Here is a 115,343-nt window from a genome sequence, read left to right as displayed (position 1 = left end):
TGGTGCTGCGCAGGCTACCGCCGAAATGGGTATCCGCCATGGCGGCGAAGGTTTCGTAGGTGCCCTGCAAAATGCCCTGGGTAGCGATGTAAATCCAGGAGCCAGCCGTCATCTGGCCGTACATCATCAGGCCCATTCGGTCGAGTTCGTCGAAGTACTCTTGGGTGCTCCAGGCGGGCACGAGGTTGCTGTTGGCAATGAGGACGCGGGGCGCGTGGGCCCAAGTTTTGAGCACGCCCACGGCCTTGCCGCTTTGCACGAGCATGGTTTCGTCGGCTTCTAGCTCTTTCAGGGTTTTGACGATGGTTTGGTACTCCTTCCAGTTGCGGGCGGCGCGGCCAGCACCTCCATACACAATCAGTTCATCATAAACCAACGACACGGCGGGGTCGAGGTTGTTTTCCAGCATCCGCAGGGCGGCTTCGGCTTCCCAAGTTTTGCAGCGCAGGGCGGTGCCGTGTGCGGCGCGCACGGTTTCCTCGGGCTTAAACTCGTAGAACATCGGGCGCTTGGTGTTGCCCCTGAACTTGGTGCCGGTGGCTTGCGAAAGTGAATTGGCTTCGAGGTTGAGCTCGGGCGTTGTGGTTTCGGTGGGGATGGTCGAGGGCATGGGAATTGGGTGATTGGGTGGGGTGGCGAAGATAGGAAAGTGGCCATTAGCAGCGGTGCTTCCGAAACCTATTTCCGTCCTCTGCTATTTCACCTGCAAGCAACTGGCCGCACCGCCAAGCCGTTTCTTACCGTGGCGGCGAACCTCTTACTCTCCTTCTCTGACCATGAGCACTGACTACCAACCCATCGATTGCCACTTCTACGACGAGTTGGAAGCCGCTGCCACCCAGCGCCGCCGCGTCGACCTGCAGTATTTCAACGACCTGCGTCAACTTTGCCTTGGCTCGGGCGTGATTGACACATTTTTCATCCGCGAAAAAGTAGAATTTATGCGCCTGAAATCGGGGGAGGAAATTCGGCTCGACCATATCATTCGCATCGATGACAAGCCCGCGCCCGGCTACGCAGACTACCCGGATTTCAGCTGCGCCTGCTGAGCCGCAAGCACCCAAAAATGCCCGTCATGCTGGCATAACGGGCATCCCTTTGGTTTAAGAATCAGAATCGGCTAAGCCAGGGCGGACTTAGTCGCGGCCCTGCACTAGATTCACGCCGCCGTTGGTAGTCACAGCCTTAACCGGGGCGCCGCCCTTGCCCAACGTGGTGGCCAGCTCTTTGCGCATAAAGCCCGATTTGGTGACGGGGAAGCCGGCGCGAATGCTGCCCATGTTGGTGCTGGTGAACAACTGGGCCGAATAATCCTGGGGCAGCTTCCAGTTGATGCCGCCGTTGGTGGTTTGCACATCGAGGCCCGTGCCGTCCCACTTGCTGCCCGAAAGCGTGATGTTCAGGCCGCCGTTCACGGTGTGGCCGGTCACGTTGCCGCCTAGGCTGGCCAGCGACACGCCACCGTTCACGGCTTTAAACTTGATGTCGGACTGCAGATTATCAAGGCTGATGCCGCCGTTGACGGTGTTCATTACCAAGGCCGTGGTGCGGGGCACAAATATTTCGTAGCTGACGCTGTATTGCTCGTCCTGGCCCGGGGCCGTGGCCTGCAAGCTGTTGTTGGCCGTGCTGATGGTCACTTCTTTGACGCGCTTCTGGGCATCGGCCTCGGAGTTGGCCCAGCTCTGCACTTTGGCCCGGATGCGCACATTCGAACCCGACCAGCCGTGGACGGTGATGCCGCCGTTGGCACCGCCACTAATGGTCAGAGGCTGGCCGACGGGGGCAGTCATGGTCAGGTCGCGGGTTTCGCAGTAGCGCTTGTTTTCGGTGTTACCGCGCATCCAACCGCCTTCCTCGCAGCTGATTTTGAATTGGGGCTCGGTGGTGGATTGGGCACTGACCGATAGGGTAGTGAGAGCAAGAGCAATTGCAGAAAGAAGGGTTTTCATGGGAGGTGAGGGGGTGAAAAATGAAGATTTAAAACGGTTTTGACACCAGCGCCCGCGGCTATTTAAGCCGATTTGGGAGGCGGTTGGCAGAGGGGTTACCGGGTAATTTTCGATTCGTTACACGCCGCTCGTATTTTTTTCCGGGCCCGGCACGCGCCCACTTTCTGCCAGCGGCCGTATGCTTTCTTTCACTTCTTCCCTAAAATCTCCTGCCTTATGGATAATGTAGCCGCCGGCGTCACCCAACTGCGCATTCAGCGCTTTGTCAATGTCTATTTTGTCGAAACCGGCACGCCCGGCGAGTGGGTGCTGATTGACACCGGCTTACCCGGCAGCGCCAAAACCATCATTGCGGCGGCCGACAAGCTGTTCTACCCCGGCAGCCACCCCGAGGCCATTCTGCTCACCCACGGTCACCTCGACCACTTGGGCTCGGCCAAAGAACTGGCCGACCACTGGAAGGTGCCCGTGGTGGCGCACCCGCTGGAACTCCCCTACCTCACCGGTAAGGCGCTGTATCCGCCGCGCGACCCCACCGTGGGCGGCTCACTGGCGTTTATGAGTCGCTTTTTCCCGGCGCAGCTTCCGAACCTGGGCGACCGAGTGCAGGGCCTGCACACCGACGACCCGGCGGTGCCGCACCTGATGAACTGGCGCTGGCTGCACGTGCCCGGCCACGCGCCGGGCCAGCTGGCCTTCTACCGCGAGGCCGACGGGACCCTGCTGGGGGGCGACGCCTTCGCCACCTGCCACCACGATTCTATTGCGGCCGTGCTGCTGGCCCGGCCCAAAATCAGCCGCGCGGGCACGCCTTTCAACTACGATTGGGAAGCCGCCCGGCAATCGGTGCAGCTCCTCGCCGCCCTCGAGCCCAAAGCCATTGGCTGCGGCCACGGCCCGGTGATTAAAGGCCCCGAGGCTGCTTCGGGCCTGCGGGAGCTGGCCAACAATTACCCCGTGCCCGCTCACGGCCGCTACGTGAAGGAAGCCGCCCGCACCGATGCCAGCGGCGTAGAGCACCTCCCGCCCGCCCCCAAAGACAAGCTCCCGCTACAAGCGGCCGTACTTGGCGCAGGCATTTTGGCCGCGGGCGCAGCGTGGTTTTTCACGGGCGGACGGCGGCGCGCCAAATCAAAGCCTAAGCCTGCCAATTCTTCCCTTACCGGACGAACCTACCGAGGTGGGGTGGGCAGCTAGCAGCCCGCCTTATTGCTGTTGCAGCGCAGCTACGCCCGTCAAATAGGCGGTTATGATAGTAGCGGCCAGCCGGGCCGTTTGGTTGTCGCGGTCGTAGAGAGGGTTTAGCTCCACCACTTCGAATAGTCGTACTTCGTCCTTGTTGCCGGCCAGAAAAGCCGCCTCCACGGCCTGCCTCGGAGTAAATCCGTCGGCACTGGGGGCGGATACGGCCGGGGCATAGGCCTCGGCGCAGCCGTCGATGTCGAAGCTCACAAAGGCGGGGCCGGACTTGGTGGCCCGGCTCAGGGCCCGGGTTTGGTAGAGCGCGACGCCATCCTTCTGCACGTGGGCCAGCGGTACAATGTGCGCGTCTTGCTGGTGCAGAAAATCAACGTCTTCTTGGGTATTCAGGTTGGAGTGCAGGCCGATTTCGGTAAACTCCGGGCCGGCCAGAAACCCCTCGCGCAACAGCCGGCCGAAGGGTGTGCCGCTGGTGATAGTGGGCTTGTCTTTGACGTCCGCATGGGCATCGAGGTTGATGCCGCCGACGGCCCGGCCCCCGTTGGCATCGAACAGCCCGCGCACCGTGGAATAAGTGCCATCGTGCGAGCCGCCGAGCACAACCACGCGCGGATACTGCCGGAGCAGCTCGCCCAGCCGCTCCCGAATGCGGTCGTGGTTGCGAACGTGGTCGGGGTGGCGCAAATCCAAATTTCCGGCATCGGCAATGCGCAGGTTCTTCAGGCTAATGTCGTGCTCCAGGTTGTAGGTTTTGTGGTATCGCCGCAGCTCCCGGCGAATGGCCTCGGGCGCGCCGGCCGCCCCGGCCCGGCCGCCTTCCAGCACGGTTCCAAAGTCCAGGGGCAGCCCGACAAGGCACACGTCGGCTTCGGGAAGCTCGGCGGCGGGGCGGATAAGCTCGCGCAGAAAGGTTGGCATGGGAAGTAGGGATATAAAGTGCGAATGTAGAAAAAAGGGCCGCGGGCTTGGCATCAGGGCGCATGGTAAATCCGCCAAGGGCCCACTTGCTCTTCATGCCACAAACCGGTGCGCAACCAGTGGCGTTCCGGCTTTAGCGCTCCTTTCACCACCAGCAACGGCGGCCGCGGCCATCGGGCGGCCAGGGGCACGGGGGGAGCGGCACTGTCTTGCAAATTGACGAACTGATGCTGCCACGAACGGTCGGCCTCAAACTGAGTTTCTCTCCGCAGGCTGGAATTACCATCGAAAAGGGACACCGGTATTTGGCCCAACTCAAAAGCCAGCGAGGGCAGTAACTGATTATAAACGACTACTTGGCGGCCGTTCAAACCCAAGCGCTGCAAACGCTCAGCCAGGGGCCGGGTCCCATTGAAAAGCAGCTGGTTTTGGTGCAGCAAGGTTTTGGCGGCCAGCAGCAGGAAAAGGGTGAACACCGCCGGAGCTAGCAACACGCGCAGACCAGCAGGTGCAGACCGCCACCTTACATGTTGCAGCCTCAAGAGGGCCAGCCCGACCGCCGGCCAGGCCGCCACGGCTAGGCTGGCCGTCAGCGGCATAGTCCAGACACCGGCCACCATCGGCAGCAGGGCAATAGCGCCCAGAATCACCCCCAAAAACCACCCCATTCCAAGCTGCCAACGATGGAGCGTGGCCTCTGTGCATCGGCCCAGGTAATACCCGGCCAGCAGGGCCACGCCGGGGAAGGCGGGCAGCACGTACAGCAGCAATTTGGAGCTGGACAGCGAGAAAAAACCCAGTGGCACCAGCACCCAGAACACCCACACATTGCGCCAGGCCTGCGGGAGCGTGGCCCAGGGCGTGCGCATGGCTTGCACCAAAAGCAGCCCCGACCACGGCAAGCTTACCACAGGGGCCAGCACCCAATAAAACCACCACGGCTTGCTCCGCCCAAAAATGGCCGGATTGGCAAATCGCTCCACGGTGTGGTTGAACAGAAAGTAGCGCACAAACGCGGGGTTTTCGGCAGCCAGATAAAGGTACCAGCCGAAGCCGACCACCAGAAACAGGCCCGCGCCCAGCGCATGATGCACCGTGAATGGGCGATGCCTACGCCCCTGCCGAAAATAAAAGCCGGCCACCGCCATCAGTGGCAGCACCAACCCCACCGGGCCTTTGGTCAGAAAGGCCAGGCCTAAGGCCAGCCAGAAACAGTACAGCCATACGGGCTGGCCGTATTGGTAATAGCGCAGTACTGCATAGGCGGCCGCCAGTTCCAGCGTAGCCAAGTACACGTCGGTCGTGATGTTGAGGGCGGAAATGAGCACAACCGGAAGCGTACCGTATACAACGGCCGCCGCTACGGCGCGAAGGCGGTCGCCCGGAAAGAACAATAGCCCCAAGCCGTAAACCAACCCCACCTGAGCCAGCACGGCCAGCGCCGGGAGCAGCCGCACGCCCGCCGCCGTGGGCCCCGCCACCGCCAGCCCCAGGGCCGTGAGCCAATAGGTGAGCGGCGGCTTGTGAAAATGCTGTATGCCCAGCAGCCGCGGGTGCAGCCAGTCGCCGCTGGCCAGCATCTCACGGGCGATTTCGGCATAGCGGGCTTCGCTCGTTTCCAACGGTCCCCAGGCATTGAGTCCGTAGAGCAGTCCAACCGCCAACAATGCCAGCAATAGCCCCAACACTGCCTGAGCAGAGCGTGGTTGACACAGCCCAGCTTCTGTAAAAAGTTTCATAAAATAAAGGTATAATATACTTATCATTGCACAACGCTTGCTTGCAAGGGCTCCATTTTAAATTACAAACCCCTTTTAGTCATTATTTTATCTGCGCACAGCACAAAGCTGCTTTGATTTCTCGCCCTAATCTGGCTGAGCAGATTTAGGAAAGTTGCCAAGGGCCTTCGTGCGTTTTATTTTGGTTCTGCTATGGCCACCATCCTCGTCACGGGCTGCGCCGGTTTTATAGGTTCTCACTTGTGCGAACGGCTGCTGGCCGAGGGCTATGGCGTGGTGGGGCTCGATAATTTCGACCCGTTCTATAGCCGCCGGGCCAAGGCGGAGAACCTGGCACTGCTGCAGTTTCACCCGCATTTTTCATTTTTTGAGCTGGACTTGCGCCACGGTCCTGCCGCGCTGGCGGCCTTACCCCCCGGGCCGTACTCCGCCGTGGTGCACCTCGCGGCCAAAGCTGGGGTGGGGCCGTCGCTGCGCGAGCCGGCTGCGTATATCGATACCAACGTTTTGGGCACGACGCACCTGCTGGAATGGATGCACCAGCAGCAAGTACCCAATTTGCTGTTTGCCTCTTCGTCTTCGGTGTATGGCAACACGCTGGCGCTCCCCTTTCACGAAGACGAACCGCTGTCGGCCCATTGTATTTCGCCTTATGCCGCCAGCAAGCTGGCGGGCGAGGAACTGACGTTCACCTATCACCACCTCTACGGGCTTAACGTGCTGAATGCCCGATTCTTCACCGTGTATGGTCCCCGGCAGCGGCCCGATTTGGCCATTCACAAGTTTGCGGGCCTGCTGCGGGCCGGCCAGCCCCTCCCGGTGTACGGCGACGGCAGCAGCGCCCGCGACTACACGTACATCGACGATATTGTGGACGGCATCCGGCGCAGCCTGACGTATTTGGAGGCGCACCCTGACACGTATGAAATTGTGAATCTGGGCAACAGCCACCCCATTCCGCTGCTGGAGCTGATTGCGGCCCTTGGCCAGTCCATTGGTATTGAGCCCAGACTGGATTTTTTGCCCGCCCAAGCCGGGGATGTCGCGGTTACGTTTGCCGATATCCGCAAGGCGCAGCGGCTGCTGGGCTACGCGCCCGGCACCACGTTGTCGTATGGCTTGCGGCAATTTGTGCGATGGCTCGACGCCACGGCCGGGGCTACCGTCCACCGCGCGCCGTCTACCTGGGGAAACCCGTGAAAATTGCCGGCCACAGTTACCTGTTGGGCCGCACCGGAAATTAAATCAACCAGGAATTCTGTCAATCTGCGGCCTTAACCGGCTACTTGTTGTTGCTGTGCCCGGCGTAGCAACACGATGTTGCGGAAGTATACTACGGTGCCAAACCCGTTGCCGAGGAGAAGTACCACGTCAAGGGGGTTGCGCAGCAGCGCATACACCAAAATGAGCACCGAACCGGCCAGGCTCACCGCCCAAAACCCCAGCGGCAGCACCGACTCCCCCTGTCGCTCGGAATGCAGCCATTGGTAAACAAACCGCAGCAGAAACACCGTTTGGCCCACCGCACCCAGCAGCAGCACGCCGCTCGGAATGCCGTGGCGCACCACCCCGTGGAGACTAAAATACCGGTTGCCCACCGCCGCCCAGACCAGCGTGACCACCGGAAACCCGAAGGCCGCGGCCCGAAACCAGAGCGGCAGTTTCTGCCATTCGCCCTGCAGCTGTAGGTTGCGGATGTAGATGCCGTAGCTCACCAGCTGGGCCGCCAGTATCACCGGGTCGTGGCGCAGCATGCCGTAAATAATCATCAGGAAAGACGACACCAGGCTGATTTGCCAGAACAGTGCGGGCACCAGCACCCGCCGGGCACGCTCGCTCTGCACCCATTGCAGCACAATGCGGCTGCTAAACAGCAGCTGCGCGGTGAGGCCAATAGCCAGGGTCAGCTGCTGGGCGCTAAGCACGACCATTGGGCCGGTACTGCTCCCCGATTTCGTAGTTTTTCCAGCGGCTCCTAATCCAGCGAAACCCGAACGTGTCGACCAGCGGCTTCCACGCCCGGTTCCAGAGGGTGTACTTGGCCGTGCCGGCAAAGCGCGGGAAATGCCGCACCGGCACTTGCTTCACCCGGCCGCCTTGCAGCTGCACCAACGCCCCCAGAAATCGGTGCATACCATGGAAGAGCGGCAGGCGCCTGGCATACTCCATCTTCATTATTTTCAGGGGGCAGCCAGTGTCCTCAATGCCATCGTTGATGAGGGCACGCCGCACGCCATTGGCCACTTTGGAAGAAAGCTTTTTCACGAAAGTATCCTGACGTTTGGCCCGAATGCCGTTCACCATGTCGTACTCCGGAAAGAAGTCAAAGAAGGTGAGAAAATCGAGCGGAACGGTTTGAATATCAGAATCAATGTAACCTATCAGCGTGCTTCGACAGTGGTCGATGCCGGCTTTGATGGCCGTGCTCAGGCCTTGGTTAGTACGAAGGGAAATAAACTCATAGCAAGTGCCGGGCTGGCAGATGGCGCGCAGGAGTGAGAGCGAGCCATCAGTGCTGCCATCGTCGATAAACAGCACGGTAGTAGCTACAGGCGCTTGGTTCAGAAACTTATCCATTTCCGCGACCATCTGGCGCAAGCTTTCCGCTTCGTTGTACACCGGCACCAGCACCGTCAGCGACTGGGTGGCCCAGTAAGGAGTATTTGATATGGGCAATGAAGCGGGCACAGGAGGCTATTTTCAGGAATGAAGGGGCAAAAAGAACCATTGTTTTTTCGTCCCATCTTATCAATTTTCATCAATTGCCTTGATTAAAACAAGCTGCACCGTGTTAAAAGACCAATCCGATTGTTCAGGCAAGCCGGATGCAAGGCTGCATTTTGCCCTGCTTCGGTACGCTTTTCGGTACTTAAGCTGAAGCCCGGTACCAGCTGGCAACATGGTTGGAATACCTAATGCCGGACATTGCGGGAGCGTATCCGGGAGTTTTCGGCCCGATTTTTAAGCACGCAGCAAACGCGGCCAACTACCTTAAACTGGTGTGGCGCATAAGTCCCAACGCTTGCGTGGTCCTATCTTCGGGTGCCCTTGGACCTGATTTTCATTCCTAATTCACAATGACTTTTTTTCCTTCCATCCGGCTGCTGCATGTTTGCTTGCTCGCAGGCGGCTTACTGGCGTCGCCGCTGTCCACTCTTTCGGCCCACGCCCAAGCCGCGGCTCCTATCCCTTCCTTTTACACCACCTACCACTACACGGCCTACACCGTGTTCGACAATACCAGTTCGGCACCGCCCACCGAAGTGCGCGGCGTGGGCGGCTCGCTCATTCTGCGCCCCGATGGCACCTATGAGAAGCACTTCAGCATTGTGGCCCCCAGCGGCCCGCACTATTTTAACCAAACCGGCCGCTTTACGCTGGCCGGCGACAGCATTCGCTTCGCCTTCACCGACCTGAAAGGCGCCGACGTGCAGCGCGGCACTTTCCGGTTCAACCCTACCAACATGCACCTCACCTTGACCATCATCGGCTACCCAACCGGCAACCAGGGCGTGTATGAACTGGTGGCGGCTGCCCCCGAGGCAGGCCCTGCTCCTAAAGCAGCAGGGCCCAAAGTTGGCAAAAAGCAGCGCCTCTAGCCCGGCCCTGAGCGGGCATTTGGCTGCCCCCGCCCCTTCTGGCTAACTTGCGGCCCGTTTCGGCCGCTTCTGCTCCGGCATTTGCCCGAATTGGCTCATTGTTAACCGCTAACTGCTAATTGACCCCCTATGGGACGCGCATTCGAATTTCGCAAAGGCCGCAAAATGAAGCGGTGGGATAAAATGTCGAAAGACTTTACCCGCATCGGCAAGGAAATTGTGATGGCTGTGAAAGAAAACGGCCCCAACCCCGACACCAACGCCCGCCTGCGCGCCGCCATGCAAAACGCCAAAGGCGTGAACATGCCCAAAGACCGGGTGGAAGCCGCCATCAAGCGCGCCAGCAGCAAGGAAGAAAAAGATTACCAGGAAGTTGTCTACGAAGGCTACCTGCCCCACGGCGTGGCCGTCGTCATCGAAACCGCGACCGACAACCCCACCCGCACTGTGTCCAACGTGCGCCTCATCTTCAACCGCAACGAGGGCACACTGGGCACTGCCGGCTCTTCCGACTACACCTTCACCCGCAAGGGCGTGTTCAAGCTGGCCGCCGAAGGGCTTGACCGCGACGAGTTGGAGCTGGAACTCATCGACTTCGGGGCTGAGGACGTGTACGAAACCACCGAGGAAGACGAGCACGGCGCCGAGCACAAGTACATCGTAGTTGAAACCGCCTTCACCGACTTCGGCCAGATGCAGAAAGCCCTCGAAGCCCAGGGCCGCCACGTCGTCAGCGTCAACCTGCAGCGCGTGCCCAACACCACGGTTTCCCTCAACGACGAGCAACTGGATGAAATCATGAACATCATCGAGAAGTTCGAAGACGACGAAGACGTGCAAGCCGTGTACCACACCGTAGGTTAGCGCTTAGTTTACTATTCGGAAAGGCCAAATAGAACGTCATGCTGAGCTTGTCGAAGCATCTCTACCGCCGGAGTAATTAGGTACTTCCCCGGTAGAGATGCTTCGACAAGCTCAGCATGACGTTCTTGCTTAAAATCCCTCCTGGCTTCCTGCCCTGCCGCCCCACCCCATGCCCGCTGCCGAATCCTATGCCTTAGCAGCTACCCAAGCTACTCCCGGCACGTCGGCCCACGGCGCCTATCTCCCGGCGCTCACCGGCCTGCGGGCCATCGCGGCTTGGCTGGTGTTCTTCAACCACTACCCCCTCGGCCCGCTGCCCCCGCCCGGCCCCGCCCGCGCCCTCCAGTATTTTGCGGATGAGCTACACGGCCTGCCGCTGCTATTGCTGCTCAGTGGGTTTCTCATCGCCCTGCGCTACGACACCGGCACGCCCAATTTCCGCCCGCGTGGCGGGTGGCGGCGCTACCTGCAAAGCCGCATCGCCCGCGTGTACCCGCTGTATGCCTTGCTGACGCTGGCCACGTTTGCGCTGCTCTGGCGTTGGCATTCGCCCCAGGCCACGCTGCCCCAACTGCTACTCAACCTGACGCTGTTGCGGGGCTTTTTCGACGAATACAAATTCACGGGCATCGGCCAGGCGTGGTCACTCACGCTGCTCGAGTGCTTCTACCTGGCCGCTCCCCTGCTGCTGGGCCTGCGGCGTCGGGGCGTGGCGTTGTGGGCCCAGCCGCTGCTGCTGCTTGCACTGGGGGCCGGCTTGGTAGCCTTACTGGCCCCCCTGAATTGGCATGGGCTGTTTGGGTCCTACCCGTTCATGCTCGGCTATACCTTTTTAGGCCACAGCATGGAGTTTTTTATTGGTGTGTGGCTGGCTGGCCGTTACCAGGCCGGGCGCCTGGGCACGCCCGCCGGAGCTTGGCGCACTGCCGGCGGTGTTCTGCTCTGGATAGCCGTCACGGTTGCCCTAGGCCTCACGCAAGCGCAGTTTCACAACCCCGACCACCCGCTTACACTTGTTCTTAACCTAGTGGGCTTGCCTGCCGCAGGCGGCTTGCTCTTCGCAGGCCTCGTTAGCGAGCATTCCTGGTTTCGGCACTTGCTGAGTGGCGGAATATTCCAAAAGCTAGGGCGCAGCTCCTACGCGTTCTACTTGTTGCACGCCGGACCGTTGGCATTTTGGGTGTATGATTGGCTGCCGGGGTTTTGGCTGGTAAAGCTGCTGGCTATTCAGGCTGTTTCGTATGTTATCTACCTAATAATTGAAGCCCCGCTGCAGAAATTATTTAGCGCAAAAAAGAAACAAATTCAATACTAGTCCGATAATCTGCTCACCTTACTAATTCATCTACAAAATGTATTATTTTCTTGCAGCAGTTATTATCCTCTCTACATCGTTCGAAGCGAATGCCCAAGTCGATACAGCTACAACCAGAAATGGGGCGATAAAAGGGGGAATAGGTGTCGGCTACAATGACACAAACGAAGAGAAAGGGCTCGGATTAATTTCATCCATAGGATACCAAAAAGAATTTGGCGCAAAACACAAATTAAGAATAAACCCTAACCTGCTATTTGGCAGCTTTTCTTCCGCTGGCATAACCGATACGCGTGACCAATATTATCAAATGTCGGCTCTGCAAGTTATTCTGGCTTATGATGTAATACGCTTTAAGTCAATCTCGCTTTTCCTCTCAACCGGAGGGGTACTCACTTATTCAAGGGGATTATTTGGCACCGGCGATGAGTTAGAAAAACCCGGTACTACTTCCAGGTATTTCAATAAAATATATTTAGGCGGTATCGCTGGCGCAGGAATCAGAATAAGCCCACAAAACAGCAGACTTTCTTACGAAATAAATCCACTCAACTTTGGGTTTGGCAACAATGGTTTTATACTTACAAGCCCAATACTCAGCCTTGATTATAAGCTCTAAAGCAATTATTATTTAGAAAGCAAAAATTTCAGATTCAACAATTTTAGCACAAATTAATTTAATAGAAAAGCCCCTGCTACCTTTTTAGCAGGGGCTTTTCTATTAGCTGTTTTTAATTACTTAATCCACGTTGTCATGCAGAAACCGGTTATCGCCCAACAGCTCATTATCATCTGATAAATTGAACCGCGAGATATTCTGTGCGGAGCTAGGCTCTACGTTTTCCAGCTTCACCTGACGGCGCAGATAAGCCGGGGTGTCGTATTGGCTCACGGCTTCGGGTGGCAGCCCGTTGCTCAGTTCCTGCAGGCGGCGGCGGCGCTCCAATGCTTGCGCATCCATCGCCGGACGGGTGCGGTTTTCGGGAGTTGGTACCGGGGCCGCACTTGACGTTAAAACCGGTTCGGTGGGGGCACTGGCCGGAATTCCAGCCAATGGAGGTGCATTGTGCGCCGAAGGACCATTCAAATCGAACGTGACCCGAGCGGGCTCGGGCACAGCGCTGCCAAAGCTGGGCACGAAGGGAGCAGAACCGGAGCCGCCTGCCACGGGAGCCGTTGGCGCAACCGAAACAGGTGTCACTTCAACCGGAGCAGCAGCGGCGGGTACGGACTCCGAGCCGTTGGTACCCGGCGTGTTGATGGAGTGCGCATCCCGGGCAAAACCGGTGGCAATCACCGTCACCCGAATGCACTGGCCCAGCGTGTCGTCCACACCGTGACCGAAAATCATTTCGGCGTCCTGCCCGGCTTTTTCCTGGATGTATTCCGTGATTTCCGTCAACTCGTCCATTTCCAGTTCGTGCTCAGCGCCCGACATGATGGAAAGCAGAATTTTCTGCGCGCCGTGGATGTCGGTATTGTTGAGCAGCGGCGAGTTCAGAGCTTCCTCGGCGGCGCGGCGGGCGCGGTTTTCGCCTTCGGTGATGCTGCTGCCCATTACGGCCGCGCCCGACTCCTTCATCGTCGTTTTTACGTCTTCAAAGTCGACGTTTACGTCGCTGGTCACCGTGATAATCTCGGCAATGGACTTAGCAGCCGTGGTCAACACTGTATCGGCCTTGGCGAAGGCCGCGCTCATCGTCAGGTTGCCATAAATTTGAGGCAGCTTGTCGTTAAGAATCACCAAGATGGTGTCGCAGTGCTCGCTGAGTTCTTTGATGCCGAGCTCGGCTTGCAGGCGCTTTTTCTTGCCTTCAAACAGGAATGGCGCCGTCACGATGCCCACCGTCAGAATACCCAGTTCCTGCGCAACCTGCGCAATAACCGGGGCGGCACCGGTACCAGTACCACCGCCCATGCCCGCCGTGATAAACAGCATTTTGGTGCCGTGGTTCAGCAACTCACGAATTTGCTCCTTGCTTTCCAGGGCAGCCTGGCGGCCCCGCTCGGGCTTGGCACCCGCACCAAGCCCCTCGGTGAGGTCAACCCCAATTTGAAGCTTATTAGGTACCGTGGAGCTTTGTAAGGCCTGATGGTCGGTGTTGCAAATGATAAACTCCACGTCCTTGATGCCCTGCTTGTGCATGTGCTTCACGGCATTGGAGCCACCGCCCCCCACGCCAATCACTTTGATGATTGACTTGTTCTGGGCAGGAATGTCGAATTTGTAATTCATAAAGTCGATAGGTTGATTGCTAATAGCTGGTTGCTACTCATCAACTAGCGAGCAAATTACTCACTAATTAACAAGTAGCAACCAACAATCAACTGGCGGATTATTAATAAGATTTATCGTCGTAATCGTCAATCAACAGCCCCTTGGTGCGGGTGATGATGTCTTTGAAGAAGCGACTGGCCGCACCAGGCTCCTTGGGTTTGACGGGCTGCGGAGCAGGCACCGGGGCCGCGGGTACCGAAGCCCGCGTTTCTACCGGAGCCGCGGCTGGGGCCGGAGCAGCCGCCTGCGGGGCGTAGTAAGCCGGGATAACCTGCTCTTCCTGTTCGTAAGCAGACCGAGCGTTGTTGCGCTCATCGAGCGAGTGGTAGCCGGACAGCACCAAGCCCACCGTCGTGGCGTACATCGGGGATTTTACGGCCTCTATGCGGCTCTTGCCGAGGTGCTGGTTGGGGTAGCCAATGCGCGTATCCAACCCGGTGATGTACTCGGTGAGCTGCTCCAGGTTCTGAAGCTGCGAGCCGCCACCCGTCAGCACGATGCCGGCCGAAAGCTTATCGTGCAGGCCCATGCGGTAGATTTCAGCATACACCAATTCCATGATTTCCGACATGCGGGCCTCGATGATGTACGCCAGGTTTTTGAGCGACACTTCTTTGGGCGGCCGATTGGGCAGGCCGGGGATGCTCACGATTTCGTAATCGGAAGCTTCTTCGGCAATGGCTTTGCCAAATTTCACTTTCAGCTGCTCGGCCTGGCCGGGAGCTACGTTGCAGCCCGCTTTGATGTCCTGCGTGATGATGTTGCCCCCAAACGGCAGCACGGCCGCGTGGCGGATGATGCCATCCTTGAAGACCGCCAAGTCAGTGGTGCCGCCGCCAATATCAATCAGGGCTACGCCGGCCTCCTTCTCCTCTTCGGAAAGGATGGACATCGAGCTGGCCAATGGCTCCAGAATCAGGTCGGCAATTTCCAGCCCGGCTTTGGTCACACACTTGTTGATATTGTTGATGGCCGTGCTTTGAGCGGTAATGATGTGGAAGTTGCCTTCCAAACGCACGCCTTCGTAGCCCACGGGGTCGGCAATGCCTTCCTCGTAGTCCACCTTGTAGTCCTGCGGCATCACGTGAATGATTTGCGAGCCGGGCTGGGTTACGAGGCGGTACATGTCCTGCGTGAGGCGGTTCACGTCGTCCGGGCCGATGGTGTCGGCCGAGTTGCGCGTAATGCTGCCGTTGTGTTGCAGGCTCTTGATGTGTTGGCCGGCAATGCCCACGTTTACCAATCCAATGCTAATTCCGGACTGTTCTTCGGCTTGCCGAATGGCCCGTTTGATAGCGTCAACCGTCTTGTCAATATTGAGGACAATGCCCCGCGAAACGCCTTCCGACACAGCTTTGCCCATGCCCAGGATTTCAAGTTTACCGAATTCGTTTTTGCGGCCCACAAGGGCGCAGATTTTTGTGGTGCCAATGTCGAGCCCGACGACGATTTTGTCTTGTTGCATAGAGGCGGTGCTGGCGAGCGTGAGGAAAGCTGGAGTTGGGAAGTGAAAGATTCTTGACCTTACGGCCTATGATTCAGCGAATTACTATTCGCAGATAATTTGATTTTGGTATTCGACATTTACGCGGTGGTAAGTATCCCACCCCAAAACTGACGGAATTTGCCGGTAAAATACCATAAGCTTGGCGAATTTCTCGGAAATATTTTCGGGCACTCCGAATTCAATTCGCTGGTCCCCCACCTGCTGCGTGAAGGAGAGCTTGCCACCGGGCTCAATAAAGACCTCCGAAACCTGGGCTTTCCAGAATTCATGCTCGTCCACATAGCGCAAAAACTCCAAGTAGCGCCGGCCGGTGCTGTCCTGGAAAAATGCAGTTGGCAAGCTTGCCCCATTGGGCCGGGCCACCGTTGCTACGCGCGCCGTGAACAGCGGTGAAAGCGGCAGGGTGTGGCCTTCGGCGTCCACGTAGGTATCCAAGCGGGTATCGGGGTGAGTGAGGCGGGCAATGGGCCGGTTTTGGCGCACATCGGCGTGGAGGTTGCCGGCCAGGTCGCGGTATACCTGGGCTTCCCGCACGAAGGGATGCGCAAGCACCCGCGCTTCCAATTGGCGCAGCCGGGGGCCTTCGGGCAGCGTGCCCACCACGGGCTGGGTACCGCCCTTGGTCAGCAGCGCCGTGACGCCCCGCTCGCTGATGAAGTAATTATCGAATTCGTTGGCAATGGTCACGGTCACTGCCCCAACGGGGCGGCGGGCCTGGTGCATGGCAGCAAAAATGCCCAGTCCAGCCAGTACCAACAGGCAAGTAGCAGCAACTAATAAATTTCTAACGGTGCGTTCCAAAGAAAAAAAGCGTTAACGGGGCAACTGGATAAAATAATAATGCGGGGCGTATTTATTGGGCTAAATAGATTTCCAGCGCTCGGTCAAAATCGTTTTTAAGTGCGGCACCAGCGTGTCGATATCCCCGGCTCCTACGGTGGCTAAGATGTCGAATGAATTGTCGGTTTTGGCGCCTTCCAGCACTTGCTCTTTGGTTTGAATGGCCTTGGTAGCGGCGGTAATGTCTGCCAAGAGAATGTCCGATGTTATTCCGGGTATCGGCTTTTCTCGGGCTGGGTAAATATCTAACAAAAATACCTCATCTGCAATACTTAAGCTCTTGGAAAAGCCTTCGGCAAAGTCCCGGGTTCGGGTGAAAAGGTGGGGTTGAAAAATAACCCGCAGCCGCTTGCCCGGATACAACGCCCGCACGGAACGCAGAAAGGCCTCTATTTCGCGCGGATGATGAGCATAATCGTCGAGGTAAACGTTTTGGGCAGCGGTTACCACAAACTCAAAACGGCGCTTTACGCCCCGATAAGCGGCCACGGCCGCCCGTAATTTTTCGGGGCCAACGGCATGAATTTGTGCCACGGCCGCAGCAGCCAGCATGTTTTCCACGTTGTGGTAGCCCGGCACCGCCAATTCCAAGCCCGTTACTTCCCCCTTTGGCCCATTTAAATCGAAATGAAACTGGTGTCCTTCGGCGGAAATGGCGGCGGCAAATAACTCTGGTCCCTGTGCGGCCGATAAGCCGTAGCGGATGATGGTGGTGCCCGCAGGTGCAGCCGCCGCCACACTGGGGTGGGCCGTATGATTAATGAGCAGCGTGCCGCCGGGCTTTATCTGGGCCACAAACTGACGGAACGATTCAATTAACGCATGCTGGTCGCCGTAAATGTCCAGATGGTCCGCGTCGGTGCTCGTGACGATGGCAACGTCGGGAAACAAGGTCAGGAAGCTGCGGTCGTATTCGTCGGCCTCCACCACAATGGGTGCATCGGTACTCGCGGGCAACAGCAGGTTGCTGCCTAGGTTCACGGCAATTCCGCCCAGGAAAGCGCCCACGTCCAGCCCAGCGTGGTGCAACAAATGCGCGACCATGCTACTGGTGGTGGTTTTGCCATGCGTTCCCGCTACGGCAATGGTGTAGCGGCCGTGCGTGAGCACGCCCAACACCTGACTGCGTTTCCGAATATCGTAGCCCTGTTCCCGCAACCAGGCCCACTCCAGGCTCTCCGCCGGAATGGCCGGGGTGAGCACTACCAATGTTTGGGTGCGGTTCTCGGTGATTTCAACCGGAATATTGGCAACTGCATCCACATAGTGAACCCTGATTCCCTCGGCTGCCAGTGCTTGGGTCAGCGGCGTTTCGGTTTTATCGTAACCGCTTACTTGGTGGCCATTGGCGTGAAACCAACGGGCCAGCGCCGACATGCCAATGCCGCCAATGCCGAGAAAAAAAACGTAGGGAAACTGATTCAATATCAATTAATAATTAGAAGTGCGAATTAAAAAAGTAGATTAAAAACAACTGGAAATTCGCTGGAATCCGCAGCAATTACTAATTCACTCTTTTTATTTTTTAATTAATTTCAGCAACTCGTCCACAATTAGGTCAGTGGCATTGGGACGGGCCAATTCTCGAACGCGGGTACTAAGCTGCTGTTGCCGCTCGGGGTCATGGAGGAGGCGCAATGCTTCGTCGTAGAGGCGGGCTTGGGCATGTTCGTCGGTGATGAGCACGGCGGCGCCTTTGCTGACCAAAGCCAGCGCGTTTTTGGTCTGGTGGTCTTCCGCCACATTCGGCGAGGGCACCAGAATGCTGGCCTTGCCAGTCAGGCACAGTTCCGAAACCGACAAGGCGCCGGCGCGGCTGATGACGACATCGGCCGCGGCATAGGCCAAGTCCATGCGCTTGATGAATTCCAGCGCATACAAGTGGTCGCCCTTGTGCGCTTCGGCTTGTTTCTGGGCTTCGGGGAAATAGAGCTTACCGGTTTGCCAAAGCAACTGTACGCCGGCTTCGCGCAGGCGCTGCAAGGCCGCTACGGTGGCCAAGTTAAGGGTGCGGGCCCCGAGGCTGCCCCCAACAACGAGCAGCGTTTTCTTATCCGGGTTCAACCCGAAAAACGCCAGCGCTTCGGCGCGGATGCCGCCGGCAATTTCGGCGCGCACGGGGTTGCCGGTCACCACCAGCTTGTTGGCGGGAAAGAATTTTTCCATCCCGTCGTAAGCCACGCAAATACGGTTCACGCGGCGGGCCAGCAGTTTGTTGACCAAGCCAGCATAAGAATTCTGCTCTTGAATGAGCGACGGAATGGCCCGTGAGGTAGCAGCCAGCAGCACCGGCGCCGAGGCGTAGCCCCCCACTCCTACCACGGCATCGGGCCGAAATTCTTCAATTAGCTTCCCCGCTTTGCGCACCGAGCGGAACACCCGCACCGGAAACAACAAATTATGCGGCGTGAGGCGGCGTTGCAGGCCCGTGATGTCGAGCCCCACAATTTTGTAGCCGGCATCGGGCACGCGCGTCATTTCCATTCGGCCATTGGCCCCGACAAATAGGATTTCGGTGTCGGGCAGGCGGCGGCGCAGTTCATTGGCAATGGCTACGGCCGGGAAAATGTGCCCGCCGGTGCCGCCGCCACTGATGATGATGCGGAGAGGGGTTTTCGTCATAGATATCGGCGGCTATATGAAGCGGAGCAGCGCAACTCATCATTCTGAAACAGTCTGTTCGAATGTGAAAAATGCCTTGGTTCGCTCAATTAGAACCGGAGAAGTTGATTAAGCATACGCGGCCCGCTTGCTGGGGATACGCGCCGTGTCGTCGGGTTCGCCGGTCATGGGACGCACTTCGCGCTCCCCCCGGCTGACCGCCAGAATGATGCCGATGCTGATGCCCGTGAAAATAAGTGAGGTGCCGCCCATGCTCAGCAAGGGCAGCGGCAGGCCGGTGATGGGCCCCAGCCCCACGGCCACGCCCATGTTCACCAGCGCCTGCAACACCAAACTGAAGCTGAGGCCCGCCGAAAGCAGGCCGCCAAACGCGCCGTAACTATTCATCACCGTTTTGAGGCCTCGGTACAGGAAGGCCAGGTAAAGAAACAGCACCACGGCCCCACCAATCAGGCCGTATTCTTCGATGATAATGGCGTAGATAAAGTCCGAATAGGGGTGCGGCAGAATGTTGCGCTCGGTGCTTTTGCCAGGGCCTTTGCCGGCAATACCTCCCGTAGCAATGGCGATGTAGCTATGTTCCAACTGAAAAGGCACTTTCACGTTCGGGTTGCTGAAGTTCTCGATGCGCGACATTACCGTTTTGCCCCGCTGGCCCGTGGCCAGTCCGGCGCCGCCCACCACGATGCCGATAGCCAGCATCACGGCCATTTGCCGGAGCGGCACGCGCCCGATGAACATCAGCAGCAGGCACGTTGCGAAAAGCAGCAGCGCGGTCGAGGCGTTACTCAAAATAATGAGCCCGCAGATAATGCCAACCCAGAGCATTACTGGGAAAAGTGTCGTCCAGAAATCATCCAGGTGCTGCTGGCGCCGGCTGAGCATGCTGGCCAAGTGCGAAATCAAGGCCAACTTGGCCAAGTCGGAAGGCTGAAACGTTTGGTTAATCACCGGAATGGTGAGCCAGCGCGAGGCTTCGTTGATGTTGGAGCCCATTAGATAGGTAAACAGCAGCAACGGTACCGAAACCAGCAGCGCATACAGCGCCAGCCGGGAGTAGTAGCGGTAATCAACGCGGTGCGCCAGCCACATAAAGGCCAGTCCCACCAGAATCAGGGCCGTGTGCTTAATCAAAAAGTGCTCGGTATTGCCGTCCATCTTCTTGTAGGCCAGCGTGCCGGTGGCCGAATACACCACCGCAATGCTGATGAAGGAAAACAGCAGCACGATGGCCCACAAAATGGGGTCGCCCTTGAGGTTCCGTTGCAGCAGGTTTTTTGAGGGTTCCATAAATCGCTGGTTTTCGCTGATTAAATAGATGGCGCTGATGCAGATAAGCCTTGGACGGCCTGGGTGAATTGCCGACCCCGGTCTTCGTAGTTCTTGAAAAGGTCGAAGCTGGCGCAACAGGGCGAGAGCAGCACCACGTCGCCGGGCGCGGCCAGGGCAGCGGCGCGGGCCACAGCATCGGCCATGCTTTGGGTTTCTTCCACGTGCGGCACCTCCTTGTCGAAAGCGGTGCGCAACTTGGCGTTGTCAACGCCCAAGCAAACGAGGGCTTTCACCCGGTTGCGTACGGGGCCGAGCAGGCTGCTGTAGTCGTTACCTTTGTCGGTGCCGCCGGCTATCCACACAATGGGCTGCTTGATGCCGTCGAGGGCATACCACGCGGCTTCCACGTTGGTGGCCTTGCTGTCGTTGATGAAGCGGACGCCGTTGATTTCGCCCACGGGCTGGAGGCGGTGGTCAGCGTTTTGGAACGTAGCCAGGGCGGCCTCAATTTCCTCGGTGCTGAGGCCCGCAACGCGGGCGGCGAGGACGGCCGCCAGGGTATTCTGGCGGTTGTGCTGGCCGATAAGGGGAGAGTTGGCGGTGCTCAGCGGCGTGTCCTCGCGTTGGTCGATGCCGGCGGTGAGGTTGGTGCAGAGCGAATCCTCGCTGGTGTAGTAGCCGGCCAGGTTCACATCGGGGTGGCGGTGCAGGCTGAAGGGCAACAGGCGCGTTTCCATGAAAGCCGTTTGCAGGTACCTGCCCGTCGCCTCATCGTCGATGTTGTAGATAAAACTGCCTTCGCTGTCCAGATTCCTAGCAATGCGCAGCTTGGCCTGGGCATAATTCTCCAACGAGTACCCGTAGCGGTCGAGGTGGTCGGGCGTGATATTAAGCAGCACAGCTATCCAGGGCTGGAATGCATGGGTGTCGTCGAGTTGGAAGCTGCTCAGCTCCACCACATAATAGTCGTGGGCGTCGGCAATGATTTGCTCGGCCAAGCTGTAGCCCACGTTGCCGGCCAGGCCCACTTTCAGGCCGGCGCTTTTCAGCAAGTGGTAGGTGAGCAGCGTGGTGGTGGTTTTGCCGTTGGTGCCCGTGATGCAGATGCACTTGGCTTTGGTGTAGCGGCCGGCAAACTCGATTTCGGAAATAATGGGCGTGCCTTTTTCGCGCAGGGCCTGAATGACCGGGGCTTTCTCGGGGATGCCGGGGCTTTTGATAACCTCGTCTGCCTGCAATATTTTCTCCAGCGTGTGCTGGTTTTCTTCAAAATCGAGGCCGGCCTGGGCGAGCTTCTCCTTATACACCGGCTGAATGGCGCCGCGGTCCGATACGAATACGGAATGGCCTTTGGCCTGCGCCAACAGGGCCGCTCCCACTCCGCTCTCCGCTGCTCCGAGGATTACAATATTCATTCTAACGCAGTTTCAACGTAACCAAAGTAATGACAGCCAGCATGATGCCGACAATCCAGAAGCGCGATACAATTTTGGATTCGTGGTAGCCTAGCTTCTGGTAGTGGTGGTGTAGCGGCGACATGCGCAGCAGGCGCCGGCCTTCGCCGTATTTGCGCTTGGTGTACTTAAACCAGCTCACCTGCACTACAACCGACAGATTTTCAATAATAAACACGCCGCACAACACGGGAATCAGCAGCTCCTTGCGCACCACCAACGCCAGCACTGTGATGATGCCGCCCAACGTCAGCGACCCCGTGTCGCCCATGAAAACCTGCGCCGGGTACGAGTTATACCACAAAAACCCGATGCACGCGCCCACAAAGGCCGTACAGAAAATAACCAGCTCGCCGGAATCTGGAATAAACATGACATCCAGATAGTCAGCCAGTAGCGCGTTGCCGCTCACAAAAGCAAAAATGGCCAGCGTGACGCCGATGATGGCCGACGTGCCGGCTGCCAGCCCGTCGAGGCCGTCCGTAAGGTTGGCGCCGTTGCTGATGGCCGTGACCAAAAAGATGACAATCGGGATGTAGAGAAAGCCGTACAGGCCGTTGAAAATGGTGCCGGCCGTGGCAAACAAATTGGCGTAGTTCAGCTCGTTGTCCTTCATAAACGGCACGGTGGTAATCATCAGGTGCACGTCCTTGTAGAACTTGGTGGCGTTCACGGTCGAGAACAGGCCGTTGGGCTGCAGGTATTCCCGGATGGTGATTTCATCGCTGTAGAACAGCACCCAACCCACCGTGATACCCAAACCTACTTGGCCCAGCACCTTAAACCGCCCGCTCAGTCCCTCTTTGTTCTTGCGAAAAACCTTGATGTAGTCGTCCAGGAACCCAATCAGCCCCAGCCACACGGTGCTGAGCAGCATCAGAATGATGTAGATGTTGCGCAGCCGGGCCAGCAACAACACCGGAACCAGAATGGCAAGAATGATGATGAGGCCGCCCATGGTAGGCGTGCCCTTCTTCTCGGTTTGGCCTTGCAGGCCCAGGTCGCGCACGCTTTCGCCAATCTGCTTTTTCTGCAGAACCCGAATCAGGCGATGCCCAAAGGTGAGGGCGATGAGCAGGGAAATGACAATTGCCAGCCCCGCGCGGAACGTGGTGTATTGAAACACCCCAATTCCAGGCAAATGGTAATGCTCGTCGAGGTAACGGAAGAGGTAATAAAGCATTCAGGTACGGTTAGCAGCAGGCCGTTACTTGCCGAGGGCAGCAAAAACTTCGGTCAAAATCAATTTGTCGTCAAACGGAGCTTTCACGCCGCGTATTTCCTGGTAGTTTTCGTGGCCTTTGCCCGCAACTAACACAATATCATTGGCTCCTGCTAATTGCACGGCCGTTTGAATGGCTTCGCGGCGGTCGGCCACGGTACGCACCTTGGCCGAATCGGGAGCCGTGACCCCGGCTTGCATTTGAGCCAGAATGTCGTTGGGGTCCTCGAAGCGCGGGTTGTCGGCGGTGAGAATGACTTGGTTGGATAGGCGCGCCGCCAGGTTGGCCATGATGGGGCGCTTGGCCGCGTCGCGGTTGCCGCCGCAGCCCACCACGGTGATGATTTGCTGGCTGGGCTGGCGGATTTCGAGCAGGGTTTGGAGCACGTTTTCCAGCGCGTCGGGCGTGTGGGCGTAGTCCACGATGCCAGTTATGCCCTGCTTTTCCGACACCACCGGCTCGAAACGACCGGGCGCGGTCGTCAAGCCCGAGAGAATGGTCAGCACTTCGGTGGGGTCTTCGCCCAGCAGCACGGCCGCACCATACACGGCCAGCAGGTTGTAGGCGTTGAACACGCCAATGAGGCGAAACAGGATTTCGCGGCCGTCAATTTCCAGGTGCAGGCCGTGGACTTCGTTGGCAATGAGCTTGGCACGGAACGTAGCCGCCCCGCGCAGGGAATAGGTTTCGCGGCGGGCGGCGGTGTTTTGCAGCATCACCGGGCCACGCTTGTCGTCGGCATTGGTCAGGGCAAAGGCCGTTTTGGGCAGCGCGTCGAAAAAGCCTTTCTTGGCCTTCAGGTAGTTATCGAAGGTACCGTGGTAATCGAGGTGGTCGTGGGTGAGGTTGGTAAATACGCCCCCGGCGAAGCGCAGGCCCGTAACACGGTGCTGCGCCACAGCGTGGCTACTCACTTCCATGCACACGTGGGTGCAGCCGGCCGCTACCATGCGGGCCAGCAGCGCATTCAGCCGAATGGCGTCGGGCGTGGTGTGCGTAGCGGGAATTACTTCCTCGTCAATCTGATTTTGCACCGTGCTAAGCAAGCCCGCGTGGTAGCCCAATTCGCGCAACAGCTTGTGCAATAGCGTAGCACAAGTCGTTTTACCGTTGGTGCCCGTTACCCCAATCAGTTTCAATTGGCGCGATGGATGCCCGTAAAAAGCTGCCGCCATGTGCGCCAGCGCCGCGCCACTGTCCTTCACCAACACATAAGATGTGGCCGGATGCAAAACCGCCGGCAGTTCCTCGCAAACCACCGCCGCCAAGCCCTGCGCCACCGCAGCTTCGATAAACTTGTGGCCATCGGTAGCCGTGCCGCGCAACGCGCAAAAAGCGACGCCCGGCCCCGCTTCCCTCGAATCGAGGGTGAGGGCGGTGATGGGCACGTCGGTGGGGCCGTACTGGGCCAGCACAGTCACGTCGGTTAGCAGGGAAAAGAGCGGCAGGGAAATCATGAGCGGGGTAATCAGACGCCCGTCAAACGACAGCGGCCGGGCAAACAGAGCAATTAGGTGTGGCGGACGGCGGGCTTAGCCGCAGGTTTAGTGGCCGGCTTTTTAGGAGCCTTAGCGGGCGCCTTCGTGGCGGGAGCCTTGGTTTTGGAAGCGGGTTTCTTCGCGGTTGCGCTTTCCACCGTTTTAGCGGCCGCAGTCTTAGTCGTGGTGGTTGCTGACTTGGGGCGAGCAGGTGTGGCCTTGGCTTTGGGCTTCGTTGTGAGTTTGGCGGCCGCCGGGTCAACTTCGGCGGGAACAATCAGCTTGTTTTCGGCCACCTTGGTGTGTTCGGGTTCCGGCAAGGCTTTGGGGGCTTCCGGGCGCGGGCCCGTTTCGGCCAGGGTGAGGGTGATGATGTCACCACGCTGCACAGCACTGCCCACAGCCAGCGACTGCTCGCGCACCCGGCCCATGCCCATGGCCCGCACGTGCAGGCCCCGGTTTTCAAGCAGGAACAGGGCATCGCGCAGAGTCAAGCCTTTCACGAGCGGCACGCGGCCGGGACGCACCGGATTCACCACCAACGCCACCGTCCGGGCGTGGAAGGCAGTATCTGAGGCCGCCCGGACCCACTCTTCTCCGCCGGTCGCCTGGGTTTGGCCCGCCAGTCCCAGTTTTTGGCACACCAGGGCCAGTTCGTCCTGCATGCCGGCGCGCACCATCGGCACGCGGCTCTTGTTCAGGCGGGCTTTGGCCAGCAGCGGCCGCTGGCTGAGCAAGTCGCGGGCCATGCACTTATCGGCCACTTCGCGGAACACCGGGGCGGCCACGTCGGAACCATATATACGGCCGTTGCGGGGCGAATCTACCACCACAATGCAGCTGTATTTGGGCTTATCGGCCGGAAAATACCCGCAAAAGCTCGTGGAATACATTTTAGTGTACTGCCCGTTCTTGAATTTCCAGGCCGTACCAGTTTTGCCGGCAATGCTGTAGTCCCTAGGCCGAATATTGCGGGCCGTACCCGCCAGTACCACGCCTTCCATCATCGACTTCACCTTGGCCAGCGTGGCATCGGAGCAAATTTTGGGGTCCAGCACCTTCGTTTCATTGCGCTGCAGCACTTGGTCGGCCTGTTTGATTTCACGCACAATCATGGGCTGCACCTTCACGCCGCCGTTGGCTACGGCATTGTAGAGGGCCAGCGTTTGCAGTGGGGCCAACTTCAGCTCGTAGCCAATGCTCATGGTAGTAAGCGAGGTGCGACTCCAGCTGCGGTCCTTGGTGTCCTTCACGTAGGGCAGGGCCTCGCCGGTCATCTGGAAGCCCAACGGCTTGTTCATTCCGAACTTCTTCAGATAGTCCGTGTATTCCGTCGGATTGCCCGAGAAATATTTATCGACCAGCTTGGCCACGCCTATGTTGCTCGACTTCTCAAACACCTGCTGCACCGTGATGCGGCCGTAGGCGTGCGAGTCCGATTTAACGGCTCCGCCCACGTACATGCGGCCGGGGCCGGTGTCCACCATGTCATCGAGCGAAAGCTCGGGGTGCGCCTCAAATAAGGCCATCATCGACGCCAGCTTAAAAGTCGAGCCCGGCTCGGTTCGGCCTTGGTCGGCAAAGGCGTAGTTGTAATCCTCCTTGTAGGTGCCATCCGAGGCCTTGCCCAAGTTGGCCACCGCCTTGATTTCGCCGGTGGCTACTTCCATCAATATCACGCAGCCATACTGGGCATTGTTATCAACCAAAGATTTGTAGAGGGCATTTTCAGCCACGTCCTGCAGGTTGATATCAAGCGTCGTCTTCACATCGTAGCCGGGTTGCGGCTTGACTTCAGTGCCATCGTACACGGGCTTAATGCCGCCCGGCACCCGCTCAAACAAGGCTTCGCCGGCTTTGCCCGCCAGGCTTTGCTGGAAGGTATACTCCAAGCCCGCACCGTTTTTGTCTTCGTTGATGAAGCCAATTGTGCGCTGGGCCAAGCCCCCAAAGGGCCGAAACCGCTTGTCAACCTTCTCAAAGATGGCCCCGCCGCGGTTGCGCTTCTCCCGGAAAATGGGCCAATTGGCCAGTTGCTTCTTCTCCTGAAAGTTGATTTGGCGAGAGTTGAGCCGCATGTAGCGCACCACGTGCCGCTTAGGGTCGCGGGCATTCATGAGCCGGCGGCGGTATTCCTGCACGCTGCGGTCGCCAAAAAAGTGCGATAAGTGCCACGCCAACGAATCCACTCCCGCGCGGAAAACCGCGTCATCCACCACACCAGGGTCCCAGGCCACCCGGTAAAAAGGCAGCGAGGTCGCCATAATACTCTCGTTATCAGAGTAAATATTACCCCGGGTAGCCGGCACCGGCTGGTAGCTAATGCGCCGTTCCTGCTCGAGGGCGCGCCACCGGGCGCCTTCCTGGTATTGAATCTTGGTGGCTTTCCAGAAAATAGCGCACGAAAAGACGGCTACCCCCAGAAAGGCCAGCCGCACCCGCGTTACAATGGACTTCTTAACGTTGCCTTTCATCGAGATTTGGCTCTAGCATCCTGTTTGTCGGTCGTTTTGGCCTTGGGCCGACTAGCACCCTTTGGGGTCTTGCTGTTGGTAGTGGGAGCAGCTCGACGAGCTGGCTCGGCCGGGGCGCCAGCCGCTGTTGTATCGCCATCCAGGGACTGCAGAGGCGCAATAATCTCCGGGCCGCTATCCTCCTCGCCGAGTGTCGCCTCCCGGCGACGCCCGGCCGCAATGTCACTTTGCAGCGCCGCCGCTGAATCCCGGGCCGCCCTAGCCGCCAGGGTGTCAGCCGTCAGCACGGGCATCAATTCCAGTTCGGCGGCATCAAGACGTCCTGCGGGCACCGAGATACGGAAAGGAGGCGAAGAACTCTCCACCAAGCCAAAAGCGGCCACTTTGCGAGCGACTTCGCTTTGCTTGCTGGCCTCCATGTAGTCTGATTTGAGCGTCGTATAATCGGCGCGCAGGTCCTCGGTTTCCTGCTTGAGGCGGTGAATGTTCCGATTCATGCGGTTGCCGTAGTGCGTGTTGCCGATGTAGAGCAGCGTGAGCAGCATCACAAAAAGCAAGTGCGGCAGGAAGCGCACCGGCAAGCCCTCCCGAAAAAGACCGTCCACGCTCGTCACCCGGTCCAGCAACGAAAACAGGCTCCACGAGCTACGGGGCCGGGGCTCCTTTTTGGGCTTGCGGGGCTTCGTTTCGCGGGCTGGGGCGGGCTCCGGCGCCGGTTCGGGCACTTCGGCCACCACGGGTTCCGGCAGTACCTCGGGCTCAGGCGCGGGCACTTCGCGGGGCACATTAGCGCGGCGCGGCGTATTGGAAGGGCGGAGCGTATTGGTGGCCATTGTTTTAGATGACACTCAACATTGAACCATGAATTAAAACCAAAGCCACTGCCCCCGAGTAACTCATCGCCCCCATGCATTGCTCACAATTAGGCCTTGAACTGGCCACTTGTAACGCATATGTTCTTAAGGCTTTACTCATTGGGTTTTGCTCCTTTTTCTTAATACTAATTGCGAATTGCAACACGCAATTTAGCACTTCTAGCCCGGCTATTGAGCGCCACTTCGGCAGGGTCGGCTTCTTCCGGCTTGCGGTTCACGGCCTCAAAGGGCTTGCTTTCATTGCCAAAGAAGTCTTTTTCGACGGCCCCAAAAAACTTCCCTTTGCCGATAAAATTCTTCACCAGCCTGTCTTCCAGCGAGTGGTAGCTCAGAACTACCAGCCGGCCACCGGGGCGTAGCACCTCGGCCGTTTGCAGCAGCATCTCTTGCAGGGCCTGCATCTCCTGGTTCACCTCAATGCGGAGGGCCTGGAACACCTGGGCCAGGTACTTATTCTCCTTGCCGCGGGGCGTGCAGGGCTGAATGGCTTGCTTTAGCTCGGCAATGGTCTCGAGGCGGCGGCCGCGACGGGCGGCGCCTACCGTTTGGGCCAGGGTGCGGGCATTGGTCACCTCCCCGTACATCCCGAAGATGCGGTGCAAGTCGGCCTCTTTGTAATCGTTGAGAATATCCGCAGCGGTTAATGGCCCGTCGGGGTCCATCCGCATATCCAGCGGCCCATCAAAGCGGGTAGAAAAGCCGCGTTCCGGGGTATCAAACTGATGCGAACTGACACCAAGGTCAGCAAGTAGGCCATCCACTGGCAATGCACCAAGTTGCTGTAGTTCAGCAGTTAATTCACGAAAATTAGCCTTAACAAATGTAAATTGAGGACAAATTAACTTTTCTGCCTCGGCTTCCGCATCGGCATCCTGGTCAAAGCTGTACAGGTGACCAGTGGTCAATCTTTCGAGGATGCGGGCGGAGTGCCCTCCCCCACCAAAGGTCACGTCGACGTAGCGGCCATCGGGCTGCAGGTCGAGCGCGGCCAGGCACTGGGCCAGCATCACCGGGCGGTGGTAGGCGGTATCGTTGGTGTATTCGCTCACGCCATGGGGCCACCTTGTGGCGGGGTTTCAACTGACAAAAACTTCTGCGCTAACTTACTAAAGCTCTGCTGGTCTTTTATAAGATATTCATCGTAGCGGCTGGGGTCCCAGATTTCGCACCGGTTCCCTAGGCCAACGATAATAGCTTCTTTCTCAATACCTGCGTAGCGTAACATGCTGCGAGGTAGCATGAAACGGTTGATTGAATCAAGCTCCACTTCAGTCATCCCACGAAAGAAATTCCGCTGAAACTGGCGGTACTCTTCGTTGAACTCATCAAGAGCCATCACCTTTTCGTGGATGACGCGCCAGGCCGCCCTTGGGTAAAGCACGAGGCAGGGCTCGAAGCCGCGCACCAAAACCAGTTGGCTGCCCGACTCCTCTGGCAAATTTCCCTTCACCTTGGCCGGGAGCACAAGCCGCCCTTTCGGGTCAAGCTTGCATTCGTATTCGCCGGATAGCAGGTTCATGGGCACATACCGCCAAGGGAAACAGGGACGGTATTAGCAAATGTACGGGAACACTATCAAAAACCAACCACGATTTACCATTTCCTACCACAAAACAAATAGTGCCTCCAATCGTGCTAAATGGCATTTTTAGCTTGATTTTTAAGAAATTCATTGCCGCTATATTCTAGCTAAGCCATCTTGAATTGTCAAGATGTCATGAATTACCCGTGGTTGATGGGTATTTCCTTTTCGCTTGAGGTTATTCCTTCTTTGGCAGTACGTAAGCGACTTCGTTACTGCCTCGCTCGGTCCAAGCCTTACCTTTGGCTTTGGGATTTCTGAACACGCTTCCTACTTGAGCGTGTAAAAGTTGGGGCTTCTTCAAGCGCCATTTCAGAATAGCCCAGACCGCAGATGAAATGAGCTTTATTCACAGATTTTATTCACTTCTCGCCCTGTGTGCGTTTTTGCTGGCGTGGCTGTGCCCCGGGGTTGCAAAGGCGCAGTCGGCTGCTATTGCGCCGGTGCGGGGCGAAGTCACGGAAGCCGGCAAAGCCACTCCCCTACCAGGCGCCGTGGTGCGCTGGCTGCTCGATGACGGCGCTGACACTTCTAAGTTCACGGCCGTGACGGATGCGGCCGGACGATTTATGCTGGTGCGACCAGCCCGCGCGGCGTCGCGGGTGGTGGTGCAGGCCCTGGGCTACCGACCCGATACCCTGGCGGTACCCGTTGCCGGGGCGCCTTACTTGCGGGTAGCCCTGCGCGGGGGGCAAGAGTTGGGCGAGGTCAGCGTAACGGCTCGCGCCCTGGCCTACTCGGCTATTACCCCTGCCAACGTTCAGGTGATTTCGGCCGCCGACCTGACCAAATCGGCCTGTTGCAACCTGGCCGAGAGCTTCGAAACCAATGCCTCGGTTGAAGTGACGACCTCCGATGCGGTATCCGGAGCCAAGCAGATTCAACTGCTGGGGCTCGATGGTAGCTACTCGCTGCTGACCGTGGACAACCAGCCGGCCCTGCGGGGGCTGGCGGCGCCGTACCGCCTCGGCTATTTGGCGGGACCCTGGATAGAGAACATTGAAATCATAAAAGGCACGGGTTCTGTGGTGAACGGGTACGAAGCCATTTCGGGCCAAGTGAACGTAAAGCTGAAGGAACCGGATAAAACCGACCAGCTGCTGTTCAACGTGTACGGCAACGACCTCGGCAAACTCGATGTCAACCTAAACGCCTCGGCACGCATCAACCCCAAATGGAGCACGCTGCTCTTGCTACACGCCGACCACCTGGGCCACCGCGTTGACCGCAACAGCGACACTTTCCTGGATTTGCCTTTGGCCACGCAGTTCAATGTGTTTAATAAGTGGAAATACATGTCGGGAACCGGCATAGTGAGCGAAGCCGGAATCGGGGCCTTGCGCGAAACGCGCCAGGGCGGCCAGGTAGACTTCCGCGATACCGGCGGCGATGCGGCCTACTTCCAGCACTACGGCACCACGCAGGCCACCACGCGCTACACCGGCTACGCCAAGACCTCCTATACCTGGCCCACGCGGCCATTCCAAAGCCTGGGCCTGCTGCTGAGCGGCACCGACCACGATTTTGTGTCTGCTTATACGCCGGCTTACTTGCCAGCCGCCGCCAGCGGGCCGCGCACCTACGACGGCAAGCAGCGCACCGGCCTGGGCACGCTGCTTTTCCAAAGCGTGCTGGGCAACACCTCCCACGTGTATCGCACGGGCCTCAGCTTTCTCTACGATGACTACCAAGAAGTTTTTCGAGATGGCTACCGGTACCCAACCGAGACACTGGCGGAAGCACACGCCCGCGAACACCGCGACCGGCTGGAGCTGGTACCCGGTGGGTTTGCCGAATACACGTACCAAAACAGCCGCAACTTTACGTTTGTGGCGGGCCTGCGCGCCGACCGCCACAACCTCTACGGCTGGCAGGTCACGCCCCGCCTCAACCTCAAATACGACCCCTCCAAAAACACCGTGCTGCGCCTGGCCGCCGGCCGGGGTTTCCGCGTAGCCAATCCCATTGCCGACAACGCCGCCCTGCTGGCCAGCGCCCGACAGTTCCAGGTATTTCCCGACCTGCGCCCCGAGCGGGCATGGAACCTAGGCGGCAGCGCAACCCAATATTTCACCGTGTTGGGGCGTTCGGCCACGTTCGTTGTCGATTATTATCATACCGAATTCGATAACCAAGTGGTGGCCGACATGTACACGGCCGCTCGCTACGTCATCATTGCCAATCTTCCGGCCGGCGGCCGCTCGTTTGCCCGCAGCTTCCAGGCCGAGCTGCAGCTTGAGCCCCTGAAAGGCTTGCAGGTGAAGGGTGCCTACAAGTACCTTGACGTGCGCACTACCTACGACGGCGTGCTGCTGCCCAAGCCGCTCACCCCGGCTCACCGGGCCTTTCTCAACCTGGGCTATGCCAGCGCCTTCGACAAATGGCGGGGCGACCTTACGGTGCAATGGTATGGGCAACGCCCGCTCGCTCCCATCACCAGCGATCACGGGCACGGCAGCGGGCAGGCATACGTGCCGGACGTGGCGCCCCGGTATGCCCTGCTCAATGCCCAACTTACCCGCGGCTTTAAGCGCCTTGATGTGTACGCCGGGGTTGAAAACCTGACCGATTACCGCCAGGCAAATCCCATCGAGAGCGCAGCCAATCCCTTCGGCCCTGGTTTTGATGCCGCCATGGTATGGGGGCCGGTTTACGGGCGGCTCACGTACCTGGGCGTGCGCTACCGCATCGAGTAGTCGAGAAACAGCACTAATATCGTCGGCGACTTTTTATGGCCGTAATTTTGTTGTGCGCATCATCAGTAAGCCCCAACTACCTTCTTATATGAAATTACTCCTCTCCCTCCCGCTGTTTGCTTTGTTGAGCTTCTCTAGCGCGCAGGCCCAAACCGCACCGGCAGCGCAAGCCAAAACAGCCAGCGCAGCCACTGCCCAGTTCAAAACTTCGGCCGTGTGCGAGATGTGCAAAACCCGCCTCGAAAAAAGCTTGGCCTACGAAAAGGGCGTACAAAGCGCCGTGCTTGATGTGCCGACCCAAATGCTTACGGTAACCTACCGTCCCGACAAAACTTCGCCGGCCGCCCTGCGCACTGCCGTGCAAAAAACCGGCTACGATGCCGACGACCAAGCCGCCGACGCCCGCGCCTACAGCCGCCTGCCCGACTGCTGCAAAAAGACCAACGCAGTGCACTAAAAGCCGAAGTACCTATGGGCAATTTGCACGAAGGCGTTTGGCCGCCCTCGCCGTTTAGAGTGGGTTTGGGACTTTATAAAAATGTCGTTTCCGTCACGCTCGGCTGGTCGAAGCATGACAATTCTCCAAAACGCGTATAAGCTCTGCGCAGCCAACAAGCTGCCGTCGGTTGCGGATTAGTGTATTCCGAAACGGAGGCCTCTTGCATGAGGCCTCCGTTTTTTATGCGCAGCTGTTTGAGTAGAAGCCAGGGAAAATGCTCGGATTTTGTTATCCATTCGAGGCGCGGCTATGCGAATGATGCGGATAAAGTGAGCCGGCTCGGCTGCCGCTTTTCCGCACTGTGCGCCTTTTCCTTGATGCTTCCCCCTGCTTGCTCTGTTGTGCAGCACTACTGCTGCTCGTACCAATCCAAAATATAATCCGCCACCTTTTCCCAACCGGGTTCCCCGCATATGAAGTGGCTTTTCCCTTCAAATATTTTGACATGAACCGGGCTGTTTACATCCTTGTACCTGCCGGCTATTCTCTGAGTTAGACTGGGCGGAAAAATATTATCGCTACCGCCGCCAATAAATAAAATTGGTGCGTGAGGTTTCTTAAAATCCAGGTTTGAAAAAGAATTAAAAACCAATTGCCGACTGACTTTGTAACTTTCAGGCACCGCAAATTTTTCAAATGCATCTGCTTTTTCGGCATCAGGAATCGTATTGAAAAACGCATAATCGTACCATTTTCGACTACCCATAAAGTATTTCTTAAATGAAAAGAATCCAAAGGCTGGCAACACAGTTTTAAGGGTTTGAAAGGGCGGGAAGACATTTTTTGGCGGTGCTCCATCAATGCTTACACCAGCCGCCGCTTTTCTCATCTGAACCAGCTTCAAGGCGGCCATTCCTGCCATGGAATGACCAATAACCAATGGCTTATCGGGCAAGGAATCTAGTAAGCTAACGATGTTATCAACCACATCAATAAACCCGGTTTTAACAAGGTCAGGATGAACCCTTGCTCTCAGTTCCACAGGATTCCCCTCGTGCCCGGGGTTCGCAGGGGCATAAACTTTATAACCTTTCTGCTCATAGTGGCGCTTCCATTCCGTCCAACAGGCGTTATTCACAAAATTCCCGTGAATGAGTACGATGGTTCTTGACGTTGTCATAATCCTTCCATGTTATAAGGTTTACAATTAACTCTTTTCCAATCAGCAGTTGCTTCCCGAATGCGCCAATTACTCTTCTTAAGTTAAGGAAATATGTCGATGCATTTTACCCCTCATGCGCTTGTTCAGAGAGTGCTCGGGAATTAGCTCGTGGCAGCAAAGAAAACGCGTCAGTAAGCTGCAGGCGAAGCTCTTAGGCTCCGCTGGCATTATGGTTGACAGTAATCAACCCATTTCTGACTCGCAGTGGCAAGTTGTGGCTCCGTTGCGGCTGGCGCAACGCAAACGCCACTTGTGTGAAGAGAAGTAGTCGACATGGCACGCCATATCTGCCACACCGGTTGCCAATGGCGCAGTTCGCCCGCCTCGTTTCCGGCGCTGGCAACGCCAGCAGCTTTGGTAGCCGATGAACCAACCCCTGAGCCAAGCCGACCGCGTGGCGGCGGACCGACCCGTCCTCGCTCGGGTGCGTAGCCAGTTCAGCCAAGTGTCACTATCTGTTTTGCCCGCGCTAATTCTCTACCACGCTTTTACCGAAAAAGTCAAAAAGCCCCGCTTCTATTCAGAGGCGGGGCTTTTTGACTTTTTCGGTCGTTCAAAACCGTTAATGCCCATATAAATCTAATCAGCAGGATATTAAGGGCAACTTCATCATGCCAACTTGCTTACTTAGCCCGCCACAGCCGCCACCACGGCAAATACGGCTGGTCGTGGTGCTCGTAGTGGTAACCGAAGAAGTAGCAACTCACAAAGGCCCAGACGTGGTGTCGCAACTGGCTGCGCGACTTGTGCTTGTTGTCCGGGGCGTGTTCGCCGCGGTGCGGCAGGTAAGTTCCGAAGAAAAAGAGCTGCAGCGTGGCCAACAGCGCCGGTATCATCCAAAAGGCGATGACATTGGCCTGCGGAAACCACAGCTTCAGCACATTGTAGGTGAGGGCCATTAGGGCTATTTGCCACCAGGTCACGTAGTTCCAGGCGAAGCGCAGGAACCAGGGCAGGAAACCGGGGTGCTTGCCGTCGTGGAAGTCGGGGTCATCGTGGGTGCCCACGTGGCGATGGTGGGCGTGGTGTTTGGGCAGTTGCCCGGGAAACCAGTTGTAGGCAAACAAGCCAGCAGCAACGGTGCCAATGGCATTGTTGAGGCGCTTATTGGCGCTTACCAAGCCGTGCATGGCATCGTGCGCCGTGATGAACAGGCCGGTGTAGAGGTGCGTTTGCAGCAGCAGCAGCAGATACGGGGTTGGGCTCCGCCAGTCGGGTTGGTAAAATGCCATCAGGAAGGTGAGCAGGGCCGCCCAGCTTGCAAAAACCAACGCCGCTACCGCTACTCCTTTGGTTCCCAGCGGCGCGGGCGCCACGCGGGAAGCGGCCGAGACGTGGGGGAAGTGCGATTTGACAGTCAGCGGCATGCAGGAAAGAAAACTTGAACGACTTATACGGGGCCGGAAATCAAAAAATCATGCGTTTCTGTGCCGGCTACAGCGCAGCCAGGCGGTCGCGCACTTGTTCCATCAGCCACATGGGCGTGCTGGTGGCCCCGCAAATGCCCACCGACTGGCCGGGCTGGAACCACGCGGGTTGAATTTCGCCCACGTTGGAAATGAACTGTGTTTGCGCGTTGGTTTCCTTGCACACCTGGTACAAGACTTTGCCGTTGGAGCTTTTGGTGCCCGACACGAACACAATCTGGTCGAACTGCGCGGCGAATCGGCGCAGGTCTTTGTCGCGGTTGCTCACCTGCCGGCAAATGGTGTCGTTGGCATTCACCCGAATGCCCCGGCCCTCCAGCTCGTTCTTGATGTTGTAGAAGCTGCTGGTGCTTTTGGTAGTCTGGCTGTAGAGGGTGATGTTCTCGGGCAATTCGTGCTGAAGCAACTCTTCCAGGTTTTCAAATACCACGGCATTGCCGCTGGTTTGGCCCAGCAGGCCGAGAACCTCGGCGTGGCCGTGCTTGCCGTAGATGAAAATCTGCTCTTTTTTGTCGTAGCTGGCTTTGATGCGATTTTGGAGCTTGAGCACCACCGGGCAGCTGGCATCAATCAGAGTCAGGTTGTTTTCCATGGCCATCTGGTAGGTGGCCGGCGGCTCGCCGTGGGCCCGAATGAGCACGGCTTCATCGCGCAGCTCGGCCAGTCTTTCGTGGCAGATAATGCGCAGGCCCCGCGCCTCCAAGCGTTGCACCTCTTCATCGTTGTGCACGATGTCGCCTAAGCAGTACAGGTAGCCCTGCTCATCAAGCAAGTCTTCAGCCATTTGAATGGCGTAAATCACGCCAAAGCAAAAGCCGGAGTTGGGGTCGATACGGACGCTGAGCGACAGTTGTGGCATAGGCCGAAGTAACCAGCAACCTACCCGCAAGGTTGCGAAACATTTGCCGGGCTGCCGAAAATACGAAAACGAAGCTCATTTCAGTTTGCCAAGCCCTTTGTTCCCCTCAAAATCTTTTACTATTTCCTCTTTGGGCGGGCCTGCGTTATCAACCCAAAACGCCTGGTTGTAGGGCGTTTTCTAATTTGAGTCAATTGATTTTTCGTGCGGGCATTCTTAATTAATAGTCTGCCCAAAATCCCCAGCACACTTATCCGCAGCGATATTGTGAACAGTTGGAGAGGAAATCCCGAATTAATTAATTCGGGATGCCAACGCGGCTATCGGCACATACACCATCAGCCCGTCTCATGGGCGATACATCGCGCGCCCCACACTCCCAAATCAAATTGGGCTCGAAAAGAATACCCAACCGTTCAAGCGGGAAAATGCGCAAGGCCAACTATAGTATCGGCCCTGCGAATTGGTAAACTTACTCTGATACCTTGCCCAACCGCGCGGCGTCTTCGTCGGTCACGTGGCCGCGGCCAACCAGGAAATCACGCACCGTGCGAAACGCTTCCGGGTCGAGGCCGGATTTGGGGTGTTTCAGGGCCGCGCTGAGCAACATCTCCTTGTCCTCGTCCACGTGTTTGCTCAACCCCAGAAAGGCGGGCAGGTTGCTTTCCACGGAAAAGCGCAGAAAACGGATTTCGGGGTTTTGGGGGTCCAAGCCCACGGCTTGCTCAAAGGTGCGGGCGGCGTCCTGCACGTAGCTCATTTTGTTGAACATGGACGCATCGCGGGCCCGGATGGCTTCGGCGGCGCCTTTGTAGCCCAGCACCAGGGCGTCGCGGTCTTTGTAGTCGGCCAGCAGCTTATAGAATTTTTCGCCGGCAGTTTTATCAGCGGCGGCTTGCTCGTAGTGGCGGCGCAGGTTGGCGGGGTCGTAAGGAGAAGGCACGTTGGAAGAGGGCAAGATTAAAGAATTGAGAAATAGAGGCCTGGGGGCGGCAATGCTGGCCGACCCGGCGCTTGTGCTGGCGCCGGCCATTGGCTCTATGCCCATACGTAAGGACGTGGCTGGCGATGCAAAAACAACATCAACCATACCAGACAGAAAGAGCACACTGAGAATTTTCATATTGGCAAAACTACGGAGCACAAAAACCATTTGTTTTGCCAATGGCAAAACCCGTGCTCAAAAATGCCTGCTGTTCTCAAATGCGCGACAAACGGTACCGAAAGTAGGACCCCAACAGCAAGAGAATCTTGGTATTATCGGGCACCCGCACCCGTTCGCCTAAAATTCGCGCCGCGGGCAACTTCTTTATTTTATAAAACAGCTTCAGGTAGTAAACATAGGCCAGGTAAACGCCCAGCTTCGCGCAGCGCGGCAGCTGCACGATGCCCTCGTACGCCGCTTCAAAATCAGCCTTGATATCGGCTTCAATCTGGCTCTTGGTCACGTCGTTGAAGTGCTGGTACACAACCCCCGGGAAATACACGCGGCCCCGTTCTTCGTAGTCGGAGCGGATGTCGCGCAGGAAATTCACTTTCTGAAACGCCGACCCCAGCCGCCGGGCCGGCTCCCGCAGGCGCTCAAACATGGCCGCATCGCCGTCGCAAAAGATGCGCAGGCACATCAGCCCCACCACCTCGGCCGAGCCGTAAATGTATTCGCTGTACAAGCCGGGATGGTAGTTCTGGTCTTCCAAATCCAGGGCCATGCTGTGCAAAAATGCCTCAATGAATTCGTGGTCAATGCCATAACGATGCACCACGTGCTGAAAAGCATGCAGAATCGGGTTGAAACTCAGGCCGGTTTCCAGGGCCTCGTAGGTCTGGCGCCGGAAGTCGGCCAAGAGTGCGGCTTTGTCGTGGTCGTGGAAGGTGTCCACTATTTCATCGGCCCAGCGCACGAAGCCATACACGGCGTAAACCGGCAAATGCAACTTCTCGTCGAGCGTGCGAATGCCCAACGTGAACGAGGTGCTGTAGCGCCCCGTGATGAGCTTGCTGCACGCTAGGCTGGTATCAGTGAATAGTTTAACGTGGTCCACTTCGTTGAATTTTTAGTTTTGAGTTATGCGTCATGAATGGTCGAGTCAGTTGAGTTAACTCATCATTCGGTACTCATAATCCAGCATTCTCCTTTAGCACCTCCCCCGCCACTACCTGCCCCGAAATGAGCGAAGGCGGCACCCCCGGACCGGGCACGGTCAGCTGACCGGTGAAATACAAATTACTGACTTTTTTGCTCTTAAGGGTGGGCTTCAAAATGGCGGTTTGCTTGAGCGTATTTGCCAAGCCGTAAGCGTTGCCTTTGTAACTGTGGTAGTCGGCCACGAAGTCGCGGTGGGCGTAGCTGCGCTTGAAAACCACCGCGTCGCGGATGCTGTGGCCGCAATGGCGCTCAAGCCGGTCCATCAGCAAGTCGTAATAGTACTCGCGGGTGGCTTCGTCGTCGGTTAGGTTGGGCGCCACAGGAATGAGCAGAAACAGATTTTCCTGGCCTTCGGGTGCTACCGTGGGGTCGGTTTTGCTGGGCACCGAGGCGTAATACAGGGGCTTGGTGGGCCATTGGGGCTGCTCGTATATCTCGCGGGCATGCTGGGTGAGGTCCTCGTCGAAGAACAGGTTGTGGTGCCGCAGCTTGTCCAGCTTCTTATTCACGCCGAGGTAAAACAGCAGCGACGACGGCGCCATGGTGCGCGAATCCCAGTATTTCGCGTCGTAGTGGCGGTGCTCGGGTTTAAGCACTTCCTGCTCGATGTGATGATAATCGGCCCCGGCCACCACGGCATCGGCGGCAAAAAAGCCGCTGACGGTGCGCACGCCAGTACTGCGGCCGTTCTCAACTACAATTTCCCTAACCTCCTCGTTGTAGCGGATTTCTACCCCCGTCTCTTCGGCCAGGCGCACCATGCCTTCCACAATCTTGTGCATTCCGCCTTTCGGATACCAGGTGCCCAGCGCCAAATCGGCGTAGTTCATTAGCGAATACAAGGCGGGCGTGTTCTCCGAGGTGGCCCCGAGAAAGAGGATGGGGAATTCCACCAGTTCCAGCAGGCGCGGGTCTTTGAAGAAGCGGCGCACGTGCTTGTGCATGCTTTGGAGCACGTCCATCCGCACCATATCCACGAGCAGCTTGGGGTCGGCAAACTCGAATAGGGAACGGCTGGGCGCGTACACCAAGCGGTTGATGCCGACTTCGTATTTGTAGGCGGCCTGCTTCAAAAATTCATCGAGCCGGGCGGCACTGCCGGGCTCGTAGCGTTCGAACAAAGCCCGCAACTCGCTCATTTTGGCCGGAATGTCCACGGCTTCCGGCCCTTTGAATATCACCTGATACGAAGGGTCCAGCCGCTGCAACTCGTAGTAGTCGGCAACCTTCTTGTCGAAGCGGGCGAAGTACTTCTCAAACACGTCGGGCATCCAGTACCAGCTCGGACCCATGTCGAAAGTGAAGCCCTGCGCGCGGAACACACGGGCCCGGCCGCCGGGGCCTTCGTTTTTCTCCAGCACCGTGACGCGCCAGCCGGCTTGGGCGAGCGTCGTGGCCGCGGCCAAGCCGGCAAAACCGGCGCCGATGACGAGAGCTTGTTTGGTTGTGGTATCGTTTTGCAAGGTGAATTGCGCGCAATTAAAATAGAGAATGGAGCTAGAGAGCGGCTTAGGTGAAACAAAACCCACCCCCCTTAAATAAGAAAGTAGCTCGACCGATTAGCGGAGCTGGCAGCAAAGATGCTCTGCCGCAACTCAGCCCCAAGAATTGTGACGGGCATAAAAGAGGCCGCCGGCCCCGCGCCGCAAGGTTGCAGCAGCAAGGCCGGCGGCCAAGATTTTCAAGTGAAGCTATTAATCTTCAACCGTTTCGGTTACCTCGGCGGCAGAAGCCCCAACCGGTGCGTACACCTGCAAGGCCGACTTCAATTCTTTGCGGGCAATGTGAATGCGGTTTTTGACGGTACCGATGGGGATTTGCAGCTTCTCGGCTATCTCCATGTACTTGTAGCCGATGTAGTACATCATGAACGGCGTGCGGTAGTCGGTGCCCAAGCCAGCAATGGCCTCGTTGATGTCGCGCACCACAAAGTCCGAAGTGGCGCCGTTGTGGGTGATGTAATTTTGGTCGGTGTTGAAATACTGGAAATACTCCGTCGAATCGATGTTGGAGCTGCGCTTGGTAATCTTGTTGTAGTTGTTGATGAAGGTGTTGCGCATAATGGTATACAACCACGCCTTCAGGTTGGTACCGGCTTTGAACTTGTCTTTGTTGAGGAGGGCTTTGAGAAGCGTTTCCTGCACCAAATCCTTGGCATCATCAGCGTCTCGCGTCAAATTCATGGCGGCGGGCCGGAGGGTGAGCGAAATCTTCTGCACTTGCGAGGTAAATTCTAGCGAAGTCATTCTGTTTAGCTTTTCGTGGCCGATTGTTAAACAAATATACGAGGCTTATTGAAATTAAGCCACGACTAGCAAAAGAAATTTACCCGGTCGATTGTATATGCTGCTTGTTCTTGCGTCAAAGTAAGAAGCGCATTTATTCCCTTCCCCATTCCTTCGTCCAATGGCCGGATTTTCTCGAGGAACAGGCGCATTTACGGGGCCAAGCGGCGAACGGATTGCACGGACAACTGCGGTTTAGGCGGCTACCGGGGCGAAATTAATTTCGCTAATCCAAGTCAGAAAATCGGTCATTAATGGCGGGACAACAAAATTTGGGGGCAATACCAAGCCCTCCTGGCGCGCCAAGCTGCCATACAGAACCACCCGGCCGGCGGGGCACAACTGGTGCAGCGCTTGGGCAAAGTCGCCCACCCGCGTGCGTTCGGGCTGGGTAGTAAGCACGGTCACCAGCACATCGGGCTGGTAGGTCTGGCACACAGCACCCAGTTCCTTGATGGGCATGTTCTGGCCGAGGTACATGGTGTGCTGCCCCCGCGCCCGCAGGGCGTAGTTCATAAACAGCAAAGCCAGCTCGTGCAACTCGTGCTCGGGCAAAAACAGCAGCCACCGGGGCGTCCCGTGTGCATCGATGGGCGGCAGCGCATCGGTGGCCGCCAGTATTTTCTGGCGCAGCAAGTGCGACAGCAGGTGCTCCTGGGCCAGGTTCATGGTGCCGGCCAGCCACATCAGGCCGATGCGCTGCAAAAGCGGATAGGCCACATGCAGCATCATTTTTTCGAACCCAAGCTGCCGGGTGGCCTCGTCGAGCAGGCGGCACAAAGCGGGCTCGTCCATGCCCAGCATGGCGGCCAGCAGGGCGTTCACTTGCCGGGCGTAGTCGTGGGCGTCCTCGCACTTGGCAAGCACGGCCCGCGCGATTTCGTCGTCGTTGAGGCGGGCTACCTGCGAAATGCGGCGTCCCTGCCCACACAGCGTGGCCACGTTGAGCAAGCGGCGCAGGTCGTCGTCGCAGTACAGCCGGATGTTGGTGGCCGTGCGCACGGGCCGCAGCAGCCCGTAACGCTGCTCCCACATCCGAATGGTATGCGCCTTAATGCCCGAAAGCTGCTCTAAGTCGCTGATGGAGTAGTGGCCCATTAAGTAGCGGTGAAAAACGAATAGTGGAAAGGAACCAATAGACTAAGTAATTGAAGACACTAATGTTATAGAGGAGGGCTAACGCTGCATTTCGCTGGATTTTTCTTTTCGCTTTTGCGCCTGCTTGCGCGCCAGCTCCAGGTATTTCGGCGAAACCCACAGCAGGCCAAATTCGGCAGAGCCGTCGCGGCCCGTGGTTTTATGATGCGTTTTGTGGGCCATGTTCAGCGCCCGCAGGTAGGTGTTGTCTGATTTTTTCCAGAAGCGCAAACGGCCGTGAATCAGCACGTCGTGCACGAAGAAATACACGGTACCATAGGCGGCAATGCCCACTCCTACCCAAAACCACCAGCGCCCGCCGTTGTCGCCGGTAATAAACAAAGCGGCCGAAATGCCCCCGTAAATCAGGAAAAACAGGTCGTTGCGCTCAACCGGGTGAGGGTGCCGCACGTGGTGCGAGCGGTGCAATACCCACAGGGGCCCGTGCTGCACAAACTTGTGCATGAACCAGGCCCAGAATTCCATGAAACCAAACGTTATGAGGGTGATGCCGATGGCGGCCAGTGCTGTCATGCGTGAGTAACCGGGGTAGAGAAAGTGTTGTTTCAAATGAACGCCGGAACGCCGTTCCGCCCCACTCAATCTAGGGGGCGGAACGGCGTTCCAAACTACTGGGCCGCTAATAAACAGCTTTTTGCGCTACCAGCTAATCTTTTCCTTGCTCAGGAAGGCGGCGATGCCCTTGCGGCAGTCTTCCGACCCGCGGGCTTCGGCGTTGCGCTGCGCAGCGTAGCGCAGGCCCTCCTCCAAGGGCATTTCGGGCAAGCGGGCGAGCATTTCCTTGGTTACTTCCATGCTCTGGCCCGAGTTTTCGCGGCACAGACGCTGAGCGTAGGCGTGCACGGTGCCAGCCAGTTCTTCCTTGGTCGAAAGGAAGGTGATAAGCCCCATGTCCAGCGCAGCCTGGGCCGAAACCACATCGCCGCTGAGCAACAACTGCTTGGTACGTGCCTCCCCGATTCGACGCAGCAAAAACACGCTTACGATGGCGGGCAGGAAGCCAATTTTCACTTCCGTGTAGCCAAACTTGGCCTCGGGCACGGCAAACGTGATGTCGCAGATGGCGGCCAGGCCGCAGCCGCCGGCCAAAGCGTGGCCCTGCACTTGGCCAATCACCACTTTTTTGAGGGTGTAAATCTGATGAAACAGCTGCATGAGATGCGTGCTGTCTTCCAAGTTATCGGTGTAGCCGAAGCCTTGCAGGTCTTGGATGTACGCCAAATCGGCGCCGGCGCAGAACACGTCGCCGGCAGCCCGCAGCACGATTACCTTCACCAATTCATCGTTTTCAGCAAATTCGAAGGCTTGCTTCAGCTCGGTCACCACGTCGGCGTTCAGGGCGTTGCGCTTATCGGGCCGGTTCAGGGTGATGTAGCCAATGCGGTCCTGGGCTTCGTAGCGAATGTAGCGCAAGGCTTCGAGTTCGGGGGTAAGAAGGTTTTCCATAAGAAGCGGTAACGGCGCGGGCGGATGGTTATTCTCAAGGATGACCGCCGGGCCAAAAGGGTGGCATCCTTCAAAGCAATTAACGCAAAAAACACCCGGTCGGATAATTTTTCTCGACCAACCGACGCCCCGAAACGCTGAACGCCTTCGGGCACTGGCATATACGCATTGCGGCGGCAAGCCCAAAAGCTAGCACGCGATTGAATGCCCGCAACGCGGGCAGCTCCACCGTCTTGGCGGTTTTTGAGGGCTGAGCGGCTACCGCGCAGCCATGGGCGGCCGGCACCGAAAAGCGCCTTGCGCGGTGACGTCCCAGGTGCGAAACCCGTGGGCGCGCAGGCTGGAATCCTGCCGGGCGACGTACCATATTTTACAAGAAGAGTCGAACACTACCTGGGTTTTCTTGCCAAAAACGGCCGCCACGGTTTCGGGTTTGAGGCGGGCGTTGCGGCGCAGCACCAGCACATCCAGCGGCACGGGCCGGGTGGCCGAGGAAATGCGGTTGGAAACGAAGCCGATGCGCAAGCCGCGCCAATGGGCCACCACCACGGGCCCGGGCTTCATAAACAGGTGCTCGTTGGCACTGTCGGGGTCGGCGAGGCGCTGCACGGGAATGGTGGTATGGCGCCAGCCCACCGAATACGTGGGGTGCGTGGCTTGGCGCCGTATCAGGCCCGGCAGCAGGCGGTACGTGCGCTCGGTTTCGTTCAGGGCCACCGAGTCGGGCGTCACAAACTCGGCCGCCGCGCCCTGCCAGAACCCCACGGCCGAGCGCCGCGGAATGCTGTACACGATGAACTCCTCGGTGGGCGCCACGGCGCGGGCCTCGGCTACCCGGGTGCCCGCGTAGAGGAGCAGGATGCCCGCCGACCAACTCAGCCAGCCCAGCCGGCGGGTGTTGGCCCAGGCCAGCAGGGCGCCAATGAGGAAAAATAGCAGCACCGTTTGCAACGCCGTAACGTGCACTTCGCGGATGACCGAACCCGACATGACGCGGCTCACCCAGAAAATGTATTCATTGAAGGCCCACACCATTTTTTCAAAAAGGTAGGCCACGCCGCGCGGCAGCCAATCGAGCGCGGGGCCGGCGGCGGGCAACAGGGCGGTCACGGCTGCGGTAATTCCTTTAAGCAGCAACAAGCCCAGGCCCACGTACACGGCGCCGCTCGAGATGGGCACGGCCCCCAGGTTGGAAAGCAGGAAGCTGAGCGGAAATTGGTGAAAATAGTAGAGCCCCAGCCCAAACGTGGCCACCTGCGCGGCCAACGACAGCGCCGTGGCTTTCCAGACCAAATCGAGAAACCAGCCACTGCCGCGCCACGCCCACTGCACCGGCCGGGATTGCCAAGGCCGGCGCCGGGCATAGAAATAGCCTTCCACGTCGAGCCAGCCCGCGATGCGCGGCTGCAAGTACACGATGCTGAGCACCGCCAAAAACGACAATTGGAAGCCGACATCGGCCACGATGAACGGATTGAAAACCAGCAGCGCAAAAGCGGCCGCGCCCAGCGTGTTAAATATCATATCCTGCCGCCCCGTGGCGCGCCCCAGAATCACAAACGTGAACATGACCGTGGCCCGCAGCACCGACGCCGACAAGCCCGTGAGAAAAGCGTAGCTCCAGATAACAACCAAACCCACCAGCGCCGACCACACCTGAAAGCCCCGCACCCGCCCAAACAGCACCCGCAACAGCCACGACATGGCCGCAAACAGCAGCCCCACCTGCAAGCCCGAAACGGCCATAATGTGGGTGGTGCCGGTGTTGGTGTAGGCCTGCTTGGTTTCTGCGTCCACATCGTCCTTGATGCCCAGCACCAACGCCGAAGCAATGGCGTACTCACGCTTGGCCTTAATGTATTGCCGGAAAACGCCGTCGAGCTGCGTCGCAGCTCGCATACTGATGGCAATCAGCACATTTGGCGGCGCAATGCGCAGCAGGCGGTACTGGTCGAGGTGAATGTATTGCTGGTGGTATACCTGCCGGTACTCCAAGTAGCGGCGGTAGTCAAACTCGCCGGGATTGAGCGGAGCCTTGCTCAGGTCGGGGTGTCCCCGAATGAGCCACACTTCGCCGTAGCTCGGCTGGGCAATTCCGGCTACCCGGGGCAGCGAAACCCGCACGCCGCCCGTGGCTTTACGCCAGCGGCCGGCCACCCGCACCGCCTGCACGCGCAGGGTGGTGGCGTACGTAGCCGCCCGCACCACCACGTAATCGTCCACCACGGCCTGATAAGATTCGACCTGGTCGGCGAAGCGGGAAAGGTGGTCGGCGCGGCGGCTTTCGGTGGCGCGTTGCGTGAGGGCGGCTCCCAGCAGCGCCACCGCAAGTAGCGCCACCGTGCCGGCAGCATCGGTGGCGGCCGGGCTGCGCTGCCTCACGCTCCAAAATATAAGCAGCACGGCAGAAATCGCCAGTGCCAAGGCATAAGGCCACAATTCGGGCCAGCCCTCGCCGAGGTTGAGAAAGGCCACGATGCCGATAATCAGCGCAGGGGTGTACCGCACGAATGGAAAAGCAGCCCAGGTAATCATGGCTCGGAGATAGTTGGTAGAGAGGAAAGTATTGGCCTAGCAATGTAAGCGTTTATGCAGCATACCCGCCTCCTGCCGCCCCCTTCCACTCCCCAAGCCCCTATCTTGCTCCTCTAAAATCTGTTGCTACCGATGTTCTCCTTCCTGCGCCGCCTCAAGCTCAGCTACGCCGCCTACAACCTGTTCCAGCGCGCCAGGCTGGCCCACAACCTGCCGCTGTACCAGCGGTTGGGCCTGAAAAAGCAGTACTTCTCCCCCATCAGCAGCCGCGACTTTGCCCACTTGGCGCCCACGGCGGGCCTGCCGCCCACACCGCCCTTGGCGGAGCGACTGGCGGCCAGCCCGGCGTTTCGGGCATTGCCGGCCGCCAGCCAAGCCAGTTTGCTGGCCTTTGAAGACAACGGCTACGCCATTCTGCCCGGGTTTTTAAGTACTGAGGCGGTTGATGCCATCAATCAGGACTTGGCAAATCTTATTGCCACCAAGCAGATTGACTTGCGCTACCGCAACAAGTTCATGTTTGCCTTCCGCAAGTCGGCGCCCATTCGCGATGCGGGCGAGGGCTCTCTGCGGGCGCTGGTGGCCGGTCTGCTCGGGCACGAAACCACGCTGTTTCAGAGCATTAACTTCCTCACAGGCAGCGAGCAACACACCCATTCCGATAGTATTCACATGAGCACCTTTCCGCTGGGGGGCATGGCGGCGGCCTGGGTGGCATTGGAAGACATCACCCCGGGCAATGGCCCGCTGCACTATTACCCCGGCAGCCACAAGCTTCCTTATTACCTTAATGCTGACTACGCCAACGAAGGCAGCACCTGGCTAACCGGCGACAAGGAATACACGGCCTACGAAGCCTACATCGCCCGCCGCATTGCCGAGGCCGGCATCGAGAAGCAGGTGTTCCTGGCCCGCAAAGGCGACGTTTTTGTGTGGCACGCCAACCTGATGCACGGCGGCGAGCCACACCTCGACAAAGCCCAAACCCGCAAGAGCATGGTGTTTCACTACTTCAGCCGCGCCCATATCTGCTACCACGAAATCACGCAGCGGCCGGCCCTGCTGGGATAACCCACTATCGGCCTACCCCAGCACCATCTTGTAGTGCTGAATATTCGCTTCTTCGAACATTTCCCCTTCTTTCTTAAAGCCGTGCCGCTCGTAGAAAGGGATGGCGCGTAGCTGCGCATTGAGGTACACTTCCGCATCAGGAAGCTCAGTTCGGACGTCGGCAAGCACGGCGTGTAGCAAGGCGGCGCCAATTTCCTGGTTCCGGAAGTTGGCCAGCACCGCAAAGCGCTCCAGTTTCACGCCGTTTTCGGTTTCGCGCCAGCGGGCGGCGCCGGCAGGCGTGCCATCGGCGGCGCGGGCCAGGTAGTGGCGGGCGTCGGTGCGGTCGTGCGCGTCGTGCTCTTTGGCAGCCGGCACGCCCTGCTCTTCCTGAAATACTTGCTCCCGGATGGTGAAAGCGGCGTCGAGGTCTCGCAGGTCGGTGACCCGGTAGGCGGTAGCGGACATGGATTTAGCGTCATAAAACTGTCATCCTGCGCTTGCAAAGGACCTTGCCACGTTTGAACTCGCCGTTCAGCCGGGATAAGGTCCTTCGCAAGCGCAGGATGACAGGTGTTTCGTTTAGGGAGTAATTACAGCGGCTGCTCCTGGTTCACAGGCAGCTCGGTTTCGGTTTGCTGCTGCAGTTCCAGCAGCCGGCGCTCGTGGCGCTCGTCGCGGCGGAGGCCATTCTGCTGGGCCTGGCGGCTCGTTTCCTCGGTGTCGAACTTGTCGTAGGCTTCCACAATTTCCTTCACCAAGCGGTGGCGCACCACGTCTTCCGAGGTCATTTCGACGTAGCCAATTCCTTGCACGTTTTTCAGAATATCCATGGCCTGCATCAGGCCCGATTTCTGGCGCGTGGGCAAGTCAATCTGACTGCGGTCGCCGTTCACCATTACCTTGGCTGTGGGCCCCATGCGGGTCAGAAACATCTTAATCTGGCTCGGGGTGGTGTTCTGGGCCTCGTCGAGCAGCACAAACGCGTTGTTCAAGGTGCGGCCGCGCATGTAAGCCAGCGGGGCAATTTCGATGATTTTATTCTCCTGGTAAAATTTCAGCTTTTCGGCCGGAATCATGTCCTCCAGGGCATCGTAAATAGGCCGCAGGTAAGGGTCTACCTTCTCTTTCATGTCGCCGGGCAGGAAACCGAGGCTTTCGCCTGCTTCCACCACGGGACGGGAAATGATGATTTTTTTCACCTCCTTGTTCTTGAGGGCCCGCACGGCCAGGGCCACCGAAATGTAGGTTTTGCCGGTACCGGCGGGGCCCAGCGTGAACGTCAGGTCGTGCGCCATGACGGTATCCACGAGCTTTTGCTGGTTGGGCGTTTTGGCTTTGATGACCCCGCCCTTGGCCCCGAACAGGATAACATCAGGCGAGGCGGCCAGCACGCGGCCTTCGGCCTCCTCACTAGTGGCCGAAAGGTACTGATTCACGGTCTTATCAGTAATCTGACCGTACTGGTGGTAGTGCTCGATGAGCGAGGAAAGCAGGTCGTTGATGCGGGCAATGACTTCCGTCTGGCCCTGGATTTTTATTTCATTGCCCCGGCTGATGATTTTCGACCCGGGAAAGGCCGCAGCCAGCTGGCGAATGTTCTGATTGTCCGGGCCCAGGAAATCGACCAAGGACATGTTTTCGAGGATGATGATTTTTTCGACCAAGTGGGAAGAGAGGGGGAAAAGAGGTAGGGTGACAAAAAACAGCCCGTTTTCACCCTAAACCGGCTACTTTTGCCGGGGTTCAGGTGAATGAACAATACTACGAAAAACTACCGAACGAAGGCATGGGGTTGATAACGTTGCTGACAGATTTTGGCTACCGCGACCACTACGTGGCGGCGCTAAAAGCGCGGCTGTTGCAGCTGGCTCCGGCCACTACGGTGGTCGACATCAGCCACGGCGTCGAACCCTTCAACATCGCGCACGCCGTTCACGTTCTCCAATCGGTATTCCGGGATTTTCCCCTTGGCACGGCGCACGTCATCGGCGTCGATGACCACGGCGCCGGTCCCGAGCCGGGCTGGCAAGCCGCACTTTACCAAGGCCATTATTTTGTGGCCGGCGACAATGGCATCATTGCCCTGCTCACCAACGGCGCGCCCGAGGCCTTGGTGGCGCTGCCCGCGGCGGTCAGCTCCTCGCCCACCCGCGACGTGCTGCTGCCCGCCGCCGTCACCCTGGCCCAGGGCGCGGCGCTGTCCAGCATCGGCCCGCTCGTCACGGCGTTCCACCAGCTCAACAACCGGCAACTGCGCTTGCAGGACCACCGCATTACCGGCCATGTGGCCCACGTCGACCACTACGGCAACCTCGTCACCAATATCTCGCGCACGGCCGTCGATGCCGTCGGGCACGGCCGCGGCTTTGCCATTCACTTCGGCCGCGATGTGGTGAAGGACGTGCACCCCCACTTTTCGGCCGCTCCTCCCGGCGAGGCCGTGGCCGTGTTCAACAGCCAGGACTGCCTGTGCTTGGGCATTTGCCAGGGCAACGCCTCCGAGCTGCTGGGGCTGCACTTCGATTCGCAGATTGACGTGCGCTTTCAGGCAGATTAGCACGCCTCCCATCGGCAGCTTTTATAATTACCAGACAGCGCTCCATCACTGGCCATAACCAGAACGTGCTGCGGAGTTGCATCGAGCAACTCCGCAGCACGTTCTGGTTTGATAGCGCAATGCTTTCATCTATTTTCTGATTAAGAATCAGAAAACGGATACCTTATTTCAGTGCGCCTTTCAGGTCGCTGGCCGCAACGGCCTGGGCAGCTTTGGCTTCGGGCACCACGGCGGCCATGCCGAAGAACTCGTGGGTAGTGCCGTTATAGAGCTTGTAATTCACTTTCACGCCTGCGGCTTCCAGCTTATCGGCCAGCGTGCGGCCTTCGCTCAGCAGCGGGTCGTACTGGGCGGCAATGATGGTGGTGGCAGGCAGGCCTTGGAGGTTGGCCGCCACCAGGTTGATGCGCGGGTCTTTGCCGTCGGCCGGTGTGCGCAGGTAATGTTTGAAAAACCACTCCATCCCGGCCTTATTCAGGGGCATGGTTTCGGTATTGCTTTGGTAAGAAGGCGTGGTGGTGGCCGAACCGGCGATGGGGTACACCAAAAGCTGGTACTTGGGCAGAGCCACTTTGCGGTCGCGCGCCATCATGCTCACGGCGCAGGCTAGGTTGCCACCGGCACTCTCCCCCGCTACGGCCACTAAGCCAGGGTTGCCTTTAATGCTGGCGGCATTTTTCAGTACCCACTGGTAAGCCGCAAACGAGTCGTCGTGGGCCGTGGGGAATTTTTTCTCAGGTGCTTGGCGGTAGGCCACTGATACCACCACGGCCCCGGTTTGCTCGCACAAAGCCTGCGCCGAGGCGCCATATGTATCGAGGTTGGCAATTACCCAGCCGCCGCCGTGGTAGTACACCACCACCGGATAGGGCGCCGTGCCGCCCTTGGGCGTGTAGATGCGCGCTTTCACGCCGGGCATCAGGGTTTTGCTGGTGGTGTCGCAGTTAAGGGGCGGCGCAGCGATATTGCTCACGCGCATTTGCTTCATGGCGGCTTCGGTGGGGCCGGCTTGCTTGCGGGCTTGCGCGGGGGTTAGCTCCGGCAGCGGCTTGGGGTCGAAACTTTTGAGCTGCTCGATTACGGCCTGCATCTCGGGCTTGAGGTCGGGGCCCCAGGCAGGCTTGGCCCCGGTGGGCCGCACCGAGCCGCTAGCACCGCCCGCGGTGGCGGTCGTGTCGGAGGTAACGGTGGCTTCGTCCGATGTACCCGAGGTATTTGCGCCGCCCTCCGAGTTGGTCGGCTGGCTATTGCAACTGCTCAGCAACAGGCCGGCGACCACGGCTAAGGCAAGTGATTGGAGAGAAATTCTTTTCATAAGAATAAGAGCTTGGTAAAAGGGGAAATGAGATAAATGCAAATGCTTACGGACAAAGAAATCTGAGGTTAGCCTTATTGCACTTTTTACCGCTTTTTTAGAATACCAGCCTGCTGGTGTGGTTGCATCTATTGTCTTAGATAGAATTCAATCGATTGTCGTCATTTCCAAGTTTTTTCATCATTCGATTTTAGGTTTATATTTTTTTAATAAAACAATGGAAGTAGCTCAGAATCTTCTAATTATATTATGCTGCCAATGAGGTATTAGGTAAATTTGTCTCTGCTTATAAAAATTACTTTACTCGTAAATGACAAAACGCTACGCTCTCGTGGTGATGCTGGCTTTGGTACTGGGCATTCGGCCAGCCTATGCCCAAACCACTTCCAAAAAAGTAGTTCTCCAAGCCTTCTGGTGGGATTATTATAATGAAACGTACCGCTTCAAGTGGGCCGACTACCTCACCGAGCTGGCTCCGCGCTTGAAGGGCTTGGGCATTGATGCGGTGTGGATTCCGCCCACGCCCAAAAACAAAAACGCCACCAACGACGTGGGCTACTCGCCCTTCGACCACTACGACCTCGGCGACAAGTACCAGAAAGGCGACACCCGCACCCGCTTCGGCTCGAAAGATGAGTTCCTGCGCATGGTGGCCGTGCTGCACGCCAACGGCATTGAAGTCATTCAGGACGTGGTGCTCAACCACATCGACGGTGCCGGCGGCAGCAACGGCGAAGGCGGCCAAGACCCGGACAGCTACTCCATGCAAACCAATGGCGGCTACAAAACCTTCCGCTACGCATCGTTCGGCACGCCCCTGCCCCAAACGGGCGGCGAAAGCGCCACGGACTACCTGAGCCGCCGGGGCCGCTGGTCGAAGAACTACACCAACTTCCACCCCCACCTGGGGCACAACAGCACGTCCGGCAACCTGGCCGACCCGATGTTCGGGCCAGATTTCTGCTTTGGCGACGATGGTGGTGGCAACGGCTACGGCGGACTGAGCGGTGCCATTACCAGTCAATTCCCTAACGCTTTCAACCCCACCCAAACCAGCGGCTACTCGCGCAACGAGGCGCGCAACTGGATAGTGTGGATGAAGAAGCAAACCGGCGTGGACGGCTTCCGCTGGGATGCCGTGAAGCATTTCTCCTACGCGGTGCAGCAGGACCTGAGCTACAACCTGAAATACAACGCCGGCTGGGCCAACGGGGGCGAAACCATGTTCAACGTGGGCGAATACGTGGGCAATAAATCCGAGCTCGACAACTACACCACCACCGTGAACGGCCAGAACGGCGGCAGCGATTTCCTCTCGGGCACGTTCGACTTTGGCCTGCGCGAAGGCATTTACAGTATGGTGTACAGCAACGGGGGCTTCGACATGGGCAACCTGCCCAGCCGCCAGCAAGACCAGCGCGTGGCCTACTACAGCAATTCCAATACGTACGTGCACCGCACGGTGCCCTTCGTGAACAACCACGACACCTTCCGGCCCCAGCTCACCAACGGCAATTATTCGGGCTGGAACACGGGGAGCGAGTTGGCTCCGCACATCGACCCCTTCGAGCCCCGGCTTTCGGCGGCTTATGCCGTGGCCCTGGCCATGGACGGCTCGCCGCAAATCTTCTTTGAAGACTTGTTTAATATCGGCAACACCGGCAAGCGCTTCAACCACGAACCGGCCAATACCATCGACCTGCCCGTGCGCAGCGATTTGGAAAACCTCATCTGGTGTCACCAGAACCTGCACTTCAAAGACGGCGCCTACCGGGTGCGCTACCAGGCTCAGGACCACCTCGTGCTTGAGCGCAGCACCAAAGCGCTGATTGGCATCAACGACCAGTGGGCAACTTGGCAGAATAACGACGTGCAGACGGATTTTGCCGTCGGCACCCGGCTCCACGACTATTCCGGGGCCAATGGCAACGACGTCAAAACGGTTTACCTCGGCAACGACGGCAACAAGTACGTAAACATCAACACGCCGCCCTGCAACGGCACGGCCGCCCAAGGCCGACGCGGCTACTCGGTGTGGGCCCCCGAAAACCAAGGCACGACCTACGCCCCGGGCCGCACGGCCCAAACCACCCAGGAGTGGGAAATGGCCGACGACCTCGGCGACCTGCACTGCAGCAGCTTGGGCCAGGGCGGCGCCCTGCCCAGCAACTCCACCAACTCGCGCGTGGTGGGCAAGATTTATGTGCAAGCCGGCATGCCGGTGACCTACGACCTCTTTCCGGCCAACGGCTCCAACAGCCACAGCCTCACCATCGGGCTGTTCGACCTGCGGGGCAATCAGCTCAGCAGCGCCAGCGGCGTGGCTTCGGCCAGCGGCTTGTTCACCCCTGCTTTTACGGGCTGGTACGTGCTCAAGGTGCACAACACCCTTGCTACCACCCCTGGCCAGCGCTGCTTCGTGAAAGCGAGCTACACGGCGCCGCCGGCCGTGAATACCCGCATTGAGGTTCAGCCCCGAAACACCGTGGCCATCTGGACCGGCAACAACAATACCGCCGACCCCGGCGACTGCCGCAACTGGGAAAATGGCGTGGAGCCCTCCCCCAACACCGACGTTCTGGTTCCGGCTGGCACCAGCTTCGTGCCCCTGCTGGGCACGGGCACCCTGGCCGCCCGCAACCTCACCGTCGAGTCCGGCGCCAGCCTCACCTTGGCGGCTGGCACCACCCTGCGCCTGAGCGGCAACCTCACGGTAACCGGCACCTTTTCCGGCACTGGCACCCTGGAGCTAACCGGCAGCACGCAGCAGATAGTGAGCACTAGCGCACCCCTGGCCTTAAGCAATCTGACCATCAACAACCCGGCTGGCGCACGCTTATTCAGCTCCGTCAGCATTAGCAACGCGCTTACGTTCAGTGCGGGCCGCTTGGTAATCGAGAACAACACCCTGACTTTGGGCAATGCGGCTACGGTGACCGGCGCCTCCGCCAGCAGCTACGTGGTAACGCCCGATGCGGCCGCTGCGAGCGGCGGCGTGGTGCGGCCGGTGCCGACGGGTGGCACGCCCGTGGTTTTCCCAGTGGGCACGGCTACTTCGTACACGCCACTCACGCTTGCCAACACGGGGGCCAGCACCAGCTTCCGGGTCCGTACTTTCAGCGGGCTACTTGCCAACGGCACCAGCGGCACCAGCGGCACGGCTTTCGATAAACAAGCCGAATTTGTGAACCGTACCTGGGAGGTTATTCCCACGCTCGGCACAGAGCCGGTGGCGACCGTAAGCGTGCAGTTCAACGCACTGGACCAGAACCCTGATTTTGACTTAAGTAAGGCCAGCTTGTACCGAAATGCGGGCGGCACCGGAGCTTCCTGGGCTTCTTTGGGCAAGGCCATCGCCAATGGCAGCGGGCCGTACGTAGTCAGCACTGCCGGAATCAGCTCGTTCGGGACATTTGCCGTGGGCAATTACACGGCGCCGCTGCCTGTCACGCTTGTCCGTTTTGAGGCCGCCCGCACGGGTTACGCCAGCACCCGGCTGGCCTGGGCCACGGCCATGGAACACAACAATGCCGGCTTTGACGTTGAAAAGTCAGCCGATGGCCGCAGCTTCCAGCGCCTTGCCACCGTGCCCGCTCGGGGCAACAACCAACCCGGCACCTATCGCTACGACGACCTCGACGCGCCCGCCGCCGCGTACTACCGGCTACGCCAGCGTGACCTTGACGGGAGCACCACTTTCAGCCCCGTGGCGTACGTGAGCGCCAATTTCAGCCCCTATTACGTGGCCCCCAACCCCAGCCACGGTGGCACGGTGCAACTGCTCGGCGGCCCCGCCCTCGCCGATGACGTGCCATTGCGCCTCACGCTCAGCACCGTGCTGGGCCAGGTGCTGCTTGCCCCAGCCCCGGCCACCCGGGCCGACTTAGCAGGGCAGCTTGGGACGGCCCTACGCCGCGCCGCGCCGGGCTTGTACCTGCTCACGGTTTCCGGTCCCGATGGACTGAGCCAGCGCGTGCGGGTAGTGCGGGAATAGCCACGTTGCCGCACCACCAAAAAAGCCAAGCCTCCGTAGAGGCTTGGCTTTTTTGGTGCAAGGAACTTCCGGTAAGACCCACGCGGCGGCCTTAACAGAAGCTGATTTATCGGAGTTTTAGTTACTACGGAGCCGTAGTAGCTGCCCCGGTGCTATCCGTTGCAACGGTCGTAGCCGTGCTGTCGGAAGCTTCGTTGGTTTCACTAGGAACCACGGTGGCTGTTTTGTCGACTTCGGTGGCGGTAGGCTGGCTGTTGCAGCTGCTCAGCAGCAAACCGGTGGCCAAGGCGGGGGCCAGGAGCCAAGGCATCTTGGCGGAGCGGAAGGGATTATGTAGCATGAGAACAGTTGGTATGAAGGCAGTGGTATGAATTTATTGACTAACCTTTACGGCTGTTCAGTTTATGAGTTGGCATTTTTGCACTTTCGCAGCCATCCTTCTGCTGCCAACCACTTCTGTACGCCCTTCCATTATGCTCATTCGAATTGTCCGCATGACCTTTGCTGCCGAGCAGGTACCGGCTTTTTTGGCCCTGTTTCGCGAGTCCGAAAACCGAATTCGGCAGCAGCCCGGCTGCCGGCACCTCGAGTTGTGGCAGGACGCGCAGAACCCAGCCATCTACTGCACCTACAGCCATTGGGACGATGCGGCGGCGCTCGATGCCTACCGCAAATCAGCTCTTTTTGGGGAGGTGTGGCCAGCCACCAAGCGGCTGTTTGCGGCGCCGCCGGTGGCTTTTTCGGTCAATCCGGTGGGGTAGCCGTACTACCTGTTTCTTTGTTTCACTCCTGTTGCGTTCCAGTTTCATGTCCTCCGACTACTTCTCTTTCTACGGCCTGCCCGAGTCTTTCCATCCCGATGAAGCGGCCCTCAAGCGCCTTTACTACGCCAAAAGCCGCGAAACCCACCCCGATTTTCACGCCACTTCCTCGGCCGACAACCAGGCCGAGATGTTGCAACAGGCCACTGTCAACACCGATGCCTACCGCACCCTGGCTGACCCCGATAAGCGCATGGCTTATATTCTGCGCCAGCACGGCTTGCTGGAGGAAAGCAAACAGGAGCCGCTCCCACCCGATTTTTTGATGGACATGATGGACCTCAACGAGCAGTTAATGGACCTGGAACACGCCCCCGACGCCTCCACCATGGCCCAAGTTAGCAGTGAAGTGCAGGCAATTGCCGATACGTTGGACGCCGGCATCGAGCCCGTACTGGCTGGCTATGAAGGACTACCGAGCGACCATCGTCCGGCCGCGCTGCACCAAATCCGTACCTACTACCTAAAAAAACGGTATCTATTGCGCATCCAGCAGCAAGTTGCTACCTTTGCAGCCCGCTCCTGATACCGGCAGAGCGGAATTGTTCTGAAAGTTCATCCTGCCCGGATGGCGGAACCGGTAGACGCGTTGGTCTCAAACACCAATACCGCAAGGTGTGCCGGTTCGACTCCGGCTCCGGGTACTGTAGTTCATTTTCCGAAGGCCCCACAAGCTTGATTTCTGGCAGCAGAAGCAGTTTATGGGGCTTTCTGTTGTTAATGGTCAAAGGGTATATCTGGTTTGTTGCACTTTTGTAGCTCATCCCCGAAAACCTGTATTCTCGATGCCTTTCCCTGCTCGTTTGCTCCGCACCCAACACCTAATCGGTGGCATTAGCCTGATTACGGCCGTTTTTCTCTCCGGCTGCGGACGGCCTACTACTGGTTCAGCATCGCAGGACTACTTGGTGTATGTGGGCACAAACGTGGGTTCCGCTGAGGAAAACACGATTTTCCTGTACCGCCTCTCCCCCGCCACCGGTGCCCTAACCCGGGTGAGTGCCCAGCGTGGCGGGGCCAGCCCTACATACCTGACCCTATCGGAAGGCCAGCGCTTTTTGTACGCGGTCAACGAAACGCAGACGTTCCGGGGAATGAAGAGCGGCAGCGTTCGGTCCTATGCCGTTGACCGGCGCACCGGCAACCTCACGCTGCTGAATGAGCAGCCTTCTACCGGCGCTTCGCCCTGCTACATCAGCCTCGACCGGAGCGGAAAAGCCGCGTTGGTGGCCAATTACGTGGGTGGCAACGTGAGCTTGCTGCCGGTGCTGGCCGACGGCCAACTGGCGCCTCCCTCTTCCACCAGCCAGCACGCGGGCAAAGGCCCGCACCAAAACCAGGACGGCGCGCACGCCCACTGCATTATTGCCGACCCCGCCAATGCCTACGCCTTTGCCGTGGATTTGGGGACCGACCGGGTATATCGGTACCGGTTGAACGCGGCCCAGGGCCAACTGACGCAAATGGCTGAGCCCGCTTTTGTGGCCCGGCCCGGTGCGGGGCCGCGCCACCTCACCTTCCACCCCAATGGCAAGCGGGCGTACCTCATCAACGAACTAAACTCAACCATAACGGCGCTGGACTACGACGCCGCCGGGCAGTTTCGCGAGCACCAAACCCTCTCGGCGCTGCCGGTGGGCTACGCAGGAGCAAATTCCTGCGCCGACATCCACGTATCGCCCGATGGCCGGTTCCTGTACGCCTCCAACCGGGGCCACAACAGCATCGCCGTTTTCAGCATCGACGCGGCCAGCGGCACCCTGACATCGGTGCAGGATGTGGATACGCAGGGCAAGACGCCCCGGAATTTCACGCTTGACCCCTCGGGCCGCCTGTTGCTGGTCGCCAATCAAAACTCCAACAACATCGTTACGTTCCGGGTTGACCAGAAAACCGGACAACTCACCCCAACTGGCCAAACGGTGGAAGTACCATCGCCTATGTTTCTCCAGGTGGTAGAGGATTTCACTAAGTAAAGCGGCCTCAAGTAAAGCGGCCTCTTTTTTGGGCCTCTAACGCACGTGGGCGCGGGCAATAGGTTTTGCCTGTGTAGCGCTTTGGTCGTCGTTAAAGAGGCTTTGTACTACCGCTACAGCTTCTTTGGCGCTGCTGGCCCAGCCATCGGCGCCGATGCTCTCCCACAACGCCTCATCTCGGGCAAATGGCCGGCCGCCCACGAGCACCCGCACGTGCTGGGTGGCGGCATCACGGCGCAACGAGGTCACCAGCTCGCGCAGCAACGGCACGTGGTGCGGCATTGAGGCCGCCGCGAGCAGCAGGTCCACGCCCTGCTCGGCGGCCATGGCCCGGATGCTTTCGAGGGGCGTGCTGGCTCCCAGGTAACTGACGTTCCAGCCCTCGTACTCCAGAAAATCGGCCACCATTTGCAAGCCCAACGTGTGCAGGTCGCCGGCCACACAGGCGGCCAGCAGGTGGCGGCCGTTGCGGGGCGTGCGCTGGAAATATGGCTGAAATTGCGCCATCAGACTGGCCGTGGCGGCGGTGCAGTAGTGCTCCTGGGCCACGCTGATGGTGCCGCTGTGCCACAAATTGCCCACTTCGCGCTGGGCCGGCTGCAGCACATCGAGGTAAATGTCACGGACATCAACTCCGTTTTCGGCTTCGTCTAAAAGTAGTCGTTGCGCGGCGGGGCGGTCGGCGGCTAATAACAGTTTCAGGTAACCAGAAGCCAATGCGGAAAGCTCATCCGTTCTCGCCGCCGACTCTTTGCCGGGCACCGCCGGCGTCGGATCTGCGGAGAGCGAATTGGTTACGGCGCTCAGTACGGTGGCGGCCAGGGCGTACTGGCCTACGCTCAACCGCAGCAGCACGGCTTTGCGGATGGCGGCTATCTGCTCCAAAGCAGATTCGGCGCCGGCCTGTTCGCTAACCTGGCTCATGTGCGCTTCAAAAAGCGCCGGGCTATCCATGAGAATGGCATTCGCCAGTGCGAGCAGGTGTTGCTTGAGTTGTTCGGGGTTCGTCGGGGCGGTGCCGGTGCCAGCAGCCGTACTGCTAGAAGGAAGTCCTAACTGATTAACTGCATAGTCAGCCAGGGCATCCAGTTCCTGATACAGCCGTTGGGCTGCATGCTCGCGCAAAACATCGGTGGTGGGCAAAGTAGTCGGATTCTAATGTAGAGTATCGAGATAGTAATAAAGCACCCGCTATTTACGGCACTTTAACCAAACAGGATACACCCGCCCAGTAACGCACGTCAGCAAATACTACGTAAAGTTATAATTTTCAAAAACTTATTCTTCAAAACCCCGTGCCCTACACTGCGACGCCCACCAGCCATTTTTGAGCCGCTTGGAGGGTGGAAAAACGCTGAAAGACGAAGCTAGTGGGCGCCCCCACCACCACCGATTGGGTGGAAAGGCGATGGAGTGGGTTTTCTCCTTCCACGATGGCGCAGTGGCGGGTCCGGGCCTGGGCCATGGCCCGCGGAATCCAGTTCTGGGTGAGCCATTCCTGCGCCTGCGCTGGCAGCGGGGCACGGTTGCCGTGTTCCGACAGGATTTTGCGCGTGTTTGAAGTTATCAACAGGGCCAAGACCTGCTCGTAGAATGCCTTCATGGCTTCCAGCGAAAACCGCTCCGAGCTCCAGGCCAAGCGCACGAACCCGTCCGGGTGGTGGTAAAGCTTGCCAGCCACACTTTGAAAATAAAGATTTTCCTTGGCAAAAGGCAGCGAATTCATGAGCAATGGAAGAAGCGCGGGGGAGCCCCCTCGTTGCTCCCAAAATTACACCGGGAAAGGGCAAGACTCGTTTCCCTACTCCAGCTATTTCGTACCCGCTGGCCCTTCGCCGGTGTTAATTTCGGCAACTACGGCCGTGCTGCCCCCGGCGTCGTCGTCGGTCACGAGCAGCACTTCCCAATGGCGGGGGCCCAGGGTGCGGCGCACGGCAATGCCTTCTACTTTGCCCAGGTAAGGGCGCCCATCGGGCCAAGCCAGCCGCACGAACGTCGCCTGCTGAGCGGCCCCACTTACCACACCCACAAACGAGCCCAGCACCGCGCCATCGAGCACCGCGTCCTCGGTGTCCTCCACGGAAGCCGTCACGAATAGCTGCTCCTGCACGAAGGTGGCGCCCGAAAATCCGGCCGCGCGGTTATTGATATAGGGCACGGGAAACTGCCGCGGAGCCTTCACGGTGGGGGCTTTGCCCACTCCAGCCAGGAATTGTAGGCAGTCCGCCAACGGCAGGCGGAACAGCAGCGCGCCTTCGACCTTCCCCACGGTCCGCTGAAATAATAACAGCTCGGCCGCAGTGGTTGCGGCCGCTTCAATGTTGACAACCGCGCCGGCGGGCAGTTGCGCACGCAGCAACTCGTAGAGCGGCGCTAAGTTTACCCGCAGCGGCGTGACGCCCGACACTGGCACGAACCAGCCGGTTTGCCGCGTCGGCGTGCTGCCCGAGCCCAGCACCAGCACGCCGGCCTGCCCGGTGGGCCAGGTGAGCGCCGTGAGGGCTTCCACATCGGGCTTGCTGCTTTTGGGAATGCGGCCGGTGCCAAATTCTGCGCTCTCGAACAGCCGCACCTGGGCCAGCAACGCCAGCGTAGCCGCATCCAGCAAGTACACAAACGGCGCGTCGTCGCTGATGACGTAGGCCACGGGGCCAATCAGTTCGATGCCGGAAGCGGAAGGTAGGCCGGGAATGGGGTTTTCGGAGAGGATGGTGGCGGTCATCTGGCTCTACTTACTGTGTGGAACATTCCAGGTGAGAAGTGCACTTTTCAGCTGGTTGTAGTTGACGCATCTCCTTACGCAGAACTTGGCCAAATGCGCAGCTCAATTCGGCCTCACTACTTCACAATCACCAGCTCCACGCGTCGGTTGAGCCGGCGGGTTTCTTCCCGCGCATTCGAAAACTTCGGCTTGGTGCCGCCAAAGCCCACGGTGGTGATGCGCTTCTCGTCGACGCCGCGGCCCACGAGGTAGCGCTTCACTTCGGTCACCCGGTCTTCGGAAAGCTGCTGGTTTTTATCGGCCGGACCCACGTTGTCGGTGTGGCCTTCCAGGCGCACTTCGGTGCCCGGGCTGGCTTGCAGGGCAATGGCCAGCCGGTTGAGTTCGGTGTAGGACGAGCCCAAGAGCCCGGCTTTGCCCTGGGCGAAGATGATGCTGGGCAAATCAACTTTGGCTCCCACGGCGGCGGGCAGCAGCAGCAAATCGCGGCGCGGCGAACCGCTGGCCACGAGCGTGTCGCCCACCGTCAGGAAGCCGCCGCCCGTGGCCGAGAGGTAGTACTTGCCCGGCAGCAGCGACATTTGGTAGCCGCCCGTATTGTCGGCCCGGCTGGTGGCGTTGAACTGGGTGCCCGCCGCATTGGCCTGCAACACGGCCTTCACGATGGCGCCCGGCACTGGCTGCTTGGTGCGCGCATCCAGCACGCGGCCGGTTACGAAAGCGCGGGGCGAGGCCTCCGTGACCACCGCAACGGGCGCGGCGGGCAGGGAATCGGCCGGTACGGCGCGGCCCGTGCGCCAAATATCCTTGGTAGCGTTGGCCGTGGGCGAGGAAGCATAATACGCCGTTTTGCCATCCGGCGTCAGGCTGAGATAGGCATTGAAACCGGGGCCGTTCAGGGCCGGGCCCAGGTTGCGGGGCTCACTCCACCGGGTCCAGCTCTCGTCGAGGCGCTGGCTCACGAATAAATCGGCCGAGCCGTAACCCATGTGGCCGTAAGAGGCAAAATAGAGGGTTTTGCCATCCGGCGTCAGCCAGGGCGCAAAGTCAAAACCCGGCGAGTTCAGCACCGGCCCCAGGGTTTTGGGCTCGGTGTAGCCCCCGCTCCCATCGGGCCGGCTCAGGTAAATGTCATTACCGCCCTCCGAGTCGCCGCGCTCCAGCGAAAGCAGCATGATTTTCTCATCCCTGGAAACAAAAAAACCCGAACCGGGCACGGCCGTGTAATAATTCGCGACCCGGACCGGGTCGGGCTTGAAGTTTTTGGTGGGGCCGGCGGTAGCGGCCGCGCGGGTGGCTTTGCTCAGGCCCTCGTCGCGCGAGGTGCCCACTTCGTAAGTACCCCGCATATAAAGCGTTTGGCCTTCGGCGCCAGCCACGGCCACCACCTCGTTGTTTTGGGGCGTGTTGATGGCATCGAGCCGGGTGATGGGGCCCCAGGTTTGGCCCTTGTCGGCGCTGCGGCTCAGCCACGCGTCGCCCGAATCGGTGTTGCCTTCGGTATTGCCCGCAAACTTGGTGCGCGCGAAATACAGCGAGTTGCCATCCGGGCTCATGATGGGGTTCACCTCATTGCCCGGCGAATTCACCGGGCCGGCCAGTAGCTGTGGCGGACCAAAGGGCGACGGGCCGTCCAGCACGTTCAGGCGCAGCAGAAACAGGCGCCACTGCTGGCTGGCCCGGCCATTGCCTTTTTGGGCCAACACGGGCGTCCCGTTGAATTTATCGGCCGCCGCCAGGGCGGCGCAACGGGCCTCGCTCTTGTTTTCTAGCTGATAGCTGCCGGCCGGGCCGGCCGGCACCAGCCGCCACTGCTGCTCGGCGCTGCCCTGAAACGGGCGCTGCACGAGGGCCATATTTTCGCCGGCCTTGCCCACGGTGAGGCACTGGGTGCTGTGGCGCGCCTCAATGCGGTAGTACTCGCTGCCCGCCCGCATGGGTACAAAGCGCCATTGCTGGCTGGGGGCGTGCGTGAACTCCCACTGCACCGCCGGCGCTCCGCTGGCGGTGCTGGCGCTGGCAATGTCCAGGCTCCGCCCGCTGCCGCGATTAACCAATCCATAATACGCCCGCTCATCGGGCACGAAAGACGCTTGGGCGTGGGCAAGAAGAGGCAGCAGCAGAAACAGCGAAAGCAGTCGAAACATCAGTTGGGGCGCGCAGGAAGGGAGCACGCGTGGGTGAACGATGCAAAAGAACGGCGGGAAAGGCGAAATGCGCCACCGTGGACCGCGACAACGCAAAAGAGCCGCAATATCTTGCGGCTCTTCACGTAAGTATTATGGACGCACGAGAATGAAACGGTGGCGGGGTCACGTCCCCAAACGGCTCCTACTCATTGGCCACTGTTGGCATGGCCCTACAAGCCATATTTGCTGCGGAACTTCTTCTCCAAATACGTCTGCTTGTTTTCCAGGGAGATGCTGCGACCATCAATAAATGCCCGCGACACGGCGTTGGTGCGCATGTCGAGCAGGTCGCCTTGGCTGAGCACCAGCGTGGCGCTTTTGCCAGCTTCCAGCGTGCCGTAGTCTTTGTCGATGCCCATAATCTGAGCGGTGGTGAGGGTAACGGCGGTCAGGGCCTGCTCTTTGGTGAGGCCAAAAGCGGCGGCGGTACCGGCCACGAAAGCTAGGTTGCGCGAGCCGGCTGTTTCCTGGTCGCCCTGGTAGTCTAGGCAGAAGCGCACACCGGCGGCCTGCAGCTGCGCGGGTAGTTTGTAGGGCTGGTCGTAGTCGTCGGCGTCGCGGCGGGGCAGCGCGTGAATGCGCGACACCACCACGCTCACGTCGTTCTGCTTGAGGAAATCCAGCACCATCCAGGCGTCACGGGCACCTACCACGGCCACCTTCTGGGCACCCATACGCCGGGCAAAGCGCACCGATTCAATGATTTCCTTGCCGTAGTCGGCGTGCAGGTACAGGGTTTTGGAGCCGTCGAAAATGCCAGCCAGGGAAGCCAGGCGCAGGTTTTCCTTGCGGCCGGCGGGCAGCTGGCGGTAGGCATTGGCTTCGCCGAACAGCTGCTCGAGGTCGCGCAGTTGGGATTCACGGGCTTTTTGGCGGCGGTCCAGGGCAGTGGCGTCCTCGTTGGGGTTGAGCCGGAATATCATCTGGGGCCAGGTGAGGTGCTGGCCTTCATCGGCGCGCACCACGGCATCCTGCCAGTTCCAGGCATCAAGCTGCACCACGCTGCTTTGGCCCGAGAGCAGCCCGCCGCGCGGAGTGGGCTGGGCCAGCAATACGCCGTTGGTGCGCACGGTGGGCATGATGTCGGAGTCGGTGTTGTAGGCGATGATGGCGCGCACGTTGGGGTTCAGCGCGCCCACTTCCTGCTCGTCTACGGTGGCCCGGATGGATTCAACTTCGGTCAGGCCCATCGTCGTATTGGGCACAATCAGGCCTGGGTACAACTGTTGTCCGGCCGCGTCGATGGTTTCGTAGCCGGCTTTGTCCTGCGTGAAGCCCGCGGCAGGGCCTGCGTAGGTCAGGCGGCCTTTGTCGAATGCCACCGTGGCATTGGGCACCACGGTGCCGTTGCCCACGTGCAACGTGGCGCCCGTGATGAGCATCGGCTTGCTCTGCGGCAGCGCCGGCGTAGGCACCTGAGCGAAGGCGGTGAAAGCAGTACTAGCTAAAGCGAGGGTTAGGGAAATGCGCATAGGAGTCGTTATTCAGCTAGTTCTTTTTCTTGGCCCAGGGTATCGCAGTGCCACAGGCCCTGCGCTTTGCTCGGGGCCGACTGGGTGGGCGCGCCGCCTTTTTTGGCGGTCAGCATGGCCTGCACGATGCGCTGCCGCTCCTTCTGGATGTCGGCCCGCAAAGCCGCATCGGCGGTGAGGCTGAACATCTCGCGGCCGTCTACGAAGGTGTATTCAGGCCGGGCGTAGATGCTCAGGGGGTTGTCGGTCCAGAGCACCACATCGGCGTCTTTGCCTTCCTTGATGGAGCCCATCTTGCCGTCGAGGTGCAGCATTTTGGCCGGGTTGATGGTCACCAAGCGCAGGGCTTCCTCCTCCGTCAGGCCGCCGTACTTCACGGTTTTGGCAGCCTCCTGGTTGAGGCGGCGGCTCATTTCGGCGTCGTCAGAATTGATGGCAACGTTCAGCCCGGCTCGCGTCATGATGGCGGCGTTATAGGGAATGGCGTCGCGCACTTCGTTTTTGTAAGCCCACCAGTCGGAGAAAGTGCTGGCGTTGGCGCCGTGGGCTTTCATCTTGTCGGCCACCTTGTAGCCCTCCAGAATGTGGGTAAAGGTGTTTACCTTGAAGCCCATGCGGTCGGCCACGCCCAGCAGCATGTTTATCTCACTCTGCACGTAGCTGTGGCAGGTGATGAACCGCTGGCGATTCATGATTTCGACCAAGGCATCGAGCTCCAGGTCGCGGCGCGGACCTTCGGTTTTCTGCTGCTTGCTTTTGCTGAGCTTGTTGTAGGCAGCCATTTCTTTTTCGTACTCCTTGGCGCGGGTGAAGGCATCCATGAACACCTGCTCGGTGCCCATGCGCGTCTGCGGGAAGCGCAGCACGTTCATTTCGCCCCAGTTGCTCTGCTTCACGTTTTCACCCAGCGCAAACTTGATGAAGCCCGGCGCGCCGGCAATTTGCATGGCTTCGGGCGTGGCGCCCCAGCGCATTTTCACCAGCGCCGACTGCCCGCCGATGGGGTTGGCCGAGCCGTGCAGCAGTTGCGCGGCCACCACGCCGCCGGCCAGGTCGCGGTAAATGCCCACGTCCTCATTGTCCACCACGTCGCTCACGCGCACTTCGCTGGTCACGGCCTGGGTACCTTCGTTCACGCCGCCGGCCACGGCAATGTGCGAGTGCTCATCGATAATGCCCGGCGAAAGGTGCTTGCCGGTGCCGTCGATGCTACGGCCGCCTTTGGGCAGGGCCAGGCTTTTGCCAATTTTCGAGATTTTGCCGTTCACCAGCAGCACGTCGGTGTTTTCGAGCTTGCCAGCGACCTCGCTGGTCCACACCGTAGCGTTTTTGATGAGCGTGGTTTGCTGGCTGGGCATTTCGGCCCGGCCGTAGGCGGCGAAGGGAAACAGCACGCTGCCCACCACCGGCAGCGGCATGACTTTGGCCGAATCGCGCCGGGCGGCGCGGCTGGCTTCTTCCAGGCGCACGGCGCGCCACTTCACGGGCGTGCCGTCGGCCAGCAGGCCATCGCCCTGGAATACCCGGCCCTCCTGCGTGTAGTAGCCGCTCAGGCGGACCGAGCCGGCAGCTGCGTCGGGTTTCTTGGGCTCGGCTGCTTTGGCGCCTCTCCCCTTTTGCTTGTCGTTGGGGTTAAAAACCACCGTGGCCATGTCGCTGGTCACCGTCATGTTGCCGCGGATGGTGTCGCCGGCGGTGGGCACGATTTTCAGCTCCGGCGCCTCGGGCTTGCCCTGAATCAGGAACCGGCCTTCGGGCTGCTCGCCGATTTTAAGAGTGTACACGCCGCGGTAGTCGGCCGGCACCGTGGTCAGCTGGTAGCGCTCGCCCTGCACCCAGTTGTCAAGCAGCACGTTGTCGTCGGCCAGGAAGCGGGCCGAGCACACCACGAAATTGGCTTCCATGCCCGGCTTCAGGGCGCCGATGCGGTCCTGGGCCCGGAGCAGGCGGGCGGGGGTTTCGGTGAGGGCCTGCAGCGCGGCTTGTTCGCTTAGGCCGTACTGCACGGCCTTGCGCAGGTTGGGCAAAAACTTCTTTTTGTCTTTGAGGTCGGCGGCGGTGAGCACAAACGGCACCCCGGCCTGGCTCAATCTGGCCGCATTGGCGGGCGCTAGCTCCCAGTGCTTTAGGTCTTCGAGCGGAATGCGCAGGGCGTCGTACACGTCCTCCACGTTGTAGGCATCGGGGTAGTTGAGGGCCAGCACAAAGGTGGCGCCCGTGGCTTTCAGGTCGTTGAGGCGCTGGTACTCATCGCCGCGCCCCTTGATGACGTACTGCTGGCCGGCCTCATCGCCCACCTTATCGGCCCGCAAGGCCGAGAGCTTGTCGCTGGCCTGGAAGATTGCCGGCAGCGCTTTTTGCTGGCTCAGAGCCTGCAGCGACAGGTTTTGCTCGCGGCGAGGGTTGCGCTGGTTCCATTGGGCATCGAGGTAGGTTTGACGCAGCAGCGCAATGCTGCCCATCAGCGAGCCGGGGTAGTCCTGGGTGCTGCTTCCTTTTTCGAAGGACAGCCCGGAAGCAGCCTTTTCCAGCAGCATCACCTCGTTTTCCTTGCGGTTGGTGTTCAGGCTGACCAAGGCGGCCGTGCCGCGCATAATGCCGTCGGCCTGCTGGGTGAGCACCGCCCCAAAGCCCAGGGCCCGGTAGGCGCCGGCCTGCTCGTTGTTGACCTTAAACTGCTCGGCGGCGTTCACTTCGGGGTGAATGGCCTGGTTCCAGTTGTAGGCGCCAACTTTTTGGGTATCGAACTGCGGGGGCACGCGGCGGCCCTGGCGCTCGGCGGCCTTTACTTCGGGCACGCCGTAGCTCGTGAACACGTCCACCAAACCGGGATAGATGAACTTGCCGCGCACATCCTGCACCACGGCACCCGTCGGTATTTTCACCTTGGTGGCGGGGCCCGCGGCCACCACTTTGCCGTCCTTAATTATAAGCGTGGCGTCGTTGATTTGGGTTTTGTAATCCGTAAACAGCGTGGCGTGGGTGAAGGCAAACACCCCCGGCCGCTGGTCGTACACGCCGTTGCGTGGGTAGGTGCCGGGCTGGGCCTGGGCCGCCCCGGCCGCTGCCATTATTACGGCCACTAGGGCCACTTCAGAGGAAATTTTCGCCATATAAAAAGCAGACAATTGAAAGCCTAGTAGGCTTTGAAACACCAAGGATTGTGAGGTGTGAGGGCCAAATGTAATACCCGCTTCCAAGCACCTTGCTAATGGGTGCTATTTTTGAACCCTACCCCAGCCGTACTTGTGCGTATTTCTTTCATTACCGCTTTCTTAATTACCTCAAGCACGGGGCTTTTCCTGGCTTCGCCCGCTGTGCAGGCCCAGGTCCTTGTCCTTGCTGCGGCCGATACCGCGGGCCTCACCGCTCAGCTGCGCCAGCGGTGGCAGGCTTCTGATTTTCCGGGCTTTGCCGTGGCCGTGGTTCGGCCCGACGGCGTTGTTTACGAACACGGCTTTGGCTACGCCAACAAGGCGCTGAAAACGCCTTACACCCCGGCCACGGTGCAGGGCGTGGGTTCGGTCAGCAAAACGCTCATTGGCGTGGCACTGCTGCAAGCCGCGGCGGCGGGCCAATTGCGCCTCGACCAGCCGGTGAATGAGCTGCTGCCTTTTGCGGTGCACCACCCCTATTTTCCCAACCAACCCATCACGCTGCGCCAGCTGGCCACTATGACAGCGGGCCTCACCGAGAACCAGCGCTTTTATAGCAAGCACGCCTACACCAAGGGCACCGCCTCGGCGTTGAGCAGCGAGGAATACCTGCGCCGCACCCTGAGCCCCACCGGCCAGTGGTTCAGCCGCCGTCGGTTTCGGCCCTATGCGCCCGGCTCGTCCTATGCCTACAGCAACGAAAGCGCCGCCCTCGCGGCGCTGGCCATCGAAAAAGCCACCGGCCAGGCATTCAGCGAGTTCACGCGCCGGCACATTTTGCTGCCGCTGGGCCTCACCGATTCGGGTTGGAATTATGCCGAAATAGCCGCTAGCCAAATGGCCACGCTGTACAGCGCCAAGGGGAAAATTGTGCCGCCTTACTACACCATCACCTACCCCGATGGCGGCTTGCTCACCAGTGTTCACAGTTTGGGGCGCTACCTGCACAGCATTATCAACCCGGCCGTGAGGGGGGCGCCGCTGCCGCCAGCAGCGGTCGATTCGCTACTGAAGCCGCAGTTTGCGGCCGGCCGCATGCCCCGGCACCTGGACGCGGCCGAGCCGAATCAGGGCTTGCTCTGGGCGCACCGGCGCAATGGAACGGTGGGACACACCGGGGGCGACGCGGGCCTCACCAGCTTCCTATTTTTTGACCCTGTGACGCGAGTGGGCAAGATTTTAGTCACCAACACCGAGGTACAGCCCGGGCCGCGCAGCCTGAAGCAATTCAAAGCCATCTGGAAACTGCTGGACCAGGTGCACTAACCAGCCGCCGAGCTTTTGCGTACTAAATGGGCACCTCTTTCCCACTCAATCATCATGCGCAAAGGCACCAAAGTCACCTGGAAATACGGCACCGGCACGGCCACCGGCAAAATTGAGTCATTGCACAAAGAGCCCATCGCGCGCACCATCAAGGGGGCCGAAATACACCGCAACGGCTCGGCCAATGACCCCGCGCTGGTGATTGTGCAGGAAAACGGCGACCGGGTGCTGAAGCTCAAAAGCGAAGTAAAGCCGGCCGGTTGAGTACAGAGCCGGAATGCCAAGCACAACTTATATAGTATTCCAGCGAGCTATTTGACGTTCCATTAAGTGCAAAAAGCCCCGCTGGCATCAACCAGCGGGGCTTTTTATTTGGCAATTTAGCTCTTACAAGTTGTGCTTGTCGGGCTCGATGAAGGCTTGCTCTTCCATCTCAGTGGGCACTACCACAATGCCCTTTTGAAGCAGCGAGTTGCGCTTGCCGTAGAGGAAGTACACGATGAACCCGAGTATCATCCAGCCCAGGGCCACTTTCAGGGTGAAGGCGTCGAGCGCTACAATCAGCAGCAGGCAGATAAGCGCCCCCATCACCGGCACCAGCGGGAAGCTGGCCGACGAAAGCGGCGAGCGGAACGGCCGGGGCTGGTCGGGGTCGGAACGACGCATAATCCACACGCCCAAGCTCACCAGCACGAAGGCCAGCAGCGTCCCGAACGAGGTAAGGTCGCCGGCGAGCGAGCCGGGCACGAAAGCCGCGAACAGGCCCACGAACACCATCAGAATCAGGTTCGATTTGTAGGGCGTGTTGAAGCGGGGGTGCAGTTCCGAGAAGGCTTTGGGCATCAGGCCGTCTTTGGCCATCGAGAAGAACACGCGGCTCTGGCCCATGAGCATCACCAGCATTACCGACGAGAAGCCGAGCAGAATGGCCACCGTTACGGCCGTGCCCATCCACTCGTAGCCGGGCATGTGCGCCTTGATGGCGTACGTCACCGAAGCTTCGCCACCCAACGCGGGGTCGGCAAATTCGCGCCAGTTGGCAACGCCCGTCAGCACGTGGCCGAACAGGATGTAGAGCACCGTGCAAATAGCCAGCGAGCCGAGGATGCCGATGGGCATGTCGCGCTTGGGGTTTTTGGCTTCCTGCGCGGCCGTGCTCACGGCATCGAAACCGATGAAGGCAAAGAATACAATGGCGGCACCACCCAGAATGCCCCCGAAACCGTGCTTGTTCCAGGCAGAATACTCCCGTACCACTTCGCCGGCGGCGTTTTTCACAGGCTCGGCATTTTCAGGAATCAGGTAAGGCGTGTGGTTGGCGGGGTCGATAAACTGCCAGCCCACCGCGATGAACACCAGCACGATAACCACTTTCAGCACCACCACAACGGCGTTGAACAGCGCCGATTCCTGCGTGCCTTTTACCAGCAGCAAGCTCAGGGCCACAATGACCAGCAGCGCCGGCAGGTTGATGATACCGTGCTCGGTTACGCCGTTTACCACCGCGCTTTCGAAAGGCGAATGGCTGAGACTATACGGGATACTCGTCCCAAAAACCTCTAAGAGCTTGTTGAGGTATTCGCTCCAGGCAATGCTGACGGTGGCGGCGCCCAGCGCGTATTCCATAATCAGCGCCCAGCCGATAACCCAGGCCACAAACTCACCCATCGTGGTGTAGGCGTAGGTGTAGGCCGAGCCGGCAATGGGAATCATAGCCGCAAACTCAGCGTAACACAAACCGGCGAACACGCAGCCGATAGCGGCCACAATGAATGCCAGCGTAACACCCGGGCCCGAGGCCTGAGCCGCCGCCGCCGCAGTGCGCACAAACAGGCCGGCCCCGATGATGGCGCCCACGCCCAAGGCCACGAGGTTGCCCGCTCCCAGCGTTCGTTTTAGAGTACCGTGACCGGTGGAATTGGCCTCACCCAGAAGCACGGCCAACGGTTTTTTGGCGAAAATACTTGCCATTTGTTAAAGTTGAAGAAGGAAGAAGTGTGAAATAAAAATGACCGTTAAAGGAACCGTCGGTTGCCTCAACCATCAAAAATCGGTGGCAGCGGCAGCGGCGGGCCCGAAATATAGGCAGCAAAATCCCTCCCGCCCTGTTTTCGGGCAAACGGGAGCTCAACAATCCCGGGCTAGCCCTAGCTAAACCCGCCCACCTGCGCGGCATCTGCCTTCGCAGCTCAGGCCCATTGCCCCTGGTCTCATCCGAAGAAAATGGCCTTGGTGCTGCTAGCTTATCGAGCTGCTACTTCCGGCTCCTGCTTTGCCCAGGCGCCGGCTCGCAGCCTTCCCGTCCGGCCCGGCCAGCCGCACCGAATGGTAGGCTAAAACGTCCGATTGGTACAGGAAATGAGCCTGTTTATCGACGGATTCTCGCCTCCGCCGCCCTGGCATTATTCCTGGCATACGCCTTGCAAATACCCCAGCAAGTGAGAGAAAAAAGCCTGCCTCACTGCTCATTCAACTCCTTTAGTTTCTCCTTCTCCATGAAAAAGACCCTCGTTCTCCTCGCCGCGCTGGCCCTCACCACCGCTGGCACTAGTTTCGCCCAAACCGCTCCAGCCAAGGCAACTTACGCTAAAACCAAAACCCAGAAAACGCCCGCGCAGAAAGCCGACCACAAAGCCAGCAAAATGGCCAAGGAACTCGGCCTCACCGCCGACCAGGAAGCCCGTGTCGAGCAGCTTCTGCTGGCCCGCCAGCAGCAAGGCGCGGCCTTCAAAGCCAAGTACGGCACCGATAAAAAAGCCGGCTGTCCTGAGCGCAAAGCCGCTCACGAACGCTACCAGGCCCAACTTAAAAGCATTCTCACGGCCGACCAATACGCCAAGTTCAGCCAGCGGCAGGACGAGCACCGCGGCCACGGCAAAGGCCAGCATGGTGGCAAAATGAAGATGAAGGCCAAAGCCTAAAGCCTTGCCCGCCCCGGCCTTGCTAAAAGCCCCAGCTCACACGGCTGGGGCTTTTCTGTGTTTTTGGCCAAACTGAACAAAGCCCTTCGTTCCGCTACTTGCTTATATTTGGCTTGGCCACCCGGCTCAGTTTTTCGCCATTTATCTGTTCCCAACCATGCCTCCCCTCCCCAGTAGCACGGCCTCGGCCGTGCAAATCCAGCAGTTTTACGACAAGGGCCTGGCCCACGCCAGCTACGCCGTGCGCTGCGGCCGGCAGGTCGTCATCATCGACCCCGCCCGCGACCCGCAGCCCTACTACGATTTTGCCGACGAGCACGAGGCCAACATCATTGCCGTGATTGAGACCCACCCGCACGCCGATTTCGTGTCGTCGCACCTGGAAATTGCCGAAGAAACCGAGGCCGACATCTACTGCAGCAAGTTGGTCGGCGCCAAGTACCCCCACAAAACGTTCGACGACGGCGACCGCATCACCCTGGGCAATGTCGAGCTGCACGCCATCAACACCCCCGGCCACTCGCCCGATAGCATCAGCATTCTGCTGATGGACGAGTTGGCCCAGAGCCGGGCCGTGTTCACCGGCGACACGCTGTTTGTGGGCGACGTGGGCCGCCCCGACCTGCGCGAGGAGGAAGCCGTAGGCGGCCACAAGCGCGAGGAACTGGCCGCCCAGCTTTACCGCAGTACCCGCAACAAACTCATGACCCTGCCCGGTGCTACGCGGGTGTACCCCGCCCACGGCCCCGGCTCGCTCTGTGGCAAAACCACCAGCACCGACCTCGACAGCACCATCGCCAAGGAGCTGAAAACCAACTATGCCCTGCAACCCATGTCGCAGGAGGATTTCATCAAAGTGCTGCTCGAAGACCAGCCCTTCGTGCCCAAATACTTTGGCCACGATGTGAAACTGAACAAGCAGGGCGCCCCCAGCTTCGAGGATAGCATCCGGGCGGTGCCGCATCCCAGCAGCACCGCCGCCCTGGAGCCCAGCGTGCTGGTTATCGACACGCGACCGGCTGCCAAATTCCGCGCCGGCCACTTGCCGGGCGCCATCAACCTACAGGACGGCGGCAAGTTTGAAACCTGGCTGGGTTCGGTCGTTGGCCCCACCGAAAAGTATTACCTGCTCGCCGATTCGCAGATTGCGCTGGACATTGTCATTCGCAAGACCGCCAAAATTGGCTACGAAGGCAATATTCAAGGTGCCATGCTGGTACCGCTGCAACTGCCTGCCATCGCCCCTACGGTCGATGTGGAAGCGGTGCGGCAGCACCCCGAAGCCTTCACCATTGTGGACATTCGCAACCACGCCGAGGCCAAGGTGCCCGTGTTCGAAAATGCCGTGGTTATTCCGCTGCCTGAGCTGCGCGAACGGGCCCGCGAGATTCCGACCGACAAGCCCATCCTGGTGCATTGTGCCGGTGGCTACCGCTCGGCAGCGGGCGCCAGCATTGTGCAGCAAGCGCTGCCCGGTGCGGAGGTGCTGGATTTAGGCGAGGCCATTACGGAGTTTCAGAAGCAGGTGGTGCATTAGAACATACAGCAAAAAAATAGCGGCAAGCATCCTAATTTTGGAATGCTTGCCGCTATTTTTTTACACCAAAATGAACAGCAATGCAAATGCTTTACCCATCTAAAAAGATAACGCAGCAACATGAACGGCCTTAAAAAACACAGAGGACTTAAACGATACTATAAAAACCTTGCAATCGAAAACGACCTGGATAAATTTAAATGGCTTGACCTTGACAATTCCGAAACGTGGCGTTACGATTGGCATCTGCACTTTGACTGGTATGGCTACGGCAACAACAGTTTCAAGAGGAGAGAACCTCACTTAGACAAGCTGTTTAGGCACTTTAACATCCTTATTGACAGGACAAAAAATATAAAATCCGATTTTCAGCTTTATTCGATTTTGCTTGATTTCAACAGTTCAAGTGACGCATTATTCTTTCATACACCAATCCCAAACAATACGCAGTTTCTATTTAAAATATCCGACTTGCAATTGACAACAACGTTGAAAAACAACGAACTCAATAACTATATTAATGCTTTGGAAGGCTATGAAAAACTCTATGGAAAAGCTGGAGAAGCCTTCTGTTTACTATTCAAGAAAGATTTAGGACAACCTTTTTGATTAAAGAAAAGCTAACTCTTTTTTGGTTTCCCATTTCTCCCCCGCCTGGGTATCTTCGTAATTATCTCTACCCTATGCGCGTCCTTCATACCGCCGACTGGCACCTCGGCCAGCACTTCCTCACGGGCCAGGAACGCACCACCGAGCAACAAGCCTTTCTCGAATGGCTGCTGCTCACAGTGAAAGCCCAAGGCATTGAGGTGCTCGTCATTGCCGGCGACATTTTTGATACCCAAACGCCGTCCTACACGGCGCAGGAGCTGTATTACACCTTTTTGGTGAAGATGCAGGCCACCGGCTGCCGCGATATTGTGGTGGTGGGCGGCAACCACGACTCGCCCACCATGCTCAACGCCTCGCGGCAGTTGCTGCGGCAACTGCGCATCCACGTAGTGGGCGGCGTGCCCACCGACCCCGCCGAGCAGGTGCTGTACCTGAACGCCGCCAATGGCCTGCCGGGGCTGGTGGTGTGCGCGGTGCCATTTCTACGCGACCGCGACATCCGGCTGGCCGTGGCCGGCGAAACACTCGACGACCGGCAAATCCGCATCCGCCAGAGCATTGCCGGGCACTACACCGCCCTGGCCGAGTGTGAAGCCGTGCAAAAGCAACGCGAGCAGGACGTGCCCGTGCTGGCTACCGGCCACCTCTACGCCGCTGGCGGCGAAGCCCGCGAAGGCGCCGAGCGCGACGTACACATTGGGGGCCTGGGCTTGGTGGGCGCCGAGCACTTCCCGGCCGCATTCGACTACGTGGCCCTGGGGCACCTGCACCGCCCGCAGGTAGTGGGCGGGCGGGCGCACATCCGCTACTCCGGCTCGCCGGTGCCGCTCTCGTTCACCGAGGCCGATGACAAGCAACAGGTGCTGCTGCTGGAATTCAAGGGGGCGGGCGCGCCCACCATCACGGCCCTGCCCGTGCCGGTAACGCGCCGCCTGCAGCGCTTTCACGGCACGTTGGACGAAGTCGAAGCGGATATTCTGGCTTTTGACAATTCCGCCTTCCAACTCGTGGCCTGGGCCGACGTGCTGGTGCGCTCCGACGAAACGCCCGCCGAAGTCCAGCGCCGGGTGCAGGCCGTATTGCAGCTGCAAAAAGCCCAGGTGCTGGCTCCCCGCGGCGTGCGCCACCAGCGCGCCACCGAAGTCCCCGACCTGGCCGATGGTGCCCTGCCGCTGGCCTTGCTGCACGAATTAACCGTGGAAGAAGTGTTTGGCCGGCGCGTGGCCGGCCTGCCGCCCGAGCGCGCCGCCACCCTCACTGCCACCTTTGGCGAGCTGCGCCAGCTGCTGGCCGAAGCCGACCCGCAAGCCTGGGCAGGCCAGGAGTAACTAGGCGCCGCCGGACGGTTTTCGTGCCAGCAACCAGATTCCGCCCAGCACCAGGGCTGCTACTCCTGCCGCTACGGCCCCTTGCGAAACGCGCGTTGCAGGGGCCGTGGAAACCACTGGGCGGGCAATGTCAACGTCGCGGAACGCCTCGCCGGCGGTTGCGGCCAGAATCAACCGGATGGTTTCGGCCGGCTGGTCCCACTGCGGAAAGTGGCCGCATTGCTCGAACCAATAGAGGCGGGCGTCGGGGAATTTTTTGAGGGCGCGCTTTGCCTGGCCGGGGAAGCATACCCGGTCTTGGCGTCCCCAGCCGATGACGAGCGGGCTGCTGATGGAGCCCTTCGCCGCGCCTTGCTGTTCCTCGCCGTAGGCCAGGTTCCCCAGCAGCTCATCAAACGACGGGGAGTGCGCGAAGCTGCGCATTTCGTCGAGCGCAACGGGAGCCGGCACCTGCCACGGGTGGGCCGAAAACTGGGCAAACAGCAAGGTGCGGGTACCGGCATTGCCGGTGAGGAAGGGCATGGCGGGCTGCAAGGCCCGCACCAGCTTGGTTGAGAGGGCCACGCTGTGGTAAAAAACGGGGATTTCCCAGCCTTTCCAAAACCCGCCGGGGTCCAGCGACACCACTGCGCCCAGCACCCCGCCGCGCCGGGCCAGCTCCAGCACCAGCCGGGCGCCCATTGAGCTGCCCACCGCGTCGATGCCCAATAGGCCGTGCGCTTCCAGAAAATCCGTCACGGCATCGGCCAGCGTGCTGATGGTAACGGGGCCGGTGAGCGGGGGCGTGTTGCCGAAACCGGGCAGGTCTACAGCAATGACCTCGCGTGCTCTGGCAAGGTCGTCCAGCACGGTTTGCCAGGACCGCCAGCTGCCCCCAATGCCGTGCAGCAGCAACAGGGGCTTTCCCGCCCCGCGTCGAACGTAATTCATAGTCGAATGCCTTATAAGTAAATAGAAACCGCTGCCTGGCCCCAAGGCCAGAGGGCCCGCTTCTTCAACGAGTAACCTCGCTGCCTGGTTAGTATAAACGCCCCCCGTTGGCAGCGCTGCGGAAACGCTGCCCGGCGTTATTGCTTTTTTAGGTGGGCTTGGTGCCGGGGCTGCCGTACCTTCGGGATGTATTGATGGGAAAAGTCTTCGCATGAAAATTATCAGCGTCCGCTTCGCTAACCTTAACTCGCTCCCCGGCCCGTTTCTGATTCGCTTCGATGAGACGCCCCTGGCGGATACGGGGCTGTTTGCCATAACTGGCCCCACCGGCGCGGGCAAAAGCACGCTGCTCGATGCCATTTCCGTGGGCCTCTACGGCCGGGTGCCGCGCCACGACCGGCAAGTGGGCGAAATGGTGAGCCGCCACGCCAAGGATGCCTTTTCGGAGGTAGAATTCGAAGTACACGAAACCAACCCCGACACCGGCGTGGTGGACCGCGTGCGCTACCGCTCGCGCTGGGAAGTAAAACGCAAAGTGCGCGGCGAAGACAAAGGCAGCCTCAACGCCGATGCCATGAGCTTGGTAATGAGCCCCTCGAACGTGGCTGTAATCAGTGGCAAAGAGGCCGTGCCGAAACGCGTGGGCGAGTTATCGGGACTCGATTTTGGGCAGTTTGAGCAGTCCGTGCTATTGAGCCAGGGCAAGTTTGCGCGCTTCCTGCACGCTCCGGAAAAAGAGCGCAGCGCTCTGCTGGAGAAGATGACCAACGTGGGCATTTATTCGCGGCTGTCGGTGGCAGCGTTTGAAAAAGCCAAAGAAGAAGAACTGAAAACCAAGCTGCTGCGCGCCAAGCTGGATGCTACGCGCTTGCTTTCGGAGGAAGAAAGAGGCGAGCTCGAAACCCAGCTCGACGTGCTGCACCAGCACGCCGAGCAGCACTACGAGGAGCAACAGGAGCTGACCATCGGCCTGACCTGGCGCACCATTCTGGACCAGCTAGACAAGCAACTGCGCGACACCGGCCGGGAACTGGAAACCCTGGCCCGGGCCGATGAAATGCTCCGGCCCGATTTTGCCCGGCTCGATGGCCACACCCGCGCCGCCGCCCTGGCCAAGCCGCTGGCGTTGGTGGCCGCCGCGCAGCAAGAGCTTGACCGCGACACCACCCGGCTGCGCGACTTGGAGCAGTCCCTGCCCCTGCTGGCCGAGGCTACCGCCGCCGCAGTGGCGGCCCACGGCGTTGCCACCGCGGCGCATGCCACGGCATTGGTTGAAGAAAACCGCCTGCGGCCGGTGCTCAGCAAAGCCCAGCAGCAGGACGCCGAGATTGCGGCGGCGCAACACCAATTGGGGCTGAAGCGCAAGGCCCAATCCCAAATCCAGCATGCCAGCGAAGACGCGGAAAAAGCATTGCGCCAGCAGACAGCGGAAATTGATAAGCTGCAAAGCCAGGACGCCATTCTGAAGCGTTGGCTCATTGACCACAGCGCCGAGATTGATTTAAAAAATCAAGTTCTTGCGTTAGACCGCGAAATCATCGATTTGCAGGGCGCCCAAAAGGAAATAGCCACCCGCGAGGCCCGCCGGACTGAATTGCGCAAGAACCAAAGCGAAGTTGCGGCCGACTTGCTTCGGCAGCGCGGCTTTGAAACAGATGCGCTGGCTCGCCAGCAGGCCATTAAGGACGAAGGCCAGCCGTGCCGCACCGAGCGCGACGCCCTGCTAAACGGCACCACGGCCGCCGCGCTGGCCCAGCACGCCGACGACCTCACCACCTACCAGCAAGGCTTGCAACAGCTGCTGCCCAAGGCCGAAGCCGTGCAGGAACAGCAAGCTCGGGCCGCTGCCCTGACCGTTCAAATCGACCAGGAAGCCCCGGCTCTGGCGGCAGCCGAAACGGCCGTAACCCACCTCGAAACCCGCCGGGCCGATGGCCAGCAGCTGCTCGAAAGCTACCGCCGCGAGCTACGCGCCCAGCAAGCGCTGGCCGACCTCAACGCCCACCGCCAGCACCTGCAACCCGGCCAGCCTTGCCCGCTATGCGGCGCGCTGGAGCACGCCTTCGGTGCCGATTTTGCCGCCGAAGCCGATGAGCAGGAACAACGCGTAACCCGCCAAGAGCAGGTCCTAACCACGCTGGATGATGAGCTGCGCCGCGCCACCGCCGCCTGCACCCGCCACCAAACCGAGCAGCGCCAACGCCTGCAGGTGCGGCAGGATGCAACAGCCGCCGCCGAAACGGCCTACCAACAGGCGGCCGAACTAGCTGCCACGCTGGTGCCCGCCCCCAGCCACCCCGCCGACCCAGCGTTGCTTCGGACGTTGTTGGCCGAAGCCACTGCCCAGCAGGCTGCCGCCGCCGCCAACCGCCGCCGGTTGGCAGTGCTCGACGAGAAACTGACTGAATTGCGGGAGAACTATTCGCAAGCGGGAGAAGCGGCCGCGGCGGCCCAGCGCGAGCTTCCGCGCCTGCTGGAACGGCAAGCGACCATGGACCAAGAGCTGGCCAGGCTGGAAGAGGAATTGGCGGAGTGGAACGAGCAAGCCACTATTTTCCAGCAAACCGTTCAGGATTTCCTGCGGCCCCACCGGCTTACCCTACCCGCACAGCCGCCCTACGACGGCCTCCTGGCCACGTTGCGCGAACGGGCCGATAACTACGAGGCTCAGGTGAACACCTTGACCGAGTTAGGGAAAACCTTATTGGAAAAGACCAGCGAGCACAAAGCCCGCGCCGAGGAACTGGAACGCAATAAAGTTCAGCTCGCAGCTGCTGCAGCCGCACTCGAAGCCGAACAGCAGGCCCTCGAGCAGCAGCAGGCCGCCCGCCACGCCTACTACCCCGGCCCCGACCCCAGCGGCGAAGCCGAGCAACTGCGGCTAGCCACCCAAAAGCTGGCCGATGAATCGACGCGGGCACAAAACCAGCTGGCCCGGCAGCAACAGGAGCTGGCCATCAAGCAAAATGCTCATGCCTCGCTGCAAGCCCAGCAGGCACAGCACGCCACGGCCCATTCTATCCGCCAAGCGGAGTTGATTGCAGCTCTGGCCGACGCCGGCATTGCGACAGCCACCGAGGCCCAGGCCCTGCTGCTACCACCGGCCGAGGCCGAGCGCCTGCAACAGCGCCGCCAGGACCACCTCACCGCCAAAGCTGCCGCCGCCCGCCGTCTCACCGACCTGACCGCAGAACTGAACTATCACGCCGAATCGGGCCTCACGCCTCTGAGCTCGGAGGAATTGACCGCGCAGTTGAGGGTGCTTGCAGCAGCTGGAGAAATTCTGCAGCAGCAGTTGGGCGCCGTGGGCAACCAGCTAAAACAGGACGACGACGCCCGGCAGCTGCAAGCCGATGGCCTGCGCGAGCTCCAGCAGCGCCAGCTGGAGGAGCAGCGCTGGCAGGACCTGAGCGAGCAAATTGGTTCGGCGCGGGGCGATAAGTTCAGCCAGTTTGCTCAGGGGCTTACCCTCACGCACTTGGCCCGGCTGGCCAACCTGCGCCTGCGCCAGCTCACCGGGCGCTACACCATCCTCAAAACGCCGCACCGCAACCTCGAGCTGCAAATCGTTGACCACGACCAGGCCGACACCGTGCGGCCCATGGCCTCGCTATCGGGCGGCGAAAGCTTTCTGGTGAGCCTGGCGCTGGCGCTGGGCCTGAGCGAACTGGCCGGCCACAAGGCCCGTATCGAGTCGCTGTTCATCGACGAAGGCTTCGGCACACTCGACCCCGAGGCGCTGAATACGGCGCTGGATGCGCTGGAGCGCCTGCAGCACTCGGGCAAGATGATTGGCATCATTTCCCATGTGGCGGACCTCAAAGACCGAATCGGCACCCAAATTCGGGTTCGGCCGGGCGCGGGCGGCAACAGCACCGTGCACCTTGTGGGCGTGATGGGCGACGAAACCAACTGCGCCGTGGAGTAGCGGCCGCCTATTTCTTGCCGCGCCGGTTCACGATGCGCTCCACGCGCTGCCGCCGAATCCAGCGCAGGTAGGTCTGGAGTTCCTCGGCACCCCGCAGGGCTTCCACCGACGGGTAGCGACGGGCCAAGTCGCGGTTGCTCAGGAAGCGGTGCACGCTGCTGTGGCAGGGCTGGCATAAGTCAACGATGGGCCCGTGTCGGCCGCCTTCTTCGCGGGGCACCAGGTGGTGACGCGACGTGGCCTGCACGTCGCGCTCGCAGAGGCCGCACCGGAGCGCGGCAGCCGAAGACTTCTTTGGCATTAATCCAAGCTGTGACATATGCTTTGCCATGTGGGATTGCATGTCGAGAGAATAGGAGCATTCAGGGTTAGGAATAACCGTTTTGGCTCGGCACTAGTTGCAAATTCAATCCCCACCCATTAACTTGGCCTGCATTGTGCTTAGTTGCATTGTTTTAATTACTATTTATTTAAACAACGTTACCCCATTTTCCACCCATGAAGACATCAGTACCCTATTTCTCTCCCTCCAAGTCGCCGTCCTTCGCGGGCCGGATGACGGGTGCACTAGTGGCCCTCTTGCTATTGGGCGCGGCGCCCGCGGCACACTCCCAAACGTGGATGGTAAGCACCACGGCCCAGATAAAATTGGGTATTTTGGATAAATACGGGCAATTGGGCACGTATTCTGCCACTTTCATTGTACACAACGAACGCAGTGGCAAAGACTATTACCTGGTAAAAGACTTGGCAATGGGCCAGACTGGAGTCGATGTACTTTTCCCTACCGACCCTTCCGACCCGACGTATTTCAAAAGTGAAACGGGCGAAGCCGCCGTTGCTGCCCCGGGTCGTTACACGTGGGAGTGCCGCGTAAAAGGCGTGAAAGCCGTAGGCGGCCGGTTTGTATTTCCCGAGGTTGGCAACGACGTAACGGTCATTAACCGGTAAAACAAAAGGCGTTACGCTTTTTTTTAGCCCTGAAAATCACCAAAGCCTGGCCCTGTGCCGGGCTTTTTTCGTTTACTGCATCCCTACCCTTTTGGTACGGCCCCAGGCGACGAATCGCCGGGAGAACCCACTTAGTTTTTTTGTATCGTGCCCCGCAAGTCCTTCCCCGAGCTCATTAACAGCCCCGGCATGCCGGTGCTTGTCGATTTCTACGCCACCTGGTGCGGCCCCTGCAAAACCATGGCTCCTATTCTGGAGCAGGTTGCGGCGCAGCACGGCGGCAAACTGCGCGTCATCAAGATTGACGTGGACCGCAACGCCGCCGTGGCCCAGCAATACCGCGTGCAAAGCATTCCCACCCTCATTCTTTTCCACCAGGGCCAGCCGGTGTGGCGGCAGGCCGGCGTGGTGCCCGCGGCGCAAATCACGCAGGCCCTCCAGCCGTTTGTGGGCAAATCCTGAGGGTTGGCAGGGCGGACTTTTGAAAACTATCTGGTGGACAAGGGCGTTGGCAGGACGTTACCTTTGCCTATTATCTGCTTGATACTGTATGGTTCTTAGTTCGGCTGCGCGTTGCTACCTGTTTGTGTTGTTGTTAAGCTTCGGCGGGCCGCGCGTGGCGTGGGCGCAGGAAGTCGTTCGATTTACCATCAACGGCACCGTGCGCGGGGCGCGGGGCGAAACGCTTCCCGGGGCGAGCGTGGCGGTTCCGGCGTTGGGCACGGGCACGGCGGCCGATTCGCTGGGCCGCTATTCTCTCAATTTACCCGCCGGGCGGCACCAGCTGCTGGTGGCTTTTGTGGGTTATCAGCAAGTAACCCGCGACATTAACCTGACCCGCAACCAACGCCTGAGCTTTGCGCTGGAAGAAAGCGGCAACGAGCTGGGCGAAGTTGTGGTGGAAGGCTCCGTGAGCTTGGAGCAAAAGCTCAAAACCACCCAAATGGGCGTGGAGCACCTCAGCATCCGCGAAGCCAAGCTGCTGCCGGCGCTCTTCGGCGAGGTCGACATTCTCAAAACCTTGCAGTTGAAACCGGGGGTTCAGAGCGGGGGCGAAGGCACCAGCGGCTTGTTTGTGCGCGGCGGCTCTTCCGACCAAAACCTCGTGCTCATTGACAACGCACTGGTCTACAACCCCAACCACTTATTTGGGCTGTTTTCGGTTTTCAATTCCGACGCGGTGCAGAGCGTGGACTTGTACAAATCCGGTTTCCCGGCGCAGTTTGGCGGGCGGCTGTCGTCGGTGGTGGACGTGAAGATGCGGGAGGGCGACCGCCAGCACTACGTGGCCACCGGCGGCGTGGGCCTGATTTCGTCGCGCCTCACCTACGAAGGCCCCATCAACAAGGGCAAAGGTTCGTTCATCGTGTCGGGCCGCCGCACGTATTTCGACATTTTTACCCGGGCCCTCAACGAGGCCAACAAGAACAAGGAAGACTACAGCCCCATTCCGGACTACTATTTCTACGACTTCAACGCCAAGGCCAACTACACGCTGGGCGAGAAAGACCAGATTTTTCTGACCGGCTACCTGGGCCGCGATACGTTTGGCTTCAACAGCCCCGGCGGTTTCAACTTTGATTTTAGCTGGGGCAACACCATCGGCACGCTGCGCTGGAACCACACCTTCTCGCCGAAGCTGTTCGTGAACACGTCGGTGTCGGTGTCCGACTACAAATACAACCTCACGAACCGGCTCGACCAGTTCAGCTTCGGCCTCGGGTCAAGCATCACCGACTACAGCGCCCGCACCGATTTTGAGTACACCCCCGACGACCGCCACGTGCTCAAGGCCGGCGCCCAGCTCACGCAGCACCGGTTCGGCGTGGGCCGCCTGGAGGCCAATTCCGGCGACGGCCGCATCAATTTCGGGTCCGATGTCAGCTACACCGGCACGGACGCGGCCTTGTACGCTTCGGATAACTACAAAGCCTCCGACAAACTCCAGCTCGAAGGCGGCCTGCGGCTGACTGGCTTCCGCAGCGGCAGCGACCAATACGGCGGGCTGGAACCCCGCGCCTCGGCCCGCTATTCGCTCAGCGAGCGCACCTCTTTGAAGGCCAGCTACGCCCTGATGTACCAATACGTGCACTTGGTCACCAACTCGGGCGCCTCGCTGCCGACGGACATCTGGTACCCGTCGCGCCTCTCCGTGAAGCCCCAACGCTCGCAGCAGACGAGCGCCGGAGTAAGCTTTCTGCTGGGCCGGGGCAAGTATTTGCTCACCAACGAAGCGTACTACAAATGGGGCCAGAACCAAGTGGATTTCCGCGACGGCGCCCAGCTTTTTGTGAATCCGGAGCTTGATTCGGAGTTCATTTTTGGCAAAAGCTGGAGCTACGGCAACGAGGTGTACCTGGAAAAGAAAACCGGCAAAACCACCGGTTGGATAGGCTACACCCTGGCCTGGAGCTGGCGCAACTTTCAGCCCCAGCGCGGCACCAACGGCGTGAACAACGGCGAGGATTTCCACCCCAATTACGACCGCCGCCACAACCTGACCGTGGTGGCCTTGCACCAGCTCAACGCCCGCATCAACCTCACGGCCAGCTTTATCTACACGTCTGGCTCGCTTACCACGCTACCGCTGGGCCGCTTTGGCTTGCAGGACATTCCGGGGTCGCGCACGGGCATCGACCCGCGCCCGGTGCCCATTTACCCCAACCGCAACTCCTATCAGCTCATCCCCTACCACCGCCTCGACCTGGGCGTGGTGTATAAAATCGGCAGCCGCCTCAACCAGGACCTGACCCTGAGCATCTACAATGCTTACAACCGCCGCAACGCCTACTTCGTGTTCTTCGAAGCCGTGCGCGACGAAACCACCGACCGCACCACGGGCTTCCAGGCCAAGCAGGTGTCGCTGTTTCCCATCATCCCCTCGCTGACCTACAACTTCCGCTTTTAGAAATTGATTTTTAGCAGATTGGCTTCCCCGTTTTTTGCCCTGAAGCAAGTCTTACCCTTTATCATTATGTCAATACGTAGTAAAATTGTTGGCTGGGTTGTGGCAGTTTCGGCGGGCGCGGCGCTCGCGGGCTGCGACTCGCTGGAAAACAACATCGACGTGCCGCTGCCCAGCTACAGCTCGGAGCTGGTGGTGGAATGCTACCTGGAGCCCGGCAAAGTGCCGTCCCTCACCGTCACCACCACCGTGCCGTACCTGAGCCCGGCGCTGCCGCAACTGCCCGACGATGTCACGGTGAACCTCACCCTGCCCGATGGCACCATCGTGCCGCTGGCTTTCAAACCGAATTACGAAGTGTTGCTTGATACCGTGTCGGGCATCAAGTTTCACACCCACATCGGGCGCGATGCCCTCGTGGCGCGTCCCGGCGACGTGTTTAAGCTGGAAGTAACCGACTCCAAGGGCCACCGCGTCACGGGCACCACCACCATGCTCCCGCCGGTGCCCATCGATTCGCTGGAATACAAGTTCAACGATAAAACCGGCGTTGAGCGCGAGGCCTATTTCCTCACCAATTTCCGCGACCCGCCCACGCTCAACGACTGCTACCGCCTGCAACTGCACCAGGGCGACCCCGCCAAAGGCGCCCTGCGCCGGGAACCGGAGGTGGACAATTCCTTTGAGGACCGGTTGCTCAACGGCAAGCCATTCGTGGTTGGCACCAGCTACCGGTTCGATACGGGCGATACCATCACTGCGACCTTGTATCATACCGATGCCGCCTTCTACCGCTTCCGCGAGTCGGTTCGCGACGCCCGCAATGCCAACGGCAACCCCTTTGCGCAGCCATCAGCCATCTATAGCACGGTGCAGGGCGGCGTGGGCATCTTCTCGGTGCTGAGCTACACCCGGGCCACTAAAATCGTGCTTTGAGGATTTTAGCGGTTCTTTTATAGCTGCTCTATCACTTTCTTTATTAGGGCAGTGAGCCGGGGTTCGGCCAGGGCAGCGGCGGCAAAAATATCGGCCAATACGACGGGCTTGAGGTGGCCGGGCGCACACAAATCGGTGATGACGGACACTGCCAGCACCGGCAGGCCTAGGTGGCGAGCGGCAATGACTTCCGGCACGGTGCTCATGCCCACGGCATCGGCCCCGATGGTGCGCAGGTAGCGGTACTCGGCGGGGGTTTCGAGCATGGGGCCGGGCACGCTCACGTACACGCCGTGGCGGGTGCTGCTGGCCTGGCCCAAGTCTTGGGCGGCGGCTTCGGCGTGGGCCAGCAGGGCGGCGTCGTAGGGGGCAAACATGTCGGGAAAGCGCGGGCCCAGTTCGTCGTGATTCGGGCCGATGAGCGGGTTGGTGGGCTGCAGGTTGATGTGGTCGTCAATCAGCATCAGGTCGGCAATATTGAAATCGGGGTTGAGGCCACCCGCCGCGTTACTCACCAGCAGCGGGCCAATGCCGAGCAGCTTGAGCACCCGCACCGGCATCACAACTTGTTCCATGGTGTAGCCTTCGTAGTAATGAAAGCGGCCCTGCAACACGGCCACGTTTTTGCCGCCCAAGCGGCCCAGCAGCAGGCGGCCAGCGTGACTTTCCACCGTGGAAAGCGGAAAATGCGGAATGTCGGCGTAGTTGATTTCGCACTCTACTTCCACTTCCTTAGCCAGCGCGCCCAAGCCCGTGCCGAGAATAATCCCCACCTGGGGCTTAAAACCATTGGACTGGGCTTTGATGTAGGCGGTGGCTTCGTGGAGGTTTTGCATGTTGTGAGTTAAAGGATTGTTGACAAAAAATGTCATCCTGAGCGGAGCAAAGGACCTCCTCACGTCGGAACAACTGGTCCAACCTTGACAAGGTCCTTCGCTCCGCTCAGGATGACAACTGTTTATGGATATTACTTTATTTCGAGCTCATACGGCAGCTTGGCTTGCACACCGCGCATGGTCATGAGCTGCTGGTACTGAACATAAACCGGGTATAGTGGGCCCAGTTCGGCTTTCATGGTTTTGGCTTTCACCTCGGCATTGTCTTCGCCGCCCAGCATGGACAGCAGATTTTCGAGGCCCGACTTGCGGCGGGGCAGGCGCTGCACGCGGTAATCATCGGCCTTCAGATTGGCGCGGGACGCGGCAATTTTCAGGGCATCGTCGTAGTCACCCAGCACATCAACCAAGCCGTTGGCCTTGGCTTCGAGGCCGCTCCAGACGCGGCCCGAGGCCAGCCGGCGCAGGCGCTCGACGGGCATGTTGCGGCCCTTGGCAGCTTTGGTGGTGAAGTCGGCGTAAATGTTGTCGACTTCGCTTTGCAGGGTGCGCTTCTCAAACTCGGTGAGGGCGCGGGTGATGGTGGGCAGGTCGGAGAATTTGCCGGTCATCACGCGGTCCACGGTGATGCCGAGCTTATCGGCCAGCAGCGGCTGCACGTTGGGCAGCACCCCAAATACCCCAATAGAACCCGTGATGGTATTGGGATGCGCCACGATGGTGTCGCAGGCCATGGCGATATAGTAGCCGCCCGAAGCCGCCACGTCCGACATGGAGGCGATAATGGGCTTCACTTTTTTGGTGAGGAGCACCTCGCGGTAGATAATGTCCGAGGCCAGCGACGAGCCGCCGGGCGAGTTGATGCGCAGTACCACGGCCTTCACCTTTTTGTCGAGGCGGGCTTTGCGGATGGCTTCGGCAAACTTCTCGCTGCCGATGTTGTCGTCGCTACCCTTGCCGGTCACGATGTCGCCCTCGGCGTAAATCACGGCAATGCGGTTGCTGCTCGTGATGCCGTCGCTTTCCTCGTCCCGGTCGCTGTCGGTGTAGTCGCTCAGGCTCACCACGCTGGGTTTTTCGTCGCTATCCAAGCCCAACTTGCCGCGCATGTAGTTCTGCACCTGGTCGAAATACCCAAGCTTGGTCACCATTTTGAGGCGCAGGGCATCGGGAGCGTTGTGCACCAGCATCGAATCGGAAATGACCTTGAGGCGGGCCGGGTTGATGCCGCGCGACGCCGCCACCTGTCCAATCATGTGGCCGTTGATGGAGTTCAGGAACGACACGGTCTGGAAGCGGGCCGAATCGGAGAAGCTTTCCCGGAAAAACGGCTCCACGGCGCTTTTGAAAGAGCCCACCCGGAAGATGTAGGGCTCGATGCCGGCCTTTTCGAACAGCCGCTTGTAGAACAGCACTTCGGTGCTCAGGCCGTTGAATTCCAACGTGCCCTGCGGGTGCAGGTAAATCTGATTGGCGACCGAGGAAAGGTAAAAGCTCTTTTCGGAGCACACCTCGTGGTAGGCCACAACGAATTTGCCCGACTTCTTGAAGTCCAGCAGCGCATCGCGCACTTCCTCCAGCGAGGCCATGCCGCCCTGCACAATGTCCAGGTTCAGCAGAATCCCCTTGATGTCACCGTCCTTTTTGGCGCGGCGAATGGCATCTTTCAGCCCCACCAGGCCGGTGGCGGTGTTGCTGCTCAAACTAAATCGCCCGTCGCGGCCACGCTCCGACAGCGGCTCGTTCAGCTTGAGCTCTAGCACGGAATTGGAGGCGATTTCCTTGCGCTCGCCCGCGCTTTTCGCGGCCCCGATGATGGCCGCCAGCAGCAGAAAGCCCAGGAAGCTGAACGCCACCAGCCCAACGAGGGTGGCCAGCACGTACTTCAAAAATTGACGCATGTTGTTTAAAACAAAGAATGTGGTGTGTAAAAGTAAGGACGCAGCCGGCCGGCCCCTACTTTATGATGCCGATACTTCCAGCTGCTTCAACTCCGAAGCCGATTTCTGAATAGCTGCGTGGCATTTCCAGCCTTCTAATGACCGGAAAGGCGCATGGAAAAGACGGAAGTTGCCTTCGGGAACTAGTAGCCGTATTTCTCGCCCCACCAGGCCCGCAGCCGCTCCTGAATTTTTTGTTCGCTGGGGTTGAGGCCGGGTTCGTAGAAACGGGTGCCGCTCAGGGCATCGGGCAGAAACTCCTGCTCCTCAAAGTTGCCCTCGCCGTTGTGCGAGTACGCGTACTCCTTCCCGTAGCCGAGCTGTTTCATGAGGCGCGTGGGGGCGTTGCGCAGCGGCACCGGCACGGGGTACACGCCGTTGGCTTTCACCTCGGCCTGCGCCGCCCGAATGGCCGTGTAGGCCGCGTTGCTTTTCACCGAAGTAGCCAGGTAAATAACGGTTTGGGCCAGAATCAAATCCGACTCCGGCAGACCGATGACGGTGCAGGCCTGAAAGCAGCTCGTGGCCAGCATCAGGGCATTGGGATTGGCGTTGCCAATGTCTTCACTGGCCAGAATGAGCATGCGGCGGGCAATGAATTTCACGTCCTCGCCCCCTTCCAGCATCACGGCCAGGTAGTAGAGTGCGGCGTTGGGGTCGGAACCGCGGATGCTTTTGATGAAAGCCGAAATGACGTCGTAGTGCATCTCACCGCCTTTGTCGTAGCGCGCCAGGGGGCGCTGGGCCACTTCCTGCACCACGGCATCGGTGATGGTGACAACCCCTTTTTTGTCCGGAGGCGTGCTCTGCACCACAATTTCGAGCAAGTTGAGCAGCTTGCGCGCATCGCCGCCGCTGAGGGCCAGCAGGGCGTGGTCCTCGGCCAGCTTCACTTTTTTCTGCTTCAGGGCCGTGTCTTCGCTCAGGGCCTTGGCCACCAGCCCGCGCAGGGTTTCCGCGCTCAGCGGCTCCAGCACGTACACCTGGCAGCGCGAGAGCAAAGCGGGAATGACTTCAAACGAAGGATTTTCCGTTGTGGCGCCAATCAGTGTCACCGTACCATGCTCCACAGCGCCCAGCAGCGCGTCCTGCTGCGCTTTGCTAAAGCGGTGAATTTCATCAATAAAGAGCACCGTGCCGCGCTGCCGCTTGGCTTTGTCGATGACGTCGCGCACGTCCTTTACTCCGGCATTGATAGCCGAAAGCGCCGAAAACGGCTGTTTCAGCTCCGAAGCCAGCAGGTGGGCCAGGGTGGTTTTGCCCACGCCGGGCGGGCCCCACAAAATGAGACTGGGCAGCCGGCCAGCGTTGAGGTAGCGGCGCAGCACCCCGGTTTCGCCCACCAAATGCTGCTGGCCGGCATAATCGGCGAGGCGGCGCGGACGCTGGCGCTCGGCCAAAGGCGCATCGGGGCCGGGGCCGGGCGGTGGGGTAAAGGCAGCGGGTTCGTCGGGAAAGAGGGAGGACATGGAAGGGTGCGCAATGTAGCGCGAACTTTGTAGCGCGCGTTTTAGAACGTTCGGCACCGAAACGAGTTCTGCTGGCGCGAAAACGCGGACTACAAAGTTGGCTTACGCCGGCCTTCGGGTCGTGCTCTTACCCTTAATTTATGCGCAATTCCTTTCGCGTGCACGCGGCCCTGTTTTTCGTTGCCGTCATCTATGCGGCCAACTACAGTTTGTCGAAAGACGTGATGCCGCACTACATGGGGCCGTTCGGCATCGTCACGCTCCGGATAGTGGGGGCGCTTGTGTTTTTTTCGCTGGTCAAATACTTCACCGCGCCGCAGGATAAAATCGTAGGCCGCGCCGATAACCTGCGCGTCATTGCCTGCGGCATTTGCGGCATTGGGGTCAATCAACTGCTGTTCTTCTCGGGCCTGAACTTAACGTCGCCCATCAGCGCCTCGCTGCTGCAAACCATCGCGCCCATTATCGTGGTCATTGCCTCGGCGGTGCTGCTGAGCGAGAAAATCACCCTGCCGCGGGTGCTCGGCATTGCCATAGGCGCCTTTGGCGCGGGCCTGCTCATTCTGAGCCGCAATGCGCAAGCCGCCATTTACCCGCACGCCACGCTGGGCAACATTTTTATCCTGCTCAACGCCACCGTGTTTGGCCTCTACCTGGTGCTGGTGCAGCCGCTGATGCGGAAATACCACGCCTTCACGGTGCTGGCGCGCATCTTTTTAGTGGGCGCCTTTATTGCCGTGCCCTTCGGCTGGCGCGAGGCCCTAATGGCTGATTACGCCAGTTTCCCTCTATACATCTGGCTTGAAATCGGCTACATGGTGGTTTTCCTCACCATTCTGGCCTACTTGCTGAATAACTGGGCTTTGAAATACGCCTCCCCCGCTCTGCTCGGCGTGTACATCTACCTGCAGCCGGTACTGGCCGTGCTCATCGCCGTGGGCCTGGGTAAAGACCACCTCACCTGGGGCAAGGCCGGGCAGGCGGTGCTGATTTTTCTGGGCGTGTGGCTGGTGAGCCGTAAGCCCAAGGCAGTTGCGGCTTCTGAGCCAGAAGTGCCGCTGGTGCCGGTGCAGGACTAGCGCTTGTGCAGAGCGCCGCGCGTACTTTCGGCTCAACTATGCGCTTCCCAATCTTTTTACCAAGCCTGCTTTTGCTGTTGTTCTCCAGCAGCGCCCGCGGCCAATCCACTGCCTCGAAAACTGATACCGTTGAAGTCAAGACCGAGACGTACACAGAGTCGATGCCTATTTTCCCGGGTGGCAAGCCCGGCGAGAGCTTCCAGGAAGCCAGCCAACGCTTTATTCACTTCCTTACCGACAGCCTCACATTTCCGCCAAAGGCCATTCGTGATGGCGTGCAAGGGAAAGTATTGTTTTCTTTTAAGGTAAATGCCCAGGGCCGCACTTCCGACATCAAACTAGTGCAAGGGCTCCGCGCCGATGTGGATGCTGCCGTGCTGCAAAATGCCCATCGCATGGACCGCATTCAGTGGGTGCCAGGCATGCAAAATCACAAGCCCGTGAGCGTTGCATACACCGTACCCATCAGTTTCAACGTGCACACTAATGGCCGGGAAACGCTCGCCGGCGACTCGCTGGACCGGGGCCCTTACCAAAAGCTCGTGCTGCCGCTGATGGAATGGAACAGCGACCGGCGGCAAATTCCTGCCGGGAAGGGATTGATTTATGGCAGTTGCATCCAGCGGCTGGGCGGCAACAGCAGCCTGGGCCTAGGCGAATACGTGCGCCTAGTGAACGTCAGCACCGGCAAAGCCTTTCGCATAATGGTTAAACCAGCCATGAAGTCGCGCCGGGAAAATGCGTTCTGCTACGCCCTGCCCGCTGGCCGCTACGCCTTGTTCATTTACGAATTCCCGGATGCCAAATGGGGCCCCTACCAACTGCACTTGGAAAATATCCGCAAGTCCACTCCAGCCCAAGATGCTTCCAGCTTACAAGCCACCCGCTTTCAGTTTGTGGTAGAAGCCGGCAAGCTCCACTACGTGGGCACCTGGAACCTGGCCAACGAAAATCAACCCGTCTTTCTGGATGAAAAAACCATTCTCGACACCCGCATCCAAGCCAGCTACGAATCCGTGAAATTTGGAGAAGCCAAGCTAGCCGTGCCCCGATAACAAGGACCTGTCTGAATACAAAAAGGCCCGGCTCAATACTAAGCCGGGCCTTTTCAACTAATTGCAATCAGCTCGATAAGCTTACAGGTGAATCACTTCGCCGTAAGCAGCAGCGGCCGCTTCCATAATGGCTTCCGACATCGTCGGGTGCGGGTGCACAGACTTGATGATTTCCATGCCGGTGGTTTCCAGCTTGCGGGCCACCACGACTTCAGCAATCATTTCGGTCACATTCATGCCAATCATGTGGGCGCCGAGCCATTCGCCGTATTTCTTGTCGAAGATGACTTTCACGAAGCCGTCTTTGGCGCCGGCGGCGCTGGCTTTGCCCGAGGCGGAGAAGGGGAATTTACCCACCAGCACGTCGTAGCCTTTGGCTTTGGCTTCGGCTTCGGTGTAGCCCACGCTGGCGATTTCGGGCGAGGCGTAGGTGCAGCCGGGGATGTTCTGGTAGTTGAGCGGCTCGGGGTGGTGGCCGGCAATTTTCTCCACGCAGATGATGCCTTCGGCCGAGGCCACATGGGCCAGCGCGGGGCCGGGCACAATGTCGCCGATGGCGTAGATGCCAGGCACGTTGGTCTGGTAGAAGTCGTCCACAATCACGCGGCCGCGCTCCACTTTAATGCCCAGCTCTTCAATGCCGATGTTTTCGAGGTTGGTGGTCACGCCCACGGCGCTCAGCACCACGTCGCACTCAATCACCTGCTCGCCCTTGGCGGTTTTGATGGTCACTTTGCAGCCTTCGCCGGCGGTGTCCACCTTGGTTACTTCGGCGCTGGTGAGCACGTTCACGCCGATTTTGCGGAACGACTTTTCCATCTGGCGCGACACTTCCTCGTCCTCCACGGGCACGATGCGGGGCAGGAACTCCACCACTGTCACTTCCGAGCCCATAGTGCGGTAGAAGTAGGCAAACTCCACGCCGATGGCACCGGAGCCCACCACCACGAGGCGCTTGGGCAGCTGCTCCATGCTCATGGCCTTGCGATAGCCGATGATTTTTTTGTTATCAACCGACATGGTGGGTAGCTCACGCGAGCGGGCGCCGGTGGCCAGAATGATGCTCTTGGCCTCCACGGTTTCCTTGCTGCCGTCGGCTTTGGTTACTTCTACTTTGCCGGGCGCCAGCACTTTGCCGGTGCCCATCACGGTTTCGATTTTATTTTTTTTGAACAGGAAGTTGATGCCCTTGCTCATGCCGTCGGCCACGCCGCGGCTGCGGCCAATCACAGCGCCGAAATCGAAGCTGACGCCATCGGCTTTCAGGCCGTAGTCGGCGGCGTGATTGAGGTATTCAAACACCTGGGCCGATTTCAGCAGCGCTTTCGTGGGAATACAGCCCCAGTTGAGGCAGATACCGCCCAACGATTCGCGCTCAATCACGCCCACTTTCAACCCCAACTGCGACGCCCGAATGGCGGCCACGTACCCACCGGGGCCGCTACCAACCACGACCAAATCAAATTGCAATGCCATAAACTTCTCAGGAAGAAAAAAGTACACCGGGCCCGCCTGGGGGACCCTCCCATTGTGGCGCAAAGATAGCCGCGCCTCCGCACCGCGCCGCTATTCTTGCCGGCAGCGCCTAACTTGCCACTGTAGCCAGGAAGCCTGGCGCCCCAGCAGCCAATCCTGCAATGTCTCCGTATAAGGCCCTGGTTACGGCGAAACCTGCCCGGCCCTCATTCTTTCGATTTTATGAAATCATGTTTCCGCACACCGTTGGCAGCGCTCGGCCTGTTGGCTTTTCTCACCAACTGCGCCACTACCACCTCTGAAAAAGAGAAGCCCACCACCATGAGCCAGCCCATGGCGGCTCCCACTGCCCCAGCACCCGACGCCAGCCCCGAGCCAACGCCACCGCCCACTGTTACGGGCGCGCCGATTGATGCTTCGCTGACGGAAGACGCCGGCACCAGCGTGGCCGCAATTCCGGATGCGGCGCCTTCAGCGGCCACAACGGCCGAGGAAGTAGTGGTGCCACCGTCGGCCGCGGCGGCGTCGGCCGAGCGGGTCAAAGAGAAAAAAATGAGCACCGCCGAGTACCGCACCATGCTGGCCAGCGCCGAAGCGGCAGTCAAAGCCAACCCCAAAAGCGCCACCGCCCTGCTCCAGCGCGCCAAGGCTAAGAGTTATCTCAAGCAATACAGCGAGGCCATGCCCGACTACACGGCGGCCCTGCGCTACCAGCGCACCAACCCCGATATTTACTACAACCGCGGCGTCAACCACCTGATGACAAAGCAGTATAAATCGGCTATTGCTGATTTTGCGGGTGCGCTCAAATTCCGTCCTGACGACAAGGAATCCTTTTTCGGGCGCGGCGTGGCCAAGATGCAGATGTACCAATACAAATCGGCGGTTGTGGACTTCACCAAGGCCATCGAGCTTGATTCCGACTACGCCGACGCTTGGGAATACCGGGGCATCTGCTACGCTTCGTTTGGGAAAATGGTCGATGCCCGCCGCGATTTGGAACGTGCCACGCAACTCAACCCCGATGCCGCCAAAAGCCTGCGCAAGTACGTGGGAAACGAGGGCAAGCAGCCCGTGAAAGCACCGGCTGGCAAAGCAGCTCCCCGCCCGGCCGCTAAGCGCTAGCGCTAAAGCCCCTAGCCCGTCATGCGGAGCGCAGCCGAAGCATCTCGCGTGAAATAGTGACTCAATCGTTCATCGATTTGATTACTACAACACGCGAGATGCTTCGACTGCGCTCCGCATTACGGGCTTATTTTATATGGATTCAGCATATAGTAGTAGCTTAGCGTCGCGGCTTACTTGCTGCCAAAGAGAAGCTTGAAATAAAAGCTTGGCTGGCGCAGCCGCTCGCGCAGGTCCAGGTCCATGAACATAGCCGACAGGGTTTCGGCCAGCGTGGGGTTGTTGATGGCGCGGTTGGCCACGATGTTGAACAGGCTGGGGAAGTTGAGTAACCGTTGCATCACGCGGCTCAGGCGCAGCTCCTGGCCGAGGCGGTTGTACACAGCTTTGTCGTAATTCTTGAGGAACTCCGGGCCAAAATCGGCTTTGGCTACAGCTTGCTCGGCCCAGATGGCGGCGTGGCGGCCGCTCACCATGGCGTGCGAAATTCCCTCGCCACTGAACGGGTCGATGAGTGAGCCCGCATCGCCGAGCAGCATATAGTTAGCCCCCGACAATGTCCGGCGCTTCGAGCCAAGCGGCAAGCCAAACCCCCGCACGGGCCCCAGACGCTGGGCCTGCGCAAAGCGCGGGGCCAGCGTGGGGTGCGTGGTCAGAATTTCATCAAGCCGCTGGCGAAGGTTGATTTTTTTGTCTGCAACGGTTTTGGACAGCATTCCCACGCCCACATTGGCCTGGCCGTTGGGCAGCGGAAATACCCACAGGTAACCGGGCAGAAAATCTTTGATAAAGTGCAGTTCGATGAAGTTATCGGGGCTGAGGCCGGTCACGCCGTCGTAGTAGGTGCGCAGGCCCGCACAATGATGGTCTGGCTCCAGGGCGTGGCCGGCTACTTTGCGGGCAAACTCCGATTGGGCGCCGTTGGCTACTAATAAAATGCGACAGGTGGCGATTTCCTGGCCGGCTTTGTCGAGCAGCTGCCAGCCCGTGGCGGTGCGCTCGGTGCGGGCCACGTCCACGTTTTCCCGGAAGTCGATTTCGGGGCGCTGGCGCACTTCTTCCACCAGAAAATTATCAAAATCGATGCGCTTGGCGACGTGGCCGGCGGCGCGGTCGGTGGCTTTGTCAAACTTGGGTTTGAAGGGAATGGCGAGCCGGCGGCCATTGGGGGCAAAGAAATCGATGCCCCAGCTTGGCACTTGCATCGGCGCGGCGGCCAGCTGCCCGGTCAGCTTCTCGTCGATGCGCTTTAGTTCGCTCAACACCTTGCCGCTGAGGGCGTCGCCGCACACTTTATCGCGCGGAAAGGCAGCGCGGTCAAGTAGTAAGCAGGATTGGCCGGCGTTGGCCAAGTGCAGGGCCGCCGTGGCCCCGCCCGGGCCCGCGCCCAGAATGCAGATGTCGTGATGAAGCATAGAGAAGGCGAAGTTAGGCCAGTGTAACGCGGACTTTTAGTCCGCGAATCAGAACGAGGCGGGCGCGGACTGAAAGTCCGCGCTACTTACCTTCGCCCCATGACTCAAACGCTGACCGGAAAAGTGGCCCTCGTAACGGGCGCTTCCAAAGGAATTGGCCGCGCCATCGCGGCACATTTTGCCCAACTGGGCGCCCAAGTGGCTTTCACCTACCTCTCCTCCGTCGAAAAAGGCCAGGCGCTGGAAACCGAGCTTTCCGCTTCGGGCACCAAGGTGAAAGGCTACCGCTCCGACGCCTCGGATTACGCCCAGGCCGAAAAACTGATTGAGGACGTGATTGCCGACTTCGGCAAGCTCGACATCCTCGTCAACAACGCCGGCATCACGCAGGACGGCCTGCTCATGCGCATGAGCGAGCAGCAGTGGGACAACGTGATGAACGTGAACCTCAAGTCCGTATTCAACCTCACCAAAGCCGCCACCAAGCCCATGATGCGCGCCAAAGCCGGCTCCATCATCAACATGACCAGCGTGGTGGGCATCAAAGGCAACGCCGGGCAGGCCAACTACGCCGCCAGCAAAGCGGGCATCATCGGCTTCACCAAATCGGTGGCGCTGGAGCTGGGCTCGCGCAACATCCGCTGCAACGCCATTGCGCCCGGCTTCATCGAAACCGAAATGACCGATGCCCTCGACCCCAAGCAGGTAGACGAGTGGCGCAAGGCCATTCCGCTCAAGCGCGGCGGCACGCCCGAAGACGTGGCCAAAGCCACGGCGTTTCTGGCCTCGGACGATTCGAGCTACATCAGTGGCCAAGTGCTGCAGGTGGACGGCGGGATGCTGACCTAGGAACTGTGAACAAGAATGCGCGGTAGCTGGCATTGGCCATTTTGCTGATTTTCGGGATTGTGTTGGCGGCCGGGTACCCTCGGCTTGCCAAGCGGTTTACACGTTGGCAGCTGGCCCAACAATCGGCCACAACGATTGCGCGGCTAAACGGCCAACTCCACGACGGCGACCTAATTTTCCATACTTCCCAATCGGCGTAAAGCCAAGCCATTCAGCTCGCCACGCATTCGCCTTGGAGCCACTGTGGCATTCTGTATCAAAAGGATGGCCAATGGCAGGTATTTGAGGCTGTGCAACCCGTAAAGCTGACGTTCCTAACAGATTGGGTTGCCCGTGGCCAAGACGGCCACTTTGTTATTAAGCGGCTGCGCGATGCCGAAACTGCCTTAACTCCGGCCGCCCTGGCCCGCCTAAAGGCGGCCGGGCGGCCGATGCTGGGCCACGGCTACGACCTGTACTTTGGTTGGTCGGATGAGCGGATTTATTGTTCCGAATTAATCTGGAAGGTGTATGAACGCGGCCTGGGCCGACGAATTGGCGAGCTGCAGCAGCTGCGGGATTTCGACTTAAGCCATCCCGCGGTGCAGGCCAAGCTACGCGAACGGTACGGCAACAACCTGCCACTGGCGGAAACTGTAATTTCGCCGGTCAGCATCTTTAATAGCCCCGAGCTGGTTACAGTGCTCGACCGCTGAACCGGTAGCCTGCAACCTTAGCGGCCGGTGACGACCTTTAGCCTGATTCTATCCGATTTCCGTTTGCTGAACACTCAATATTCACCCTGGTTTATCCTGCTCTGCCTGGCCGTGGGCGCGGGCTATGCTGCCTTGCAATACTCGGCCAGCGCGCCGTGGAGCAAGAATCTGAACTACGCGCTGGCGGCTTTGCGCTTCGTGGTGGTCAGCTTTCTGTGCTACTTATTGCTGGCGCCGTTCATCAAAACCACCACCACGCGCACCGAGCCCCCCACCGTGGTGTTGGCGGTTGACAACTCGCAATCGGTTGAACTCTTCACGCCTAAAAACGTGCTGAGCCAAGCCACTACCGACCTCGCCCGCCTCGCCGAAACCCTGCGCAGCAAGGGCTTCACCGTCGAAACCCGCACGCTTACGCCGACGCCGGGCCGCCCGACTCGCCTCGACTCACTCCGCTTTAGCGCTGCCGCCACCGATATTGACCAGCTGCTGGCTGGCACCCGCACTGCGTACAACGACCGTAACCTGGCCGGCGTGGTGCTCGTGAGCGACGGCTTGGTAAACCAGGGCCGCAGCCCCGGCTACTCCGACTATAGCTTTCCCATTTACAGCGTGGCAGTGGGCGACACGGTGCCCAAACGCGACCTTCGCCTCACCGGCCTTACCTACAACCGGTTGGCCTTCAGCGGCAACCGGTTTCCCGTGGATGCCGAATTGGGCTTTGAGGGCTACGCGGGCGGCACGGCCACGGTAGAGCTACGCGAGGGCAACCGGGTGCTCGACAGCCGCCGCGTGGCGCTGCCAGTCGGTCGCCGCCGGGCAAAGGTTTCCTTCCAAATCACGGCGCCAGCCCCCGGCAAACGCCGCTACGAAGTTCGGGTAGTGCCGCAGCCTGGCGAATTTACCGAGCTGAATAACGCCCGCACCGCCTTCATCGAAATTGTGAAAGGCAAGCTGCGCGTGCTGCTGGCGGGGGCCGCGCCCCACCCCGACTTGAAGGCCCTGCGCGCCGCCATTCTGGCCAACGACAACTTCGACCTGACGCTGGCCCTGCCGGGCGTGGCCCCGCTCCGGGCCGGGGCCGATTTCGATGTGGCCATTCTGCATCAGCTGCCAGCGCAAGGCGGGCTCGGCAACGACATCCTGGCGCAGGTGAAGGCCAAGCGCACACCGGCCCTCTACATAATCGGGGCGCAGTCCGACTTATCAGCTTATAACCAACTGGGTACGGGCCTCACCATTCAGGCCCGCGGTTCGCAAACCGATGAAGTGACGCCGCGGCCAAACCCCGGATTTGCCCGTTTTGCCACCGACGAAGAAACAGCCCGTCGCTACGCGGCTTACCCGCCCAGCCCCGTGCCGTTTGGCGATTACCGCCTGGGACCGGGGGCCGAAGCGGCGCTGTGGCAGCAGGTGGGCCGGATTTCTACCCAAAAACCGCTGCTGGTTTTCGGGGGGCCAGCCGAGCGCCGCCAGGGCACGCTCCTCACCGATGGCAGCTGGCAGTGGCGCCTGAGCGAAGCCGTGGAGCACGACGAGAAGGCCGAGGCCTACGACCGGCTGATAATTCGCACGCTGCAGCTTCTCACCCAAAATGCCAACAAGAAGCGCCTCGACGTGTACCCTACGCAGGAAAGCTTCGGCACGCAAGACGACGTGACGCTGGGCGCCGAAACCTACAACGCCGTGTTTGAGCGCCTGTACAACCAGAAAATCGACCTCACCCTCACCGACGAACAAAAGAAAGTGCGGCGCTTCAGCCTGGCCAATCCCGAGGATGGGTCTCCGCTCCGCCTAGGGCCACTTCCGGCGGGCCTCTACCGTTACCAAGCCCGCGCCACTCTCGGCGGCCAGGCGCAGCAGGACGCGGGCGAACTGCTGGTGCAATCGCAGCCGCTGGAGGCGTTGGAGTCGCGGGCTGACCACAATTTACTGGCTCAATTGTCGCGCCGCAGCGGCGCGCAACTGTACTACCCGGCGCAGTTTGAGAAGCTGGCGCAAGATATTTTGAAGGCCAACTACAAGCCCGTTATCACCGCCGAAGAAGACTTGAAAGATTTGATAAATCTGAAATGGATTTTCTTCGTGATTCTGGCCTTTCTGACGGTGGAATGGGCCGTGCGGAAGTATTCCGGCAGCATTTAGGAGACGACGGCGGGCTGGTCGGCCATGGGTCAGGGCCCACGGAGTTGGTTTCTATTCGCGGCTGAACGGCCTGTTCTGACCAGTCAAGATGCTTCGCTGTGAACAGCCCACTTAAAGAAAAAAGGGCCGCGCTCAAAGTAGAAACGCACCCGTTGCGTCATTACCGGGGCACGAACTCAATTTTTCGGGCCCTTACATGAAAATCAAAGCCATAATTACCGGTGCCACCGGCATGGTGGGCGAAGGCGTCCTGCTCGAATGCCTGCGCGACCCCGACGTGGAAGCCGTTCTCCTGCTCAACCGCAAGCCCAGCGGCTACACGCACCCCAAGCTGCGGGAGGTGCTGGCCGCCGATTTCCAGCATCTGGAAGCCCTCGAACCCCAGCTCACGGGCTACAACGCGTGCTTTTACTGCGCCGGTATTTCGTCTTTAGGAATTAGCCAAGCCGAATACGAACGCATCACCCACGACACGACCCTGGCCGTGGCCAACACCCTGCTGCGCCTCAATCCGGACCTGAAGTTTTGCTACGTGACCGGCGCGGGCACCGACAGCACCGGGCAAAGCCGCAGCCACTGGGCCCGCACCAAAGGCCGCACCGAAAACGATTTGCTGCGACTGCCCTTTTCGGCGGCCTACATGTTCCGGCCGGGCTTTATGCGCGCCACGCCCGGCCAGCGCAATATTCTGAGCCTATATAAGTACGTCAGCTGGCTCTACCCAATAGCCCGGCGGCTAACTTCGAATTACGTTTCCACAATGGCCGAAGTGGGCATAGCCATGATTAAAGCAGTGCAAGTAGGCTACCCCAAACCGGTGCTGGAAGTGCGCGACATCGTGGCCCTGGCCCACGGCAAAGTGGCTGCGTAGGTGTATGAGCAAAACGTCAAAATCCTTTTTTATGGCATCGGGCAGCATCATTGTCGGCGCACTCGTCGCAGTAGCGGCGTTTACCGGGCTTAGTCCGCAATTTGGCGGCAAGCCGAGCAAAGCCGACGTGGCTGTATATGAGAAATCGGGCCATTACCAAGACGGGGAATTTGTGAACCTCGTGCCAACGGAAGAGCTAACGGAAGGCAGCACCTTGGGCATTTTGTGGAAATTCCTTTTTCGCAAAGACCCACATGCTACGCCCGCAGGCCCGCTGCCCATGCAGCCGCTCGATTCGCTGGCCATCACCAAAAAAACGCCCGACCTCGTGCGCGTGACGTGGTTCGGACACTCGGCCAGTTTGGTGGAGCTGGCGGGTAAGAATATTTTGCTCGACCCCATGCTCAGCATAGAAATGGGCCCGGTGAACTGGGCCACGCCCAACCGCTACAACCCCAACCTGCCCATCAGCGCCGAAAAGCTGCCGCCCATTGACGCCGTGCTGATTTCGCACGACCACTACGACCACCTCGACTACCAAACCATTCGGCGCATCAAGGACAAGGTGGCGCACTTTTACGTGCCGCTGGGCATTGGCCCGCACCTGCGGGCGTGGGGCGTGGCGCCGGAGCGCATCATCGAAATGAATTGGGGCGACGAAGCCCAGTTCGACGGCCTCACCGTGGTGTGCACGCCCAGCCGTCACTTTTCGGGTCGAGGCCTCACCAATCGCAACTCCACTATGTGGAGTTCCTGGGTGATGAAATCGGCCACGAAGCGGGTTTTCTACAGCGGCGATGGGGGCTATGGTCCGCATTTCAGCACCATCGGCGCCACCCAGGGCCCGTTCGATTTGGCGTTGATGGAATGCGGCCAGTACGACCGGCAATGGGCCCAGATTCACATGATGCCCGAGCAGAGCGTGCAAGCCGCCCGCGACGTGCGCGCCGCTGTGATGATGCCCGTGCACTGGGCCGCTTTCACGGAAGCCAACCACGCCTGGAACGACCCCGTACGCCGCGCGACCGCCGAGGCCGCGCGCCTGCAGCAACCCATTACAACGCCGCACCTGGGCGAACCCGTAACTTTGGGCACTGAGCTGCCCCGCGCCCGCTGGTGGGAGTAGAACAGTAGCGTGGCCGTGCCCGGTAGGGACTCTGCGAGTCCGCGTGTTTCACGAACGAAACCTACCATGCGCGGACTCGCAGAGTCCACGCTACATTCTCATCATGCGCTACATTCTCGTCAACAAGCCCTACGAAGTTCTCACTCAGTTCACGGATGAGCACGGCCGCGCCACACTCAAGGATTTTGTGCCCGTGCCCAGCGTGTACCCCGTGGGCCGACTGGATTTTGACAGCGAGGGCCTGCTCCTGCTCACCGACGACAAAGCCCTGCAGCACCGCCTGAGCGACCCTAAGTTCAAAGTCCCGAAAACGTATTGGGCGCAGGTTGAAGGCACCGTGACGGAAGAAGCCCTGGAGAAACTGCGGCGCGGTGTGCAGATAAAGGACGGCCTCACCACTCCTGCCCAGGCCAAAATAATGGCCGAACCTGTCGAGCTGTGGGAACGCAGCACGCCCATTCGCTTTCGTGCCAGCATCCCAACCAGTTGGCTGGCCATCACCATTTCGCAGGGCATGAACCGCCAGGTGCGCAAGATGTGCGCCGCCGTTGGTCTCCCCTGCCTGCGCCTCATCCGTGCCCGCATCGATGAGTTGGAGCTTGACGAACTAGCCCCCGGCCAGTGGCGCGAGCTTACCCAGGCAGAATCGCAAAAGCTGAAGGCGAAGTTTTCGGCTACCAAGAACCCCGCGAATCGCAAAGTGGCAGTGAAGGGTGAAAAGGCGCCGCAAGTTGCGCCTCGCCGCCCTCTAAAACCTTAGGGGTAAAGGGATGCGCCGCTTGGCGTTTTTACATCGTTTTGGCACACATCAACCGGATTTGAAGAAACGCGCCCGCTTCCCCAAGTTGCTGCTGGTTTTGCTGCTTGGTTTCGCCGCCATCAATGCCGTGGCTTTTTTCCACGCTTGGCGCTTCACGCACTTCTCCAACGAGCCCGGCCTGCACTCGCCCAACCCCGAGCAGCTCGGCCCCGGCCAAAAGCTCTGGCTGCTGCTCACCGGCATCCGCAATCCCAAGCCGCAAAACGGCGCCAAACCCAGCTTCCCGGTCGAAACCGTAACCATCGCCAGCCCCAATGGCGCGCTGGAAGCCTGGTACGCCCGCCCCGATAGCGGCCAAGTGCGCGGCACCGTGGCCCTGTTTCATGGCTACACCAGCAGCAAGTCGCACCTCACCCACGAAGCCGGCTACTTCCGCCACCTCGGCTACAATGTGCTGCTCGTGGACCAGGCCGGCAACGGCAACTCGGCTGGTTTCCAAACTACGGTGGGCTACCGCGAGGCCGACGACGTGGCAGCAGTATTTCACTGGATAAAGGATTTACCAATGGCGTCGGACTCCCCGCTCCCCGGGAGCGGGGCCGGAGGTGTGGTTTCGATGCCTGAGGTAATCCTCTACGGCGTGAGCATGGGCGCCGTAGCCATCCTACGCGCCGAGGCCGAGCTAGGCATCCGCCCCACCGCGAACATTCTCGAATGCCCCTACGGCAACATGCGCCAAACGGCGTACAACCGCTTCGAATCCATGCACGTCCCCGGTTTCCCGATGACTGATTTGCTGGTGTTCTGGGGCGGCGTGCAAAATGGGTTCTGGGCTTTTGGCCTCAACGCCGAGCACTACGCCAGCCAAATCCGCACGCCCACCCTCCTGCTCTGGGGCACCGCCGACCCGCGCGTCACCCGTGCCGAAACCGATGCCATCTTCGCCCACCTCGCCGGCCCCAAAGCTCGCCACGACTTCCCCGGCGTGGGCCACGAGCCGTACTGGAAGCGCTACTCGGCCGATTGGCAGCAGCAGACGCGGGCGTTTCTGAGCCGCTGAATAGGTCACGGGACGTCATGCTGAGCGCCTTCGAACCATCTCTACAGTTATTGTAAACGTTTAGCAGCACCTTTCAACCTGCCCATTCCGATGCGCGCAACAATTAAAAGCTACGATTCCAATGAAATCGAAGACTTTCGCACGTATTACCCAGAGGACCCGGAGTTATTTGCGTTCTCCCTCACCTTAGCCATTGGCGAAGAGGGTAGTACCGGAGTTGACAACTTTGAAATCACGGTGGTGACACCGGAGTTCCTGCGGAATCAGTATCCGGGGGAAAAGTGATACTTGCTCCGCCATTACCTTCTGGTAAAAGAATACGATTTCGCTAGTATCCTTGCCCTATTGACAAAGTACGTTAACTCGCTGGAGGCCGAAACATGGGAACAACTTGCCCAGAAGATAGGCCAAATTGCCCGATGGGAATTTGAAGACTATCGGTCTTGATTACCCTCATTTTGCTATCCAAGGTGCTTTATTGATTGTGGTTCTAAGAAATAGATTTAGCCAGGTTCAGCAGGTATAGCAATAAAGGACTGCTGTTGTTCTCGGCACCTTTCTGCACCCTTGTCAGGAAATCCCCCGCCACCCAAAACAAATCAAGCCACCACGTCACCGAACCCCGGCCCTTGACCGGATTCGGTGACAATCTGTCACCAAATAGACGCTGGTACGTTGCTTGTAATCCCCCGATAGCGGCGGCAACGCGGCTTCAAACCTGACAAATTCCACTCCTAACCAACACACCCCCTATCATGGGCAAAATAATCGGCATTGACCTCGGCACCACCAACTCGTGCGTGGCCGTAATGGAAGGCAACGAACCCGTTGTAATTCCCAACAGCGAAGGCCGCCGCACCACCCCCAGCATCGTCGCATTTCTCGACGGGGGCAAGGGCGAGCGCAAGGTGGGCGACCCTGCCAAGCGCCAGGCCATTACTAACCCCCAGAATACCATTGCCAGCATCAAACGCTTCATGGGCCGCCACTTCAATGAAGTGACCGCCGAGCAGAAGCACGTTTCCTACCAAGTAGTAGCCGGTGCTAACAACACCGTAGCCGTGAAAATCGGTGACCGTAACTACACGCCGCAGGAGATTTCGGCCATGATTCTGCAGAAAATGAAGCAGACCGCTGAGGATTACCTCGGCCAGCCCGTGACCGAAGCCGTTATCACGGTGCCTGCTTACTTCAACGACGCCCAGCGCCAAGCCACCAAAGAGGCAGGTGCTATCGCCGGCCTCGACGTGAAGCGCATCATCAACGAGCCTACCGCCGCTGCCCTGGCCTACGGCCTCGACAAGAAGCACAAAGACCAGAAAATCGCCGTGTATGACCTCGGCGGTGGCACGTTCGATATCTCCATCTTGGAACTCGGCGACGGCGTGTTTGAAGTACTGAGCACCAACGGTGACACCCACCTCGGCGGCGACGACTTCGACCAGGTTATCATCAACTTCCTCGCCGACCAGTTCAGCAGCGAAAACGAAGGCCTCGACCTCCGCAAGGACCCCATGGCCCTCCAGCGCCTGAAAGAAGCTTCGGAAAAAGCCAAAGTAGAGCTTTCCAGCTCGACCGAAACCGAAATCAACCTGCCCTACATCACCGCCACGGCCTCGGGCCCCAAACACCTGGTGGTGAAACTGAGCCGCGCCAAATTCGAGCAACTCGCCGACGACCTCGTGCGCCGCTCGATGGAGCCCGTGAAAAAGGCCCTGCAGGACGCTGGCTTGTCGACTTCCGACATCAACGAGGTTATCCTCGTGGGTGGCTCGACTCGCATTCCCCGCATCCAAGAGGAAGTGGAGAAGTTCTTCGGCAAGAAGCCTTCGAAAGGCGTGAACCCCGATGAAGTAGTAGCCATCGGTGCTGCTATTCAAGGCGGTGTATTGACCGGCGAGGTGAAAGACGTGTTGTTGCTCGACGTAACTCCCTTGTCGCTGGGCATTGAGACGATGGGCGGGGTGATGACCAAGCTCATCGAGTCGAACACGACCATTCCGACCAAGAAATCGGAGACGTTCTCGACCGCATCTGACAACCAACCTTCGGTAGAAATCCACGTGCTGCAAGGCGAGCGTCCGCTGGCCAACCAGAACCGCACCATTGGTAAGTTCCACCTCGACAGCATTCCGCCCGCACCCCGTGGCGTACCGCAAATCGAGGTAATCTTCGACATCGATGCCAACGGCATCCTGAACGTGACGGCCAAGGACAAAGGCACTGGCAAAGAGCAGAAAATCCGCATCGAAGCCAGCAGCGGCCTGAGCGAGGACGACATCAAGCGCATGCGCGACGAAGCCGCCGCCAACGCCGAATCGGACAAAGCCGAAACCGAGCGCATCAGCAAGGTGAACGCCGCCGACTCGATGATTTTCCAGACCGAAAAGCAGTTGAAAGAGTACGGTGAGAAGCTGAGCGGTGGCAACAAAACCGCCATCGAAGGCGCACTGGCCGACCTCAAATCGGCGCACGAAAGCAAGGATTTGGCCCGTATTGATACGGCCATGGAGGCCATCAACGCCGCTTGGCAGGCTGCCTCGCAAGAGATGTACGCCGCTGGCGGTGGAGAAGGCGGTGGCCAGCCCGGTGGGGGCTTCCCCGGTGGCGACGGCCAGCCGCAAGGCGGCAACGGCCAAGGCCAGCCCGCCGGTGACCACGTCACCGATGTGGACTACGAAGAAGTTGACGGCAAATAATTCAAGTTGTTGCTTGTAAGCGAAAAGGTCGGAGGCGTAAGCTTCCGGCCTTTTTTTGTGGTTTCTAGCCGCGTTTAGGCCGCTCCGCCAGTATCCTTAGCTCCAAAGCCACTTTACCAGCGGTAAATTGCCCAGCTTAGTCCATGAATAAATTTCTACCCTACCAGTCTTTTGCGTCAGAAATAGTAGCGCAGCCCTTGCTTGAGCTACTTGAACGGCACAGCTTTCCCGTAGAAACGGGTTGGGCCAAGCCGGACTTCGACGTGAGCATGGCCAACAATGCTACTGATACGCGCTTTGTGGTGCGCTTGCACCAGGCCGATTTTGAACGGGCCCACCAGGTGGAGGATGAAGAAAACGAGGCGTTAATAGTTCATGCCGCGCCCGACCATTACCTATTCAGCTTCAGCGACGAAGAGCTGTTTGATATTCTCGTGAAGCCCGATGAGTGGAATAGCTACGACGTGAGCCTGGCCCGGCACATTCTGCGGCAGCGCGGCCGCGAAGTTTCGCCGGATACCGTGCAGCTGTTGCGGCGGCACCGCGTAGCCGAAATGGCCAAACCTGAGCCGAGCCAGAAAGCCTGGATTATGGCGGGCTACCTTTTCGCCGTTTTCGGTGGAATAGTGGGCATGCTCATTGGTTGGCACCTGCACAACCACAAGAAGCCCTTGCCTGATGGCACACAGGTTCTGGCTTTTTCGGCCCTCGACCGGGCGCATGGTTTCCGTATTTTGCTGCTGGGCCTTTTCGGCTTATTATTGTCCATTCTGGGGCAGGTTGTTGGGACCGATGGTCAGCTGTAGCGTTGGCCCCTGCTATATTTAACCTTTTGGTAAGGCATTCGCGTAAGCAGGCTCATTGTGGCCCTTAGCACTTCCCTCCCCCACCAGAACCAAGCTATTTCACGGCTACACATCACATATGAAATCCACCCCCTACTTATTTCCCGTTCGCATTTTGGCTTTAGGTGCGTTGCTCGTCGGCACCACGCAATGCAGTGTGAGCGAACAGGTTAAAGAATCCCCCAGCTCCAAAAAGAGTAACCTCTCGGTTGAAGCCCAGGAAAACCAGGCCTACGACCAGATTCAATACCGCCTCAATTTCATGGACGAGGCCAAGCTGGGGGGGCAAGACATTCTGTTTGTGCGCCAAGCCTCGGACCTGACCTCGGCCCAGCAGGCAAAGCTGCAAACGGCTTTGCAAGCCAACGCATTGCCCCTGCGCCTACGGATGCGGGTGTATGCCCGCAACCCCAGCGCGCTGAATCTGCAAATCAAGCAGCTCGACTACAAGCTGCTGCTTGATGGCCGTGAGCTAATGAGCGGCGTAACGGGCACGAGTGCCTTGTTGGAGTCCAGCGCCATTGTAACGCTGCCGATTGAGGTGGACATGAACGTGCCCCATAGCTTGGTAGCTGGCAGCACGCCCGCCGCTTTCGCCGCCGGTTTAACGGACTTCACCGGTGCCGGACGACGCCTGACTATGCGCATCCGGCCCACGTATGTGAACGCCGCGGGCCGGGTTTCGCAGCCCTCCGATTTCATGCCCGTTGAACTGGTTACGGCTAAGCGCCCGGCCGCCTCGGCCCGGCGCTAGCAGCTAGTTGGCGTTGGGGTCGTTGGCTTCGGCTACCCCTTCCTCAATTTTTTCTTCCGCTTCCTGGTGGTCGCCCGCATCGGCTTGTTCCAACTCTTTTTCTTGTTCATGCCAGCCATTGGGCTCGTAGCTCAGGCGGATGTAGATGGGAAAATGGTCGGAGCCGATGTGGGTGAGCCGCTCTAGGCGCTGGAGGCGAAAGTGCGCGGAGTGAAAAACGTGGTCCAGGGGCCAGCGCAGCAGCTTATGGTCGGCGTGGAAAGTGGGGAGCAGGCCGCGCCCGATGCGCGGGTCGAGCAGGCGCGAAATGCGGCGGAATAATTCCGAAGTGTGGGACCAGGCCACGTCGTTGAGGTCGCCGGCCACAATGGTCGGCCGGGCATCCTGCCTGTGAATAACCTTGCCCACCACCAGCAATTCCGCGTCGCGCGGGGCACTGCTTTTTGATTCCTGCGGCGCAGGAGGCTTCGGGTGCAGGAAATGCAGGTTTACCGCCACGCCGCTGGGCAGCACCACGCAGCCGTGAAAGGAAGGAATGTCATTGTCGAGAATGTAGCGAATCTGGGGCTCCCGGAGCGGCAGCCGCGAAAACACCAGCATGCCGTAGGTGTTGGGCAGCGGGGCGTGGCAGGTGTAAGGATAGTCCTTTTCGATGCGCTCGAGCTGGCTCAGCCACCAGTCGTCGGTTTCCAGGGCCAGTAAAATATCGGGCCGTAGGTTGTTGACGTGGCCCAGCAGCCGCGAAGCGTCCCGGTTGTACATCAACACGTTGGCCACCATCAGGCTGATGTGGTTGTCGTTGTCGTCGTCGGGCCGCGTGGCCCGGGCTACCTGCTGGCTGTGCAGCGGCGTGTAGGGCCAAATCCGACTAGCTTGGTAAACAATTCCCAAGCCCAGGCTCGCTGAGAAAAGAATGTGGGCCAACCCAGAGGTGCCGGGCAGCGCCAACTCGGCAATCAAGCTCAGGGCCAGTCCGGCCACAATTTGAAGACGCGGAAAATCAAAGGCACGAATCCACCACGCGGTTTGGCGCAGAATGGGCAGCAACGTTGCCACCAGTGCCACTCCCCCCACCACCCATACCACCCAGTGGCCAATGGTGAGAAGCAAAGCCATAAAATCAGTCATCGATGCGCGACAAATAGTTAGACGTCATCCTGAAAACCTCCCTTACGCAATTCCTCAATGGTGCGCATGACCCGGTCTTTGAGCGTAATCCGGTACTTCTCCAACGCATCGGCCAGGCGGGCGTTGTTCAGGGCCAGCATTTGGGTGGCCAGCACCGCGGCATTGGCCGCACTGTCGATGCCAACGGTGGCCACGGGCACGCCGTTGGGCATCTGAATCATGCTCAAAATGGAGTCGAGGCCCTGAATGGAAATCGTGCTGTTGATGGGCACACCAATGACCGGCAGCGTGGTGAAGGCCGCTACCATGCCGGGCAGGTGGGCCGCCCCGCCGCCACCGGCAATGAGCACCCGCAGGCCGCGCTTGCGGGCGTTTTCGGCGTATTCCACCATGCGGTGCGGCGTACGGTGTGGCGAAACGAGCGTGATTTCGAAGGGAATGCCAAACTGACGGAGCATGTCGGACGCGGCCGACATGATGCGCAAATCCGATTTTGACCCCATAATTATGCCCACCAAGGGCGTTTCAAGGACGGGGCGGGCATCGTCGGGCTCGGAGGAAGAGCCCGCTGCGGAAGAATCAGGAATCATAAGGTGCAAAGCGGAGAAGGACGGGAATGCATACGGAGAAGTAGCAAACTCCGCCGTTGGGGCGGCAAAATACGGGTTTTCCGTCCAGCCCGTGCCTTCTCATACCTTTGCGTCCTATGGAAGTTCTGCTCGCCACCTTCACCACCCTGTTCTCCATCGTCAATCCCTTCGGGGCAATGCCGGTTTTTCTGACCCTCACCGCCGACGACCGGGCCTCCGAAAGGGCGCGCACGGCCCTGCGGGCGTGTATTTACATGGTGGCCATTCTGAGCGTGGCTTTTTTCGGCGGGCAATATATTCTTAATTTTTTTGGCATCAACATCCAGCACTTGCGCATTGCGGGCGGCATTTTGCTGATGCGCTCGGCCTTTGAATTGCTCACGCCCGGCGGCAACCGCGACCGGGTGGGCCCGGCCGCCCTCGAAGAAAGCAAGCACAAGGACGACATCAGCTTCACGCCCCTGGCTATGCCTATGCTCTCCGGGCCGGGTTCCATGGCCATCTGCATCGGCCTGATTCGCCCCACTTACGTCGACAAAGCCATGACCGTGGCCGGGTTTGCCCTGGTGGCGCTGGCCGCTTTCATCATTCTGCTTTTTTCGCTGCGGCTCACCCGCGTGCTCGGCAAGCCGGGCATGGCCGCCATGGCGCGCATCATTGGCTTTATCACGCTGGCCATCGGAGTCAATTTCCTGGCCTCGGCCATTGCCGCCCTGTTTCCGGGGCTCACGCGCTAGCCGCCCCCGCGCTGGTTTCAGACGATGAGTTTGTAGCCAATTCCGCGGATGTTCACGATTTGTACCTGCGCGTCTTCCTTCAGGCAGCGGCGCAGGCGGGTGATAAACACATCGAGGCTGCGGCCGTTGAAAAACGAGTCGTCGCCCCACAATTCCCGCAGCACGGCTGTGCGCTCTAGCACTTGGTTGCGCTGGTCGTAGAGGCGTTTGAGCAGTTCCGCTTCGCGGTTGGTAAGCGCTTCCTCGTGGGCGCCCAGGCGCAGTTTCTGCTTGGGATAGTCGAACTGGTAGCGGCCAATGGCCAGCGGACCGACGGGGGCAGCCGCGGCGGCAGGCAGGCGTGTAAGTTGGGCCTTGATGCGCACAATCAGCTCGTCCATGCTAAAAGGCTTTTTGAGGTAATCGTTGCCGCCGAGCTCGAAGCCGCGCACCACGTCGGCGGGCTGCGAGCGGGCCGTGAGGAACAAGATGGGCACGGCCGCGTTTTCGCGCCGGATTTGCTCGGCCAAAGAGAAGCCGTCGAGCTTGGGCATCATCACGTCGGCCACCACAATGTCGGGGCATTGTTCCCGGAACAAGTGCAAACCGGCTTCGCCGTCGGCGGCCAGCCGCACAAAAAAGCCCCGGCTTTCCAGGCTATCTTTCACAATGAGCCCCAGCGAGGGTTCGTCTTCAATGAGGAGAACGGTGGACATGGTTCTTTTTAATTAAGCCTGTGGAATCCAGAGAGCAAATTCGCTGCCCCGGCCCAGGCCGCTGCGCACATCGATGCGCCCGCCGTGGCGCTCCACCACCTGCCGCACGTAGTACAAGCCCAGGCCAAACCCTTTGACATTGTGCAAATTGCCCGTGGGCACCCGGAAAAAGCGGTCGAAAATGGCGGCCTGGTAGCCGGGCTCGATGCCGGGGCCGTCGTCGGCCACGGTAAGGTGCCAACCCGTGGGCTCCTGCCGGCCCCGAATGGTGATGGTCACGGCCTCGCGCGAATACTTAATGGCGTTGTCGATGAGGTTGTTGATGACGTTGCCCATGTGCAGGCGGTCGAACTGCACCGAAATAGCCGGCGCCACCTGCACGTCGAACTTCACGGGCTTGGAAGCCTGCAATTGGTGGCGGGCCACAATCTCGGCCACCAATTCTGCGGGCTGCACCGCTTCGGTAATCAGCTCCAACTGCTGCCGCTCGTCCACGGCAATGTTCAGTACTTTTTCAACAAGTTCGGACAGGCGCTGAAGCTCCGTGCGCGAGATGCTGAGGTACGCCTGCGTCTTGGCCGGGTCATTCAAAGCACCGAAGTTTTGCAACGCTTCCACTGCCGCCGACACCGTGGCCAGGGGCGTTTTCAGTTCGTGCGTCATGTTATTGATGAAATCGTTTTTGACGTCCGACAGCTTCTTCTGCGTCAGAATAGTGCTTAGCATCAGCCAGAAGCAGCCCGTGGTGAGGGCCAGCAGCAACACCGAGCCGGCCAGCAGCCCTCCCATCTGCCGCAGGATGTAAAAGGTGGGCGGCTGAAACGAAGCCCGGACGTACAAATCGCGAAACGGATTGAGCGCAACCGGCGGGGTTCGCACGCTAAAACCGGGGGTCGCAGGCACTTTGTCGGCCTGGCCAAGGCGGTCACCCACCTTGCGGATGGGTATGCTCAGCGTGTCGAGAACGAGAGGCGCGTCGGCTCCGCGCAACCGCAACTCGGCGTGATAATCGGTGGCCAGTTGGCGCATATCCACCGGCTTGCCACCGGCCCAGTTGTTAATCAGCAGCTTGGAGAGCTTGCGCACCATGGTGTCGACCGCGCCCGTATTCACTCGAAACCGCGGGGCTTGCCCCCGCGAAGCGTTGCGCTGCACCGTCACCAGTCGGCGGCCCAATTCGGCCGAATCGGCCCGCTGGCGCACCACCACGCGGTCGAAGTGGCCGTCGTCGGTGGTGTTTTGAAAGACGATGAGCCGGTCTTTGTTGCCGGGGCTGCGGTCAACGTATTGCCGGGCCATATCCAACTGATGGCGCTGGACCACGCTGGCCAGCGCCTCGCGAGCTGTGCGGGCAAACTGGCTGGCCGTGAGCTGGTAGGTATTGTAAAGCCAGTAGCCCTGGAACCCGTTGATGCCCACCATGCACACCACCATCAGCCAGAAAATGGAGCGAATGCGACGTTTCATGGAATAATTCAGCTGAGATAATGAGGCCAAACAAAAGTACGGGCGGATGCGGCTCTTTTTACCGCGTTAACACTATTTAACACAGTATAACAATACTTTACAAATGAATGTCGGTGCTTTGTAGCGTTCAATTCAACTCCCCCATTGCCATGAAAAACCCTGCAAAAAACCTAGTACTATCTTTCACCTTGGGCTTGCTGGCCGCCGGCGCAGCCGTGGCCCAAACCAGTGGCCGCATTAGTTACGAAGCCACCCAGCGCACCGACCTCAGCCAAATGCGCGTCGTAATAAACGGCCAGCAAGTGAAGCCCGGAAGCCCCGATTTCCCCACCGATATTCCAGAGTCGCGCAGCTTTGCCATGACGCTGGTTTTTGCCGGCAACTATGCCAAAGAACAGCGCGAGGGCGGCAATGCCATCATCCGCACCATGGAAGGCGGGCCGGGCTCGGCGCCCCAGGTCTCCAGCCTGCCGCGGCCCATCGAAGAAACCGTTTTCCTCGACCTCGCCAACCGCACCACCACCACGGTGCTTACAGTGAAGAAGGACGACGCCCCCACCACCTACCGCACCGACGCGCCCATTGCCGCGCCCGCCAACTGGACGGTGACCAACCAAACCAAGAAAATAGCGGGTTATACCTGTCGCAAAGCCACGGTACCCTACAAAAAGGAAACCTACACCGTCTGGTTCACCACCGACCTGCCCTTTTCCTATTCCCCGGTGCGCGACCTGACGCCGGAAAAGGGCGTGGTGCTGGCCCTGGAAAGCGAGCAAGAGCAGTACCGCGCCACCAAAGTCGACCTAAAAGCCGTGTCCGAAGCCGAGGTCCAGCCCAGCGCCACGGCGCAAAAAGTAACCCCCGCTGAGCTGAGAGACCTGCGCGAGAAAGCCATGGCCGACTTCCGCCAGCGCATGATGGAAGGTGGATTGCGCGGCAACCGCAACTAGGCCGGCCATGCGCTTTCTCTTGTTTTTCAGCCTGCTGCTCGGCTTGGCTTCGGCTGGCCGCGCCCAGGCCCCTACCCGCCCGGGCCAGGGCACCGTGCGCGGTATCTTGACCGACTCTACCACCGGCAAGGCCGTGCGCGAAGCCTCCGTTTCGCTGATGCAGGCCAAGGATTCTAGCTACGTCATGTTCGGCATCACGGACGGCGACGGGCGCTTTTCCCTGCGCAACGTGGCCGTGGGCAAGTACTTGGTGCTGGTGACGGCCCTTGGCTACCGCACCCGCCTGCTGCCCGTGGCCGTGACGGCCACCGACCTCACGCCCGACATGGGCACCCTGCAGCTGGGCGTGCTCAGCCAAAAGCTGGGCGAAGTGGTGGTGACCCAGGAGCGCGCCCCAGTGAGCGTGAACGGCGACACCCTGGATTTCAGCGCTAAAGCCTTCAAAACCCAGCCCAACGCCGCCGTGGAATCCCTGCTGAAAAAGCTACCCGGCGTGGAAGTGGACCGCGACGGCAGCATCCGGGCCCAAGGCCAGGCCGTGAACCGCGTATTGGTGGACGGCAAACCGTTCTTCGGCGATGACCCCAAAATGGCCACCCGCAACCTCCCCGCCGACATCATCGACAAGGTGCAGCTCTACGACCAGCAGAGCGACCAATCTGCCTTCAACGGCATCGACGACGGCAACCGCCAGCGCACCCTCAACCTTGTCACCAAGCGCGACAAGCGCAAGGGCTACTTCGGCACCAACAGCGTGGGAGTGGGCACCGATGGCCGCTACCAGGCCCGCCTGGGCGTGAACCGCTTCAACAACGGCCGTCAGATTTCGGTATTGGCCCAGGCCAACAACATCAACCAGCAAGGCTTTTCGGACAACGGTGGGCCTTCCGTCGGCGATTTTGGTCCGCCACCGGGTGGGCCGGGCGGCGGGGGCGGCATGGCGCGGATGCAGGCCGTAGGCCGCCAGAATGCACCCGGCGCCAACAACCAGCCCACCAGCATCACCGAGTCGAGCGCCGTGGGCCTGAACTACCGGGACGCCTGGGGCAAGCGCGCCGAAGTAGCCACCAGCTACCTCGCCAGCCGCGCCACCGTGGTCACCGACCAGCAACTGCGGCGCGAAAACGTGGCCGGCCTCCCGGTCAATGGTGGCGAAACCGGCCCGTCCCTCCTCACCGACCAAACCCAACTCACGCGCAGCACCACCACCAGCCACCGCTTCAACCTGCGCCTCGACTACACCCTCGATTCGCTGACTTCGGTGCGGCTCACACCTTACGGCTGGTGGCAAACCAACGACCTGGCCCGCCAAAACCGGCAGCAGTCCAGTGCCGGCGGCCGCCTGCTCAACCAGGGCCAGAACGCTTACGAAGGCAATACCAGCAACCCCAACGGCGGCGGCAACGCGCTGCTCATGCGCCGGTTTGTCCGCCAGGGCCGCACGTTTTCGGCCAACCTGAACTCCACCCCCAGCAACCAGGACGGCACCGCTTTCAACCGTGCCACCAACACGTTTTTCGACGCCACCGGCACGCCCACCACGCAGGAGCTTAACCAGCGTATCGAACAGAACACACCCGTGCGCAACAATACGGTGAGCATGTCATACACCGAACCCCTGTCCTTGCGCAACAAGCTGGAAGCGCACTACTCCTTCACCGATGCGCGCAACAATGGCAGCCGATTGACCACCGATTTCAACGAGACCAGCGGCCAGTACGATTTACTAAACACCAGTCTCAGTAATCAATTCACCAGCTTGTTCCAGTCTAATCGGACCGGCCTCACCCTGCAAAAGCGCCGCCTGCGCTACACCATAGGCGTGGGCCTGGATGCGCAACAAGCCGACCTGCGGGTGCGCAACCTCTCGGCCGACACTACCGTGCAGCGCCGCTTCACCAGCGTGTTGCCCAATGCGTTGCTTAGCTTCACGGGCACCCGCAGCCGCTCGCTGCGCCTCAATTACCGCACCCGGCTGAACGCGCCCACCGCCACTCAGCTGCAGCCCGTGCGCGACAATTCCAACCCGCTCAGCATCCAAATTGGCAACCCCACCCTGCGCCCCGAATACGTGCAGTCGCTGGTAGCCACTTACTCGCAGTTCAACGCGGCCACCAACCGCAGCGTGTTTGGGTTGCTCAACGGCAGCCGCGTCGATGACCGAATAGTATCCGCCACGGACTTCAACGCCCGCGGCGTGCAAACCACCCGGCCCGTGAATGCCGACGGATTCTACAGCCTCACCGGGTTTCTGTCGCTCGGCCAGCGCCTGGCTACCCACAAAATCAACCTCAACCTGACCACCAACGCCAGCTTCGTGAAAACGCCCAGCCTGGTAAACGGGCTGCCCAACACCGGCCGCACCTGGAGCTTTGGCCAGGGCGCCAGCGCCAACTCGGCCTTTAATGAAAAGCTGGAGTTCAGCCTCAGCGGCAACGTGACCTACCAAAACGCCACCTACTCGCGCCTTCCCGAGCAAAATGCCGCGTTCCTCACCCAAACCATCACAGCCGACGTGTTTTACCAGCTGCCGGCCCGCTTCGTGCTCACCTCCGATGTGTGGTACAGCAACAACACCGGCCGCGCCGCCGGCTTCAACCAGCGCATCGTGCTCTGGAATATTGGCCTCGCCCGGCAGTTTTTTGCCAACAAGCAGGGCGAACTTAAGCTCCAGGCCAACGACGTGCTGAACCAGAACCGCAGCGTGGTTCGAAACACCACCGAAACCTACGTGGAAGACGTGCGAAGCCGCATTTTGCAGCAGTATTTCCTCCTCAGCCTCACGTACAATTTGCGCCAGTTTGGAAAGTAACGGTCATGCAGCGCATAGCGAAGCATGACGACCGTTCGATTTCCTTCTAAATTCTTATACAAACCAAGCAATGCACGGCCCAAGTAAACTTTATGATACATCATAATTCCTGCTTTACCTTTGGGCTCTCATGCTCAACTCCATCCTTTTCTATTCGCTCGATAAAGCAATTCGCAGCTACCGACGGTTGGCCCAGGCCAACATCGACCGAGCTGGGTTGGACATCACCATCGACCAGTGGCTGGTGTTGCGCGTGCTGTTGGAACACGACGACCTCACCCAGCACGAAATCGCCGAGCGGGTATTCAAAGACCAGGCCTCCGTGGCCCGCATGCTGGCCCTGCTCACCAAGCGCGGCCTGCTCTCGGCCGTGCCCCTGCCCCAGGATGGGCGCCGCACCCAGCTTCGCGTGACCGAGCAAGGTCAGCAAATGCTGGATGCCGTGCATCCCATTGTGCTCGATAACCGAGCCACGGCCCTCGCCGGCCTTGCCGAAGATGAGCTAGCCGTGCTGCAGCAATTGCTCGAACGCATTGCGCTCAACTGCACGCCGGCCATTAGCTAACGTTTTTTTCTTCAGGGTAAATCAGTAGGTTTTCTGGATAAAATACTCGGCTCTAAGCAACCTCTATGATACATCATAATCATTATGCCCATCGGCTGCTCCCTTACATATTTTAAAACGCCCTCGTCTGCTTTCCATTTAAAATCTCTCCTTCCATTCTGCAAAACATACCTCATGAATCAGTATCTCACCCGGGTTTTTACCCCACGTTTTTGGCTGGCGGCGGG

96 protein-coding genes, 1 tRNA gene and 1 pseudogene (2 of these 98 only partly in view) are annotated in these 115,343 nt (G+C 59.5%); 46 read left to right on the top strand and 52 right to left on the bottom strand.

Annotated elements, in window-relative coordinates; translation table 11 throughout:
* On the bottom strand, window positions 1-610 hold the 5' end (the start) of the coding sequence (gene hutU, locus I2I05_RS11005; RefSeq protein WP_230688277.1) for a urocanate hydratase. It extends 1,172 nt beyond the left edge of the window; only the first 610 of its 1,782 coding nucleotides appear in the window; its start codon is at window positions 608-610; its stop codon lies beyond the left edge, outside the window.
* Between the two features lie 166 nt (window positions 611-776).
* Between hutU and I2I05_RS11000 the strand changes: the two genes are divergently transcribed.
* On the top strand, window positions 777-1,049 hold the full coding sequence (locus tag I2I05_RS11000) for a hypothetical protein (protein ID WP_196282297.1): 273 nt from the start codon (window positions 777-779) through the stop codon (window positions 1,047-1,049).
* A gap of 87 nt (window positions 1,050-1,136) precedes the next feature.
* Here the strand turns inward: I2I05_RS11000 and I2I05_RS10995 are convergent, their stop codons facing one another.
* Window positions 1,137-1,952 carry a DUF4097 family beta strand repeat-containing protein gene (locus I2I05_RS10995; protein ID WP_196282296.1) on the bottom strand — a complete coding sequence of 272 codons (816 nt, stop codon included), beginning with the start codon at window positions 1,950-1,952 and terminating at the stop codon, window positions 1,137-1,139.
* A 216-nt stretch (window positions 1,953-2,168) separates the two neighbouring features.
* On the opposite strand from I2I05_RS10995, the gene I2I05_RS10990 reads away from it, so the two are divergent.
* The gene (locus tag I2I05_RS10990; protein ID WP_196282295.1) at window positions 2,169-3,149 is read left to right on the top strand and encodes an MBL fold metallo-hydrolase; all 981 of its coding nucleotides are present in this window, start codon (window positions 2,169-2,171) and stop codon (window positions 3,147-3,149) included.
* A 9-nt stretch (window positions 3,150-3,158) separates the two neighbouring features.
* Here I2I05_RS10990 and I2I05_RS10985 read toward each other — a convergent pair whose 3' ends face one another.
* Together I2I05_RS10985 and I2I05_RS10980 are read right to left on the bottom strand one after the other, a co-directional pair.
* Window positions 3,159-4,070, bottom strand: coding sequence for an arginase family protein (locus I2I05_RS10985; protein WP_196282294.1), 912 nt, complete (start codon window positions 4,068-4,070; stop codon window positions 3,159-3,161).
* A gap of 53 nt (window positions 4,071-4,123) precedes the next feature.
* On the bottom strand, window positions 4,124-5,809 hold the full coding sequence (locus I2I05_RS10980) for an ArnT family glycosyltransferase (protein ID WP_196282293.1): 1,686 nt from the start codon (window positions 5,807-5,809) through the stop codon (window positions 4,124-4,126).
* A 192-nt stretch (window positions 5,810-6,001) separates the two neighbouring features.
* Here I2I05_RS10980 and I2I05_RS10975 point away from each other — a divergent pair, with 192 nt between their 5' ends.
* Complete coding sequence (locus I2I05_RS10975) at window positions 6,002-7,009, top strand: NAD-dependent epimerase/dehydratase family protein (protein ID WP_196282292.1); 1,008 nt, start codon at window positions 6,002-6,004, stop codon at window positions 7,007-7,009.
* Window positions 7,010-7,083: 74 nt separating this feature from the next.
* Here the strand turns inward: I2I05_RS10975 and I2I05_RS10970 are convergent, their stop codons facing one another.
* Window positions 7,084-7,740: a lipid-A-disaccharide synthase N-terminal domain-containing protein gene (locus I2I05_RS10970; RefSeq protein WP_196282291.1), complete on the bottom strand. Its 657-nt coding sequence runs from the start codon at window positions 7,738-7,740 to the stop codon at window positions 7,084-7,086.
* Window positions 7,727-8,497, bottom strand: coding sequence for a glycosyltransferase (locus I2I05_RS10965; RefSeq protein WP_317192342.1), 771 nt, complete (start codon window positions 8,495-8,497; stop codon window positions 7,727-7,729). Before I2I05_RS10965 ends, I2I05_RS10970 begins: the two co-directional genes overlap by 14 nt.
* A 389-nt stretch (window positions 8,498-8,886) precedes the next feature.
* Between I2I05_RS10965 and I2I05_RS10960 the strand changes: the two genes are divergently transcribed.
* The 4 genes from I2I05_RS10960 to I2I05_RS10945 all read left to right on the top strand — a co-directional run bounded on the left by I2I05_RS10960 (window position 8,887) and on the right by I2I05_RS10945 (window position 12,206).
* A complete protein-coding gene (locus tag I2I05_RS10960) occupies window positions 8,887-9,408 on the top strand; it encodes a hypothetical protein (protein ID WP_196282290.1) in 522 nt (173 codons plus the stop codon).
* 129 nt (window positions 9,409-9,537) lie between these two features.
* A complete protein-coding gene (locus I2I05_RS10955) occupies window positions 9,538-10,272 on the top strand; it encodes a YebC/PmpR family DNA-binding transcriptional regulator (RefSeq protein ID WP_196282289.1) in 735 nt (244 codons plus the stop codon).
* A 169-nt stretch (window positions 10,273-10,441) separates the two neighbouring features.
* On the top strand, window positions 10,442-11,587 hold the full coding sequence (locus I2I05_RS10950) for an acyltransferase family protein (RefSeq protein ID WP_196282288.1): 1,146 nt from the start codon (window positions 10,442-10,444) through the stop codon (window positions 11,585-11,587).
* Window positions 11,588-11,624: 37 nt separating this feature from the next.
* Window positions 11,625-12,206 carry a hypothetical protein gene (locus I2I05_RS10945; RefSeq protein ID WP_196282287.1) on the top strand — a complete coding sequence of 194 codons (582 nt, stop codon included), beginning with the start codon at window positions 11,625-11,627 and terminating at the stop codon, window positions 12,204-12,206.
* A 120-nt stretch (window positions 12,207-12,326) separates the two neighbouring features.
* On the opposite strand, the gene ftsZ is transcribed toward I2I05_RS10945, so the two are convergent.
* The 13 genes from ftsZ to mraZ form a co-directional block, all read right to left on the bottom strand.
* On the bottom strand, window positions 12,327-13,823 hold the full coding sequence (gene ftsZ / locus I2I05_RS10940; RefSeq protein WP_196282286.1) for a cell division protein FtsZ: 1,497 nt from the start codon (window positions 13,821-13,823) through the stop codon (window positions 12,327-12,329).
* A gap of 103 nt (window positions 13,824-13,926) precedes the next feature.
* Window positions 13,927-15,330, bottom strand: a complete 1,404-nt coding sequence (gene ftsA, locus I2I05_RS10935; protein WP_196282285.1) for a cell division protein FtsA — start codon at window positions 15,328-15,330, stop codon at window positions 13,927-13,929.
* A gap of 84 nt (window positions 15,331-15,414) precedes the next feature.
* Window positions 15,415-16,173: a cell division protein FtsQ/DivIB gene (locus I2I05_RS10930; RefSeq protein ID WP_196282284.1), complete on the bottom strand. Its 759-nt coding sequence runs from the start codon at window positions 16,171-16,173 to the stop codon at window positions 15,415-15,417.
* Between the two features lie 60 nt (window positions 16,174-16,233).
* The gene (gene murC / locus I2I05_RS10925) at window positions 16,234-17,637 is read right to left on the bottom strand and encodes a UDP-N-acetylmuramate--L-alanine ligase (protein WP_394368727.1); all 1,404 of its coding nucleotides are present in this window, start codon (window positions 17,635-17,637) and stop codon (window positions 16,234-16,236) included.
* A 93-nt stretch (window positions 17,638-17,730) separates the two neighbouring features.
* Window positions 17,731-18,834 carry an undecaprenyldiphospho-muramoylpentapeptide beta-N-acetylglucosaminyltransferase gene (gene murG, locus I2I05_RS10920; RefSeq protein WP_196282282.1) on the bottom strand — a complete coding sequence of 368 codons (1,104 nt, stop codon included), beginning with the start codon at window positions 18,832-18,834 and terminating at the stop codon, window positions 17,731-17,733.
* A gap of 108 nt (window positions 18,835-18,942) precedes the next feature.
* On the bottom strand, window positions 18,943-20,124 hold the full coding sequence (locus I2I05_RS10915; protein ID WP_196282281.1) for an FtsW/RodA/SpoVE family cell cycle protein: 1,182 nt from the start codon (window positions 20,122-20,124) through the stop codon (window positions 18,943-18,945).
* 20 nt (window positions 20,125-20,144) lie between these two features.
* Window positions 20,145-21,521 (bottom strand): UDP-N-acetylmuramoyl-L-alanine--D-glutamate ligase, encoded by a 1,377-nt coding sequence (murD, locus tag I2I05_RS10910; protein ID WP_196282280.1) that lies wholly within the window; start codon window positions 21,519-21,521, stop codon window positions 20,145-20,147.
* 1 nt (window position 21,522) lies between these two features.
* Window positions 21,523-22,743 carry a phospho-N-acetylmuramoyl-pentapeptide-transferase gene (mraY, locus tag I2I05_RS10905; RefSeq protein ID WP_196282279.1) on the bottom strand — a complete coding sequence of 407 codons (1,221 nt, stop codon included), beginning with the start codon at window positions 22,741-22,743 and terminating at the stop codon, window positions 21,523-21,525.
* A 24-nt stretch (window positions 22,744-22,767) separates the two neighbouring features.
* The gene (locus I2I05_RS10900) at window positions 22,768-24,240 is read right to left on the bottom strand and encodes a UDP-N-acetylmuramoyl-L-alanyl-D-glutamate--2,6-diaminopimelate ligase (RefSeq protein WP_196282278.1); all 1,473 of its coding nucleotides are present in this window, start codon (window positions 24,238-24,240) and stop codon (window positions 22,768-22,770) included.
* A 53-nt stretch (window positions 24,241-24,293) separates the two neighbouring features.
* Entirely contained in the window at window positions 24,294-26,735 is a 2,442-nt protein-coding gene (locus I2I05_RS10895) for a penicillin-binding protein (protein ID WP_196282277.1), read from the bottom strand.
* Window positions 26,732-27,568, bottom strand: coding sequence for an FtsL-like putative cell division protein (locus I2I05_RS10890; protein ID WP_196282276.1), 837 nt, complete (start codon window positions 27,566-27,568; stop codon window positions 26,732-26,734). The genes I2I05_RS10895 and I2I05_RS10890 overlap by 4 nt, the downstream gene beginning before the upstream one ends.
* Window positions 27,569-27,735: 167 nt before the next feature.
* Window positions 27,736-28,659, bottom strand: coding sequence for a 16S rRNA (cytosine(1402)-N(4))-methyltransferase RsmH (rsmH, locus tag I2I05_RS10885; RefSeq protein WP_196282275.1), 924 nt, complete (start codon window positions 28,657-28,659; stop codon window positions 27,736-27,738).
* The gene (mraZ, locus tag I2I05_RS10880; protein ID WP_196282274.1) at window positions 28,656-29,129 is read right to left on the bottom strand and encodes a division/cell wall cluster transcriptional repressor MraZ; all 474 of its coding nucleotides are present in this window, start codon (window positions 29,127-29,129) and stop codon (window positions 28,656-28,658) included. The genes rsmH and mraZ overlap by 4 nt, the downstream gene beginning before the upstream one ends.
* A 401-nt stretch (window positions 29,130-29,530) precedes the next feature.
* Between mraZ and I2I05_RS10875 the strand changes: the two genes are divergently transcribed.
* Together I2I05_RS10875 and I2I05_RS10870 are read left to right on the top strand one after the other, a co-directional pair.
* Complete coding sequence (locus tag I2I05_RS10875; RefSeq protein WP_196282273.1) at window positions 29,531-31,888, top strand: TonB-dependent receptor; 2,358 nt, start codon at window positions 29,531-29,533, stop codon at window positions 31,886-31,888.
* An 88-nt stretch (window positions 31,889-31,976) separates the two neighbouring features.
* A complete protein-coding gene (locus I2I05_RS10870) occupies window positions 31,977-32,345 on the top strand; it encodes a heavy-metal-associated domain-containing protein (protein WP_196282272.1) in 369 nt (122 codons plus the stop codon).
* A 391-nt stretch (window positions 32,346-32,736) separates the two neighbouring features.
* Here the strand turns inward: I2I05_RS10870 and I2I05_RS10865 are convergent, their stop codons facing one another.
* The 11 genes from I2I05_RS10865 to I2I05_RS10815 form a co-directional block, all read right to left on the bottom strand.
* Window positions 32,737-33,507, bottom strand: a complete 771-nt coding sequence (locus tag I2I05_RS10865) for an alpha/beta hydrolase (protein ID WP_196282271.1) — start codon at window positions 33,505-33,507, stop codon at window positions 32,737-32,739.
* 665 nt (window positions 33,508-34,172) lie between these two features.
* Complete coding sequence (locus I2I05_RS10860; RefSeq protein ID WP_196282270.1) at window positions 34,173-34,916, bottom strand: fatty acid desaturase; 744 nt, start codon at window positions 34,914-34,916, stop codon at window positions 34,173-34,175.
* Window positions 34,917-34,983: 67 nt separating this feature from the next.
* Entirely contained in the window at window positions 34,984-35,835 is an 852-nt protein-coding gene (locus I2I05_RS10855) for a 4-hydroxy-3-methylbut-2-enyl diphosphate reductase (protein ID WP_196282269.1), read from the bottom strand.
* 472 nt (window positions 35,836-36,307) lie between these two features.
* Window positions 36,308-36,793, bottom strand: a complete 486-nt coding sequence (locus I2I05_RS10850; RefSeq protein WP_196282268.1) for a hypothetical protein — start codon at window positions 36,791-36,793, stop codon at window positions 36,308-36,310.
* Between the two features lie 241 nt (window positions 36,794-37,034).
* Window positions 37,035-37,877 (bottom strand): phytoene/squalene synthase family protein, encoded by an 843-nt coding sequence (locus I2I05_RS10845; RefSeq protein ID WP_196282267.1) that lies wholly within the window; start codon window positions 37,875-37,877, stop codon window positions 37,035-37,037.
* A 73-nt stretch (window positions 37,878-37,950) separates the two neighbouring features.
* Complete coding sequence (locus tag I2I05_RS10840) at window positions 37,951-39,444, bottom strand: phytoene desaturase family protein (protein ID WP_196282266.1); 1,494 nt, start codon at window positions 39,442-39,444, stop codon at window positions 37,951-37,953.
* Window positions 39,445-39,675: 231 nt separating this feature from the next.
* Window positions 39,676-40,227, bottom strand: coding sequence for a sigma-70 family RNA polymerase sigma factor (locus tag I2I05_RS10835; RefSeq protein ID WP_196282265.1), 552 nt, complete (start codon window positions 40,225-40,227; stop codon window positions 39,676-39,678).
* Between the two features lie 234 nt (window positions 40,228-40,461).
* Window positions 40,462-41,364, bottom strand: a complete 903-nt coding sequence (locus I2I05_RS10830; protein ID WP_196282264.1) for a MerR family transcriptional regulator — start codon at window positions 41,362-41,364, stop codon at window positions 40,462-40,464.
* Window positions 41,365-41,442: 78 nt separating this feature from the next.
* Window positions 41,443-41,937 (bottom strand): sterol desaturase family protein, encoded by a 495-nt coding sequence (locus I2I05_RS10825; RefSeq protein WP_196282263.1) that lies wholly within the window; start codon window positions 41,935-41,937, stop codon window positions 41,443-41,445.
* 126 nt (window positions 41,938-42,063) lie between these two features.
* Entirely contained in the window at window positions 42,064-42,870 is an 807-nt protein-coding gene (locus tag I2I05_RS10820; protein WP_196282262.1) for an enoyl-CoA hydratase/isomerase family protein, read from the bottom strand.
* A gap of 258 nt (window positions 42,871-43,128) precedes the next feature.
* Window positions 43,129-45,405 carry a ComEC/Rec2 family competence protein gene (locus I2I05_RS10815; RefSeq protein WP_196282261.1) on the bottom strand — a complete coding sequence of 759 codons (2,277 nt, stop codon included), beginning with the start codon at window positions 45,403-45,405 and terminating at the stop codon, window positions 43,129-43,131.
* A 132-nt stretch (window positions 45,406-45,537) separates the two neighbouring features.
* Between I2I05_RS10815 and I2I05_RS10810 the strand changes: the two genes are divergently transcribed.
* The gene (locus tag I2I05_RS10810) at window positions 45,538-46,476 is read left to right on the top strand and encodes a phytanoyl-CoA dioxygenase family protein (protein ID WP_196282260.1); all 939 of its coding nucleotides are present in this window, start codon (window positions 45,538-45,540) and stop codon (window positions 46,474-46,476) included.
* Between the two features lie 12 nt (window positions 46,477-46,488).
* Here I2I05_RS10810 and I2I05_RS10805 read toward each other — a convergent pair whose 3' ends face one another.
* Both I2I05_RS10805 and I2I05_RS10800 read right to left on the bottom strand, forming a co-directional pair.
* Window positions 46,489-46,923, bottom strand: a complete 435-nt coding sequence (locus I2I05_RS10805; protein ID WP_196282259.1) for a GNAT family N-acetyltransferase — start codon at window positions 46,921-46,923, stop codon at window positions 46,489-46,491.
* 125 nt (window positions 46,924-47,048) lie between these two features.
* Window positions 47,049-48,122: a PhoH family protein gene (locus I2I05_RS10800; RefSeq protein WP_196282258.1), complete on the bottom strand. Its 1,074-nt coding sequence runs from the start codon at window positions 48,120-48,122 to the stop codon at window positions 47,049-47,051.
* Between the two features lie 83 nt (window positions 48,123-48,205).
* Here I2I05_RS10800 and I2I05_RS10795 point away from each other — a divergent pair, with 83 nt between their 5' ends.
* Window positions 48,206-49,015 carry an SAM hydrolase/SAM-dependent halogenase family protein gene (locus I2I05_RS10795; RefSeq protein WP_317192341.1) on the top strand — a complete coding sequence of 270 codons (810 nt, stop codon included), beginning with the start codon at window positions 48,206-48,208 and terminating at the stop codon, window positions 49,013-49,015.
* 163 nt (window positions 49,016-49,178) lie between these two features.
* On the opposite strand, the gene I2I05_RS10790 is transcribed toward I2I05_RS10795, so the two are convergent.
* Window positions 49,179-50,330: an alpha/beta hydrolase gene (locus I2I05_RS10790; protein ID WP_196282257.1), complete on the bottom strand. Its 1,152-nt coding sequence runs from the start codon at window positions 50,328-50,330 to the stop codon at window positions 49,179-49,181.
* 310 nt (window positions 50,331-50,640) lie between these two features.
* Between I2I05_RS10790 and I2I05_RS10785 the strand changes: the two genes are divergently transcribed.
* The gene (locus tag I2I05_RS10785; protein WP_196282256.1) at window positions 50,641-54,324 is read left to right on the top strand and encodes an alpha-amylase domain-containing protein; all 3,684 of its coding nucleotides are present in this window, start codon (window positions 50,641-50,643) and stop codon (window positions 54,322-54,324) included.
* 124 nt (window positions 54,325-54,448) lie between these two features.
* On the opposite strand, the gene I2I05_RS10780 is transcribed toward I2I05_RS10785, so the two are convergent.
* Complete coding sequence (locus tag I2I05_RS10780; protein WP_196282255.1) at window positions 54,449-54,664, bottom strand: hypothetical protein; 216 nt, start codon at window positions 54,662-54,664, stop codon at window positions 54,449-54,451.
* A 133-nt stretch (window positions 54,665-54,797) separates the two neighbouring features.
* On the opposite strand from I2I05_RS10780, the gene I2I05_RS10775 reads away from it, so the two are divergent.
* The 4 genes from I2I05_RS10775 to I2I05_RS10760 all read left to right on the top strand — a co-directional run bounded on the left by I2I05_RS10775 (window position 54,798) and on the right by I2I05_RS10760 (window position 57,121).
* Window positions 54,798-55,085, top strand: coding sequence for a putative quinol monooxygenase (locus tag I2I05_RS10775; protein WP_196282254.1), 288 nt, complete (start codon window positions 54,798-54,800; stop codon window positions 55,083-55,085).
* Window positions 55,086-55,131: 46 nt separating this feature from the next.
* Window positions 55,132-55,671, top strand: coding sequence for an iron-sulfur cluster co-chaperone HscB C-terminal domain-containing protein (locus tag I2I05_RS10770; protein ID WP_196282253.1), 540 nt, complete (start codon window positions 55,132-55,134; stop codon window positions 55,669-55,671).
* Between the two features lie 36 nt (window positions 55,672-55,707).
* Window positions 55,708-55,789 (top strand) — tRNA-Leu (locus I2I05_RS10765).
* A gap of 141 nt (window positions 55,790-55,930) precedes the next feature.
* Window positions 55,931-57,121 carry a lactonase family protein gene (locus tag I2I05_RS10760; RefSeq protein ID WP_196282252.1) on the top strand — a complete coding sequence of 397 codons (1,191 nt, stop codon included), beginning with the start codon at window positions 55,931-55,933 and terminating at the stop codon, window positions 57,119-57,121.
* 36 nt (window positions 57,122-57,157) lie between these two features.
* Here the strand turns inward: I2I05_RS10760 and I2I05_RS10755 are convergent, their stop codons facing one another.
* The 6 genes from I2I05_RS10755 to I2I05_RS10730 all read right to left on the bottom strand — a co-directional run bounded on the left by I2I05_RS10755 (window position 57,158) and on the right by I2I05_RS10730 (window position 66,617).
* Window positions 57,158-58,264 (bottom strand): cobalamin B12-binding domain-containing protein, encoded by a 1,107-nt coding sequence (locus I2I05_RS10755; protein ID WP_196282251.1) that lies wholly within the window; start codon window positions 58,262-58,264, stop codon window positions 57,158-57,160.
* Window positions 58,265-58,421: 157 nt separating this feature from the next.
* Window positions 58,422-58,847 (bottom strand): hypothetical protein, encoded by a 426-nt coding sequence (locus I2I05_RS10750; protein WP_196282250.1) that lies wholly within the window; start codon window positions 58,845-58,847, stop codon window positions 58,422-58,424.
* A gap of 84 nt (window positions 58,848-58,931) precedes the next feature.
* Window positions 58,932-59,843 (bottom strand): DUF6929 family protein, encoded by a 912-nt coding sequence (locus tag I2I05_RS10745; protein WP_196282249.1) that lies wholly within the window; start codon window positions 59,841-59,843, stop codon window positions 58,932-58,934.
* Between the two features lie 116 nt (window positions 59,844-59,959).
* Entirely contained in the window at window positions 59,960-61,990 is a 2,031-nt protein-coding gene (locus tag I2I05_RS10740) for an RICIN domain-containing protein (protein WP_196282248.1), read from the bottom strand.
* Window positions 61,991-62,202: 212 nt separating this feature from the next.
* Window positions 62,203-63,504, bottom strand: coding sequence for an amidohydrolase family protein (locus tag I2I05_RS10735; RefSeq protein ID WP_196282247.1), 1,302 nt, complete (start codon window positions 63,502-63,504; stop codon window positions 62,203-62,205).
* An 8-nt stretch (window positions 63,505-63,512) separates the two neighbouring features.
* Window positions 63,513-66,617: an amidohydrolase family protein gene (locus I2I05_RS10730; protein ID WP_196282246.1), complete on the bottom strand. Its 3,105-nt coding sequence runs from the start codon at window positions 66,615-66,617 to the stop codon at window positions 63,513-63,515.
* 135 nt (window positions 66,618-66,752) lie between these two features.
* Between I2I05_RS10730 and I2I05_RS10725 the strand changes: the two genes are divergently transcribed.
* Both I2I05_RS10725 and I2I05_RS10720 read left to right on the top strand, forming a co-directional pair.
* A complete protein-coding gene (locus tag I2I05_RS10725) occupies window positions 66,753-67,925 on the top strand; it encodes a serine hydrolase domain-containing protein (protein ID WP_196282245.1) in 1,173 nt (390 codons plus the stop codon).
* A gap of 54 nt (window positions 67,926-67,979) precedes the next feature.
* A complete protein-coding gene (locus I2I05_RS10720) occupies window positions 67,980-68,189 on the top strand; it encodes a hypervirulence associated TUDOR domain-containing protein (protein WP_196282244.1) in 210 nt (69 codons plus the stop codon).
* A gap of 123 nt (window positions 68,190-68,312) precedes the next feature.
* Here the strand turns inward: I2I05_RS10720 and I2I05_RS10715 are convergent, their stop codons facing one another.
* On the bottom strand, window positions 68,313-69,896 hold the full coding sequence (locus I2I05_RS10715; RefSeq protein ID WP_196282243.1) for an amino acid permease: 1,584 nt from the start codon (window positions 69,894-69,896) through the stop codon (window positions 68,313-68,315).
* A gap of 524 nt (window positions 69,897-70,420) precedes the next feature.
* On the opposite strand from I2I05_RS10715, the gene I2I05_RS10710 reads away from it, so the two are divergent.
* The 4 genes from I2I05_RS10710 (at window position 70,421) to sbcD (ending at window position 74,323) form a co-directional block, all read left to right on the top strand.
* Window positions 70,421-70,846 (top strand): hypothetical protein, encoded by a 426-nt coding sequence (locus I2I05_RS10710; RefSeq protein ID WP_196282242.1) that lies wholly within the window; start codon window positions 70,421-70,423, stop codon window positions 70,844-70,846.
* Window positions 70,847-71,003: 157 nt separating this feature from the next.
* Window positions 71,004-72,383, top strand: a complete 1,380-nt coding sequence (locus tag I2I05_RS10705; RefSeq protein WP_230688275.1) for an MBL fold metallo-hydrolase — start codon at window positions 71,004-71,006, stop codon at window positions 72,381-72,383.
* 120 nt (window positions 72,384-72,503) lie between these two features.
* A complete protein-coding gene (locus I2I05_RS10700) occupies window positions 72,504-72,992 on the top strand; it encodes a hypothetical protein (protein ID WP_196282241.1) in 489 nt (162 codons plus the stop codon).
* Window positions 72,993-73,066: 74 nt separating this feature from the next.
* Window positions 73,067-74,323 (top strand): exonuclease subunit SbcD, encoded by a 1,257-nt coding sequence (gene sbcD, locus I2I05_RS10695; RefSeq protein WP_196282240.1) that lies wholly within the window; start codon window positions 73,067-73,069, stop codon window positions 74,321-74,323.
* On the opposite strand, the gene I2I05_RS10690 is transcribed toward sbcD, so the two are convergent.
* Window positions 74,324-75,253, bottom strand: coding sequence for an alpha/beta fold hydrolase (locus I2I05_RS10690; RefSeq protein ID WP_196282239.1), 930 nt, complete (start codon window positions 75,251-75,253; stop codon window positions 74,324-74,326).
* Between the two features lie 211 nt (window positions 75,254-75,464).
* Here I2I05_RS10690 and I2I05_RS10685 point away from each other — a divergent pair, with 211 nt between their 5' ends.
* Window positions 75,465-79,181, top strand: a complete 3,717-nt coding sequence (locus tag I2I05_RS10685) for an AAA family ATPase (RefSeq protein ID WP_196282238.1) — start codon at window positions 75,465-75,467, stop codon at window positions 79,179-79,181.
* 7 nt (window positions 79,182-79,188) lie between these two features.
* Here the strand turns inward: I2I05_RS10685 and I2I05_RS10680 are convergent, their stop codons facing one another.
* Window positions 79,189-79,482: an HNH endonuclease family protein gene (locus I2I05_RS10680; RefSeq protein WP_196282237.1), complete on the bottom strand. Its 294-nt coding sequence runs from the start codon at window positions 79,480-79,482 to the stop codon at window positions 79,189-79,191.
* A 197-nt stretch (window positions 79,483-79,679) separates the two neighbouring features.
* Between I2I05_RS10680 and I2I05_RS10675 the strand changes: the two genes are divergently transcribed.
* The 4 genes from I2I05_RS10675 to I2I05_RS10660 all read left to right on the top strand — a co-directional run bounded on the left by I2I05_RS10675 (window position 79,680) and on the right by I2I05_RS10660 (window position 83,973).
* The gene (locus tag I2I05_RS10675) at window positions 79,680-80,132 is read left to right on the top strand and encodes a hypothetical protein (protein ID WP_196282236.1); all 453 of its coding nucleotides are present in this window, start codon (window positions 79,680-79,682) and stop codon (window positions 80,130-80,132) included.
* A 147-nt stretch (window positions 80,133-80,279) separates the two neighbouring features.
* Entirely contained in the window at window positions 80,280-80,594 is a 315-nt protein-coding gene (trxA, locus tag I2I05_RS10670; protein ID WP_196282235.1) for a thioredoxin, read from the top strand.
* Between the two features lie 88 nt (window positions 80,595-80,682).
* On the top strand, window positions 80,683-83,040 hold the full coding sequence (locus I2I05_RS10665) for a TonB-dependent receptor (protein WP_196282234.1): 2,358 nt from the start codon (window positions 80,683-80,685) through the stop codon (window positions 83,038-83,040).
* Window positions 83,041-83,106: 66 nt separating this feature from the next.
* The gene (locus I2I05_RS10660) at window positions 83,107-83,973 is read left to right on the top strand and encodes a DUF4249 domain-containing protein (RefSeq protein WP_196282233.1); all 867 of its coding nucleotides are present in this window, start codon (window positions 83,107-83,109) and stop codon (window positions 83,971-83,973) included.
* A 17-nt stretch (window positions 83,974-83,990) separates the two neighbouring features.
* Here the strand turns inward: I2I05_RS10660 and I2I05_RS10655 are convergent, their stop codons facing one another.
* The 3 genes from I2I05_RS10655 to I2I05_RS10645 form a co-directional block, all read right to left on the bottom strand.
* On the bottom strand, window positions 83,991-84,809 hold the full coding sequence (locus tag I2I05_RS10655) for a purine-nucleoside phosphorylase (protein ID WP_196282232.1): 819 nt from the start codon (window positions 84,807-84,809) through the stop codon (window positions 83,991-83,993).
* Between the two features lie 131 nt (window positions 84,810-84,940).
* Complete coding sequence (gene sppA, locus I2I05_RS10650) at window positions 84,941-86,710, bottom strand: signal peptide peptidase SppA (RefSeq protein ID WP_196282231.1); 1,770 nt, start codon at window positions 86,708-86,710, stop codon at window positions 84,941-84,943.
* Between the two features lie 182 nt (window positions 86,711-86,892).
* A complete protein-coding gene (locus I2I05_RS10645; protein WP_196282230.1) occupies window positions 86,893-88,218 on the bottom strand; it encodes a replication-associated recombination protein A in 1,326 nt (441 codons plus the stop codon).
* A 140-nt stretch (window positions 88,219-88,358) separates the two neighbouring features.
* Here I2I05_RS10645 and I2I05_RS10640 point away from each other — a divergent pair, with 140 nt between their 5' ends.
* Together I2I05_RS10640 and I2I05_RS10635 are read left to right on the top strand one after the other, a co-directional pair.
* Complete coding sequence (locus tag I2I05_RS10640) at window positions 88,359-89,297, top strand: DMT family transporter (protein ID WP_196282229.1); 939 nt, start codon at window positions 88,359-88,361, stop codon at window positions 89,295-89,297.
* Window positions 89,298-89,368: 71 nt separating this feature from the next.
* The gene (locus tag I2I05_RS10635; RefSeq protein ID WP_196282228.1) at window positions 89,369-90,352 is read left to right on the top strand and encodes an energy transducer TonB; all 984 of its coding nucleotides are present in this window, start codon (window positions 89,369-89,371) and stop codon (window positions 90,350-90,352) included.
* 81 nt (window positions 90,353-90,433) lie between these two features.
* Here I2I05_RS10635 and lpdA read toward each other — a convergent pair whose 3' ends face one another.
* The gene (lpdA, locus tag I2I05_RS10630; RefSeq protein ID WP_230688274.1) at window positions 90,434-91,828 is read right to left on the bottom strand and encodes a dihydrolipoyl dehydrogenase; all 1,395 of its coding nucleotides are present in this window, start codon (window positions 91,826-91,828) and stop codon (window positions 90,434-90,436) included.
* A gap of 222 nt (window positions 91,829-92,050) precedes the next feature.
* Between lpdA and I2I05_RS10625 the strand changes: the two genes are divergently transcribed.
* A complete protein-coding gene (locus I2I05_RS10625; RefSeq protein WP_196282227.1) occupies window positions 92,051-92,953 on the top strand; it encodes a tetratricopeptide repeat protein in 903 nt (300 codons plus the stop codon).
* A gap of 173 nt (window positions 92,954-93,126) precedes the next feature.
* Here the strand turns inward: I2I05_RS10625 and I2I05_RS10620 are convergent, their stop codons facing one another.
* Window positions 93,127-94,368, bottom strand: a complete 1,242-nt coding sequence (locus I2I05_RS10620; protein ID WP_196282226.1) for an NAD(P)/FAD-dependent oxidoreductase — start codon at window positions 94,366-94,368, stop codon at window positions 93,127-93,129.
* A 99-nt stretch (window positions 94,369-94,467) separates the two neighbouring features.
* Between I2I05_RS10620 and fabG the strand changes: the two genes are divergently transcribed.
* From fabG to I2I05_RS10560, 11 genes and pseudogenes are all read left to right on the top strand, one after another.
* Complete coding sequence (fabG, locus tag I2I05_RS10615) at window positions 94,468-95,217, top strand: 3-oxoacyl-[acyl-carrier-protein] reductase (protein ID WP_196282225.1); 750 nt, start codon at window positions 94,468-94,470, stop codon at window positions 95,215-95,217.
* Window positions 95,218-95,426: 209 nt separating this feature from the next.
* A complete protein-coding gene (locus tag I2I05_RS10610; protein ID WP_317192345.1) occupies window positions 95,427-95,912 on the top strand; it encodes a YiiX family permuted papain-like enzyme in 486 nt (161 codons plus the stop codon).
* A 63-nt stretch (window positions 95,913-95,975) separates the two neighbouring features.
* The gene (locus I2I05_RS10605; RefSeq protein WP_230688273.1) at window positions 95,976-98,057 is read left to right on the top strand and encodes a VWA domain-containing protein; all 2,082 of its coding nucleotides are present in this window, start codon (window positions 95,976-95,978) and stop codon (window positions 98,055-98,057) included.
* A 196-nt stretch (window positions 98,058-98,253) separates the two neighbouring features.
* Window positions 98,254-98,928 (top strand): NAD-dependent epimerase/dehydratase family protein, encoded by a 675-nt coding sequence (locus tag I2I05_RS10600; RefSeq protein ID WP_196282224.1) that lies wholly within the window; start codon window positions 98,254-98,256, stop codon window positions 98,926-98,928.
* 4 nt (window positions 98,929-98,932) lie between these two features.
* Window positions 98,933-100,054: an MBL fold metallo-hydrolase gene (locus I2I05_RS10595; RefSeq protein WP_230688272.1), complete on the top strand. Its 1,122-nt coding sequence runs from the start codon at window positions 98,933-98,935 to the stop codon at window positions 100,052-100,054.
* A 103-nt stretch (window positions 100,055-100,157) separates the two neighbouring features.
* A complete protein-coding gene (locus I2I05_RS10590) occupies window positions 100,158-100,814 on the top strand; it encodes a pseudouridine synthase (RefSeq protein ID WP_196282223.1) in 657 nt (218 codons plus the stop codon).
* A gap of 58 nt (window positions 100,815-100,872) precedes the next feature.
* Window positions 100,873-101,874 carry an alpha/beta hydrolase gene (locus tag I2I05_RS10585; protein WP_196282222.1) on the top strand — a complete coding sequence of 334 codons (1,002 nt, stop codon included), beginning with the start codon at window positions 100,873-100,875 and terminating at the stop codon, window positions 101,872-101,874.
* Between the two features lie 90 nt (window positions 101,875-101,964).
* Window positions 101,965-102,321 (top strand): annotated as a pseudogene (locus tag I2I05_RS21900) (immunity 8 family protein).
* 308 nt (window positions 102,322-102,629) lie between these two features.
* Entirely contained in the window at window positions 102,630-104,573 is a 1,944-nt protein-coding gene (gene dnaK, locus I2I05_RS10570; RefSeq protein WP_196282219.1) for a molecular chaperone DnaK, read from the top strand.
* Window positions 104,574-104,716: 143 nt separating this feature from the next.
* Window positions 104,717-105,379 carry a hypothetical protein gene (locus I2I05_RS10565; protein ID WP_196282218.1) on the top strand — a complete coding sequence of 221 codons (663 nt, stop codon included), beginning with the start codon at window positions 104,717-104,719 and terminating at the stop codon, window positions 105,377-105,379.
* A gap of 118 nt (window positions 105,380-105,497) precedes the next feature.
* On the top strand, window positions 105,498-106,172 hold the full coding sequence (locus I2I05_RS10560) for a hypothetical protein (RefSeq protein ID WP_196282217.1): 675 nt from the start codon (window positions 105,498-105,500) through the stop codon (window positions 106,170-106,172).
* A gap of 3 nt (window positions 106,173-106,175) precedes the next feature.
* On the opposite strand, the gene I2I05_RS10555 is transcribed toward I2I05_RS10560, so the two are convergent.
* Together I2I05_RS10555 and purE are read right to left on the bottom strand one after the other, a co-directional pair.
* Window positions 106,176-107,288, bottom strand: coding sequence for an endonuclease/exonuclease/phosphatase family protein (locus tag I2I05_RS10555; protein ID WP_196282216.1), 1,113 nt, complete (start codon window positions 107,286-107,288; stop codon window positions 106,176-106,178).
* A 29-nt stretch (window positions 107,289-107,317) separates the two neighbouring features.
* Window positions 107,318-107,890, bottom strand: a complete 573-nt coding sequence (gene purE, locus I2I05_RS10550; RefSeq protein ID WP_196282215.1) for a 5-(carboxyamino)imidazole ribonucleotide mutase — start codon at window positions 107,888-107,890, stop codon at window positions 107,318-107,320.
* Window positions 107,891-108,006: 116 nt separating this feature from the next.
* Here purE and I2I05_RS10545 point away from each other — a divergent pair, with 116 nt between their 5' ends.
* Window positions 108,007-108,627: a MarC family protein gene (locus tag I2I05_RS10545; RefSeq protein WP_196282214.1), complete on the top strand. Its 621-nt coding sequence runs from the start codon at window positions 108,007-108,009 to the stop codon at window positions 108,625-108,627.
* A gap of 17 nt (window positions 108,628-108,644) precedes the next feature.
* Here I2I05_RS10545 and I2I05_RS10540 read toward each other — a convergent pair whose 3' ends face one another.
* Both I2I05_RS10540 and I2I05_RS10535 read right to left on the bottom strand, forming a co-directional pair.
* Window positions 108,645-109,322, bottom strand: a complete 678-nt coding sequence (locus I2I05_RS10540; RefSeq protein ID WP_196282213.1) for a response regulator transcription factor — start codon at window positions 109,320-109,322, stop codon at window positions 108,645-108,647.
* A gap of 12 nt (window positions 109,323-109,334) precedes the next feature.
* Window positions 109,335-110,789: a sensor histidine kinase gene (locus tag I2I05_RS10535; protein ID WP_196282212.1), complete on the bottom strand. Its 1,455-nt coding sequence runs from the start codon at window positions 110,787-110,789 to the stop codon at window positions 109,335-109,337.
* A 149-nt stretch (window positions 110,790-110,938) separates the two neighbouring features.
* Here I2I05_RS10535 and I2I05_RS10530 point away from each other — a divergent pair, with 149 nt between their 5' ends.
* From I2I05_RS10530 to I2I05_RS10515, 4 genes are all read left to right on the top strand, one after another.
* Window positions 110,939-111,739, top strand: coding sequence for a GLPGLI family protein (locus I2I05_RS10530; protein WP_196282211.1), 801 nt, complete (start codon window positions 110,939-110,941; stop codon window positions 111,737-111,739).
* 7 nt (window positions 111,740-111,746) lie between these two features.
* Window positions 111,747-114,551, top strand: a complete 2,805-nt coding sequence (locus I2I05_RS10525; protein WP_196282210.1) for a TonB-dependent receptor — start codon at window positions 111,747-111,749, stop codon at window positions 114,549-114,551.
* A gap of 130 nt (window positions 114,552-114,681) precedes the next feature.
* Window positions 114,682-115,116: a MarR family winged helix-turn-helix transcriptional regulator gene (locus tag I2I05_RS10520; RefSeq protein WP_196282209.1), complete on the top strand. Its 435-nt coding sequence runs from the start codon at window positions 114,682-114,684 to the stop codon at window positions 115,114-115,116.
* Between the two features lie 174 nt (window positions 115,117-115,290).
* Window positions 115,291-115,343, top strand: partial view of an outer membrane beta-barrel protein gene (locus I2I05_RS10515; protein ID WP_196282208.1) — the 5' portion only. Its footprint extends 2,383 nt past the window's final position; 53 of the gene's 2,436 nt are visible here — the first part of the coding sequence; it begins with the start codon at window positions 115,291-115,293; its stop codon lies beyond the right edge, outside the window.

It is taken from the genome of Hymenobacter jeongseonensis, from assembly GCF_015694725.1.
In the GTDB taxonomy this organism is placed as follows: domain Bacteria; phylum Bacteroidota; class Bacteroidia; order Cytophagales; family Hymenobacteraceae; genus Hymenobacter; species Hymenobacter jeongseonensis.
The sequence above is the reverse complement of the archived record's forward strand: the minus strand, read 5'-3'. Positions and strand labels throughout refer to the sequence as shown.

Bases quoted from the DNA above. Each gene is read 5' to 3' on its own strand.
- I2I05_RS11000 (WP_196282297.1), top strand. From the start codon at position 777: ATGAGCACTGACTACCAACCCATCGATTGCCACTTCTACGACGAGTTG.
- I2I05_RS10995 (WP_196282296.1), bottom strand. From the start codon at position 1,952: ATGAAAACCCTTCTTTCTGCAATTGCTCTTGCTCTCACTACCCTATCG.
- I2I05_RS10990 (WP_196282295.1), top strand. From the start codon at position 2,169: ATGGATAATGTAGCCGCCGGCGTCACCCAACTGCGCATTCAGCGCTTT.
- I2I05_RS10985 (WP_196282294.1), bottom strand. From the start codon at position 4,070: ATGCCAACCTTTCTGCGCGAGCTTATCCGCCCCGCCGCCGAGCTTCCC.
- I2I05_RS10980 (WP_196282293.1), bottom strand. From the start codon at position 5,809: ATGAAACTTTTTACAGAAGCTGGGCTGTGTCAACCACGCTCTGCTCAG.
- I2I05_RS10975 (WP_196282292.1), top strand. From the start codon at position 6,002: ATGGCCACCATCCTCGTCACGGGCTGCGCCGGTTTTATAGGTTCTCAC.
- I2I05_RS10970 (WP_196282291.1), bottom strand. From the start codon at position 7,740: ATGGTCGTGCTTAGCGCCCAGCAGCTGACCCTGGCTATTGGCCTCACC.
- I2I05_RS10960 (WP_196282290.1), top strand. From the start codon at position 8,887: ATGACTTTTTTTCCTTCCATCCGGCTGCTGCATGTTTGCTTGCTCGCA.
- I2I05_RS10955 (WP_196282289.1), top strand. From the start codon at position 9,538: ATGGGACGCGCATTCGAATTTCGCAAAGGCCGCAAAATGAAGCGGTGG.
- I2I05_RS10950 (WP_196282288.1), top strand. From the start codon at position 10,442: ATGCCCGCTGCCGAATCCTATGCCTTAGCAGCTACCCAAGCTACTCCC.
- I2I05_RS10945 (WP_196282287.1), top strand. From the start codon at position 11,625: ATGTATTATTTTCTTGCAGCAGTTATTATCCTCTCTACATCGTTCGAA.
- ftsZ (WP_196282286.1), bottom strand. From the start codon at position 13,823: ATGAATTACAAATTCGACATTCCTGCCCAGAACAAGTCAATCATCAAA.
- ftsA (WP_196282285.1), bottom strand. From the start codon at position 15,330: ATGCAACAAGACAAAATCGTCGTCGGGCTCGACATTGGCACCACAAAA.
- murG (WP_196282282.1), bottom strand. From the start codon at position 18,834: ATGACGAAAACCCCTCTCCGCATCATCATCAGTGGCGGCGGCACCGGC.
- I2I05_RS10915 (WP_196282281.1), bottom strand. From the start codon at position 20,124: ATGGAACCCTCAAAAAACCTGCTGCAACGGAACCTCAAGGGCGACCCC.
- murD (WP_196282280.1), bottom strand. From the start codon at position 21,521: ATGAATATTGTAATCCTCGGAGCAGCGGAGAGCGGAGTGGGAGCGGCC.
- mraY (WP_196282279.1), bottom strand. From the start codon at position 22,743: ATGCTTTATTACCTCTTCCGTTACCTCGACGAGCATTACCATTTGCCT.
- I2I05_RS10900 (WP_196282278.1), bottom strand. From the start codon at position 24,240: ATGATTTCCCTGCCGCTCTTTTCCCTGCTAACCGACGTGACTGTGCTG.
- I2I05_RS10895 (WP_196282277.1), bottom strand. From the start codon at position 26,735: ATGAAAGGCAACGTTAAGAAGTCCATTGTAACGCGGGTGCGGCTGGCC.
- I2I05_RS10890 (WP_196282276.1), bottom strand. From the start codon at position 27,568: ATGGCCACCAATACGCTCCGCCCTTCCAATACGCCGCGCCGCGCTAAT.
- mraZ (WP_196282274.1), bottom strand. From the start codon at position 29,129: ATGAACCTGCTATCCGGCGAATACGAATGCAAGCTTGACCCGAAAGGG.
- I2I05_RS10875 (WP_196282273.1), top strand. From the start codon at position 29,531: ATGAGCTTTATTCACAGATTTTATTCACTTCTCGCCCTGTGTGCGTTT.
- I2I05_RS10870 (WP_196282272.1), top strand. From the start codon at position 31,977: ATGAAATTACTCCTCTCCCTCCCGCTGTTTGCTTTGTTGAGCTTCTCT.
- I2I05_RS10865 (WP_196282271.1), bottom strand. From the start codon at position 33,507: ATGACAACGTCAAGAACCATCGTACTCATTCACGGGAATTTTGTGAAT.
- I2I05_RS10860 (WP_196282270.1), bottom strand. From the start codon at position 34,916: ATGCCGCTGACTGTCAAATCGCACTTCCCCCACGTCTCGGCCGCTTCC.
- I2I05_RS10855 (WP_196282269.1), bottom strand. From the start codon at position 35,835: ATGCCACAACTGTCGCTCAGCGTCCGTATCGACCCCAACTCCGGCTTT.
- I2I05_RS10835 (WP_196282265.1), bottom strand. From the start codon at position 40,227: ATGACTTCGCTAGAATTTACCTCGCAAGTGCAGAAGATTTCGCTCACC.
- I2I05_RS10830 (WP_196282264.1), bottom strand. From the start codon at position 41,364: ATGGGCCACTACTCCATCAGCGACTTAGAGCAGCTTTCGGGCATTAAG.
- I2I05_RS10825 (WP_196282263.1), bottom strand. From the start codon at position 41,937: ATGACAGCACTGGCCGCCATCGGCATCACCCTCATAACGTTTGGTTTC.
- I2I05_RS10820 (WP_196282262.1), bottom strand. From the start codon at position 42,870: ATGGAAAACCTTCTTACCCCCGAACTCGAAGCCTTGCGCTACATTCGC.
- I2I05_RS10815 (WP_196282261.1), bottom strand. From the start codon at position 45,405: ATGATTACCTGGGCTGCTTTTCCATTCGTGCGGTACACCCCTGCGCTG.
- I2I05_RS10810 (WP_196282260.1), top strand. From the start codon at position 45,538: ATGTTCTCCTTCCTGCGCCGCCTCAAGCTCAGCTACGCCGCCTACAAC.
- I2I05_RS10805 (WP_196282259.1), bottom strand. From the start codon at position 46,923: ATGTCCGCTACCGCCTACCGGGTCACCGACCTGCGAGACCTCGACGCC.
- I2I05_RS10790 (WP_196282257.1), bottom strand. From the start codon at position 50,330: ATGAAAAGAATTTCTCTCCAATCACTTGCCTTAGCCGTGGTCGCCGGC.
- I2I05_RS10785 (WP_196282256.1), top strand. From the start codon at position 50,641: ATGACAAAACGCTACGCTCTCGTGGTGATGCTGGCTTTGGTACTGGGC.
- I2I05_RS10780 (WP_196282255.1), bottom strand. From the start codon at position 54,664: ATGCTACATAATCCCTTCCGCTCCGCCAAGATGCCTTGGCTCCTGGCC.
- I2I05_RS10775 (WP_196282254.1), top strand. From the start codon at position 54,798: ATGCTCATTCGAATTGTCCGCATGACCTTTGCTGCCGAGCAGGTACCG.
- I2I05_RS10770 (WP_196282253.1), top strand. From the start codon at position 55,132: ATGTCCTCCGACTACTTCTCTTTCTACGGCCTGCCCGAGTCTTTCCAT.
- I2I05_RS10760 (WP_196282252.1), top strand. From the start codon at position 55,931: ATGCCTTTCCCTGCTCGTTTGCTCCGCACCCAACACCTAATCGGTGGC.
- I2I05_RS10750 (WP_196282250.1), bottom strand. From the start codon at position 58,847: ATGAATTCGCTGCCTTTTGCCAAGGAAAATCTTTATTTTCAAAGTGTG.
- I2I05_RS10745 (WP_196282249.1), bottom strand. From the start codon at position 59,843: ATGACCGCCACCATCCTCTCCGAAAACCCCATTCCCGGCCTACCTTCC.
- I2I05_RS10740 (WP_196282248.1), bottom strand. From the start codon at position 61,990: ATGTTTCGACTGCTTTCGCTGTTTCTGCTGCTGCCTCTTCTTGCCCAC.
- I2I05_RS10735 (WP_196282247.1), bottom strand. From the start codon at position 63,504: ATGCGCATTTCCCTAACCCTCGCTTTAGCTAGTACTGCTTTCACCGCC.
- I2I05_RS10730 (WP_196282246.1), bottom strand. From the start codon at position 66,617: ATGGCGAAAATTTCCTCTGAAGTGGCCCTAGTGGCCGTAATAATGGCA.
- I2I05_RS10720 (WP_196282244.1), top strand. From the start codon at position 67,980: ATGCGCAAAGGCACCAAAGTCACCTGGAAATACGGCACCGGCACGGCC.
- I2I05_RS10715 (WP_196282243.1), bottom strand. From the start codon at position 69,896: ATGGCAAGTATTTTCGCCAAAAAACCGTTGGCCGTGCTTCTGGGTGAG.
- I2I05_RS10710 (WP_196282242.1), top strand. From the start codon at position 70,421: ATGAAAAAGACCCTCGTTCTCCTCGCCGCGCTGGCCCTCACCACCGCT.
- I2I05_RS10705 (WP_230688275.1), top strand. From the start codon at position 71,004: ATGCCTCCCCTCCCCAGTAGCACGGCCTCGGCCGTGCAAATCCAGCAG.
- I2I05_RS10700 (WP_196282241.1), top strand. From the start codon at position 72,504: ATGAACGGCCTTAAAAAACACAGAGGACTTAAACGATACTATAAAAAC.
- sbcD (WP_196282240.1), top strand. From the start codon at position 73,067: ATGCGCGTCCTTCATACCGCCGACTGGCACCTCGGCCAGCACTTCCTC.
- I2I05_RS10690 (WP_196282239.1), bottom strand. From the start codon at position 75,253: ATGAATTACGTTCGACGCGGGGCGGGAAAGCCCCTGTTGCTGCTGCAC.
- I2I05_RS10685 (WP_196282238.1), top strand. From the start codon at position 75,465: ATGAAAATTATCAGCGTCCGCTTCGCTAACCTTAACTCGCTCCCCGGC.
- I2I05_RS10680 (WP_196282237.1), bottom strand. From the start codon at position 79,482: ATGCCAAAGAAGTCTTCGGCTGCCGCGCTCCGGTGCGGCCTCTGCGAG.
- I2I05_RS10675 (WP_196282236.1), top strand. From the start codon at position 79,680: ATGAAGACATCAGTACCCTATTTCTCTCCCTCCAAGTCGCCGTCCTTC.
- I2I05_RS10665 (WP_196282234.1), top strand. From the start codon at position 80,683: ATGGTTCTTAGTTCGGCTGCGCGTTGCTACCTGTTTGTGTTGTTGTTA.
- I2I05_RS10660 (WP_196282233.1), top strand. From the start codon at position 83,107: ATGTCAATACGTAGTAAAATTGTTGGCTGGGTTGTGGCAGTTTCGGCG.
- I2I05_RS10655 (WP_196282232.1), bottom strand. From the start codon at position 84,809: ATGCAAAACCTCCACGAAGCCACCGCCTACATCAAAGCCCAGTCCAAT.
- sppA (WP_196282231.1), bottom strand. From the start codon at position 86,710: ATGCGTCAATTTTTGAAGTACGTGCTGGCCACCCTCGTTGGGCTGGTG.
- I2I05_RS10645 (WP_196282230.1), bottom strand. From the start codon at position 88,218: ATGTCCTCCCTCTTTCCCGACGAACCCGCTGCCTTTACCCCACCGCCC.
- I2I05_RS10640 (WP_196282229.1), top strand. From the start codon at position 88,359: ATGCGCAATTCCTTTCGCGTGCACGCGGCCCTGTTTTTCGTTGCCGTC.
- lpdA (WP_230688274.1), bottom strand. From the start codon at position 91,828: ATGGCATTGCAATTTGATTTGGTCGTGGTTGGTAGCGGCCCCGGTGGG.
- I2I05_RS10625 (WP_196282227.1), top strand. From the start codon at position 92,051: ATGAAATCATGTTTCCGCACACCGTTGGCAGCGCTCGGCCTGTTGGCT.
- I2I05_RS10620 (WP_196282226.1), bottom strand. From the start codon at position 94,368: ATGCTTCATCACGACATCTGCATTCTGGGCGCGGGCCCGGGCGGGGCC.
- fabG (WP_196282225.1), top strand. From the start codon at position 94,468: ATGACTCAAACGCTGACCGGAAAAGTGGCCCTCGTAACGGGCGCTTCC.
- I2I05_RS10600 (WP_196282224.1), top strand. From the start codon at position 98,254: ATGAAAATCAAAGCCATAATTACCGGTGCCACCGGCATGGTGGGCGAA.
- I2I05_RS10595 (WP_230688272.1), top strand. From the start codon at position 98,933: ATGAGCAAAACGTCAAAATCCTTTTTTATGGCATCGGGCAGCATCATT.
- I2I05_RS10590 (WP_196282223.1), top strand. From the start codon at position 100,158: ATGCGCTACATTCTCGTCAACAAGCCCTACGAAGTTCTCACTCAGTTC.
- dnaK (WP_196282219.1), top strand. From the start codon at position 102,630: ATGGGCAAAATAATCGGCATTGACCTCGGCACCACCAACTCGTGCGTG.
- I2I05_RS10565 (WP_196282218.1), top strand. From the start codon at position 104,717: ATGAATAAATTTCTACCCTACCAGTCTTTTGCGTCAGAAATAGTAGCG.
- I2I05_RS10560 (WP_196282217.1), top strand. From the start codon at position 105,498: ATGAAATCCACCCCCTACTTATTTCCCGTTCGCATTTTGGCTTTAGGT.
- I2I05_RS10555 (WP_196282216.1), bottom strand. From the start codon at position 107,288: ATGGCTTTGCTTCTCACCATTGGCCACTGGGTGGTATGGGTGGTGGGG.
- purE (WP_196282215.1), bottom strand. From the start codon at position 107,890: ATGATTCCTGATTCTTCCGCAGCGGGCTCTTCCTCCGAGCCCGACGAT.
- I2I05_RS10545 (WP_196282214.1), top strand. From the start codon at position 108,007: ATGGAAGTTCTGCTCGCCACCTTCACCACCCTGTTCTCCATCGTCAAT.
- I2I05_RS10540 (WP_196282213.1), bottom strand. From the start codon at position 109,322: ATGTCCACCGTTCTCCTCATTGAAGACGAACCCTCGCTGGGGCTCATT.
- I2I05_RS10535 (WP_196282212.1), bottom strand. From the start codon at position 110,789: ATGAAACGTCGCATTCGCTCCATTTTCTGGCTGATGGTGGTGTGCATG.
- I2I05_RS10530 (WP_196282211.1), top strand. From the start codon at position 110,939: ATGAAAAACCCTGCAAAAAACCTAGTACTATCTTTCACCTTGGGCTTG.
- I2I05_RS10525 (WP_196282210.1), top strand. From the start codon at position 111,747: ATGCGCTTTCTCTTGTTTTTCAGCCTGCTGCTCGGCTTGGCTTCGGCT.
- I2I05_RS10520 (WP_196282209.1), top strand. From the start codon at position 114,682: ATGCTCAACTCCATCCTTTTCTATTCGCTCGATAAAGCAATTCGCAGC.